The sequence below is a fragment of the Roseovarius sp. W115 genome (assembly GCF_032842945.2).
GTDB classification, from domain to species: domain Bacteria; phylum Pseudomonadota; class Alphaproteobacteria; order Rhodobacterales; family Rhodobacteraceae; genus Roseovarius; species Roseovarius rhodophyticola.
Window position 1 is genome coordinate 3,102,722 of record NZ_CP146606.1, and the last position, 115,343, is coordinate 3,218,064.

Sequence of the window (115,343 nt, forward strand, 5' to 3'; positions counted from 1 at the left end):
ACGGGTTCTGCAAGGACGTGCTCCAGGCGCTTCCGATGGAATTTGCCATGGAAGCGCAGCAGCTTGTGGCAATTTCCCTAGAAGGGTCGGTGGGGTAACCCCACAGGGTACGCGCATGACCGTCTCCCCCGAAGCCCCCCAAGAGCGCAAGATCAAGCGCCCCGTCGTCTCGGACGAAGATGGCACGCGTGAGGGTGGGTTGGTCTTCCCGATTGTCTTTATCATCGGGTTTATGCTGGCCGCGATGGCGCATCCGGCGGCTTTGGCGTCTTTCTGGGTGTGGTTTGTTCTTTTGATGCTGTCTTCGGCTGTTGCGGTGGCCACCAAAAACCTGGTGGCACGTCTGAATGGGTTTGAAGGCGACGCAGAAGATGATGTGAAGGGGCCTTTATGACCGTTCATACCGCACCTAACCTGCGAATTCCCGTTCAATTTGCGCCATATTTGTGCCCAACCGGCTTGGTAACGAACGCGTTATCGAAGCAGTGGGAGCGCAAAAATGAGCGACTCGCAACAAGACGCCTTTCAGGCACGTCTGGCCCGGATTGGAGGGGCGCCCAAGCCCGTAACGCCGGGTCCGGCCGACAATATCGTCCAGCAAACCGAAAAGCGCACACGAAGTTTCGTGGTGTCCGAGGACACTCTACGGGGGCGTTTGGCCTATCCGCTATCGTTCGTATGGGCCTTTCTTCTGGGTATCCTATCGGTCTTTATGGCCCGTTTTGCAGTTGCCCATCTGGTCGGCTCGCCCGAGGGTGCGGACGATATGATGCTCTACATGATGGATATCGGTATCGCGGGTATCGTGGCCTTTGCCATTGGCGTCGCGATAAAGTCGACCGACCCCAAGGTCATGACGACCACCATGATTGGCGTATTCGCAACGGTCACGACGATGCACAACCTCGTCTGGATGTTCCCGGAAACATTTGTGTGGTTCTACGGCGAGGAATGGGTCGAGGCGCTCTTGCTGCGCTCCGAACCCAACAGCCTGTTCTTCCGTGGGGAATACATTCTCATCGAATAAACCAAATGGATATGCGCCATGGTTGACGTGGCGCAAACCCATATCACTCGGCCCGAACTGACGCTGCCAGCGGCAGAGACGGCGGTCCTCTGCGCGGCCTATGCCCGGGCGGATGTCATTTTGGAATATGGCTCGGGCGGCTCTACGGTGATGGCCGCCGAGATGCCGGGCAAACGTGTGTTTTCCGTTGAGAGTGACCACAACTGGGCGGAGATGATGCGCCAGTGGTTTGACGAGAACCCACCGGCCAAAGGCAGCACGGTTGACGTCATCTGGACCGACATTGGTCCAACCAAGGAATGGGGCTATCCAAAAGATGCCTCAAAATACCAAAGCTATGCCCGCTACCCGCTGGCAGTCTGGGACGCAGCAGAGTTTCAGCAACCCGATGTGGTTCTGGTCGACGGGCGGTTTCGCACGGGCTGTGCGATGGCCACAGCGCTGCGCACGACGAAACCTGTGACGCTGTTCATCGATGATTATGCCCGGCGCAAACAATACCACCGGGTGGAGGCCTTTATCGGCGCACCCGAAATGACCGGGCGTATGGCGGAGTTTAACGTGTCTCCCCTGACGCTCGCACCGGAACACTATCTCGATCTGATTGAAATGATGACGCGGCCCTGAGGGACCGGGTTGAAACGGACATAAATGAGGACATGACCATGCTGGAAATCAAAGGCTTGAAAGTCGATCTTGAGGAAGAAGAAAAGTCCATCCTGAAAGGTGTCGACCTGACGGTTGAAGCTGGCAAAGTGCACGCGATTATGGGGCCAAACGGCTCTGGCAAGTCCACGCTCAGCTATGTTCTGTCCGGCAAGGATGGTTATGAGGTCACAGGTGGTGGCGCCACGCTGGAAGGTGAGGATGTGCTGGAGATGGAACCGGAAGAGCGCGCGGCGGCGGGCCTCTTCCTGGCATTCCAATATCCGGTGGAAATTCCTGGCGTGGGCAATATGACCTTCCTGCGGACAGCACTCAACGCGCAGCGAAAAGCGCGCGGCGAAGAGGAAATGAGTGCCACGGATTTCCTCAAAATGGTGCGCGAAAAGGCCAAGTCGCTGAAGATTGATGCGGATATGCTCAAGCGCCCCGTCAATGTGGGTTTTTCCGGTGGCGAGAAAAAGCGCAATGAAATCCTGCAGATGGCTGTGCTTGAACCCAAGATGTGCATTCTGGATGAAACTGACTCCGGGCTTGATGTCGACGCGATGAAACTGGTCGCCCAAGGCGTCAATGCGCTGCGCGACCAGGGCCGGGGATTCCTCGTCATCACGCACTACCAGCGCCTGCTCGATCACATCAAACCTGATGTCGTGCATATCATGGCTGATGGGCGCATCGTGAAAACCGGTGGGCCTGATCTTGCGCTGGAAGTTGAAAACAACGGCTATGCCGATATTCTGGCAGAGGTGGCATAATGGCACTTGATGACCGCAGACATTCCTTAACGGAAGAGCGTTTGTCCAGCATGACGGTCCCTGATGTGGGTTGTACCGCTGAGGCGCGTCAGGCTGCTCTTGCCCGGCTGCGCAGCATGGGTCTGCCGCAGGGCCGGGATGAATACTGGAAATTCACCAAACCTGACACGCTGGTGCAACCGGATGCACCAAAAGCGGCTCTCTTTGTGGACGACGAAGCCCCGCTTTTCGACAACGTGGACCGGCTCAAAATCGTCTTCGTGGATGGGGTCTATAGCCCAGAGCTGTCAGACCCGTTCGAACTAGAGGGGGTGCAGGTCGACCGGCTGGAAGACGTATGCTGCACCGATGACCACTGGGCGGAGGATCTGTATGGGGTCCTTGAGGCACGCGGTCAAACACCCGTTGCGCGTCCGCTGGCTGCACTGAACACCGCTTATGCCGGCGATGGCGTGACAATCCGGGTCACGGGTCAACCGTCAAAGCCGATCAACCTGATCTATACGCATAAATCAGAGACGTCTGACGTGTTCCTGCATCATGTTGTGCGGGTGGAAAGTGGCGCTGAGGCGACGATCCTTGAAACCGGCCCGGCGGCGGCACGGTTCAACAAATGCATGGAGATCGAGATTGCCGATGGCGGCGCGCTTCACCACATCCGGGCACAAGGGCGCGACCATGAGCGTCGGGCCGTCACACATATGTTTGCGCGGTTGGGCGAGGAAAGCACGTTCAAGTCCTTCACTTTGACGGCCAACGGCGTTCTGACCCGCAATGAATGCGTTGTGGAACTGACAGGCGACAATGCAGTGGCGCATGTGGCGGGGGCCTGTGTTGGAGATGGTGATTTTCACCATGATGACACGGTTTTCGTCACCCATGATGCGGTCAATTGCGAAAGCCGTCAGGTCTTCAAGAAGGTACTGCGGAACGGCGCCACAGGTGTGTTTCAGGGCAAAATCCTGGTTCAGCCCGGCGCGCAGAAAACCGATGGCTACCAGATCAGCCAATCGCTGCTTCTGGATGGTGACAGCGAGTTTCTCGCCAAACCGGAGTTGGAAATCTACGCCGATGACGTGGCCTGTTCGCACGGCTCGACCTCAGGTGCGATTGACGAAGAGGCGCTGTTTTACCTGCGCGCGCGGGGGTTCCGCATGCTATTGCCACCGATCTTCTGACATTGGCGTTTCTTGCCGAGGCGGTTGAGGAAATTGAAAGCGAAGCTTTGCGCGATGACATCAACACGCGTCTGGAAGCCTGGCTGGAGCGACGGCGCGGCTAATGCCGGTAACGACGGACATTGTTGCGACCTATCGGGGTCCGCGCACGGTTTTCCGGCGCCTCTTGGATATGGGTGAAAATGAAGGCCGCGCGCTTGCCATTCTGATGGCAGGTTGCGCGGTGTTTTTCGTGGCCCAGTGGCCAGCTTTGTCCAGAGAGGCGCATCTGACGGACCAAGAGCTCAATCCGCTATTGGGTGGGTCGCTCATGGCCTGGATTTTCATTGCGCCTCTGATCTTCTACGCGATTGCCTTTGTGAGCCAGTTTGTGCTGCGCGCCATGGGCGGGGCCGTTACGGGCTTTGCCACACGTCTTGCGCTCTTCTGGGCCTTTCTGGCAGCAAGTCCGCTCAAGCTCTTGCATGGGCTGGTTGCAGGCTTTATCGGCCCGGGTCAGGCGCTGACCATTGTCGGGGCCATTTGGCTGGCCGTGTTCTTGTGGTTTTGGGTGTCAAACCTGCGCGAAGCCGGGTGGGGGGCGAAGTGAATTCTGAGACGTTGAAACCACTCTTTGCGCTGACGCTACAGAACCCGCGTGCAGCCGCGGAACGCGTGATTGCGCTTGGGTTGCCCGCGTCCGTGTGGTGGATGCTGTTATCGCTTACTGTTGTGTTGTCGTCGCTCTATATGGTGGGGCGCTTCTTGGCGGCACCATTGCCACCCGCGCTCTTAGAAGAACTGTCCAGAACGCCAAATGGTCAGCAAACCCTCCTTTTGTACTCTTTGTTCACAGACAGCCCGTTCTTTACGACAGTGATGCTGTTCGGTTTCACCGTGCTGATGGTGCATGTGTTGTGTTGGGTGGGGCGAGCTTTGGGCGGGCAAGGCAGCCTTCTGGACATCCTCAGCGTGTTCACCTTGTTACAAGTCATGACCTTGTTGCTGTCATTTGGTTTGTTCCTCATCAGCCTGATTGTGCCCGCTCTCGCGGCGCTGGGCTCACTTGTGTTTCTGGCCTGGACGCTTTGGGCCGTAACAAGCTTTCTTGACGCGGCGCACGGGTTCAACAACCCCCTCAAGGCGTTTGGTGTTCTCGTTGTGTCGTTCATTGCGGTTCTTTTTGGAGCTTCCATCGCGATGGGTGTTCTGGGCGGACTATTCCTCGGCATAACCGGAGGGGCTGGAAATGTATGATGTAAATGAAATCCGCAAAGACTTTCCGATCCTGTCACGCGAGGTGAACGGCAAGCCGCTGGTCTATCTAGACAATGGCGCAAGTGCCCAAAAACCGCAGGTCGTGATTGACGCCATCACACAGGCCTATGCCCAGGAATACGCCAATGTGCATCGCGGCCTGCATTACCTTAGCAACCTCGCGACCGAGAAATACGAAGCCGTGCGCGGCATCATCGCGCGGTTCCTTGGCGTGGCCGACGAGAATCAGATCATCCTCAATTCAGGCACGACCGAAGGGATCAACATGGTCGCCTATGGCTGGGCCGTGCCGCGCATGGAAGCGGGCGACGAGATCGTGCTGTCTGTTATGGAACACCACGCCAATATCGTGCCCTGGCATTTCCTGCGCGAACGGCAGGGTGTGGTGCTCAAATGGGTGGATGTGGACAGCACCGGCGCGCTTGATCCACAGGCCGTGATCGACGCGATTGGTCCCAAGACGAAACTGGTTGCGATCACACAGCTTTCAAATGTTTTGGGCACGCAGGTTGATATCAAAACCATCACCGAAGCGGCCCATGCCAAGGGCGTGCCAGTGCTGGTCGACGGCTCTCAAGGTGCTGTGCACGGGCCTGTGAACCTCGATGATCTGGGTTGTGATTTCTATGCGATCACCGGGCACAAGCTATATGGTCCTTCGGGGTCCGGCGCGATCTTCGTCCACAAGGACCGCCTCTCTGAGATGCATCCCTTCATGGGCGGCGGCGATATGATCCGCGAAGTTCATAAGGATGAGATCACCTATGCCGACCCCCCGATGAAATTTGAGGCGGGCACGCCGGGCATCGTGCAAACCATAGGCCTGGGCGTTGCGCTGGAATACATGATGGGTCTGGGGATGGACAACATCGCCGCCCATGAAAACCGCCTGCGCGACTATGCCATGGCGCAGCTCAAGGGGTTAAACTGGTTGCAGCTTCAAGGCACAACCCCTGACAAGGCTGCGATTTTTTCCTTTACGCTCGATGGCGCGGCGCATGCGCATGACATCTCGACCATCCTTGACAAGAAAGGCGTCGCTGTGCGCGCCGGGCACCACTGCGCCGGACCGTTGATGGATCATCTGGGCGTCACCGCCACCTGTCGCGCATCATTTGGGCTCTACAACACCGAGGCAGAAGTCGACGTGCTGATCGAGGCGCTTGAACTGGCGCATGAGCTTTTTGCCTGAAATTGCAGATTGAAAGGCCGCGGCACGACAGCTATAGAGCCTCTCACGCGGACCCATAGCTCAGCTGGATAGAGCGCTGCCCTCCGAAGGCAGAAGTCAAGTCTGGCGATGGTTTGGGGTGCTGGTAAAAGGAATTGAAGAAACAATGGCTTGAGCGGATATCGGGTTCGCTCTTCAATCGGCCGAAAATCTCGCGTAAGCGTGGCGTAAGCATCGCGCAAACGTTACGCACCCGTAGCTCAGCTGGATAGAGCGCCGCCCTCCGAAGGCGGAGGCCAGAGGTTCGAATCCTCTCGGGTGCACCATTTCACATTTCGCTGTTATTTTGCTGAGAAATTCAAAGATTACAGTGGTTTGCGGAGTTCGAAATCCATCCTCGCGATCATAAGCCAGTGGCGCTTGGAAGAGCGCTCTGAGCACAGTTTTCTTCTGCTCGAGAGATCCATTTATATAGCTATTCCAAGGGTTTGTGAGGAACTTCTTATAAAGTTCGAAAATTTTCCCGATGGACCTTCTCGGCGTCTCTTTTTGCTCTGCTTTTTCGGTGAGAAGCAGCTTCTGCTCTTCCAAATTCGCGATCTTTTTCTCAAGCGCGGCGAAGACCTTCGGGTTAGTGACCTCCACCATACGCTCTACTACCGCGTCCTGTTGTTGCTCAACTTGCACCAATTCACGTTCGATGGATGCCTTCGCGTGTCGCATTTGCTGTGAGCGCATGGCCCAGGCGTTCTTCACCATCAGGGTCACAAGCGCGATAACAGTCTTGGTGGGGGCAATCCCCGTGAGCAGCGCCTCAAAATCACCGTCGATCTTCTCAGCCCGAATGTTCTTACGATACTCAGGGCAATCTGGCGTCTTGCACCAGTAATAGGGGTATCGTTTACCCGTCCCACTTCTGGACCAACAGGACGTCAAAGGCTGGTTGCAACAAGCGCAACTGACGGCACCGCGCAGGGGAAAGTCGCTGCGTATGTCTTTGCGGGCAGGCGCTATAGGCTTCTCGTTGAGACGCGCTTGTATTTTGTGGAAGGTTTCCAGCGAGATCAGAGGTTCATGATGACCCTTGCGCCGGGAGATGCCCCAAGGTTCATGCTCAATGTAGCCCGCATAGATAATCCGGTTGAGTAGGTTGGTGACGCGCGTGGGATGGACCAACCCGGTTCGCTTGTCACTTGGAAACTCTGGATGCGCTTCAAAGAAGCGCTTGAGCTCTGCTTGTGTGGCAAACTGCCCGGACGCGAACCCTTCCAGCCCTTCTTGGATGATGGACGCGAGAGGCTCGACACGGGTGAGCAGCCGCCCATGTGATCTTTGCTTCTTGTAGACATAGCCATAGGGCGCAGAGAAGACGGCATAGCCATTCATCATGCGACCGCGCATACGGTTGGAGGTTTGCTCAGCGTTCTTCTCTCTTTGGTGCTGCGCCACGCTGGCCAGCATGTGCTCCACCAGCCGTGAGTCACTGTCATCGCCAAACTCAATCGAAGGGCTTTCGAGAACGCCGCCTGCCGCAGCCAGTGTCTCGCGTAGCGCGATATGCGCCTTCATGCTGCGGGCAAATCGGCTGATGTCATCAATGATCACCACCACAGATCCTTTGGGATGCAGTCTCAGGAAAGCGAGCATCCGATCCAGGACGGGTCGCTTCTCATACTTGCCCGACATATCTTCGCGGAACACGTCCACGACATCGTAGTCCTTGTAGGTGGCATATTCTCGGCACCGGTTCTCTTGTGAGGCCAGGCCGTCTCCGTCGCGAACTTGCTTGGCCCCGGACACACGCGCATAAATCACCGCCTTGGTGGGTTTAACTTCTGTTTTTTGATCTCCTCGTGTCATGCGTCCTCCTCTTCGTCTCTCACCCAGTCTGCTTCTAATAAGGATACCAGATCGGGAGGATCATCGGACAAAGGATCGGTGCCTTCTCCACAGATTTGTTGAACCGGGTTCAGGCCAAAGCCGAGATCAACAAAGCTCAAGGTGATGGACCATAATATCTCAATCAGCTCGCGCTTCTCTTCTTCTGAGATGTCTTCATCCTCAAAGAACGGCAGATAGGCATCCCAATCAATTGTGAGCGTCGGCGGGGCCGTCTCGGGATTAAACTCGGGGGGTACATCATCCATGATCCTGTCGTCCTTTCTTCAATCAATTTTTGGGAAAATGTGGTTCCAGCAGAGCCTTACATTGCAGGCGCACGCGTGGAACAAATATAGAACATACTCTCACATCTTCCTCCCTCACACAAGGAAAATATTCCAATGATCCTATGTGCTTAGATGTGACCATGCCATGGCAGACCAATGACAATCTTGGGTAATGCGCGGGTAGGGACGGGTATAAGGAGTAACTTGACAATATGTACCTAATATGGTACCCTTCTTTATGAATGATACGAAACGCTTGCCCGCGCGGTTCTTTGAAACGGAGGCGGGCAGACTGCCAGTCCGGGAGTGGTTGTTAAAACTCACTGAGGAAGAAAGACGGTTGATCGGTGATGACATACGTACTGCAGAGTTTGGCTGGCCGATTGGCATGCCGCTCTGTCGTCCCATGAAAACCCATAAGGGGCTATGGGAAGTGCGAACGAACCTGCCGAATGGCAAAATAGCGCGTGTTCTCTTTTGCGCCCATGACGGGCAGATGGTGTTGTTACATGGCTTCATCAAGAAAAGCCAAAAGACACCCAAGGCAGATTTGGACATGGGCGCGAGAAGAATGAGAGGTTTGAAATGACACATGATGTTGAAAAGGGGCGCGTTGGCCAATCCTTTGATGACTTCCTCAAGGAGCAAGGAACCTTTGAGGATACCACAGAGGTGGCCGTAAAACGCGTACTGGCGTTCCAACTGGCCGAGGCGATGAAAGCCCAAGGCATCACCAAGGTGGAGATGGCCAAGCGCTTGTCGACCAGTCGGTCTCAGTTGGATCGCTTACTGGACCCGGATCATGACGGGGTCACGCTGAGTATCCTTGCGCGTGCTGCCAAGGCTGTGGGGCGGGGCATTCGTCTTGAGCTGACCTAGTCTCGCTGAGGGTTGATCCATACATATGCATGACTTTGAAGAGTTTGACTGGATGCACGCCAGCAAGGCGGAGCGTGTTGAGCCCACAAAGAAGCTCTTCCTAGCCTTGAAGGCGGTCTCAGATATCACAGGCCGCGCCGTAGACCTGTTGATGGATGACGCATATGGCACACCCAACACGACAAGCCCGCACTATGCGTCCAACTTCAGGCGCGGCAACATCGCAGCGGGCAAAGCGCTGATGATCCACCGCTGGCTTGAAGAAAACCACTTTGAGATTGCCAAAACTGCAGCGCCAGAGCTCTTCCAGTTCAATCCCAAATCAGCATGGCAGCAATTTGTGGATCGCCATGCGATTAAAGGCCAACTGCGCATTTTGAAGCTCAAAGACAGTATGGGGTTGATCGAACGCGATGATGAGGACAGGCCAGACCGAGATACCCTCAGGTTGACGCAGAGGTTCTGCTTTGAGCTTGAGACCGAAATGATCGGTCGTGTGCTTGCGTTCCAGAAATATCAAAACAAGTGGCACAACTTTCCACTGGGTGCAGACCAGCGGAACCTTTGGGGCAGAGTGGCATCAAACCCGCAGTTGCTGCCATGTGCCCCTGATGGCTCTCCGATTGCACTCAAAGAAAACAATGATGCGGGCGATCATCAATTTGCGATGATCGTCTCAGACGCTCAAAAATTGCCAAGCGAGATGCGGCAGTTGGCGAAGCTTGATCTTGAAAGCCAAGCTTTTGAGTTGCATGTGGTGGCAGTGACGATAGTCACGTAGGTCGCTGAAACATGCCGAGCATGTTTTAAAGTCTAAGGCACGGGACCACCCGTGCAGGTTCCTGAAATCCCAGCTTATGCCGAAGCCTCGACCTGATCCTCGACCATCAATCATTTTGTTACTATGTATTTCGATGAATTCAAAATGAGAGTGCTTTTTGGTAGTCACGTGACTGATGAAGAACCTAGTCGGAAGAAATATACAGCGCGCAAAAAAAAACCGGAGTTTTGCAGGTGAAATCAGATGAAACCGTAGCGGCAGAACCTGAACCGCGTGGTGTCGTGTTCGAGCCGGATCGCCGCCGCGTCTCATCTGCAGTCGAAGACGCATTCGGATTTGCAGAGACTGCGGTTGTCTCCTTCGAGGATCTCTATGGCGGAAAGATTGTTGCTGCTCTCGACCGGCAACATCCGCGCGACCTCTTCGACATCAAGCAGCTCTACGAAAATGAAGGTCTCACGGATAATCTCTTCCGATCGTTTCTGGTTTACCTCGCAAGTTCGAGCAGGCCGCCACACGAATTACTGAACCCAAACCTCCGCGATCTTGAAGCTGTCTTCGCGAAGGAGTTTGACGGGATGACGGTGTTGCCGGTGACCGTCGACGAACTCGGGGCAGCGCGCGACATACTGATTCAGGACATTCGAGGCCGTCTCTCGGGACGGGCAGCGGAATACCTGTTTGGACTGGCAGATGGCGAGCCGGACTTTGACCTAATCGGACTACCTAACGCAGCTGGTCTCCCCGCAATTCGCTGGAAGTTACAGAATGTTGAGACGTTGAAACAGCAAGATCCTACAAAGCACCGGGGACAGGCGATAGCACTGGAACGGCTTCTTTTATGACATTTCAAACCCAGATGATTCAGTTAAACGAAGTTCCGGTTGTGCGAAGTAGCTGCGCATGTCTGTGTGGTAATCCGGTTCCATATCGTGGGGTGCTGACATGAGTTGGCACGCCGAGATCAAGTTCATTGACGGACCGAAGTTCGTGCCAAGCTTTTGGCTGAGGCCAAGTGGATTTGCTTGGCTACTAGGGGCAGGCGCATCGGCCTCCGCTGGTATACCCACAGGGTATGACATGATCACGGATTTCAAGAAGCAGCTGTTCTGTCAGTTGAGTGGGACAAGCCGAAAACAGGTTGATTGTAATGACCCCTTATGGATGGAGCGGATCGATCTGCTGCTAGAAAGTCGATCCGCCTTACCGCCACCCGGTGATCCTATGGAATATGCTGCGGCGTTTGAAGCTGTGTATCCAACACCAGAGGAGCGCCGCGCATACATTGACCATGCAGTTACTAAGGGAACGCCATCATTTGCGCATCGGGCACTCGCTGCAATGATTACGAGAAAGTCTGTGCCATGCGTTTTTACCACAAACTTTGATGCCATGATTGAGACAGCCACTACGGTAACCGACCAGTTGTTCGATGCATCCGAGCGCGCCAATTTAACGGTGGCGGGGATCGACAATGCTGCGCGGGCCGCCCTTTGTATTAAGGAGTCGCGTTGGCCCCTTCTTGCGAAGATGCATGGTGACTATCAGTCCGTTGAACTCAAAAACACGACTGAAGAACTCGCCTCCCAAGATCGCGAGATGAGGCATGTTCTGACCAACGCCTGCACTCGGTTCGGCCTCATTATTGTTGGCTACAGCGGTCGAGACCAATCTGTCATGAGTGCTTTGACAGATGCATTGACTACGCCAAACGCATATCCGACTGGCATCGTTTGGACCTGCAGATCAGCAAAGCATCTTTTGCCGGCTGTCATTGAGTTTTTGAACGCTGCGGCAGATGCCGGCGTGAGTGTTTCGGTAGTTGAAACACAGACATTCGATGAGCTTGCAGCAGATTTGCTTGACGGAACCGAACTGCCTGACGTTCTTGCCGCGCATGTTTTGCAAGCACGACCTGCCGAAGTAAATCAAATGGTGCCTATTCCATCGGGGGATCGCCGTGCCTTCCCGGTTTTGCAAAGCTCCGCTGTTCCAATAATCGAGATGCCGGAGGTGGCGCGTCGAATAAAGCTCAACAAGTCAATTACCACCCAAGAGGCGCAAATGACCCTCAAGGCGTCTCGAAAGACAGGGATCGTTGCGAGTGTGGGTCATGAATTGGCGGCATTTGGGCGCGATGAAGATTTGCTCGCGGCTTTTTCAGATCATGGGGCGGAAATTGCGGGGACCATAGAGCTAAATATTGTCGATGAAAGTTGGGCAATGGGGTTGGTATATGACGCGCTAGTACATGCTATTTGCCGCACTCAGCCAATCCTTCCACGGTTGCGGCGCAGTGGCCATGTGGCTGTTTTTGCTCATGGTCGCCGTGACGAAAATGCTTCTGTGGCCGAGCAGCGAAAAAATCAACAGTCTTCGGCGCAGTCCGCCTATGGGTCTGCGCTCACCGGTAGGCTGCCCAACCAATCTGGGTTCTTTTTCAATGAAGGCATCCGCATTAAACTTGATAGAGTGGTGGATAGGTGGTGGTGCGCTTTCGAACCTGCCACTTTCGTAAAAACCCCCGAACCGATGATCCAAACCAAGAAAAGAAGAACCGAGATATTGTTGTCGATTGGACTCGAGAGCGGTGGGCACGGCGCTATAACAATGTGTGGTCAAAGATCATTTCAGCATGGGTTCCGCTGATTGCTGGCAATAAAGAGGGGCGCATTCAGGCATGCGGCATTCAGAAATCCGATGGTGTTGACGCGGAATTCTTGATCTCTTCTGCAACAGCGTGGAGCAGGCCGTCGCATGATCATGCGTACTTTCAGAGGCGATGAGCATGAGCGTAGATTACTCCAAATCGAAATTGCCACCATTTTCATTGTTGGGCGAACCAAATCTATCTTTTGACACTGATGATAGTTCGCTTGATGTGAACCCACTTCGCGGTTTGGATCGGTTCGGGCCTCACAGCAGCGACGTATTTCCAAATTTTACGCCAAATGTACGCTTGGCGACAATGGGTCCACAGAGTGGGTGGGCCCAAATGAGAGGATTGGTTTCGACCCTGAGATCTCATCAAGCTCCGGCTGACAGAAAAGACTATGTTCCTGCTTTTGGTGGGTTCGAGAAGGTGTTTGGAGTGCCGCTGGTGGCAGCGGATAAAAACGCGCATATCAAGTGGAATGATGAGCTTTATTCTACAGGCCCTGATCAACCTCCGCATTTGCAGCTTCTCAACGCAATGCGGGAGGGAATGGATCAACTCAGCCTTGTTAGAGACCAGTTTGATGTCCTCCTGGTGCATTTACCTGAAATGTGGAGATCGGCCTTTTTTGCGGAAGGGTTTAACGCCCATGACGAGTTAAAGGCACTTGGCGCTGCGAGCGGGATTCCTACACAGGTCATTAATGATCGCAGCTTTTCGTTCAGCTACAAAGCATCCTTAGCTTGGCGGCTGTCGATTGCCCTTTATGTCAAAGCTGGGGGTATTCCTTGGAAGCTTGGCCCATTGCAAGGAGTCCCGGAACATACTGCGTATATTGGCTTGGCCTACTCATTGCGCAGTGGCGCGGAAGGGACCAAATTTGTAACATGCTGTTCGCAGGTGTTTGATGCCGATGGCGGGGGCATGCAATTCGTCGCCTTTGAAGCTCGCGATCCCGTTCAGGAAACTCCAGATATCCGACGCAACCCATACCTGAGCCGTAGCGATATGAGAGCGGTAATGGCGCGTAGTCTGAGCCTATATCAAAGTCGTAACGGAGGATCTCTGCCGCGACGATTAGTTGTGCATAAGACTACCGCCTTCAAGCAGGATGAAATTGAAGGGGCTTTGGATGCTACATCGGCGATCTCTGAAGTTGAGTGTGTGGAGATCAATCGTTCATCTCCTTGGCGATCAGTTTGGTTGACTGAAAACAAGGGTTCTGGTGCACCAAGTCGACCAGATGGTTATCCTGTTCCGAGGGGCACGACGCTTGTTCAATCGGGATGTTCTGCGCTGGTTTGGGTGGCAGGTAACGCACCAGATGCTTCATTGGAGCGAAACTATTATCAAGGTAAGAAGAGCATTCCGAAGCCGCTGAAAATTGTGCGGCATACCGGGTCTGGGCCATTGGAATGCACTGCTCTTGAAGCCCTCGCGTTGACCAAAATGGATTGGAACAACGACGCACTTTATGATCCCGTACCGGTTACAATTCGTTACTCTCAAACCTTGGCGCAGACCATTGCAAACGTCCCAACGTTGCCTGGCAGAGAGTACCCATATCGGTTGTTCATGTAGCGCATTGCTATGAGCCGGAGGGTCAAGTTCGGGTGCTGCCATCGCCAGCTAGAGTCGACTGCGCTAAAAATTGGGATAGAGCTTCGCGCCGCGCGGTTCGATCGAGTGCGTAGGTCGTTTGCTCGAACTGAGCACCGTTGAGCAGCCCTTGCACGTATCCCGCAATGGTATCTGCCGCCATAGTGAGCACGCTGTCGAGCGAATGGATATACTTACTTGTGATGGAGTGCGTCGCATGGCCGAGGAGTGTGGCGATCGTGCTCTCGGTAAAGCCAAGGTCGTTAGTGATGCTCGCGAAGCTATGCCTCAAAACGTGCGCTGTGAGGTCTGACAATTCAGAGTCACCGAACACCTTCCGCCATTGCCTCGGTAGCCCGCCATAGGTGTCCGCCCCACGCTTGCCCGGAAAGACGAAATCGCTCGTCGCCGTCTCGCGAAGCGCTTCCAGCAACTCGATGGCGGGCAGACCAATGGGTCGGACGGAAGCGCCTTCTTTCGAGTCTTCCAAGCGCAGGCAGCTGTTATCGAAATCTACTTCGCTCCACTTCAACGAGATGACCTCGCCGCGGCGACAACCTGTTAGCGCCAAAAGGCGGCTGATCCCAACGGTCCATGCCATGTCGGCGTCTTTTTCCGCTTCGTTCAGGAGGCGTCCAAGTTCACGATACTCATCCTCGCTCAGCCTGCGATCTCTCACTTGATCCCTGGGCTTTCTTATCCCGTGAGCGACATTGTGTTCGATAATCCCCATGCTAATCGCATAAGTGAGCATCGAGCCGGTGAGACCTACGCATTTGCTGGCCGTGCCCCGGCCGCCGCGTAGGATGGATTTGCCGCGCTTCTTTGTTTTCTTCACCGCCTTCGTCTTCCCGGCGATTACGTCGTTCATCATTTTCGTCACGTCGGCCTTGGTGAGGTCCTGGACACGGCGTTGTCCTATCAGGGGTATGATGTGGCCACGCAGCTGGCCCTTGTTCACGTAGATCGTCGACGGTCGTTTTGGGCGACCGCCTTTGCCCATGATGAGGCCCGCATCCATCGCTTCGATGTAGCGTTCGGCAAGTTCACTGACCGTCATCGCGTTGCGGTCCGCCTGCCTGGCCTCCGCCGGGTTCTCGCCTTGTGCGATCTTGCCGAGTTGGACTTTTGCTTCCTTCCGCGCCGTGTCCGGCGTCCAGATACCATGAAGACCGATACTATAACGGCGCGATCGACCGGCGGCGCGGTATTGGAGGACGTAGCTGCGCTTTCCGGATTTGAAGACCCGCAGCCCGAACCCGTGCAGCTCGTCATCCCAGATGACGTAGTCTTTTTCTCGGGCCTCGGCGGCGTCCACGACGCGCTTGGTGAGTTTTGGCATGAGAAGTCGCACCTTTCCGGCCGGTCCCGCGTAAGCACTGCGTAAGCAGTAGGGCGGAAATCGCGACCTGCGTTTGGATAGAGACTTCGGCGGAGCGCTTCAGAAAAACAATGTCTTTCAAAGCGTTATCGTATAAAGACGTGCTCTATCGCATGTTTCGGATAGGTGCTATTAAATCCTCCGAAGGCAGAGGCCAGAGGTTCGAATCCTCTTGGGTCCGCCATTTCAAGTGCGCTACCGCCCCCGGCCATTTAAGTGCGAATAAGGTCCGAACTTTGCCCGAACCATTCCACCAGAGTTTCCTGTGTCCGGCACCCAATGATTTTGGCTTGTGCTTGGGCTGGCATATGCTAGGTTGACGCGGTCACTAAGAGGCGAGTTGGCGGAGTGGTGACGCAGCGGATTGCAAATCCGTGTACACCGGTTCGATTCCGGTACTCGCCTCCAATAAAATCAATAGCTTAGCGGATCATGGCTTACTGTTTGAATGTAAAATGGGCCACTTTTCGGGCTTTCGCAACTGATCCATTTGATTGCCATTATTGTTAAGTCTTTGATATAGAAATCTTATTTTAGACTTCGACCACCGCCATAATGATCATCTTGTGACGATCATGGTTGGTTTGATTACCATGGCGATCATGATTATCTTGACTTGTACGGCGGAAAGACGTACATAAGTACTCGAAAAGGAAAGGAACCAACCGATGTTTGCGATGATTGAGCCCGTCGATACGGGCGAACGCATGACTGCGCGCAAGGAAGTTCGTATGCGCCCAAGCGACGAAAACCGAATAAAAGCTGCAGCCGCAACCGTCGGCTTGAACGAAGCTGACTTCATTCGTCAGGCTGCGCTCCAACAAGTAGGCGAAGTGGAACGCCGTTCAACGATGTCGGTTTTGCCTGTAGAAGCTTTCGAAGCATTCAGGAGCGCCGTTTCTACGCCGGGCAAGGTTATTCCGGGCTTGGCCAAAGCTGCCGCTCAAGTGGAGGGCATCCTGAAGGATGCCTGAAACACAAGCCAAAGCGGCTGAACTGACAATCTCACAATTCGACAAAGCGCTGCATGAACGCAGCGCTTTTTCATGTGGCTTCGAGCCAATTGACAAGTTTCTCAAAGAAGCCCTGACCGATCATATTAAGACTGGATACCTCACAGCGTTCATGGCGACAGAGGAAGGGCAGAAAGAGGTAATCGGCTTCTACACCCTAAATGCGTTTGCGGTTAGTCCCCAACACATCGAAACTCCCAAACGACCGCGACCACCGCCGACCATCCCCGCCACTTATATAAAAGCTGTCGCAGTGCATAAAGACCTGCAGGGTAAAGGAATAGGAAAAGCCCTCATGGTTCACGCTCTACGACAAGCGATGGAGATATCCGAAAAAGTGGGTTCTATGGCCATTGTTCTGGACGTCTTGCGAGACGAGGCTTTTGAGCGCCGTTCCGCGTTCTATAAAGGGTTAGGATTTCAACCAATGAACGATCCGGACAATGTTGATCGTGTCTACGTCAGCATGAACGACATACGCGCCACACTAGGCGCGTAAGGCCGGATGCATTTTACATTCAACTGCTAACCTACTGACATCCCACGGGCGTCCTGCGGTTCATTTTACAAAATAGTTCAATGAAATCAGTAGAATTCATAGGATTGCAAATCCGTGTACACCGGTTCGATTCCGGTACTCGCCTCCAATCTCCAAGAAGTACAGCGCGCGGAATGGCTCTTTAAGAGCAGCCTGTTGTCACTGCACTCAGACCTCGTCTTCGGACACTTTGAAAAATACGGTGTAGAGCGCCGGGACGATGATGAGGGTCAGGACCGTGGCAAAGCTCAGGCCAGCGATGATGACCACGGCAAGGGATTTGAAGAACGGATCCCATAGCAGGGGCACAACGCCAAGCACGGTTGTCAAAACACCAAGTGATACAGGCCTGACCCGACTGACCGCTGCGTCCACAACCGCCTGCATGCGCGCTTTGCCACCGCCAATCTGGCTGTCGGTTTCGTCAATCAGCACGATGGCATTTTTGATCAGCATGCCTGTCAAAGACAGCACGCCCAATATGGCCATGAATTCCAACGGCGTCTGGGTTGACGCCAGGCCCCATATGACCCCGATCAGGGCGAGGGGGACGGTCAGGAAAATGATCAATGGCTGGCGGATGGCATTGAAGAGAAAGATCACAACAAGGATCATCGCGCCAAAGCCCAGGGGCATTGTAGAGGCCAGGCCAGCATTCGCCTCTGCTGAGCTGCCAAACTCACCTTCCCATTTGAGCGAGTAACCCGGTGGAAGTGGAATATTCTCTATCGGTCCGCGGACTTGCTCAAAGAGATCACCAGACAACACATTCGGTGCGTTGTCAGATTGTGCCGTGATGGCCAGTTGACGATCGATCCGGCGGAGGTTACCCGCTTCGAACACGACGTCGAAACTCTCGACAACCTGCGAAATCGGGATGTATCCACCGGCAACCTGGCTGAAAATTTGTACATCCCGTAATGCGGAGGAATCCTGTCGCGCGCTTTCGATTGGGCGCATCACGATATCCAACAGGTTATCGCCTTCACGGAATGTGCCGATGCTGGTTCCGGTCAAATGCCCATAGAGCGCACCGGAGATTTCGCCCTGGGTAAGGCCCAACCGGCGCGCGGTGGCTTCATCGACCACCGGGCGGATGACCTGCACCTGTTCACGCCAATCATCTTTGATCGCGATTGCGCCTGCATCGGCCATGACTTTTTTGGCCTGCTCGGACAGGTCGCGCAGAACGGCTGCATCAGGACCGGAAAACCGCACTTCGATTTTTGAGCCGCCACTGGGGCCGAGAACGAATTTCCAAACTTTTGCCGAAGCATCGGGGAATTCAGCGTTGATCCAAGACTGGAGCTCAGCTTTGAGATCCTCGATTTGGTTGAAGTTTTCAACATCAACCAGAAGCTGCCCATAAGACGGGCTGGCGTCCTCGCTTTCATAGGTCAGCATGAAACGCAGATGGCCGTCACCTACGGCAAGGTTCGTGCCTGTCACACCTTCCAGTGTGCGCACATGTTTGTCGATCTCAAGAAGGTCCGCTTGCGTCTCGGCGATGTCTGTCCCGTTGGGCAGGAAGTAGTCCACGACGAACTGTGCCCGCGTTGAGGCGGGAAAGAAGCCAGGGGGGACTTGACTGAACATCGCGAGGGCAGAGGCAAATAGAGCGACGATGATGGCGATTGTCACAAAGCGCACGCGGATCGCCAGTTTCAGGAACCTCCGATAGCCCCGTAGCAGCGCGTTTTCACCTTTCTCCTTCGATTGACCCGGTTTGAGGATCAACGTGCAGAAATAGGGCGTCAACCAAATCGCAATGAGCCACGAGAACAGCAGGGCAATCATGATTGTCCAGAAGAGGCTGCCTGCATATTCGCCCGTATTGTCCGGGGAAAACCCGATGGGTGAAAAGGCAAGAAACCCAACGACTGTCCCGCCTAGCAAAGGCCACTTGGTTTGCGCCACGATGGACTGGCTGGCTTCAGCCGGGCTTTCGCCGTTTTGGACCCGCACCAACGTGCCTTCAACCACGACAATCGCATTGTCCACGAGCATTCCCAGGGCGATGATGAGCGCCCCAAGCGAAATGCGCTGCATGTCGAGGCCGTAGAGATACATGCCCATCAACGTGCCAGCGACCGTGACCAGTAGAATACCCCCCATCAGGAGCCCAGAGCGTAGCCCCATGAAGATCAACAATGTGCCCACGACGATGACCAATGCCAGCACGACGTTCATGACGAAATCATCGACGGAGTCTTTGACGCTGACCGACTGATCAGAGACGGGCAGAATTTCGATGCCAATCGGGCGTTCGGAAATCAGCGCGTCAATGCGCTCTTTGACGGCTTCGCCCATATTTACAACGTTGCCACCAATCGTATTGGATATCCCGATCCCCACAGCCGGGCGACCGTCGCGATAGAGCAGCGTTCTGGCGGGTTCCTTCAGACCACGCGAGATCGTGGCGATGTCAGACAGCCGAAACGAGGCGCCTGTTTGGGGATTGGTAATCAACTGCGCGCCCAGTGCTTCGATATCCACAAGCGCAGATGTGGGGCGCAGTTCCAGCCGTGTTTGGCCTGCGACAAGTGATCCGGCAGGTGCAACAAGGTTTTGGCCGGACAAAATATCGGCGATCTGTTGAGGGGCCAAACCCAGCTCGATCAGTCGGGCAGGGGCGTATTCCACGTAAACAACTTCTTCCTGCACGCCGGACAGTGTGACCTTGGATACGCCATCCACTGTGACCAATTCGCGTTCCAGAGTTTTGGCGTATTCGTGCAGTTCGCTGAGAGAATATCCGTCTCCGACAATGGCAAAATAGACTGCAAAGACATCCCCAAAGTCGTCAAACACCTGACTGCTGAGTGCATTGGGGGGCAGGTCGGCCTGTGCGTCATCCACCTTAGCCCGCATTTGCGCAAAGCGTTGGTAGAGCGCATCGTAGTCCTTGGTCGTGGCGATGGTGAATTCAACCGAGACGTTGCTAAGCCCAGGCGAAGACACGGATCGCACTTCATCAACACCTTGCAGTTGCTGCAAAGCTGTCTCGATGACATCGGTCACTTCTTCGGCCACTTCCTCGGCTGTGGCACCAGGGTAGGGCGTGATGATTTGCGCCTGCCGGATGATGAATTCCGGATCTTCAAACCGCGGCAAAGCGGTGTAGGCAAAATAGCCAGAAATCAGGATAAGAAGCGTTGCAACGGCAGATATCAGCCGTTTTTCAATGGCAAACCGGGCCAGATCCATGGCTTTAACCCCTATCTTATCGATAGGTCGGATCGTCATTCCGGGTATCAATGACGAAACACCCGCCGCGACAATCGTATCTCCGCTTTGCAGGCCATCCTTTACTTCCACCGAGTCGCCCGTAATTTCACCAAGTGTCACGGGCTTTGAAGAGACCGCGCCACCATCGTCCACAAGCCAGACAATCGGGCTGCCATCTGCGGCGGCGGCGACGGCTGTCAGGGGCACGAGTGTTCGAGGGGCAATACTTGGCGCAGAGGACCTGACGGTCGCGACCATGCCTGGCAAAATGATCGATGTCTCGGGCACATTCACCGCAACCCTGCCGCGATAGGTCTGTGTTCCGCTTTCGGCTTGCAACGAGAATTCGACGGTTTCGGAGGGAAAGGTTTCTCCGGGCAACGCGTCCAACATAACCTGGTTGGTGATGTTGTCAGGCCCGTTTACGGTGAGCAGAGTCACGTCCGGTGCGGGCACGTCAAAGGCCACATGTATAGTGGACAGCGCTTGCACGAGTACAACGGTTTGGCCGGCTTGAATGTTGGTGAAATTGTCGACGTCACGGCGCGCGATCACGCCTTCGAACGGGGCGCGCAAAGTGGCGTCGGTAATGCTATCCTTGACGACTTTCAATTGAGCTTGCAAGGCGCGCAAACTTGCCTCGGCAGAGGCAATTTCTTCGGGCCGCGCGCCTTCGCGGGTCAATGAAAGCTCTTCTTCGCGTGCGCGCAATTCGGCCTCGGCCACACTCAGGGCGGCTTCGTCCTGATCCAGTGTTGCATCCGCAATGGTGCCACGTTCGGCCAGCGTTCTTGATCGTTGAACCTGGTCTTCAGCTTGTGTGACCTGCGCCTTCGCGGCATCCACATTTGCAACCAAGGCCGCGATTTCCTGTTCACGGGCACCTGCGACCAATGTGTCGAGCTGCGCTTGCGCCTGATCTATGGATCCCTGAAGCTGCTCGGCTTGCGATTCCAGATCGCGGGTGTCCAACTGCGCGATCACATCACCTTGGGCCACCTGCTGAGAGGCGCGGATAGGCAGGTCTATGAGATTGCCGGGGATACGAAAGGACAGCTCAATCTCCTGACTGGGGAGCACAATTCCCGGGTATCTTCGGACGATTTCGGTACTTTGTTCTGCGACAGTGAAAACCTTGGCGGGACGCGGTGTGTCTTGTGCCCAACTTGGCGAAATCAACATTAAAACCGTAGCCGTCCAAGTTGCCAACTGACGCATTCGATTCACCTTCCACTTGAAATCCTTACACCCAACATGCAGCAATTGAGACCAAAGTGAAACGATAGGTTGGCGGAACACCTTTGTTTTCTCAAATTGTCTTCGGAAGCGCCTTGCTTGTGGTCTGTTCGCTGCTGCATGTGGCTGTTGTTGCAGCGGGCATTCCTATGCTTATGAAAATCGCAAGTCGCGCTCAGACCTGGCGGAATTCACGACGTATTGCCGTGATCCTGGCGGCCGCAATCGGCATTTTGCTTGTCGCACACACCGCGGAAATTTGGCTTTGGGCCTTTTCTTTTGCGATCCTTGGGGAGTTCGAGCAATTCTCGACAAGCTTCTATTTCGCGACCGTGACCTACACCACATTGGGGTATGGGGATGTTGTCCTTCATGAAAACGCCCGTATCTTTGCAAGCTTTGGAGCCATTACAGGGTTGTTCACGTTTGGGATAAGCACCGCCTTTTTGATTGGTCTGCTGGGGCGTGTCATGCCCAACGTTTTTGAGAGCAAGTAGGTAAGTCTGCTCAGAACCTCATAGCCGGTGCGTCCGAGCCAACAGGAGTTTGCTCTTCGCCCGACACCCCACAATCACATGACAAATGCGCGCGCTGGCTTTGGTTTGTCTTGCATTTTCGGGCCCAGTCGAGGACACCACCTGACACCGTACTGCAACTGACCAACGCGCCATATCAAATGCCATCCCACGCCGAGACCCGCCATTTGCCCTACAGCGCTGTGCAGATGTATGAGCTTGTCGCTGATGTGGAGTCCTATCCGAAATTCTTACCGTGGACAGCCGCCGCTCGGGTGAGAAAAGTCACACCACAAGATGATGACACCGAAGTGATGGAGGCCGATCTGGTGATCAGCTTTAAAGTCTTCCGCGAGCGATTTGGAAGCCGCGTGACGCTGAACAAAGCACAGCACCATATTGCCACCGAATACCTTGATGGGCCGTTTCAGCATATGCTGTCGAATTGGGCCTTCAGAGATCTGGACGAAGGTGGCAGCGAGGTTAAATTCGATGTGGATTTTGCATTTCGTAACAAGCTTTTGCAGTCGGCGGCAGAGCTCTTTTTCTTCGAGGCGATGAAGCGGATCGTCCGGGCTTTTGAGGCGCGCGCGGATGAGCTCTATGGCAATAGCTGAGCTGTCTGAAGCCCTGTCGGACTTTGCGATCAGCACGCGTTTTGATGATAACGCTATGGAGATTATGCGGCTTTCAATGCTCGATTGGGCCGCAGTGGCCATCGCCGGGCAGAACGAGCCTGTGGCTCAGATCCTGCGAGATCAGGCACAGGACGAGGGCGGCACGCCAGAGGCCGGGCTGGTTGGAGCGACATTGCGCGTGCCAGCGCGCATGGCGGCGATGGTGAACGGCACGATCAGTCACGCGCTCGACTATGACGACACGCATTTTGCCCATATCGGGCACCCTTCGGTGGCAGTTATCCCTGCGGCTTTGGCCATTGCAGAGCGTGTTGGCGCCAGTGGAGACGATGTGCAGCGCGCCGCACTTGTTGGAGTAGAAGCCTCGATCCGGGTGGGTCTTTGGCTAGGGCGAGGTCACTACCAGACGGGTTTTCACCAGACTGCAACGGCAGGGGCCTTTGGGGCCACCCTGGCTGCTGGTCGGTTGCTGGGGCTGGATGCAGCTCAGATGCGGTCCGCGCTTGGCCTTGTGGCCACGCGCACCTCTGGTCTGAAGTCGCAATTCGGGACGATGGGCAAGCCCTTCAACGCAGGTCTGGCCGCGTCCAACGGCGTCGAAGCCGCAGTTTTGACGGCAAAGGGCTTTGTCTCCAATCCGTCCGCAATGGAGGTGGACCAGGGTTTTGGCCCGACGCATCACGGGGCAGGGGACCTGACGGGGTTTGAGGGGCTGGGACAAGAGTGGCTCTTTCCCACAGTCCAGCACAAGTTTCATGCCTGCTGCCATGGATTGCACGCCACGCTGGAAGCTTTGGCAAAGTGCGATGCGCCGCCCGATGGTATCGCCAAGGTGCAGATCAGCACTCATCCGCGTTGGATGACCGTGTGCAACATCGCTCAACCAACCACCGGCCTGGAGGCCAAGTTCAGCTATGCGCAGGTCGTCGCGATGCGCCTCTTGGGGTATGACACAGCCCGGCTGGACAGCTTCACCGATGCCTTGACCCAGGATCCGGCTGTCATCGCCCTGCGCCAAAAGGTTGAGGTTGTGGCAGACAGCACGCTGTCAGAAATGCAGGCCCTAGTAGATGTCACGCTGATAACGGGTGAGACCATCACACTGGCCCACGATCTTGACACGCCTGTGGCTCTGGACATGCGCGCCAATCGGATCAAGGCCAAAGCGGCATCGTTGCTGGGGGTGAGCCGTGCGCAGGGGCTTTGGGAGTTGTTTGACGCAAAAGCGCCGCCACGAGACGTCGCAGCGGCGCTTGTTGATCCAGCTTGAAGCTTAACTCGTCAGGTCATAGGCGCGTTCGCCGTGGACCGAGAGGTCCAGACCGTTGGTCTCGGTCTCTTCATCCACACGCAGCGGGGTGATCAGACCCACAACCTTGATCAGCACGAATGTCACCACAATGGTGAACACACCCACAATCGCAAGGCTACCCAGCTGTGCGGCCCAGGACCCTGCACCGAAGCCTGCGATCATGATCGTGCCGAAGATGCCGCCGACGCCATGCACGGCAAACACGTCCAGCGTGTCGTCAATCTTGAGTTTTTCGCGAATGAGGCTCACGGCCTCCTGACACAGGATACCTGCGACACCACCAATGATCAGGGCCTCCACAGGGCCAACAAAGCCCAGAAGCAGGGGTGATGGACGCGAGGCCTGCGATGGTGCCTGTGACCATGCCCACGAGGGAGGATTTGCCAAACTTGATGCGTTCCCAGAGTGCCCATGTGAGTGAGGCGGCTGCAGCAGAGATATGCGTCACGGTCAGCGCCATGGCCGCACCACCGTCAGCGGCCAGCTGGCTTCCGCCATTAAAGCCGAACCAACCAACCCAGAGCATTGCCGCGCCGACCATGACCATTCCCGGATTATGGGGCGGGGTTGTCCGGTTCTTGCGTGGCCCGAGCACGACGGCCAGCACCAGAGCGGCCAAACCAGCGGTTTCGTGTACGACAATGCCGCCCGCGAAGTCCTTGACGCCAGTTTCGCCGAAGATGCCGCCATCCGAGAGCATCCCGCCGCCCCAGATCCAATGCGCAACAGGTGCGTAGCAAGTCAGGAGCCACAAGGCCGAGAAGAGCAGGACAAAACCAAAGCCGATCCGCTCAACGTAAGCGCCAACAATGAGGGCCGGCGTAATGATCGCGAAGGTCATCTGAAAGGCAAAGAACAAAACCTCAGGCAGGGTGCCCGACAGCGTATCGGCCGTGACGCCACCGAGGAACATCTTACCCAAGCCGCCCCAATAGGCATTGCCGTCGCCAAAGGCGATGGAATACCCCGCGACGAACCAGATGATGCTCATCAAACAGGCAATGGCGTAGCACTGCATAAATACGCTCAGCACATTGCGCGCCCGCACCAGCCCACCGTAAAACAGCGCCAGCCCGGGCAATGTCATAAAGAGCACAAGGGCCGTGGCCACGATGATCCACGCTGTGTCCGCTCCGTTCATAGTCTTCATCCTTCCTGGGATTCTTGGTGTTGGAGGGGCTTGAAGCGCATTGCGTGTGCGGAAAAAAGTGGCAGGCGGTTCATTGACCGCTGTGAAACTGGGCAATTTATGAAGTGCCCGTTTTTTGGGCGCTAAATACAGAATGCGCCTTAAATTTGCGCTTAGTTAGGACAGCGCCTGGTGCAGCAGCCTCAGAGCGTGGTCCCGCGCTGCCGCACGCACTTTGGCACGGCCCTGCGCGCCGAACTCAACCGTTTCGACATGTGTCGCCCGGCCAGCCATTGCAACGGCAAAGCACACGCGGCCTTCCGGTTTGTGCTCTGAGCCACCGGGGCCTGCAATGCCGGTGATGGACACGGCCAGGTCGGCTGCTGCGTGGTTTACGGCGCCTTCGGCCATCTCGACCGCGACTGGCTCTGATACGGCGCCATGTGCCTCCAACGTATCGAGCGAGACGTCCAACATCTCAATTTTTGCTTTGTTTGAATAGGTTACAAAGCCACATTCAAGTGCATCTGACGACCCAGCCACGTCTGTCAGCGCCGCCGCGACCATGCCGCCGGTGCAGGATTCAGCGGTGGCAATCATGACGCCCTTGGCGCGAGCGGCGTCGAGAACATCCTGGGCCAAGCTCATGACGCGCCTCCATGTGCAACCCATGCCAGAGCAATCACACCTATGGCTGCAAGCACTCCGGCAATCACGTCATCCAGCATCACCCCAAGCGCGTCGTTGCGCCGGTCGGCCCATCCGATTGGGCCCAGCTTGGTGATGTCGAAAAGACGGAACAGGATGAATGCGGCAATCCAGCCCGGCCAAAGCGCAGTGAGCGCCGCACCCGCATGCGTCGCGCCGATGGACAGGGGTAAGATAGCAATCCATTGTCCAACCACTTCGTCAATCACGATTTCAGACGGGTCGTGATCTTCTTTTCCCTTTGTTTCCAGTATGGTGGCCCACCATCCTAAAGCAAATGCAAGAAGGGTTGCAGCCACCAAAAGCACCGGCCCACCCAGAACATGAAGAAGCCAGCCGGCAGGTAAAGCCGCAAGCGACCCCCAGGTGCCCGGGGCCGGGCGCAGATGCCCAACGCAAAAAGCCGTGGCAATCAGATGGCTCCACGTCATGGCGACATCACGGTGACAACGGCCTGTGCGGCAATGCCTTCTTCGCGCCCGGTGAAGCCAAGCCGCTCAGAGGTCGTGGCCTTGACTGACACTCGGCCCACATCAAGGTCCATGATTTCGGCAAGCCGCGTGATCATGGCCGGGGCGTGGGGGCCGATTTTGGGATGCTCACAGATCAGCGTCAGATCGACATTGGTGATGCGAAAGCCTTTCTTCGCGGCCAGATCAACCGCATGGCGCAGGAAAATATGGCTTTCAGCGCCTTTCCATTGCGGATCAGAGGGCGGAAAATGCCGCCCGATATCGCCTTCGGCCAGAGCGCCGTAGAGCGCATCGGTTACCGTATGCAGCGCCACATCCGCATCTGAATGTCCTTGCAATCCGCGATCATGTGGGACTTCCACCCCGCAAAGCATAACATGATCGCCGGGCCCAAAACGATGTACGTCAAAGCCGGTGCCGGTTCGGATATCAATGGGCGTCTGCACGGTTGGTCCTCGCAAAATCTGTTCCGCGCGGGCGAAATCATCTGGTGTCGTGATCTTCAGGTTGGTTTCCGCGCCGGGCACGATCCTGACATTGATGCCTGCCGCGCGGGCCACTTCGACGTCATCGGCGGCTCCGGTATCCGCGGCGCGATGGGCCGCAAGGATTGGCTCAAAAGGAAAGGCCTGGGGTGTCTGCGCGCGATAGAGACCTTCGCGCGAGCGGGCCCCGTCGACAAGGTCTGCGTCCCCCTGCCAAAGCGCGTCCGTAACGGGCAGGGCGAGGGCGGCTCCGGCGCCATCGGGATTGTCCAGTGCGGTGATGACCGACCGGATCAATTCAGGCGTGATGCAACATCGCGCGGCATCATGGATAAGCACGTGTTTCACGTCGCTATCCACAAGGCTTTTCAGACCGTTCAGAACCGACCCGGCGCGCGTCTCGCCTCCCGCAACCAGATTGAGCATTGCGCTGCTTTCAACCTGATCCATGTCCTCGGGATGCAGCACCACCTGAATGCGCGATATCTCGTCCACTTGGGTGAATGCGTCCAAAGTCCAATCGATCACGCGGCGACCTGCCAGCATCTGCCATTGTTTAGGGTTGTCCCCGCCGGCCCGTGTTCCGCGCCCGGCGGCCACAATGATCGCTGCAATCGTCATGACGATTGATTACGCCGCAAGAAACCTTGGTGCAATAGCAAGACCGCGCAGATAGGCACCTCTGTCCGCCCGCAGCACACCCTGGGAAATTTGTCCTCTTTCGGCAGATTTGCTTATTTTTTAGGCATTATAAATTTTGCGCTAATTATTTGGGCGCGCATTCATTGAAACTCATCTGGCCTACTCCTACGGTTTCGGCCTGTGAACAAGGTTTAGGCACATATGCTGCGTCTCAATGATACAACTCTGGCTCCGCCTGTTCTGCTGGCTCCGCTGGCCGGGATCACTGATCTGCCATTTCGCAATCTGGTGTCGTCCTTTGGTGCCGGACTGGTGGTCAGTGAAATGATCGCAAGTCAGGAGATGGTGCAGGCCAAACCGGGCGTGCGGGAAAAGGCGGAGCTTGGGTTTGACCGGGCCAACACCGCTGTACAGCTGGCCGGGCGCGATCCCTATTGGATTTCCGAGGCGGCCAGGCTGGTGCAAGATAACGGCGCGCAGATTATCGACATCAACATGGGGTGCCCCGCTAAAAAGGTGACAAGCGCCAGTGGCGCGGGGGCTTGCGGGTCGGCGTTGCTGAAAGACCTTGATCTGGCGCTGTCGCTCATCGAGGCCGTTGTTGCGGCGGTGGAGGTGCCTGTAACGCTCAAAACCCGGCTGGGCTGGGATGATGCGCTCCTAAATGCAGCTCAACTTGCCCAACGTGCGGAAGCGGCAGGCATTCAGATGATCACTATTCATGGCCGCACACGGTGTCAGTTTTACAAAGGCGCGGCAAACTGGACGGCTATTCGTGCGGTGAAAGACGCCGTGGCCATCCCGGTTGTGGCCAATGGCGATATTGTCGACAGTGTGGCCGCCCGCACGGCCCTTGAGCAGTCCGGCGCGGATGGCGTGATGATTGGCCGTGGTGCGCAAGGGCGCCCCTGGCTTTTGGCGCAGATCGCAGCGGACGTGTTTGGCACAGAACCTCCAAACATCCCCAAGGGTGCAGCGTTCATTGATCTTGTCCGGTCCCACTACGAGGACATGCTGGCGTTTTACGGCTCGACACTGGGCGTGCGCGTCGCGCGCAAACATCTTGGGTGGTACATGGACTATGCACATACCGGCCAAGCGCTGCGCCGCCAAATCCTGACAAGCCGCGCGCCGGAGGAGGTGATCGCCCTGTTGCCCGAGGCGCTGTCTGCTGATCGGATGGTGGCGGCATGACCGAGGTTGATAGTCGTATCTGGGCCGCTTTGCCGGTGCCTGCGCTCATCCTTGATGAGGCAGACCGCATCGTCGATATCAATCCGGCGGCCGAGGGGTTTCTGATGACCTCGTCGAAAGCCATCAAGGGCCAGCCCGTGTGGGACAGGTTGGCCGTGGATGCGCCCATCGAGGAGGCGCTGGAACGCGCAAGAGCCAAGAACGCACCGCTCTTTGTCAATGATGTCGATGTCGGCACGGGGATCGCGCGCCGCTTCAATGCAATCTGCAAATCGCACCTCTGGCGTCGGATACGGGCGAGATGATCCTGCTGATTTCGCCACGTGAACTGGCCGGTCGGGTGACGCAGAGCCAATCGGTCAAATCTGCGGCTAAATCCGCCATTGGCATGGCCGAAATGCTCGCGCATGAGATCAAGAACCCGCTGGCCGGTATCACCGGTGCGGCACAGCTTTTGTCGATGAACCTGAGCCAGGAAGATCTGGAGCTGACCGATCTGATCGTCAGCGAAGCCCGCCGCATTGTGGCGTTGCTGGAGCAGGTGGAACAGTTTGGCAATGTCAGCGCACCGCAGCTTGGACCAGTTAATCTGCATGATGTGCTGGACCGCGCGCGCCGCTCTGCTCTGGTGGGGTTTGCCGCCAACATGACCATTCTGGAAGATTACGACCCCTCGTTGCCCATGGCGCTGGGGGATTCCGATCAGTTGTTGCAGGTGATCCAGAACCTTCTCAAGAACGCCACAGAAGCGGCAGGCGAGGCCGGTGGTACCATCACCTTGCACAGCTACTACGAGCAATCCTTGCGCGTCCGGCGTGGTGAGGGCGGGGGCAAATCCCTGCCGCTTCAGATCGAGGTGATCGACGATGGCCCCGGTCTTCCACAGGACATTCGCAACGATCTTTTTGAACCCTTCGTGTCGGGCCGTGAAAACGGCACCGGACTTGGCCTCGCGCTGGCGGCCAAGATCATTTCCGATCACGACGGGTGGATTTCAGTGAGCTCGGCGCCCGGGCGCACTGTGTTTCGCATATCCCTGCCACGCGCAGAAACCCAAACGGAGGATACTTGATGGATGGCACTGTCCTGGTCGCAGATGATGACCGCACGATCCGCACCGTATTAACCCAAGCTCTGACACGCGCGGGGTGCCGCGTGCATGCCACGTCGTCGCTCACCACGCTGATGCGATGGGTGGATGAAGGCAAGGGTGATGCGGTGATCACCGATGTGATGATGCCGGACGGCAATGGGCTTGAGATGCTGCCGAAGATCGCACAGGACCGTCCGGGTCTGCCGGTAATCGTGATCTCGGCGCAAAACACCATCATGACCGCCATTCAGGCCGAAGAGGCGGCAGCGTTTGACTATCTGCCGAAACCTTTCGATTTGCCGGACCTGATGAAGCGCACGGCGCGGGCGCTGGAGGCTAATGGAACCCGCGTGCGCGGCGATGGGCCGGGGGATGATCGGCCGGATGACCTTCCACTCGTGGGGCGCACCGCGGCGATGCAGGGGCTCTACCGGGTCGTTGCTCGGTTGATGAACACAGAGCTTCCGGTTTTGATCACTGGCGAATCCGGGACGGGCAAGACACTTATTGCACGGGCGATCCATGACTTTTCGGACCGACGCACGTTGCCCTTCGTGACTGTCATGCCCTCTGATCTGGCCGATCTGGAAGGGCCCAGCCGGGTGATGGCTCGGGCCAAGGGCGGTACGATTGTGCTGGATGGTGTGGGTGACCTGGACATGGATGCCCAGGCGCGCGTTGTGCGCATGATGGACGCGCCAGGGGATCATCTGCCACGGTTCATGGCCACGAGCCTGGGACGTCTGGCAGACCGTCTTGAGGCCGGTGCGCTGCGGGAAGATCTGTATTACCGGCTCAGCGGTGCCGTGGTTGAAGTGCCCAGCCTGCGCGCCCGTGTGGATGATATACCGCTTCTGGCGATGCATTTCCTGACGCGTGCTGAACGTGATGGCCAACCGGCGCGGAAACTCTCGGAAGACGCGATGGAGCTGATGCGCGCCTATAGCTGGCCGGGCAATGTGCGGCAGTTGGAGAATGCAGTGCAGCGTCTCGGGCTGACGGCTCGCGCGGATGAGATCAGCCGCAGTGAGGTGGAAACCGTGCTCGGCAACCAGCCCGAGGCCGCACCGATCATGGGGCGTGGAGCAGGGGATAACCTGTCGGAATCCATTGGGCGTCACTTACGGCGGTATTTCGACCTGCACGGTAATGTGCTTCCGCCACCCGGCCTCTACGGGCGAATCTTGCGCGAAATGGAAATGCCGCTGATTGAAATCGCCCTCGATGCGACGGGTGGAAATCAGGCCAAATGCGCCGATCTGCTTGGCATTAACCGCAATACATTGCGTAAGAAAATCACCGATCTCGATATTCACGTGACACGCCGCCGCAAGTTGATGTAAAAGTGCAACATCACTGTGGCCGATCGGGGGCACCCCGCGGTTTTATTCTATATGTGGCCGAGCAGTAACTAAGCGCCACAATCTGATGGGGGCTGTGCGTGGCATTGGAGACACGCAGATTGTCTTGGGATCACATCGGTCGACTGCGTCGGCTGCAAAAGGTTCGCACGGTTGCGACCTTTGGATTGGTGGTCTTGGGGCCTATACTGGCGCTGGTGACCTATCTTGTGATGGGTCCACTGGATCAGGGGTCATCTTCCAACATTCTGCGCCTCGTTCTGTTGGCCGACCTTGTCTATGTGATCATGGTTGCAGCCCTTGTCCTGCAACGGGTGGCCCAAATGATCGCCGCGCGCCGCAGACGGTCTGCCGGCTCCCAGCTTCACTTGCGCCTGACGGGTGTCTTCGCGCTGATGGCGCTCTTGCCGACGATCACAGTGGCCGTTTTTGCCACCCTTTCGGTGAATATGGGGCTGGAAGCGTGGTTTTCGGATCGCGTGGGCGGCGTGGTCGACAATTCAGTCGCAGCCGCGCAAGCCTACGAGGATGAGCACCGCCGCGACCTTGAGACAGATGCGCGTGCTCTAGCGTCGCTCATCGTGGCCACGAAACGTGCGACTTTGTTCATTGACGATGGCGACATCCGGCAGGTTCTGTCGCGTGGACAACGCGAAATTCAACGCGGGTTGCGCGAGGCTTTTGTCATTGACGGGCTGGGGGAAATTCGTGCGCGGGGGGAACGGTCCTACCTTTTCGATTATGAACAACCCGAGCGGGAACAGATCGAGCAGGCCATAGAGGACGGCATTCTGGTTATTCAGGATTGGGACAACAACGAGTTTCGCGCCCTGATGCCGCTGGAGGACATCCCGGACCGCTATCTGTACGTGAGCCGCAATGTGGATGGCGATATCCTGAGCCTTCTGGATGACACCAAGGAAACCGCGCGCTTCTATCAACAGCGCGAGAATGAGCGGGATCGCGTGCTCTTTGAGTTTGGTCTGCTGTATCTCGGGTTTGCGGTTATCCTGATCCTGGCCGCTGTGTGGCTGGGTATGTGGTTTGCCGAGCGTCTGTCGCGCCCTGTGGGCCGCCTCACGGGCGCGGCGCAGCGCGTCGGGGAGGGTGACCTGGACGTGCAAGTCCGCGAAGAGGCCGGCAGCGACGAGATTGGTCAGTTGTCGACCTATTTCAACCAGATGACTCGCCAGCTCAAGCAACAACGCGAAACGCTGCTGGCCAATACCGAACAAATCGAACGCCGTCGCAGGCTTTTTGACTCGGTTCTTGGGTCGGTTTCTTCCGGTGTTGTCGGGCTTGATACCCAAGGGCGCGTGGCCTTTGTGAACCGCGCCGCCGAACGGCTTTTGGACTGGACGGAAGATCAGCAATCCTTGGCGCTATCTGTGGCGGTGCCCGAGTTTTTTGACCTGTTCGAAAAGCTGAAGTCTTCAAATACCGGCTTTGTTCAGGAAGAGATCAAGGTTAGCCGTGGCAAGCGCATGGAGAACCTTCTCGTGCGCATGTCCACGCGGCGTAATGAGGATGGGCGGCGCGAGGGCTATGTGGTGGCCTTTGACGATGTGACCGACCTTGTCACGGCGCAACGTATGGCCGCCTGGGGTGATGTGGCGCGGCGTATTGCACATGAGATCAAAAATCCATTGACGCCTATTCAGCTCTCAGCCGAGCGTATCAAACGTAAATTCACTCGTGTGCTTGAGGAGGATCAGGCGAGTGATCTGGAGCAGCTGACCGATGTGGTGATCCGGCAAACCAATGATCTGCGCCGGATTGTGGACGAGTTTTCCAAATTCGCCCGCATGCCAGAGCCGGAGACCAAGACTGAGAGCATCTCGAAACTCCTGCGCGAGGCCGTTCTTTTGCAGGAAAGCGGCCAGCCGGATGTGACGTTTGAAACGAATTTCGATGTGGATGATCTCTGGGCGGAAATTGACGCGACAATGATCAATCAGGCATTGACTAATTTGATCAAGAATGCCGGAGAAGCCATTGAAAGCCTGTATGAAAAAGAGGGCAGGGATGGCCACACGGCAATGATCCGTGTGGCGAGCACGATCGAGGATGGCGCGGCTGTGATCCATATCGCGGATAATGGCATCGGCCTGCCAGAGGACCGCTCGCGCCTCTTTGAACCTTACGTGACAACGCGCGAGAAGGGCACGGGGCTTGGCCTGCCCATTGTGAAGAAAATTATCGAAGAACATGGCGGAACGCTGAGCTTAGAAGATGCGCCGCCGTTTGCACCTGATGCACGGGTCGGGGCAATGGCGGTCATTCGCCTGCCTCTGTCTGAGCATTCCGAAACCCAAATTGACGAAAAACAAGCGGTATGAGGTTGATATGAGCGATATTCTGATTGTGGACGACGAGCGCGACATTCGCGAGCTGATCTCCGATATCCTGAAGGATGAAGGGTTCACCACGCGGTTGGCTGGAAACTCGGACGAGGCGATGGCGGCCGTGGCAGAGGAACGGCCCGGTCTGATGATCCTCGATATCTGGCTGAAAGACAGCAACATGGATGGCATCGACATCCTGAAATGCATCAAGCGGGATTACCCTGAAGTGCCGGTCGTGATCATCTCGGGGCACGGCAATATCGAGATTGCCGTCGCCGCGATCAAACAAGGCGCGTATGATTTCATTGAAAAGCCGTTCAACATTGATCAGCTGATGGTCGTGATCCGGCGTAGCATGGAAACCAGCCGTCTGCGTCGTGAGAACCTTGCGCTCAAACAGCAAAGCAGCGGACCGGCCGAAATGCTGGGCGAGAGCCCCGCGTTCCGGACGTTGATCAGCCAGTTGGACAAGGTGACCAAGTCCAATGGGCGTGTGATGCTAACAGGTCCCGCAGGCAGTGGAAAGGAACTGGCAGCGCGTTATATCCATGCCAATTCAAATCGTGCCGAAGGGCCGTTTGTTTGCGTGGGATGCGCTTCGATTGAACCGGACCGCATGGAAGAAGTGCTTTTTGGACGCGAAAGCGAAGAAGGGGGCACAGCGCCCGGTCTTTTGGAAGAGGCCAATGGTGGGGTGATCTATTTTGATGAGGTCGCCGATATGCCATTGGGAACTCAGTCAAAAATTCTACGTGTTCTGGTCGATCAAACGTTCCTGAGGGTTGGCGGCAGCGACAAGGTCCAGGTGGATTTGCGAGTGATTTCCTCGACCAACCGCAATCTTGAGACCGAGATTGAGGCGGACCGGTTCCGCCGCGAGCTTTATCATCGTCTCAATGTGGTGCCGATTGACGTGCCAAGTCTTGAAGACCGGCGCGAGGATGTGCCGGACCTGGCGGCCTACTTCATCGAAGCTCTGAGCCGCGAACAGGGACTGCCACTTCGGGAACTGAGCAGCGAGGCCTCTGCGCTTTTGCAGACCATGAGCTGGCCGGGCAACATTCGCCAGTTGCGCAACGTCGTGGAGCGCATTTTGATCCTTGGCGATGCGACCGGTGATATCGAGGCGCGCGAAATTCCCGGTGAAAGCGAAGGTCCGGCGGAGGATGGGCGCGTGGTTCTGTCCGGAACCATTGCGACGCTGCCGTTGCGCGAGGCACGGGAGGCGTTTGAGCGAGAATACCTCATGACCCAGATCAGCCGCTTTGGGGGCAATATCAGCCGCACGGCGGAATTCGTCGGGATGGAGCGCAGTGCCTTGCACCGTAAGCTCAAATCGCTTGGTGTGGTCACAGGGGCAAAAGGGGCCAAGCAAAACGAAGAAGAGCCGGAACCTGCCGAACCATAATGCGCGTCAGGGTGTTACGATCTGATACTTGTCGCCTTTGATGCGGATCGCACACGAGTTGGCCGTAAGAGGCGGCAATACGCGTGTGGACGTGATCCGGGTCTGTTCAATGACAGACGGGCTGCACGCTTTCAGGCGGACCTTGGCGTAACCGCGATCTGCCATGCATTGGGCCTGAACCGTGGATCTAAGCTCTTCATTGGCGTCATAACTTTCCCACCTGCCAGGCCGGATCAGGACACGTTGGATCGTGCAATTACCGGAACCGCTGCAATAGCGGCGATAGTCATATACGGGTGGAATGTAACGCCTGCGAATGTCTTTTGGCACCTCTCTGAGAGCGAAAACCCCGCAACGGGCCAGATCGCTGTCTACGCGAGTGACCTCGACGCCCTCCTTGTAGTAAAGGCTCAAGGGGAAGCATCCGGCGAGAAAAACCGCAGAGGCCAGTAAAATCAGACTGTGACACCGTTTCATACCTTCAAACTACCCCAAACGAGGGTGAACGACAAAGCAATTGACCCGTCTGCACCCATCTGTCATGCAACGGGTCCGGGGCGACTGTGAGGCATATGCCATGAAGGTCATCATCTGCGGTGCCGGCCAGGTGGGCTGGCAGATTGCGCGGCATCTTTCGGGGAAAAGAACGACGTGACCGTCGTCGACAACAACCCCGATTTGGTGCACCGCGCAACGGAAACCCTTGATGTTCAAGGGATAACAGGGTTTGCCAGCTATCCCGATGTGTTGGACCGCGCAGGCGCGCGGGACGCCGATATGATCATTGCCGCGACCTATTCTGACGAGGTCAACATGGTGACATGTCAGGTGGCGCATTCGGTTTTTTCGATCAACCGCAAGATCGCGCGGTTGCGTTCGCAAAGCTACCTTGATGCGATTTATTCTGATCTCTATCGCCGCGACCACATGCCCATTGATGTGGTGATCAGCCCCGAGCGCGAAGTGGCTGAAGCTGCATTACAGCGGTTGGCGGCCCCGGCGGCGTTCGATACCGAGATTTTCCTGGACGGTTCCGCTCAGCTTGTGGGTCTGCGCGTGGGCGAAGATTGCCCGATCATCAATACGCCGTTGCGGCAGTTGTCCGACCTGTTTTCTACCCTGCGCGCCGTCGTTTTGGCCATTCGTCGTGAGGGGCGGCTTTTCGCACCGGAGGCGGGTGACCAGATCTTTGCCGGTGACGATGCGTATGTTTTTGCCCATGTCGAGGATATCCCGCGTACATTGGAAATCTTTGGCAAGACACAGCGCAAGCAAGAGCGGCTGGTCATTATTGGTGGCGGAAACATCGGTCTTGCTGTGGCTGAAACCCTTGAAAAGCGAGGTAAAAGCACCCGCGTCAAAGTCATCGAGCGCGAACGCAAATGTGCCGAACGTGCGGCTGATGCGCTGGAGCGTACAATTGTTCTCAACGGTGATGGCTTGGATGCGCAGCTTTTGGAGGAGGCGGGGATCACCCGCGCCGATGCTGTGTTGTCGGTCACGGACGACGACAAGACCAACATGCTCGCCGCCGTGCGCGCCAAGGCAGAGGGCTGTCCTTATTCGATCGCTCTGATCAACGACCCGACGCTTATTCCGATGATGGAGCCTTTGGGCATTGACGCCTACATCAACCCACGCGCCACGACCGTAAGCTCGATATTGCGCCATATCCGCCATGGTCGCGTGCGCGCCGTGTATTCAGTCGGCGATGCCGAGGCCGAAGTGATCGAAGCCGAAGTTCTGTCGACCTCCACCATTGCAGGCTCCGCGATCCGCGACATCGACTTTCCTGAAGGCGTGCTTGTCGGGGGCATTTTGCGAAATGGCGAAACGCTCAAACCTGAGGGCAGTATGCGCATTGAGGCGGGCGACTCGGTGGTGATCTTTGCCATGGCCGATGATGTGGCAGAGGTTGAGAAACTGCTTCAGGTCTCGATCGATTTTTTCTGACGCGTACCGGTCATGACAGCACGCCTGCTTAGCTATCCTTTGATCCTTGTCCTGACAGGCTTGTCCTGTCTTGCCATGTTGATACCGGGGCTGCATGCGCTGGTGATCGAGGATCATTCGGTGGCGCAGGCGTTTTTTTATTCCAGTATATTGGGCCTTGTTCTGGTGATCACCATCGCTGTGGCCATGTCCGGGCGCAAACGTCCCGAAAACTCCGACCTTGAAAACCTAGCATCCCTCTTTCTGGCCTATACGGTTTTACCGCTCTTTCTGGCTTTGCCGTTCTATGAGGGTCTGGAGACCACCAGCTATCTCAACGCCTATGTAGAGATGGTTTCGAGCCTGACCACGACGGGGGCCACGCTCTTTGACCGGCCAGAGCGTTTGGTGGACAGCTTGCATTTATGGCGGGGGCTTGTGGGATGGCTGGGCGGCTTGCTCATATGGGTTTCAGCTTCGGCAGTGCTGGCCTCAATGTATCTGGGTGGATTTGAAGTCACCGTTTCGAGTGAACCGGGGCAGAGTGATCTGCGCGCGGCCCGGTTTGAACGTGCCAGCTCGGCTCGTCGGTTGGCGCAGGTGACCAAAGAGCTGGCGCCGATCTATCTGGGTTTGACCGGCGCGCTTTGGGTGATGCTTCTCATCAGTGGGGATACCCCAATGACTGCAGCGGTGCATGCCATGTCAACCATGTCCACCAGTGGCATCTCGTCCGTGGGAGGGGTTGACCAGGCGACATCCGGATTTGCCGGAGAGGCGGTCATCTTTCTCTTCATGCTGTTTGCTCTGTCGCGTCTGACGTTTTCTACCGACACGATGAACACCTCGCGTGCCAGTCTTTTGAGAGACCCTGAATTCCGCATCGGTATAGCCTTGGTCATTGGCGTGCCGCTCTTGCTGTTCTCGCGCCACTGGCTTGCCGCATTTGAAGTGGATGAAGTTGAAAGCTTTTCCGACGCCATCAATGCGCTTTGGGGCGGCATGTTCACTGTGCTGTCTTTCTTGTCGACCACCGGGTTTGAAAGCGCGTCATGGGCCACGGCAAGAGACTGGTCGGGCCTTGGCACGCCGGGCCTTGTCCTGCTGGGTTTGGCCATCCTGGGTGGAGGAGTAGCGACCACGGCGGGTGGGGTGAAGCTCTTGCGCGTCTATGCGCTCTACCTCAATGGTCAGCGCGAGATGGAGCGACTCATTCATCCTTCTTCGGTTGGACGGGTTAGCTCTTTCAGTCGCCGTATTCGCAAGCGCGGGGCATTTATCGCATGGATTTTCTTTATGCTCTTTGCTCTGAGCCTCGCCGTCGTGACCATGATCATGGCCGCGCTTGGTCAGGATCTGGAGAGCGCGCTTGTCCTGACAATTGCCGCCCTGGCCACGGCTGGCCCTCTGACACAAGCCGCAGCGGATACGCCCATCGCGCTTATCGAAATGAGTCCCGCCGCAAAACTGGTTTTCTCGACCGCGATGGTTGTGGGGCGTATGGAGACCCTGGCCATCATCGCGCTTTTCAACCCCGGATTGTGGCGCGATTGACATCCTGCATGGGTGCCGCGTGACAAGGATTTGATTTTTGGGGTGGAAACTCTGATCCACCCAATCCATACTCCGCCCGAGGGAGAGGAGGCATCCGGCAAGGATGTCCGCAATAACAAAGGCTTTTTTAACGATGGCGACAGATCGACAAAATTTACAGGATGCATTCCTGAACCAGGTAAGAAAGACCAAAATTCCGGTCACGGTCTTCCTGATTAATGGCGTAAAGCTTCAGGGTGTTATCACCTGGTTTGACAATTTCTGCATTCTGCTGCGCCGAGATGGGCAGTCGCAACTTGTGTATAAACACGCTGTGTCCACCATTATGCCATCTCAACCCGTGAATCTTTATGATGGTGACGACGAAACTTGATGCCGTCTGATGGCGCAGACACCCGAGCCTGGGTGCTGCATCCTGACATTCCGAACCAAGACAAGGGCCGTGATCCGTCGCGCGCCTTGGAAGAAGCTGTGTCTTTGGCGCATGCATTACCGGGGATTGAGGTCTGTGGCGGCACTGTGGTGCGTCTCACGCGGCCGCATCCCGGCATGCTCTTTGGCAAAGGCAAGGTTGCAGAATTGAAGGCGCAAGTGAAGGCCGAAGAGCTTGAACTTGTCCTGATCGACGGTCCGGTGACGCCGGTGCAGCAACGCAATCTGGAAAAGGCGCTTGGGGTCAAGTTGCTCGACAGGACCGGGTTGATCCTTGAGATTTTCAGTGACCGCGCCGCCACCCGCGAAGGCGTGTTGCAGGTCGAAATGGCAGCACTCAGTTATCAGCGCACACGGCTTGTGCGGGCCTGGACCCACCTAGAACGGCAGCGCGGTGGGCTGGGGTTTGTCGGTGGTCCCGGCGAGACGCAGATCGAGGCAGACCGCCGCGCCATTGATGAACAGTTGGTGCGCCTGCGCCGACAGCTCGACAAGGTTGTCAAAACCCGCAGCCTGCACCGCGAAGCGCGCGCCAAGGTGCCGTTCCCGATTGTGGCTCTTGTGGGTTATACCAACGCTGGCAAATCCACCTTGTTCAATCACCTCACCGGGGCCGAGGTGATGGCCAAGGACATGCTCTTTGCCACACTGGATCCCACCATGCGCAAGATCAATCTGCCGGGTGGCGGGCCGGAGGTTATTTTGTCGGACACAGTGGGCTTCATCAGTGACTTGCCCACCGAGCTTGTCGCCGCCTTCCGCGCCACTCTGGAAGAGGTCACCGCCGCCGATCTCATTTGCCACGTGCGCGATATCTCGCATCCTGAGAGCGAGGAGCAAGCGCGCGATGTGACCGAGATCCTAGACAGTCTGGGCGTGGCCGAGACCACGCCGCAGATTGAGGTCTGGAACAAGATCGACTTGCTGGATGATGATGCGCGTCAGGTCGTCGGGAACCGGGCCGCGCGTCATGCAGACGTGCAATTGCTCTCCGCCGTGACAGGCGAGGGGATGCAAGCCCTGTCTGCCGCAATTGTTGTCGCCCTGGCGGGCAAAACCCAGGAAGAAACCTTGCAACTGGGCTTTGAGGCTGGCCGTCAGCGCGCCTGGCTTTTCGAAAAAGGTCTGGTGGAGGGTGAAGAGCAGACCGAAGAGGGGTATACCCTGACCGTGCGCTGGAACGACAAACAAAAGGCGCAATTCGCTGGGTTGTGATTTGGGTTTTCTAAGTACAATCCCATATCTCAATCTATCAGTAGATAGAGGACACCCACATGGCCAAAGCCTTTGCCGAACTGGCCTTCACGGATGCCGTCAAGAAAATACAGCAAGAGCAAGGCTCTGCACGCATGTACGAGAGGGTTCTCGCGCCTGAGACGCCACAGGACAACCGGCTTGGGCCAAACGAAATTCAGTTCATCGCCATGCGCGACGGCTTCTATCAGGCCACAGTCAGCGAAACCGGCTGGCCCTATGTGCAGTTTCGCGGCGGGCCGCGCGGGTTTCTCAAGGTGCTGGATGACCAAACGCTGGCCTATGCGGATTTTCGCGGCAACCGGCAGTATATCAGCACCGGCAACCTGAGTGGAGATGACCGGATTGCCATGATCCTTGTGGATTACCCCAATTCTGCGCGGGTCAAGATCCTAGGGCGTGCCAGCCTGTCGGACGATCCCGACCTGATCGCACAGCTGCATGATGAGAGCTACAAGGCACGACCCGAACGGGCCGTGGTCATCAAGGTAGAAGGCTTCGACTGGAACTGCCCACAGCATTTGCCCGTGCGGCTCACCATGGAAGAGTTACAGCCCATCCTGGCACCGTTCCAACAGGAACTGGCCGCGTTGCGAGAGGAGAACGCAAGGTTGAAGGCCAAGTTGGGGGAGTGAAGGGCGGGAAGGGTGCAGCCGCCTAGCTAAACAGGCCAGCTCTCAAGCTACAGATTGTGCCAAGGGCGGGTTTGAGCCCGAAGCGCGTGATGCTGTGAGCCATTTGAAAGACCGCTATTAGAAAAATCGTTTGACCCGTAGCACACGCTACGCTCAAGATTCATGCAATTCACCTCGCCCTAAATTTCGTGGAAAGTTACATATGTCTGAAAAAGAGGAAGAAACAAAAGAACGTAACAGTTTAGGTATCATAAAAGAGCTAATAAAAGTCTCTCCGCAATTCGCATGGATAGTTTTGGCGATATCCGTGATTTTTTTCTTTCGCGAACCGATCCGTGATTTGTTTGAGGGCGAGCGGGTGCAAAAAGTTTCAATTTCAGTGTTTTCAGTTGAATTATTTGAAGCGAAAGGTCGCAACGACGAACGAATTGACCTCCGTGATCTCAACGCGTTGGATGCGCGTGCCGCACGGGCTATAGATTACATTGATGGTTCGAGAATTCTTTGGGTGGATGATAGTCACCCAAACGGAAATATTTTTGAGCGTAAGGCACTCGAAGAACTTGGTATTATTATCGATTTAACGACGAATACAGAAGAAGCGCTAAAATACCTAAAGTTGAATGAATACGACGTAGTAATCACTGATCTGAAGCGCGAAAATGATGACTCGGCTGTTTGTCAGATCGAACTTTTCAAGGAGGCCGGGTGTGATCTGCTAAGAGAAATGTCGGTATTATTCGATGGCAACATGCCTAGAACTTATATCTATGCTGCAAACATCAAACCGGAGTATGGCACACCACCGTTTGCCTCTGGTATGACCAACCGGATTGATGAACTAAGCCACTACGTTTTAGATTCACTTGAGCGACGAGAAATTAAGATCGCTGATGTTGAGTAGTCGATTTTCATGACCGATTAGAGGGTAAATTAATTTGAGCTTGATGTTTGAGCTTTGGGCGCATCCAAATTCGGAACTTCAATAAACTGTCGTCGGCGTAAGTGAACGAAACCGGCCTTTGGTACGATCTTCAACGAAAGGCAGCTTTGTCCGCAAAGCTGACCTCGACCTAATCAACACCAACACTCATCACCCAAGCTCTAAACACAACAGATCCAACGCCTCTCAAAGAGAAGCGCCGTTTCACCCCTAACGATGACCCTAAAAAATTCAGAACAGGTTCTGCACACCGCGCGATGCGCTGGAAAGGTCCCGCCCGAAGCCTTCCACTGTGCCACAGCCTGCAAGCGCCGCCACCAGCGCGAGAAGTGCGATCTTCTTCATTGTCCTTGCCTCACTCAGAAAGGTTTGCCTGATTTTACTTTTCTTCTGCTTTGGACCACCACACCTCGGGGAGAAACCAAACACCGTCCCCATACACCGGCAGTCGGTCCTTAGGATAGGTCAAGTCGGTCAGATGGGCAATTCGGCCAATGGAATATTGATGAATCGGAATGACATAGCGACCTGAAATCAACACTCGGTCGAGCGCGCGCACCGCCGCGACAAACTCCTCGCGGGTTTCAGAGGCCAGCATCGCGTCAATCATCGCATCAGCGGCGGGGGAGGTCATACCCATCAGATTGCGGCTTCCGACAACATCGGCGGAATCGCTACCCCAGTAGAACCGTTGCTCATTGCCAGGGCTGAGCGACATGGAGCGGCGGAAAAAGGTCAGGTCAAAGTCAAAGCTGCGCTCGCGCTCGGCATATTGCGCGCTGTCGATGGTTTCCACGGTCAAGGTGATGCCCAGCCGTTCCAGCGCGCGCGCATAGATTTCCATGTAGGCCGTGGCCTGCTGCAAGAGCCCGTCCTGCCGCAAGAGCACTGTCAACGCCAGCGCGTCGCCATCCGCGTTTTGCAACTGACCGTCCTGTACGGTCCAACCCGCCTCGGCCAAAAGATCTGCCGCCTTGCGAATATTCGCGCGGTTGCGTTTGGAGCCGTCGCTTTGGGGCAGGGTGTAGCCCTCTAGCGCGCCGGGCAGGAGATCATCCTTCAGAGGTTCCAGCAATGCGCGCACGCGTCCCTCAGCGGGGCCTTCAAGCATGCCCAACTCAGACCCTGAGAAATACGAGGTGATCCGGGGCTGACGCCCGCCGGTCAGAGCGTCGTTGATGAACTCAAAATTGAACGCATGAATAAGGGCCTCTCGCACCCGCCAGTCATCCAGCGGCGCACGCCGGGTGTTCATCACGAACCCGGTCATGCCGGAGGGTTTGGAATGGGGGATTTCGCTTAGCGTGATCTCGCCATTTTGCGCGGCCGGAAAATCATATTGCGTCGCCCATTTCTCGGCGTTCAGTTCACGCACAAAAGACACCGCCTTGGCCTTGAACGCCTCTTTGAGCACGGTGTCGTCACCGTAAAACTCAATCCGGATTTCATCGAAATTTGACGTGCCACGGCGCAGGGGTAAATCCGCCCCCCAATAATCCGGGTTCCGTTTCAGCGTGACATGCCGCCCGGCCTCAAAATCGGCGACCGCATAGGGCGCGCTGCCGATGGGCACGTCATTGATCGAGGCTTCGGCAAACACCTTGTCCTCCCACTGCGCCTTTTTGAGAATCGGGCGTAGTCCGGCGATCAAAGCCAGTTCGCGATCATCGGTGTTAAACGTCAGCCGAACAGAGTTGAGACCGGTGGCTTCGATCTTGTCGATCTTCTGCAAAAAGCTGCGATATCGGCCATGTCCTTCACTGCCCAATGTCTCGTAGGACCAGATCACATCCTCGATCGTCACCGGGCTTCCATCCGAGAAACGCGCCTCCGGGCGCAGGGTAAACTCCACCCACTCGCGATTCGGGCCGGTTTCAACCGATTCGGCCAAAAGACCGTAAAGCGTGAACGGCTCGTCCCAGGAGCGGCCCATCAGGGATTCGTGCGTTAGAAATCTTAACTGCCAGGGCGGCGTGCCCTTTTGAACAAAGGGGTTCAGGCTGTCGAAGCTGCCCACATTGCCGGTGACCAGCCGCCCGCCTTTGGGCGCATCGGGGTTGGCGTAGGGCAGAGACACGAAATCTGGGGGCAGTGCAGGATCGCCATACATAGCTATGCCATGCGATGGTTCGGCTTGCGCGGTGCCGCCAAGCGCGCAAAACACGAAAAAACAAGCGATCAGACGCCTTGCGCGTGGGAAAAAATCTGGTGTCATATGGGCAACAATCCTGCTCAGCCCTTGTTTCTTTGGCTTTGAACGTAGTTGCGCTTTTCCATGTTTTCAAACTTTTAGCTTGGATCAGAGAAATGAATTGCTTATAAAGGGGTTACTGCTCGATAGGTTTCTTGCCTGTATGAAACCTGCCTCAATAACTTAACGCCGGCTTCGTGCCGGCGTTTTTTTTGCCGCAGCCATTCCAAATCCAATTGCGCTTTTGTGAAGGGTTGAGCATTTCCTCTGCGGGCCAACTTGGTTAAGGCAAGTCAACCAAGATGAACATCGAGAGGATCGTCATGTCACTCAATATGTCCCTGAAAGGCAAAACCGCCGTTGTCACCGGATCCACCTCTGGCATCGGGCTTGGGATCGCCACGTCGCTGGCCGAAGCGGGGGCGCGTATTATCCTGAACGGTCGCGTCGAGCGAGATGCCTGTGAGGAATGCGCCGAAAAAATCCGGCAGGACACCGGCGCCGAGGTTGAATTTGTCGCCGCTGATATGGGCGACCCGGAGGCGTGCCATGCACTCATTGAGGCGGCTGGTGGCTGTGACGTCCTGGTGAACAATGCCGGGGTCCAGCACGTGGCCGGCATTCCAGATTTTCCGGTCGACAAATGGAACCTGATCCTCGCTGTCAATCTCAGCTCGGCCTTTCACACCACGGCAGCCGCTTTGCCGCATATGCGCGAACGGGGATGGGGCAGGGTGATCAACATCGCAAGCGCCCATGGCCTCACCGGGAGTCCCTATAAATCGGCCTATGTGGCGGCGAAACATGGTATTGTGGGGCTGACCAAGGTCACCGCGTTAGAGACGGCCGAGGAGCCCATCACCTGCAACGCGGTGTGCCCAGGGTATGTGATGACGCCTCTGGTGGAAAAGCAAATCCCTGACACGATGGAAAAATACGGCATGGACCGCGAGACGGTGATCCGCGAGGTGCTTCTGGAGCGTCAGCCGTCCAAGCAGATGGCCTCGGTCGAACAGATGGGCGGTACGGTGGTGTTCTTGTGCTCACCAGCCGCCGAGCAGATCACTGGCACAACGATCAGCGTGGATGGTGGCTGGACAGCGCTTTGATTGAGATTTCGGAGTGGGTTGTGGGACATTGCGGGCTTTCATGCTGACCCCCGTTCCAGCCAAGCGTTTCGCGATCATCTGCGGGGCAGGTTCATCGCGAAACGCTTTAACGCATAGTCCATGCATTGGCTTTGCAATACCCTCTAGACCGACCCCATAGCCGAGGTGATCAGAAAGAAGATCGTTGCCGAGAGAAGCGCGGCGGCAGGCACCGTGATCACCCATGCGGCAATGATGGTCATGAAGTGAGACCGGCGCACGAGCTTTCGACGGCGTCGTTCCTCAGGGGCATAGACAGGGCGCTCGGGCATGGCAATCCGGGCCTTGTGAATGCGGCGCTCGGCGTCCCATTCACGGAAAAACCCGACGCCGAAGACCCCGCCTACGGCAATGTGGGTCGAGCTGACGGGCAAGCCCAGCCAGCTGGCCAGGATCACCGTGATCGCGGCAGACAGCGCCACACAATAGGCGCGCATCGGATTGAGCTTTGTGATCTGGCTGCCGACCATTCGAATGAGTTTCGGGCCAAACAGAAACAGGCCGAAGGAGATACCAAATGCGCCAATGACCATGACCCAAAGTGGAATGCTCACAGCGTCGGTAAAGTTACCTGACTTGGACGCCTGCACGATTGCAGCGAGAGGTCCGACTGCGTTGGCGACATCGTTTGCGCCATGCGCAAAGCTTAGCAGGGCCGCGGACACAATGAGCGGGATCCCGAACAGAACCTTCAAAGATTTGTTGCGGTTTTCCAGCCCTTGCGACTGTTTGCGAATGACCGGCATCATGACCGCCCAGACGATGCCGCCGACAACCGCGCCGATGAGGAGGGCTGTTGGCAAGTCGATCTTGATAACCTTCTTCAGACCTTTGAGCGCCAGATAGGTGGCGAATGCACCCGCCATGATCCCCACGAGAACGGGCACCCATTTTCGAGCGGCGGCGATCTTGTCGTCCTGATAGATGATCCGCGACTTGATCAGCGCCAGAAAGAGCGCCGCGATCACGCCGCCGAGGACGGGGGAAATCACCCAACTTGCTGCTATTTTACTCATGGTCGGCCAGTTGACGGCGGCAAATCCGGCCGCTGCGATACCCGCGCCCATCACACCGCCCACAACGGAATGGGTGGTGGATACCGGCGCCCCGACCCATGTGGCCAAATTCACCCATAGTGCTGCAGAGAGGAGTGCGGCCATCATCGCCCAGATGAACACTTCGGCGGTGCCCATGCTTTCGGGCTCAATAATGCCCTTTGCGATGGTTGACACCACGTCGCCGCCAGCGATGAGCGCGCCAGCGCTTTCGAATATCGCGGCAATGGCAATGGCGCCTCCCATGCTGAGCGCATTTGCCCCAACCGCAGGTCCCATATTGTTGGCGACATCATTCGCACCGATGTTCAGGGCCATGTAGGCACCGAAACAGGCAGCCAGAACCACAATCATTGAGTTGTTGGTCTGACCAAAGAACAATAGTGCTGCCAGCCCGGCCAGAACGACAAAAATCAGTGAAACACCGGGTCCGACGAGAGGCCGTCCAACGTAGCTTGTCGCCATTTCAAGGTTGGACAAACGATCCAGATCACGATCCAGCGTTTCAAGGTGGCGCGGATCGCCTTGTTGGTCGGCCATGCTGTTCCCCCAAATTACGCAACGCGTTTACCCTGAAGGGGGTGGGCAATCAATTACTACTTGCTTTGATCTCAGTTCATTTGGTCACAAAAAATCTGCTGCAGTTCAGGTTCATCTACCATCTCAGAGGCCGCCTCGGCTGAAACCCACTTTCTCTCTCGTTCATGCGCTTCCGGATAGTCCTCTGACATCTCGGTTACAGCCACGGAATAGACCAGAGTTTCGACAGGAAAACTCCAGCCTGAGGCTTTCCTCTTTTGGTAAGTGTAGGTTCCCTCGGCACGCGTGCCGGCCTGTCCTGTTTTCACGCCGGCTTCTTCCCAGGCTTCCTGCAGCGCTGTCTCGTTCGACTGTAAACCGCGAATGGGCCAGCCTTTTGGAATGATACAGCGTTTGGTGTCCCTGCTGGTTATAAGTAGATACTCGCGACAGGCATGCTCTCCTCGATGGCACAGGGCCGCGACCTGAAGTTTCTTGGGACGCTGAAACATAGGCTCCAGCACCGAGGACCACGCCTTGTGCAATACCGCATTCATGTTTGAAACCGCTCAATCTTATTTTTCTTGAGGTATACCGCAGACCCTGACCCGGCGCAAATTCTTGAAAGAACGAGATTTTGGACTCTACCGAATTTTCCGAAAAACGCTGTGTGAGTTTCAGGTTTCATTTGTGAATTCCCACTGGAACACGCGCCTGGGCCTCAAACCCAATTTTTCCTGCCCAATCGTCTCGTGTGTTTTCGTCCATTCGCCGAAACGCGGGCCAATTCTATGCAATCTGCCCTCTGTTGTTGCCCAACGCGACGCGCTATGTTTGACCAGGTCACGAATTTTCAGGAGCGCAGATATGAGCCTCGATGCCCCCAAGCTCAAAGCCAAGGACAAGCCCGATCTGGCCGGGTTCGACTGGGCTGATCCGTTTTTGCTTAACGCACAGTTGGAGGAGGACGAGCGTCTCATTGCCGACAGCGCGCGCAGCTTTGCGCAAGAGACGTTGCAGCCGCGTGTGACCGAAGCCTACGCGCAAGAGACGTCAGATCCCGGTATTTTCCGTGAGATGGGGCAGATGGGCCTTCTCGGCACGACCATTCCCGAAGAGTATGGTGGCCTGGGTGCGGGGTATGTCGCCTATGGCGTCGTGGCGCGTGAGATTGAGCGCGTGGATTCCGGGTATCGCTCGATGATGTCGGTACAATCGTCGCTCGTGATGTACCCGATCTACGCTTACGGCACGGAAGAGCAGCGGCAGAAATATCTTCCGGGTCTGGCGTCGGGTGAATTAATCGGCTGTTTTGGTCTCACGGAGCCGGATGCAGGTTCCGACCCCGCAGGCATGAAAACGCGAGCCGAGAAGACCGCCAATGGCTATAAACTCAGCGGTTCGAAGATGTGGATTTCCAATTCGCCGATCGCCGATGTGTTTGTCATCTGGGCCAAGTCCGATGCCCATGAGGGCAAGATCCGGGGCTTTGTGCTTGAGAAAGGTATGACAGGTCTCAGCGCACCCAAGATTGCCGGGAAACAGAGCTTGCGTGCCTCCATTACGGGAGAGATCGTGATGGAAGGTGTAGAGGTTGGCGAAGACGCACTTTTGCCTAATGTTCAAGGGCTTAAAGGGCCTTTTGGATGTCTCAACCGCGCAAGATACGGCATCGCCTGGGGCGTCATGGGCGCGGCTGAGTTCTGCTGGCATGCAGCTCGGCAATACGGCCTCGACCGCAAACAGTTCAACAAGCCACTGGCGCAGACACAGCTTTTCCAAAAGAAACTCGCAGATATGCAGACCGAGATCACGCTTGGTCTACAGGCGGCGCTACGTGTTGGGCGACTGATGGATGAGGCCAACGCGGCACCGGAAATGATTTCCCTGATCAAACGCAACAACTGCGGCAAGGCGCTCGACATTGCGCGAATGGCGCGAGACATGCATGGCGGCAACGGCATTTCTGAAGAGTTTCAGGTGATCCGCCACATGATGAACCTGGAGACGGTGAACACCTACGAGGGCACGCATGATGTGCATGCGCTGATCCTTGGACGGGCACAGACCGGGTTGCAGGCGTTTTTCTAAAACCGGAGCTTTCAGTTCATTTTTGCACAGTGATGTCTCTGAAAACGGGAATTGTGCCTTTTGAGAGAGATGCTAAATATCCGGCATCTCTTTCGGAGGCAGTGGCTTGGCCCATGTAGAAGCGCGATTTGTTGAAGGCAATCTGATGCGACATGTCTCAACCATGTCGCTCACCTCCAGCGTTGGCCTGATGGCCATTTTCGCGGTGGACCTCATAGATGTGCTCTTCATTTCTATGCTGGGGCAAGAGGCGCTGGCCGCCGCTGCGGGCTATGCCAGCGTGGTGATGTTCTTTGCTAGCGCTGTGAATATTGGATTGTCCGTTGCCGCTGGCGTTTTGGTGGCGAACTCGCTGGGCGGGGGCAAGGATCTTCCGGCGCGCGAACACGCGTTCAGTTCCAGCATGTTTGCGATTGTTTTTGGCATTCTGATCCCACTGCTTATGTTGCCTAATCTCGACTTTATCCTCGGCCTTCTGGGCGCGTCCGGTGACGTGGCCGAGCGGGCCAAGGATTACCTTTGGATCATTCTGCCCACGACTTTCATGTCGGGCCTTGGCATGACCACTGTCGCCGTTCTGCGCGCCTATGGCGATGGCAAGCGTGCTATGTACCCGTCACTGATGGGGGCGTTGGTCAACGGCGTGCTGGATCCCATCCTGATCTTCTCGCTGTCCATGGGGCTTGAAGGCGCAGCCTGGGCCACGGTCGCGGCGCGGTTTGTGACGATGGTGGTTGCGATCTGGCCTGCGTTCCGGCTTTACAACGCCTTTGCGATCCCGCGCGTGCAATGCTTCATGTATGACATCCGCGAAGGCATGCAGATTGCCGCACCAGCGATCCTCGCCACGATTGCGACGCCGGTCGGCGTGGCCATCGTGACCCGTGAAATGGCGAAATACGGCACTGACGCTGTGGCAGGCATGGCGATCATCAATCGCATGATCCCCGTGGTCTTTTCCGTTGTTCTGGCGCTTTCCGGGTCCATAGGTCCGATTATGGGACAGAATTTCGGGGCAGGGCGGCTTGATCGGGTGCGTGAGACCTTTGTCGACGGGGTGATCTTCGCCGGGCTCTACGTTGTGGGCATCGCCGCCGCGCTGTTCGTCTTCCGCACACCGATTGCCGATCTTTTTGGCGCAGAGGGCATGACACGTGACCTGATCTTCCTCTTTTGCGGGCCCTTAGCGCTTGCAAGCTTCTTCAACGCGGTGATTTTCGTGGCCAATGCCTCTTTCAACAATCTTGGCCATCCGGGCTATTCAACCTGGGTCAACTGGGGGCGTCAGACCTTGGGCACATTGCCTTTGGTTTTGTTGGGTGGCGCGTTGTTTGGAGCGCCCGGTGTGCTCATTGGTCAAGCCGTGGGCGGGGTGATCTTTGCCGGAGTTGCAGCCTGGATCAGCCTGTGGATGATGACAGATCAGAAACACCCTATGAGGCAGTTGACTTGCCGGTTTCAGCTTCAGCGCCGAATGCATGAGGTGTGCCTGCGGTGCAACCGCTGACGTGGCTCAAAGCAGGTGCCGCAACAGGGTGAAGAGCTCCCTTTGCGACGAGATATCAAGCTTGCGATAGAGATTACGGCGATGCACCTTTGAGGTTTCCTTTGATATACCAAGCAAGAGCGCGGCGGACCCATTGGAATGCCCCTGCAAGACAAGGCCCGCAATCTCGGCTTCACGACGGGTGAGTTTGAGACCAAGTGTCTCCTGCACCTGGGTCAGAATGATTTTGTCCAGCGGCGGTGGCTCAGGGTTTGTGGCTTGGTGCAACATCTCTGATTCAAACCGGCTGCAATGCGCGGTCAAAAGTTCCATCAACACGGGGCTGTAATGCATCAAGCATTGCAATTCGCGTCGCCGGTAGGGTCCGGTGGTTTCCAGGCGGCTCAAGGACAAATGCGCGACTGACCCTGAGGGCAGGGGGGCCAGAAGCCCCACCTCCTCGCAGATGCGCGTGCGACGGTAGTATTGCAGGTAGTATTCGCTTGAGAAAAACCGGTCTGGCGCAATGTCGGACAATCGCGTTGTCAGGCCCTTGATGGGAATTTCCTTGAGCTGAAAGAACGGGTCAAGGCGATAGAAGCCATCGACATACTCGTCCAACACGTCCAAAGGCAGGGCGTTGGGCTTGATCCAACTGTTCAACACCTGCGGCGGCGCGCCGGGGTCAAAGCGAAAAAGAAGGAACGTGTCAAACTTCAGCCGCGCCTGAAGCAAGCGTTTGAAGCACGTGAAAAAACGCCCCGTACCTGCCTGTGCCATCGCGTGGCGCAGGCGGATCACATCGGTTGGAGAAAGCGGTTCAGACAAACTCACCCATAAACAGAAAGAATTATGCGAAAAACTACCCCAAAAGGGGTATTTCTTACAATCAGATTTAGCGCAATCATCCATTGTGCAGAGGCAGCAATTCCGGGACATGCCCTGCGGTGTCGGGGGACAGCCTTTGAAGATAGCGATCAGCGCCAGGAATCTGCGGAAGGTCTATCCGGGTCAACCGCCTGTCGAAGCTCTGGCCGGGGTTGATATCGACATTCAGGACAATGAATTCTTTACGCTTCTGGGGCCTTCGGGCTGTGGCAAAACCACGCTTCTGCGGCTGATTGCGGGGTTCGAAAACCCAACCTCGGGCAGTCTTGAGATGTTTGGCGAGAGCATCCTCGACGCGCCGCCGCATAAACGCCCGATCAACACGGTTTTTCAAAGCTACGCGCTTTTCCCGCATATGACGGTGGCGCAAAACATCGGCTTTGGATTGGAAATGCTTGGCAAGCCCAAGACCGAGATCGCGGCAACCGTCGATGAAATGATGGCGCTGGTGAAGATGACCGAGATGGCGGATCGCCAGACCAGTCAAATTTCGGGCGGGCAACAACAGCGCGTGGCGCTCGCCCGCGCCTTGGCACCCAAGCCCAAGGTCCTCTTGCTGGATGAGCCGCTGAGTGCTCTGGATTTCAAATTGCGCAAGGACATGCAGCTTGAACTCAAGCGCCTGCAATCGGAAACCGGCATCACCTTTATTTTTGTCACGCATGATCAGGAAGAAGCGCTGACAATGTCGGACCGGATTGCGGTGATGGAGGCGGGCTCCATCCGGCAGATTGGCGGGCCGCGGGACATTTATGATCACCCGGCCGAACGGTTTGTGGCGGATTTCATTGGGGACACCAATTTCCTTCCAGCCGAGATTGATGGGCGAGAGGGGGTCACGGCCCGCGTCAAGCTGTCCTCAGGGCAGAAAACCACAGCGCGCATGCAGGAAGACACCACGCCCAGCGGCAAGGTCACTCTTGCAGTGCGGCCCGAACATGCGCGCCTCGTTGGCGAGGCCGAAGGGCTTTTGAAAGGCGCGCTGCGCGAGATTGTCTATTTCGGGACGGACACGCATTTCCACGTGGATATCGACGACGGCACGCGCTTTGTGCTGCGCCAACAAAATAGCCCCGACACTGAGGCCGGGCTCAGCCAGGGCGACCGTGTCGGCATCATCTTTGGCGACGGCGTCGCGCAGGTTTTGAGGGACTAAGGGATGGCAGGGCAGGCGATATCCCAAGACAAAGCCGCCGCGCGCCGCCGATGGCTCTTGCTTGTCCCCGCGCTGACCATTCTGATCTTCGCTGCCAGTGGCCCGCTCCTGATCACATTGGTCTATTCCTTCCTTGCGCCAGGTGATTTTGGCGGGGTGGAGTGGGAGTTTTCCACCGATGCCTGGTTCAACGTCATCCTGCAACGGGACATTTTTGAGGATACGCTCGGCTGGTCGGATGCGCATCTGAGCATCTTCTGGCGGTCGGTGAAACTGTCGCTCATGACGACACTTGTGTGCCTGATCCTGGGCTTTCCCACGGCCTATTTCATCGCCACACGCCCCAAGTCACAGCGTGAGCTTTGGATGCTGCTCATCATCATTCCGTTCTGGACGAACCTTCTGATCCGGACCTTTGCCATTCTGGAACTCATCCGCAATGAGGGCACGGTGAACACGGTGCTGATTGGCCTAGGCGTCATAGATGAACCCATCCAGATGCTGTTCACCGAATTCGCCATCATCATCGGCATGGTCTATGTCTATCTGCCGCTTATGGTCCTGCCGATCTACGCCTCGATGGAGCGGCTGAATTTCAGCCTCGTGGAAGCGGGATATGATCTCTATGCGACACGGTTTCAGGTGCTGCGCCGCGTGATCCTGCCGCTGGTCAAACCGGGTGTGATTGCGGGCTCGATCCTCGTCTTTGTGCCCTCTCTGGGCGCTTATGTGACGCCGCGCGTGATGGGTGGAGGCAATCAGCTGATGATTGGCAACCTCATTGAGCTGCAATTCGGGCAGGGGCGCAATTGGCCCTTAGGGGCGGCTCTTTCGATCACGCTTTTGGCCATCGTCATGGTGGCGCTGATTCTTTATGTGCGTGCGGTGGGCGATGACGAGGTGCGCCATGGCTGAGCGTGGCTTTGATATCCGTCGGCAGACCGGCTTTACCACCATCGCCATGGCGTGTTTCTTCATGCTTTACATGCCGATCATTCTGCTGGTGGTCTATTCCTTCAATGCCGGCTCCTCGATTGCCATCTGGGAAGGGTTTTCCTGGCGCTGGTATGTCTCGGCCTGGGACAATGAGCAGGTGCAGGAGGCCACGGTGCGCTCGCTCATCATCGCGGTCTGCGCGGCGGGGATTTCCACGACCGTGGCTGTTCTGGCCGCACTGGCCACCACGCGCACGCGTAAATTCAAAGGCCAATCGGTGGTCTTTGCCATGATCAACCAGCCGCTCATGGTGCCCGAGATCGTGACCGCCGTGGCGCTTCTGATCTTCTTTGCGATGATCAAGGTTGCCACCGGCTATACCGGGCTTCTCTACCTCATCATGGCGCATTCGGCCTTTTGTATTCCCTTCGCCTATCTGCCCATCCGCGCGCGGCTGCAAGGCATGGACCTCAGCCTCGAACAGGCTGCTGCAGACCTTTACGCCACACCCTACCAAGTGTTCCGCCGCATCACCTTGCCACAGCTGTGGCCGGGTATCCTTGCCGGGGCGATGCTGGCCTTTGTCATATCGCTTGATGACGTGGTCATCACGGAGTTTGTAAAATCCGCGGGGCAAGATACGCTGCCCACATATATGCTGGGCCAGCTGCGGCGCGTGGTGACACCCGAGATCAACGCGATCTCGACCGTACTTCTGGCGATTTCAGTTACGCTGGTCATCGCATTCACGATTTTAAGCAAGAGAAAGACCTGAATTAACTAGGGAGAAAGACAATGAAAAAGACACTGACGGCATTGACTGTTCTACTGGCCAGCCCAGCGCTGGCTGAGGGGCAGCTTAATCTTTACAACTGGGGCAACTACACCAGCCCTGAGATGATCGAAAAGTTCGAGGCCGAGACCGGAATCAAGGTCACGATCACCGACTACGACAGCAACGACACCGCCCTGGCCAAGATCAAGGCAGGCGGTCATGGCTTTGATATCGTTGTGCCTTCTGGAACCTACATTCCGATTTTCATCGGCGAAGGCCTCTTGATGGAATCCAAGCCCAACGAAATGGAAAACTTCAAACATATGGATCCGCAATGGGTGGATGTGGAATTTGACCCGGGTCGAAACTACACTGTGCCATGGCAGTGGGGCACAGTCGGGGTGACTGTGAACACGGCTGTGTATGGCGGCGACATCAACACCTCTGCGCTGATTTTCGATCCGCCGGAAGAGCTTGTTGGCAAAATCAACGTTGTGCCGGAAATGGGCGATGTGATGGGTTTGGCCATCAAATATGCCGGGGGCGAGCAATGCACCGAGGACAAGGAAGTCCTTAAGAAAGTGCGCGACATCCTGCAGGCGGCCAAGCCCAATTGGTTGTCGATGGATTACGGCAATATCGAGAAATATGCCAAGAATGACCTATCGGCAGGTGTCAACTGGAACGGGGCGTCCTTCCGCGCGCGTAACCAAAACGCGGATGTGGCCTTTGGCTATCCGCAAGAGGGTTTCCCGGTGTGGATGGACAATGCCGCCATCCTGGCAGATGCGCAGAATGTGGACGAGGCCAAAACCTTCCTCAACTTCATCATGGCTCCGGAAAACGCCGCCATGCTGTCGTCCTTTGCACGCTATGCCAATGGTATCAAAGGCTCCGAGGAATTCATGCCCGAAGACATGAAAACCGCACCTGAGGTGATCATCCCCGATGACCTCAAGGACGCCGCCTATGTGGCCAAGACCTGCTCGCCTGAAGCCACCAAGCTTTACACGGCGATCTGGACAGAGCTTCAGAAGTAAGCTCTGATCACGTCAAGATGCGGCCCCTCTGTGACGCGGGGCCGCGCGCGTTTTGGGAGGAGCGTGCGATGGAGCCTGATATCATTATCCACAATGGTCGTCTGATGACGTTTGATGATGCCCATCCAGAGGCGGAGGCCTTGGCGATTAAGGATGGGTTGATCACCGAGGTAGGGCAGGCTGGGCCGATGCTGGCGCGGGCAGGGGCCGAGACAAAGGTGATTGATGCCAAGGGGGGCACGGTGATTCCGGGCTTCATCGACAGCCACGTGCATCTCTTTGGCGGCTCGGTCGAACTGGATTGTCTGAGCCTTTATGGTGCCACTGGCCTTGAAGAAATGAAGGCGCGCATTCTGCCCTATGCGGATGCCACGCCTGCGGGTGAAATGGTGTTTTGCGTAATGGCCGATTATAACATCCTCGGCACGGGTCATACCCTGACCCGGCAGGATCTCGATCAGATCCTCTCAGACCGTCCGTTGGCCATGTTCGCTCCTGATCACCATACGATCTGGGCCAATACGGCGGCGCTTGAGGCTGCTGGACTTTTGCAAGGCGGCGAGGTGGATGCGGGGTCCGAGATTGTCATGGGCGACGATGGGCTGGCCTCTGGCGAGTTGCTTGAACCCGGTGCCTACAGCCCGGTTCTGGCGCTCACACGCCACGGCGGACGTGAAATGCTGGGCCTGACAACAGGCAAGGATCCCAGGCCACCGGCTACGCCGGACCAGCGCAAAATGGACCGCGATGTGATTGCCCGTGGACTGGAGCATTGCGCGGCGCAAGGCATCACCACACTGCATCTGATGGATGGCAATACCTATCAATGCGAGCTTCTCAATGAGCTGGAGCGCGAAGGACGTCTGCCCATTCGCTGCCACGTGCCATTTCACATGAAAGGCACCGATCCTCTGGAGCGTCTGGGAGCGGAGGCTCCGGCCATGCGCGCGCGGTTTCAAAGCGACATGGTGCGGTGCAGTCATGTGAAAATGTTCATTGACGGCGTGATTGAGAGCGGCACGGCGCTGATGCTGCAACCTTATCCCGGTGAGATGGGGGCAGGGGACAACATGGGAGATGAGGTGTTTACACAAGAGCATTTCGTTGCCTGTTGTGTCGAGGCCGACAGGCTTGGCTTTCAGATCGCCGTTCATGCCATTGGCGATGCCGGTGTGCGCCGCACATTGGATGCCTATCAGGCGGCGCGCGAGGCGAATGGCGAACGCGACAGCCGCCACAGGGTGGAACATCTGGAAATCGTCCATCCCGATGATCTCCCTAGATTTGCTGAGATGGGTGTCGTGGCATCCATTCAGCCCGGACATGCGCCGCGCGGTCACATCTTTCCACCATCCGCCGTGGGTCAGTACCTGCATCCGCATCAGATCGCTGGCGCGTATCCTGTGCAGACCGTGCGCGAAACCGGCGCGCGGATTGTGTTCTCAACCGACTGGCCGGTCATCCCGATTGACGTCATGCCCAATATCAAAGCCGCCATTGCGCCGCTCGACCTGGGCGAGGGATGGCGCGACGAGACACAAAGCCTCACCGACACGCTGGCCAGCTACACGCGCGACAATGCCTGGGTGGAATTCAACGAAGAGCGCAAAGGCAAGCTCAAGGCTGGCATGATGGCGGATGTCGCGGTGATGAGCCACGACCTGACAAAGCTGGCGCCAGAGAACATCACAGACGCGCAGGCCATAGCGACCGTGTGTGATGGGGTGGTGACGTTTGAAAGCGGATGAGTTGGAAATCCTTTGATTTGCGCGTCACAACGGCCCACAGTGTTGCAACCAAGTAGAAATGTCACTTGGTCCGCAAAGTAGAAATGTCCCACTTGGGCGCTGAGGGGAGCAAAGCCTGACAGGGCGGAGACCTCAGATATCGCAGCCCTGGCTGGCTTTGCGGGCCTCCTTGGCACGCCGGGCAGCGAGTGAATTCCAGCCGTCGTTTCGACGTCCGGTTGGCTTGTATATCGAACGCTGTTTGCCCACGCGGCGTTTCTTTGGCGGGGCCTTGTCCTGCTCGGCCTTGATGTGCTCAAGGACCGCGCTCAGGTGCTTGTTCTCAGTTATGGCCGCGTGCGTGACGCGCTGGTCTTTGTCGAAGACGGAGTAGGGGAGCGAGACGCCCTTCCAGCGGAACTCCAGTCGTCCGTCCGGGAACTCGTAGCTGTCGACATATTTGCCGGGCAGGCCGCGTGTGATCTCGTTCTCTGCTAGGATGATCCGCTGCCGGTCGTAGGAGAAGGCCAGTTGGTTGCCGACATAGCGTTCGTCGCGCCAGCAGAGCACATCGGCAAGCCGGTCAGGTTCGGTATTGAGGGGCCGGTGCAGGTTGTCAGGACGGCGTGGGGCCTTGGCGAACTTCGCGTTGTAGCGCTCCATGAAGGCCGGAAGGAACGCATTGGCCGCTGCCATGTCCGAGATGCCCGCGAGGCGCAGTTCCTTCACCAGGCGGTCCTGCAGCGTCCGGTTCGCGCGTTCGACGCGGCCCTTGGCCTGCGAGCTGTTCGCGCAGAGGATCTCGATGTTCAACTCGTTCAGAGCACGGCCAAACTGGGTCATCCCGTGGCCGGATTTGGCGGCCTGGTTCGGGACGCGGAACACGGTGTGTTTGTCCGAATAGAACGCCACCGGGCGTCCATGTTCATGCAGATAAGCCTCAAGCGCGCCGAAGTAGCTGAAGGTGCTCTCGGACGTCACGAACTCCAGATGCATCAAGGTGCTGGTGGCGTCATCGATGAAGACGAGCAGGGTGCAGGCTGGCCCGCGGCCCTCGAACCAGTGATGGTCCGAGCCGTCGATCTGGATCAGCTCACCATAGCATTCCCGGCGCAAGCGTGGCTGGTGGAACGTGCGGCGTTGCTTCCGAGACAGCCAGATCCCAGCGTCCTGCATCCACTTGCGCAGCGTCTCGCGCGACACCTTCAGCCCGTGTTCCTCGTCGAGCTTCTCAGCCGCGAACGTCGGGCCGAAGTCAATGTAGTTCTCCCGGACCAGTGTCACCGCGAACTCCCGAACCGCCGGATCGATCCGGTTGTTCGAAACACGACCACGGGCCTTGTGCCGGATCGCGGCGGGACCGCCGGACTGGAACGTCTTCAGAAGCCTGTGAACCTGTCTGCGGCTCAATCCCAGAACGTTGCCCGCGTTAGTGGCTGTCATCCGGCCTTGGTTTACCTGGCTCAACACCTCAACCCGGTTCAGCTCGCGCTCGCTCATCAAAACCCATCCCATGCCCACACTCTCTGCCTGTTCTCATTGGGGCAGAGTGTGACACTTCTACTTTGCAGATGTGGGACACTTTAACTTTGCGGGTACACAAGAAATACGCATAATCAGTATTATGTTAATATAATGCTATACCAATGAAACCACCTAATGCTTTAATACCAAATGTTTAAGGTGCAATCTTGATCTGCGCCCTGTGGATTGCCCATAACGCCCTGCCACACATCTCATCGCATAATCCACCTCAGACAGGTCTATCACTCGACAATCCTCTGCATCACAGTTTAAACCTCGTGAAAAAGGACGCGGCTTTAATGACTTCCATTCTGGTCCTCAATGGTCCGAACCTCAACCTGCTTGGCACGCGGCAGCCTGAGATTTACGGCAGCACGACGTTGGCTGATATTGAAGCCATGTGTCACGACACCGCCAAGACGCTTGGCGTGTTGGTCACGTTTGAGCAGAACAACGTCGAAGGTGCGATGGTCGACTTGATTCATGCAGCGCGCGGTACTCAGGACGGCATCATTCTGAATGCCGGTGCGTATACGCATACCTCGGTCGCTCTGATGGATGCGGTATCGAGCGTCGAAATTCCAACCATCGAGTTGCATCTGTCGAACATCCATGCGCGTGAAGAATTTCGTCACACATCCTACATTGCCAAAGTGGCGCTTGGCGTGATCTGTGGGTTTGGTGCGCATGGATACGTCCTGGCCCTCGAAGCCATGGCGCAGCACCTCAAAGCAAAAAAATGATTTTAACTCGCGAACTCAATGCCTTACTGAACGCTCCTAGCATCGAAGAGCTGTGGGATATGCATACTTCGCGCATGGCGGAATACGGGTTCGATCGGTTAATTTATGGTTATACACGCTATCGTACCGCGACGTCGCTTGGCGACCCTGAAGACTTTGTTCTGCTGAGCAATCATGAAACAGACTACCTGGAAACCTTTATCAAGGACGGTCACTATTTCCACGGCCCCATGGTGCGTTGGGCTTTGGACAATGAAGGTGCGTGTTCGTGGTCGGTCTTGGCTGACATGCTGACCACACAGACGCTCACGGCAGAAGAAAGAAAAGTCATCGCGTTTAACCGCTCTATGAACGTAACTGCAGGATACTCGATCAGTTTCAAATCGGTCTCGCCGCGGACCAAGGGCGCTATGGCACTCACGGTGCGCGCCGATCTGACACAGGAAGATGCCGATGCAGTCTGGGATGAGCATGGCGAAGATATCATCCTGCTCAACAATCTGGTGCATCTGCGTATCCTCACCCTGCCCTACACGGCACCGGGCCGTACGCTGACAAAGCGACAAAAAGAGGTTCTGGGCTGGGTCGGCGATGGCAAAACGATTCAGGATATTGCGATTCTGATGGAGCTCACGCCAGCTACGGTTGAAAAGCATTTACGCCTTGCGCGTGAATCACTGAGCGTTGAAACCACGGCTCAAGCGGTTCTGAAGGCAGCGTTTCAGAATCAAATGTTCGTTTTAGACACCTGATATCACTCAGTTAACCTACTTTTGACGTAGGGTAAGGAATCCCCTACTTCCATGATGCGGCGTAACGTAGCATTATAGAGAGGTTCCGTGAGTGGTGGCTTTGAGCCTTGGAACAATCAGGTTGGAACCCCCTGCAATTACAGGGCACCCCAATCTGCCGGTTCTTCCGGACTTTGGCCGGCAGTTCTATTTTTCGAGCTGTCGGTCATTTTAATCCAGTACCGCCGCCCTTCCCCATGTCGGCGGACCGCGTGTGTGTTACGGTGCTGTCCTTTCCTGCGGGCAGCACCGTTTTCACGTCAGCTCAGGCTGGGGAAATAGTCCTCACAGGTGCCTTCGCGATACACATCTGCGGTACAGCAATGCAAACCGCCGCCAAAGGCATAGGCATCGCGCAACTCGACTTCGACCACCTCCATGCCAAGCTTGTCCATCTGTTCGGCCTGATAGACCTCGGATTTCTCGACACAGACCGTTTTGGGATCGAGCACCAGCACATTCATGCTGAGCCAGGTTGAGGAGTAGCAAAGAGGTGGAGGCGCGTTATGCGCCGGCTGCGCGGCGTCTACGATCTCCCAGCCGTTTTTCTCGAACATACCACGCTGATCCTCGGGCAAGCGACGTTGCGGATTGTTGAGGATAAGCCCAGGGCGCAGGGGCGTGAAAGTCGCGTCGATATGGATCGGGTATGGATCCCCGGGGAAATTTACCGCATGCACGCGGTGGTCCGGAAAATGCCGCCGGATCCATTCGATGCCTTTGAGGTTCGTGGTGAACCCATGCTGAACCACCAAGTCACGCCCAAAGCGCAACACATCGGCGGCGTCAAAGAGCGGCTCTTCCTCGGTGGTGACAAAGAATTTCTCTGCCGTCCATTTCAGGCGCTTTTCAACGCCGATTTTCTCGCTGAGGTAGTCGGGATGATAATCCGCATCTGTCAGGCGCGGTTTGGGTGCGCATTCATGGCGGAAATTCGGGTCCTCATTGAAATACTGCTGCATCAGCGGGCGGTAGTTGAGATATTCAAACCAGCGGCAGCGATACGACATCGTTGCCTCAAGGATCTCACTGCCCACGGTGAGCAACACATCGCGCGGCGGCATGCAGCCAAACTGGCTCTCGGTATGAAAATCCGGTGTGGTTGCAGGCAGGCTGTGGTCAATCGGTGTCGGACGGTCCACCCGCACGCCGCGCGCTTCCAGTTGCGCTGCGAAGTTGTCCAAAAGCTCATTGGCCCGGTCAATCGTCTCCTGCGGCCGCCTGCCCCACTGCCCGCGCATATCGCTGTCCTCGGGCACCTTGGCGTCTAGCGCCGGTTCCTCCGGCGGGATGTGACAATCATCCGCGCGTCCGACAATGACGTGTTTGAGTGGGTCCCACTCGTTCCAGCTATTCACAACTGTTTTTTGCATGTTTCATCCCCCTCGCCTGACATGAAAATGGGGGCTCTACCCCCAACGTCGAACCTTATGGTTTCGACGTCCCCGTGAAATTTATGGCAAAAAGAAAAGACAGGTCCTCTCTTCTTGCTGAAAATATCCCGGGGAGCCCGAGGGGCTGGCCCCTCGGCGCCGGTTGGAAAACTTTTAGCCCTGAGCCGCCTTGGCGACTTCCTCGGCAAAGTTTTCTTCTTTTTTCTCAATGCCTTCGCCCACTTCCATGCGGACGAAACCGGTGATCTCAGCACCCGCTTCTTTGGCGGCGGCGCCGACGGTCAGATCAGGGTTGATCACGAAGGCCTGGTTCACAAGCGTGACCTCGGCCATGAATTTCTTCATACGACCGATGATCATCTTCTCGATAACCTCTTCAGGCTTGCCGGACTCGCGCGCGATGTCGATCTGAACCTGACGTTCCTTGTCGACAATCGCCTGATCCAGTTGCTCTTCGTTCAGAGCCGCCGGGTTTGTGGCTGCAATATGCATCGCAACCTGCTTGCCAAACGTCTCATCGCCCCCGGTCATTGCGACCAGAACACCGATTTTGCCCATGCCGTCGGCGGCTGCGTTGTGCACATAGCTGACCACGACGCCCCCTTCTACAGATGCCATACGGCGCAGGGACATGTTTTCCCCAATTGTCGCAACCTTGGCCGTGATCGTATCGGCCACAGATTTTCCGCCCATATCAGCAGCGGCCAGGGCGTCTGTGTCCGCCACGCCCATCGCTGTTGCCGCAACACCGGCGACCATGTCCTGGAATTCTGCATTCTTGGCGACGAAGTCTGTTTCGGAGTTAACTTCAACCGCAACACCCCGGCCACCATCAACTTTGACGGCAACTAGACCTTCAGCAGCCGTACGCCCTGATTTCTTGGCCGCCTTTGCCAAACCTTTGGTGCGCAGCCAGTCTACGGCGGCTTCCATGTCGCCGTCATTTTCTGTCAGCGCTTTTTTCGCGTCCATCATGCCTGCGCCTGTGGAATCGCGCAGTTCTTTTACCATTGCAGCAGTGATCGCCATTTTGGCTCTCCTCACATCTCTCAAAGTTTCAGAGGCAGGTTCTCCCCTGCCCCATATATCGATTTAGGGAAGGCTTAGCCTTCGGCGGGGGCCTCTTTGCTCTCCTCGGCAGGGGCCTCTTCGGCTTTGGCGTCCTCAGCCGGGGCTTCTGCTGATGCTTTTTCAGCAACGACCTCTTCGACAGGCGCTTCTTCCATCGCACCCACGTCGACGCCAGCGGCACCAAGCTGCGCCGACATACCATCAAGCGCGGCCCGTGCGACCAGATCGCAATAAAGAGCAATCGCACGTGCGGCATCGTCATTGCCCGGGATGAGGTAGTCTACGCCATCAGGGGAACAGTTGGTGTCCACAATCGCCACAACCGGAATGCCCAGTTTGTTGGCTTCGGCCACGGCGAGCGCTTCTTTCTTCACGTCGATGACGAAGAGAAGATCCGGTGTGCCACCCATTTCGCGGATACCACCCAAAGAGGCTTGCAGTTTGCCTTGGTCGCGTTCCAGACCCAGACGCTCTTTCTTTGTCAAACCATCCGAGCCGGCCGCCATCATCTCGTCGATCTCGTTCAGGCGTTTGATTGATTGACTGACCGTTTGCCAGTTGGTCAACGTGCCACCGAGCCAGCGATGGTTCATGTAGTATTGCGCACATTTTTCGGCTGCATCGGCAATCGGTGCCGCGGCCTGCCGTTTGGTGCCCACAAAGAGAATACGGCCGCCTTTGGCAACGGTTTCACGGACCGCATTCAGAGCCGCATCAAGCATCGGCACGGTTTGCGTGAGGTCCATAATGTGAATGCCATTGCGCGCGCCATAGATGAACTCGCCCATACGGGGGTTCCAACGCTGCGTCTGGTGGCCGAAGTGAACGCCAGCTTCAAGCAGCTGACGCATGGAGAACTCTGGAAGAGCCATGGTCGTTTCCTTTCCGGTTTGCGCCTCGGTATGGGATGAGAAGCGGATGCTTCAACCGGTGGACTTCTGAGGATGTCTCCCCCATCAGCCCGCCCATACCTGCGGATTGAATGGCGCGCGTATATAGTGGGTTTGAAAGCGGCGCAACCCCTCATGATGGACGGCCTAGGGCTTGGGGGAGATTTGCAGAAACACCAACGTTCGTCCAAGCGCGGCTTTGTCCTTCAGCGAAAGTGAAACCTGTGCTGTTCCCGTGTCAAACCGGTGGAGCGTGTAGCTGTCGGGGTGATTGACCGGTTGATCGCTCAATTGCGCCTGCTCGGCCCCGAAACAAACCAGCAAAGCGTCAGACCATTGCGTAAACGCCGCCTCAGCCTCAGGGGTGCGATAGGGGTAGGTCCAATGACATGTCTCCTTCGTCGCCCCGGACAGGTCGACACTTTGCTGACAGGTCGCGTCCGGGAGGCTGAGAGGAGCGTCAGAAGAAATGGCAGCCTGAAGGGAATCAAGTGCGGTATCGCAACTCCAAGCAAGCTGGGCAGTCAGCAACCCAGTTATGACAATTGGAATGAAATATTTTCTCATTTGGCCTCCTTACGCCAATGTGGCAGCTTTCTCGCCCGGGTCCAGCAAAACCATTGCAATAAGCGCGTTCCCCCGGCATCACCTTCTCATGACCGCACTGCCCCTCATCTTTTCGCCCGAGGTCGCCGATGCCCGCACGCGTGGCGCGCCTATTGTGGCTTTGGAAAGCACGATCATCACCCACGGAATGCCATTTCCGCAAAACCTTGAAACCGTGTGGCGGGTGCAGGATGCCGTGCGCGAAGAAGGGGCCACCCCGGCGACGATTGCGGTGATCAAAGGTGGGTTGCATGTCGGCTTAACGGAAGAGGAGTTGGAAGCGCTGGCGCGGGCCGATGACGTGGTCAAGCTGAGCCGTGCGGATTTGGCTGTTTGCCTTGCGAGAGGTGGCAACGGCTCAACCACCGTGGCCGCCACGATGATCGCAGCACATCTGGCCGGTATTCAGGTTTTTGCCACGGGGGGTATTGGGGGTGTTCATCGCGGCGCAGAAGACAGCTTTGACATTTCCGCCGATCTGCATGAGCTGGCGCAAACACCTCTCACCGTAGTCTGTGCCGGGGCCAAGGCCATCCTTGACTTGCCCAAGACGCTGGAAGTTCTGGAAACCCTCGGTGTTCCCGTCATTGCCTATGGACAAGACGCCCTGCCCGCCTTTTGGTCAGCCACAACTGACTTAATGGCTCCGCTGCGCATGGACAGTCCTGACGCGATCGCAAGAGCACATGTGATGCGGACGGTCCTTGGCGTATCTGGCGGCCTGTTGATTGCAAATCCGGTTCCCAAGGTGGCCTCAATCCCTCACTCAGAGCTTGAACCGCTCATCGCAGAAGCCACTGCCGAAGCAGATAGACGGGGCATAAAAGGCAAGGCCGTCACACCCTACCTGCTGGCTCGGCTGAACGAGCTGACCCTAGGTCGCACACTGGCTGCCAACATCGCGTTGATCGAAAATAACGCCAGGCTTGCCGGAAAAATTGCCATTTCCCTGAAAAATCAGGCCTCAAGCCACTAAATCGTTAACATCTGCATTGTGAGCACAGATCAAAGCGCTTAGGTTTCGCAGGTCTGTGACTGGGCTGGGACAACATGAATACCCCGTTTGACGAAGAACCACCGCACCCCAAGAAGCATAGTCGCTTTGGTGGGCTGCGCGCGAGTTTTCTAACCGGCATCATTGTGATTGCGCCGGTGGGGCTGACCGTGTGGCTGATTTGGTCACTGATCGGCTGGGTGGATGGGTTTGTCCTTCCTTTCGTGCCGGAGGCTTATCAGCCAGAAAACCTGGTCAATCGCTGGTTCCTGGGCAACACGCGCCCTGATGACGAAGGTTGGGTCAAGATTAACATTCGCGGCGTGGGTGTTATCGTCTTTCTGCTCTTCACCATTTTTGTGGGCTGGATCGCCAAAGGGCTGATTGGCAAGTCGCTCATCAGCTATGCGGAAGGTCTGGTGGACCGCATGCCGGTGGTGCGTTCGATCTATTCTGGCGTGAAACAGATCGCCGAAACGGTCTTTCAGCAATCCGAGCGCAGCTTTGAGAAGGCCTGTCTCATCCAGTATCCGCGCAAGGGGATCTGGGCCATTGGCTTTATCTCGACCGATACACGGGGCGAGATCCTGGCCAAGGCCGAAACCAGCGGTCAGATGGTCAGCGTTTTTGTCCCCACCACGCCAAACCCAACCTCAGGTTTTTTGCTTTTCTTCCCCAAAGAAGACGTGATCGAACTGGACATGACCATCGAAGACGCCGCCAAACTGGTGATCTCGGCGGGACTGGTTTACCCGGGTCAGAATGGCAAGAACGAGGCGGAGACGGATGGTCAGGGCTAGGACCGGCTAGTTTTGAGGAATGGCAGATCCGGGCCAAAACCGGTCTCAGATTAATTGAAGCTGCGAGATTACACGTGGTCGACAATGCTACGGACAAAACTCTCCCATTTGCTCGCGAATTCACCCGCCAGAAGCGACGGTGGTCGTTGCTTTGGGCTCACTATTGAGTAGCCAAAGGGGACGGCGGGTTCAAAGTTGGCAAAACGTATCTGGCCGCTGTCTCCGTGTAGACGTCTGTAGCTTTCAGCACTCATCACATCGACCACTGCGCAAATTTGGCCAGCCTCGATAAAGTGGAATAGCGGCATGAAAAATTGTGCTTCTACACGTACATTGAACCGCGCCCCCACCTGACGAAAGGCTCTCTCAGTGTCGGTGTAGACCCGATGGCCGTCATGTAATGTTCCCATTGGCTCATCGTTCAAGTCTGTGGCACGCACCCGTTCATGGCCGGCCAATCTATGGTCGTGCCTGAATGCGACAACGCAGTTGCTCCGGATATGCACAGAGTTGACCAGATCCCGGCGCGCCTCATCCACCTGCATGTCGCAAAACCCGACATCAAAGCTCTGTGCGGCGATCATGCTCAAAATCTGCGGCGAGCTTCGCGTGGCCAAAGCAACCTGAACATCATCCTTTTCAGCAACGAAGCCGCTTACAAATTCAGGCATCAAGTAAGCGGAAGTTCCAGGCATGGCCGCGATCCTCAACGACCCTCTCGTTCGATTGCGCAGTTCAGACAGGTTTGAACTCGCCAAATTCAGCCTGTCGAGAATTTCGACCGCTTCAGACAACAAGTAATGTGCTTCCGGCGTCGGCGACAATCGACGCCCTTCGCGATGGAACAGGGTGACACCCAAGGTTGCTTCGAGAGCCTTGAGCGACGCACTGATCGCAGGCTGTGTTCGGTGCAAGTTGCGCGCCGCGGCGCTGACCGAACCGGTTTTCATGACGTCTCGAAAGACGGTGAGCTGCTGCAGATTCATGTCTGCATTATATAAATTAAATTTATTAAAACCATAAAATTAGAAATTTGCTTTTATCTTTGGACTCAATCCATGATGCCAAAGTCAATAATAACCGCCTGGTCGCTGTTCCTTCGGCTGGCGTTCAAAAAAGGGAGATTTGACAATGGGACTTTTCACCAAACTAACCGGGGCGGCGGTCGCCACCATGATGACTGCGGGGCTGGCCGCCGCGCAGGATCCTACATTCTTTAGGATCGGCACAGGCAGTGCTGGAGGGACGTACTTCCCGATTGGCGGCACAATCGCCAATGGCATTTCGTCACCTCCCGGATCGCGTCCTTGCGACGAAGGTGGCCAATGTGGCGTGCCGGGCCTGATTGCGATCGCGCAATCAACGACCGCGTCCGTTTTCAACAACACTGCCGTACAAAATGGCGAGCTTGAAGCCGGGCTGGCCGCTGCAGATGTAACACGCTCGATGTTCCTTGGCGAAGGCAAGTTCGACGGCAAGCCACATGAGAAACTGCGCATTGTGGCAAACCTTTACCCCGAAGACCTGCATCTTGTTATGCCAAAGGGGTCTTCGATTTCCAATCTGAGTGACCTTGAAGGCAAGCGTGTGGGCATTGCGCAGGCCGGTTCTGGAACGCAGGTTGCTGTTGAAATGATGCTGGCTGAATGGGGCGTGACCCGCGACAATATGGATGAAGCCGAACTCAACAATAGCCAATCTGCCGAACGTCTGGCGGACGGGCAATTGGACGCTTACTTCTATGCCGCAGGCTGGCCGGTCTCCGCCATGGTACAGCTGTCGACAACCAAGGGCATGGAGCTCCATAGCTTCAGCGATGAGGACCTGGCCAAGATCAACGAGATCATCCCAGCTTACATCCCGTCGCAAATTCCGGCAGGTGTCTATGAAGGTGTGGACTACGAAGTGAAAACTCCGGCCGTCTCTGCTTTGCTGGTTGTGTCTTCGGATCTCAGCGAAGAACTGGTTTACGGCATCACCGCAGCTTTGTGGAATGACAACACGCGGAAACTTCTCGACAACGGTCACGCCAAGGGCAAACAAATCACGCCTGATACGGCTCTGGACGGCATTGCGGCTCTGGGTGTGCCTCTGCATGCGGGCGCCGAGAAGTTCTACAAAGAAGCCGGGCTTCTGGAATAAGGTCAGACCTCTTCCGACCTTGAACGCCGGGCGGCGGGTATCTCAGAGCCTCCGCCCGGCACCATCTCGAAAATCAAATCCAAACCGGGGGACATGAGATGAGTGGTCCACAGACAGAAGACGTGCGCGAACTTTCAGAAGAAGAGTTGGCGGAGATCGAAAAGAAATACGACGAAGGCGCCGCGACGCGTTCGGTCACACCGGGATTTGGCAAGTTTCTTCGCTATGTCGCTTTGACCTTTGCTGTTTATCACTATCTCACGGCAGGGTTTGCCCTGCCACCTGACTACTGGCATATGGGATGGCACTTGTGTGGCCTGTTCATACTGACCTACTCGCTTTACCCACTGGCGAAAACGAAGACATCTTTTGATTTGAACACTGGCGCTTTGCGTCTTGGTGGGGTGCCGTTTCTTGATATCTTGCTCATGATCCTTGGTATCGCGTCGGCGCTTTATCTGGGAATTGCCTGGCGCGGCATAGAATGGCTCGGCATTGAGGAAATGACATTCCGCATGGGCAACCCGAATGGGTATGACATGCTCTTCGGCTGCGCCCTCATCGTACTTGTGCTCGATATTGCACGCCGTACGCTGGGTTGGATTTTGCCACTCATCATTTGCGTTTTCATTTCCTACGCGCTGCTTGGTCCTTATTTTCCCGGCCTGCTTCAGCACCCGGGTGTGAAATTTAATACTTTCGTCAGCTCGATGTATTTCCCGCAGGAAGGCATCTTTGGTGTCACGCTTTGGGTTGTTTCGACAATTGTGTTCCACTTCGTGCTGTTCGGGGTCATCGCCCAGCGAACCGGGCTGGGTCAGCTTTTTATTGATAATGCTACAATCCTTGCGGGGCGCTACACCGGCGGGCCTGCAAAAGTTTCTGTCGTGTCCTCTGCCTTTTTCGGCACCATATCAGGCAGCTCCGTGGCCAATACGGTGTCGACAGGCGCGCTGACCATCCCCAATATGAAACGTCTGGGGTACCCGGGGCATTTCGCGGGTGGGGTTGAGGCCGCGGCCTCCGCAGGCGGACAAATTACGCCGCCCATTATGGGTGCGGCTGCCTTCATCATGGCTGAGTTTCTGGAGCTGCCTTACACCACCATCGTGATCGCTGCGATTTTCCCGGCGCTCCTGCACTATGTGGGTGTCTTTACTGTCGTTCACCTGATGGCACGCAAACTGGGGCTCAAAGGTCTTGCCAAAGATGCCCTGCCAAAGCTTGGCGCAGTCTGGCGCGATGGCTGGGCCAATATCGTACCTCTGGTTGGTCTGCTCGTTGTCCTTTTTTCGGGCTACACACCTTATATGTCCGCCTTCTGCGGAATCTCCCTGGCGCTGATCGCTGGCATGAGCCGGCTGAAAGAGCCGCTCACTTTGGTTTATGCGGCCGCCTTCACCGCCTTTGTCATATGGAAATACATGGGCGGCGGTTTTGACTTCACCATGTCCGCAATACTCATCGCCGGAGCTGCTCTTGCGACAATGAACCCACAACGGCGCATCTCCCTGCCGGAAATGGGTGACACGTTCGAGACCGGCGTAAAATATGCCCTTGCCGTTGGCGCCGCCTCGGCGGCTGTGGGCATTGTTATCGGAGTGATCAACACAACCGGTGTCGGGTTCCGTATTGGCTTTATGGTGACTCAAGCGGCTTCTAACCTGGGCAGTGATCTGGCTTGGCTCTTTACCATTGGCGCCTACGAGATCTTCTCTGTCGAAGATCTCACGCTTTTCATCAGCCTGGTTTTCATTGCTCTGGCTTGTATTCTGATGGGTGCAGGTGTGCCCACGACTGCGCTTTACATCATGCTGGTGTCTGTCGCACAGCCCGCGCTTGCGCAACTCGGCATACCACCAATCGCGAGCCACATGTTTGTGCTCTACTACGGTGTGGTTGCTGAAATCACGCCGCCTGTCTGCACCTCGGCCTATGCCGCGGCGGCTATCGCCAATTCCAACCCGTTCCGCACCGGCATTTCTGCCTTCACGCTCGGATTGGGTAAGGTGCTTGCGCCCATGGCATTTGTGTATGCTCCTGTGCTCTTATTTGTGTCGTCTACGGGGTTTGACCTATGGGAGTTTACCTACACCGCAACTAGCTGCATCTTTGGGGTCATTGCGCTGTCAGCTTCGGTCGTGGGCTACTGGCTTGCTCCGATGGGCGCGATCTATCGATGGCTCATGGCCATTGCGGGTCTCATTTTCATTGCCCCGTCTCTGCAGGCTGACTTGGTCGCGCTGATAATCGCGTCACCGGCTTTGATAAGTCAGGTGATCAAACGCAAAGGTTCGGCGGCAGCCGTATAAACCCATGCAGCCAGACGTAACCGTATTGGGAGCCGGGATAGTTGGCATATGCACGGCGCTTTCGCTCATCGAGCGAGACATCACAGTTCGATTGGTGGACCGTGATGAACCAGGGCAAGCCACGTCTTTTGGAAATGCCGGCGTCATTTCTCCGTGGTCCATTGTCCCGCAGTCCATGCCAGGTGTCTGGAAACAAATCCCTGGTTGGGTGTTCGATCCGGATGGACCTGTGTCAATCAAACCGAGCTACGCGCCGCGCTTGGCGAGCTGGGCGCTTAGGTTTTTGGCGCAAGGCAGAAAGAGCCGCGTTGTCTCAACTTCCGCGGCCATGGAGTTTTTGAACCGTGATTGTGTGACACTCTACCGTCAGCACCTGCAAGGAACCGGCCACGAGCATCTCGTCCAGGACAGTTTCTACGTCCATGCTTTTCGTGATGGTTCTGCCGCGCGTGTAGACAATCTTGACAACACGCTGCGGCAAGAGGCTGGTGCCGACGTCGAGCGCATTGGTCCCTCGGAATTAAGAGTGCTGGAACCACATTTATCCAAAGACTTCCAAGCCGCAATCGTGATCAAGGACCAGGCCCGTGCATTATCCCCCGGCAAAATTGGAAAGGTGCTGTGCGAAAAATTTTTGCGTCAGGGAGGTGTTTTTGAACAAGCAACCGTACGCGCGATCAAACCGGTTGAGGATGGAGCCTGGGAGTACAGCACGAACGAAGGCCACTTCAGAACAGACAAGCTTGTTTTGGCCATGGGGGTGTGGTCGGCCGAATTGCTGCGGCCCTTGGGTCTGAAAGTCCCGTTGCAAGCTGAACGCGGCTATCATGTTTCGTTTACATCGCCCGGCGTTTCACTGAATCATTCTGTCATGGACGTGGATAAGAAATTCGTGGCGTCCTCCATGCTAGAGGGGTTGCGCATTGCCGGGACCGCCGAATTTTCTGGTCTGGATGCGCCAGAAAACAAGAAACGGATCAAAAGCCTGGCGAAATTGGCCTCCCACCTTCTTCCTGAGCTTAATGCCGACACTTACACAACCTGGTCGGGCCAACGCCCCAGCTTTCCGGACAGTTTGCCGAGTATCGGAGAAATCAAGGCGTTTCCGAACTTGATTACGGCCTTCGGTCACAGCCATTACGGTTTGATGATGGCGCCCAAAACCGGCAAAGTTGTTGCAGACATAGTTACGGGGTCAAAACCAAACATTGACTTGTCCCCCTATCAAATCGAAAGGTTCTGAAACTTTGGGCTGAGTTCGTCATATCCAAAACTTGTCGACGATGTTGCCAACTAAGGAGAGATGGGTTTCCCGGCAAACCAGCCTTCAGCCCAAGCTATACCCCGCACCGCGGACCGTGCGCAGAGGATCTTTGTGACCGTGCGCACAAAGCGTCTTGCGCAGGCGGCCGATATGGACATCCACGGTGCGGGTGTCGACATAGATGTCGCGCCCCCAGACCCTGTCCAGAAGCTGCTCACGGCTCCAGACGCGGCCTGGTTTTTCCATGAAGGTTGTCAAAAGCCGGAACTCAGTTGGACCAAGCTTTAGCTCCTTGCCGTCTCGCGTGACGCGGTGGGTCTCAGAATCGAGCACGATATCTTGGTATTCTAGTCGCTGGCCCACTGTGGAAGGCCGCGTGCGCCGCAATTGCGCGCGCACCCGGGCCATCAATTCGATTACCGAATAAGGTTTTATCACATAGTCATCTGCGCCGGTCTCGAGTCCTCGCACCCGATCCACTTCCTCTGAGCGCGCGGAAATCATAATGATTGGCACGTTGCGCGTCTCGGGACGGGTCTTGAGGCGGCGGCACACTTCGATGCCTGAGACATTGGGCAGCATCCAGTCAAGCAGGATCACATCTGGAGCGGCCTCTTCCACAAGCATTAACGCCTCTTCGCCATTGCCGGCACTGGTCACAGCAAAGCCATCGGCCTCAAGGTTGTAGGCCAAAACCTCGCGCTGGGCTGGTTCGTCTTCGACCAGGAGAACACTGGGTTGCTGAGTTGCCATTTTGCGTCTTCTCCGTCCGCGTTATCCGACCTGAGGCGCGACGCCGGGATCAACCGAAGTTTTGTCACTTTTGGGACGGTCTTCTTCAGGAACTGCTCCGGTCACAAGATACACCACCTGTTCGGCGATATTCGTGACGTGATCGCCCATCCGCTCGATATTTTTGGCGATGAAGTGGAGATGCATACAAGGTGTGATATTGCGCGGATCTTCCATCATGAAGGTGATGAATTCGCGGAAAAGCGCGTTGTACATCTGATCCACATCATGATCGCGGGGGATCACTTCCAGCGCCAGCTTGTCATCCCGCTGGATATACGCATCGAGCGCGTCGCGCAGCATGCGTTCGGTTTCCCGCGCCATACGACGCAGGGAAGCGGCGGCCCCATTGATCGGCGACATTTGCGCCAGTACCGTGGTCCGCTTGGCCATGTTCTTGGCGTAGTCGCCAATGCGTTCCAGATTGGAGGCGATTTTCATCACTGTCAGGATGACACGCAAATCAATCGCTGTCGGCGCACGCAGCGCGATGATGCGCGCTGTCGCCTGATCAATCTGCTCTTCGAGCGCGTCAATCGCCTTGTCCCCGGCACGCACCTGTTCGGCCAGCTCTTCATCTCCGGTTTCCAGCGAGAGGGCAGCATTCAAAATGGCCTCTTCGACCATCCCGCCCATTTTCATGATCATCGCCTGGACCGTTTCAAGGTCGCGGTCAAAGGCGGAAGAAATATGTTCGTCCTGCATCGCTGCTCCTAGCCTATCCGGCCTGTGATGTAACTTTCCGTGCGCTCATCTGAGGGGTTGGTGAAAATATGGCTGGTCTCGCCAAACTCCACCAGATTGCCCAGATGAAAGAATGCGGTTTTCTGGCTCACCCGTGCGGCCTGCTGCATAGAATGGGTGACAATAACCACCGAATAGTTCTCGCGCAGCTCGTCGATCAACTCCTCAACCTGTGCCGTGGCAATCGGGTCAAGGGCTGAGCATGGCTCATCCATCAAAAGAACTTCAGGCTCTGTCGCCACGGCGCGCGCAATGCAGAGCCTTTGTTGCTGACCTCCCGAGAGGCCGGTGCCAGGCGCATCAAGGCGATCTTTCACCTCGTCCCAAATCGCCGCTCGACGCAGGGATTTCTCAACAATCTCATCCAGCTCGGCCTTGTTCCTGGCAAGCCCATGAATGCGCGGACCGTACGCCACGTTATCATAAATCGACTTCGGGAACGGGTTGGGTTTTTGAAACACCATGCCGACCTTGGCGCGCAGCTGCACCGGATCGACGCGCTTGTCATAGATATCCTCGCCGTCGAGGCGGATATCCCCCTCGACCCGGCAGATATCAATCGTGTCATTCATACGGTTGAGACAGCGCAGAAAGGTGGATTTGCCACAGCCGGACGGGCCGATAAAGGCCGTGACGGTCTTGTCTTCAAGCTCGACATCCACATCCTTGATGGCGTGGTTGTCGCCGTAATACACCTGCACCCCTCGGGCCGAGAATTTGATCTCTTTCTGATCCACATGTCTCTCCAGAATTGGCGTGTCATACATTGGCCTAGCTCCTTCGCCCGGCTTTTACCAGCGGCGCTCAAACTTGCGGCGCAGCAGAATGGCAATGATGTTCATGGTCAAAAGGAAGGCGAGAAGAACGATGATCCCGCCCCATGCACGCTCATAAAAGGCCGGGTCGGCGCGCGTCGCCCATTGGTAAATCTGTGCCGGAATGGCCGAATTCGGATCGACAAAACCCGATGCCACGCTCTCGGGATAGTTGGTCGCGATATAGCCCACCATCCCTATGAGCAGCAGTGGCGCGGTTTCGCCCAAAGCCTGCGCGAGACCAATGATTGTCCCGGTCAGGATACCCGGCATGGCCAATGGCAGAACGTGATGAAACACCGACTGCATCTTTGAGGCTCCCACGCCCAGAGCCGCGTCGCGAATGGAAGGCGGCACGGATTTCAGCGAGGCACGTGTGGAAATGATGATTGTCGGCAAGGTCATGAGCGTGAGGACAAGCCCCCCGACCAAAGGTGCCGATTGCGGCAGGTGCATGAACTGGATGAATACGGCCAATCCTAGGATGCCGAAGACAATTGAAGGCACAGCAGCAAGGTTAGAGATGTTCACTTCAATGAGGTCGGTGAACCGGTTCTTGGGTGCGAACTCTTCCAGATAGATGGACGCCGCCACGCCAATGGGCAGGCTGAGCACAAGAACCACGAGCATCATGAAAAACGACCCAAGCATACTGACGCCAATGCCGGCAGATTCCGGGCGGCTTTCTGAGGCGTCCGAGCCCGTGATGAAGGCCATGTTAAAAGACTTTGAAATCACGCCCGCACCCCGGAATTGATCTGTTATATCAAGCTGTTCGACCGAGATATTCTTGTCATCGGCCACACTCTCGCGGCTGACGCGGCCCTTGAGATACCCGTCCACGCGGGACGAGGCCAAAAGCCGGAAGTCCACGGTTTCACCGATCATGTCCGGGTTTGCGATCACGTAGTCCCGCACCTCAGCCGCCGCGGAAGCCGAAAGCAGGTTTTTCATGTCCTTGGCTTTTCCCAAAGGCGTGTTGATGTCGTTCTTTGCAACCTCTTCCAGCAGCGCATTCTGGATCAGTGGCGCATAGCCGAAGGTCGAGACCTTCTTGATATCTTCGATGTCGCGCGCCCCGTTCTTGTCGAGCTTGGCGGGGTCGAGATAGACCGACACGTTGACAAAACTTTGCTGAAACGCACCCGCGCCGTTGTAAAGGATAGACGTCACCAGAACGACGAGAAAGAACAGCCCCGTACAGATCGCCGCAATGCCATAGGCCTTGAACCGAGCTTCGGCGCGGTTGCGGCGGCGTGTGCGGTCGTCCTGTGCTGTCAGAGACCCACCTTGTGCTTTGGCCCCGCCGTCGGAGAATGTCGCGTCGGTCATTCGTACTGCTCCCGGTATTTGCGCACGATGTAGAGGGCCAACACGTTAAGCCCCAGGGTGATCACAAAGAGCGTCATGCCAAGCGCGAAGGCCACAAGCGCCTCAGGGCTGGCGAAATCGGCATCACCAGTCAGCTGGCTGACGATCTTGGCGGTGACTGTGGTCATAGCGTCAAACGGGTTCATCGAAAGTCGGGCAGCGGCCCCTGCCCCCAACACCACGATCATGGTCTCGCCAATCGCGCGGGAGGCCGCCAGAAGGATGGCACCGACGATACCCGGCAAAGCAGCTGGCAGGATCACTTGCCGGATGGTCTCGGATTTTGTCGCCCCTAGGCCAAAGGAGCCATCCCGCATCGCCTGTGGCACCGCGTTGATGATGTCATCGCTGAGAGAACTGACAAATGGAATAAGCATGATGCCCATCACAAACCCCGCCGTCATGACGGCCGTGCCCGCCTGCATAATGCCAATGCCGTCATCGCCAAAGACAGACACGAGCAATGGTCCAACGGTCAAAAGCGCGAAAAGGCCGTACACAATGGTTGGGATACCCGCCAGAACTTCGATCAGGGGTTTGGCGAACGCGCGGACCTTTGGCGTGGCGTATTCCGATAGGTAGATCGCTGCAAAAAGGCCGATGGGCACCGCCACGGCGAGCGCAATAATTGAGATATAGAACGTTCCCCATAGCAGTGGCGCAATGCCAAGCTCGGATCCGCCACCGAAACTGGGTGCCCATGTCAGCGACAGGAAAAACTCTGAGGCGGGGTAGATCTTGAAGAATTCAATCGTATTGAAAACAAGGGACAGAACAATACCCAGCGTGGTCAGAACGGCCAGGCAGGCCGCGAGGACAAGCAGCGTCCTGATGCCGCTTTCCACCACGTTTCGGGCGCGAAATGTGCTGTTGGTACGTAAAAACGCAAAGCCAAACCCAAGCAAGGCCACGCCCAGCACAGCAACGCCGCGCAACGTATTGCCCGTGCTGGCCAGCGCGCGATACTCCTGTGCCGCGGTTAGGACGGGTTCGGTGACGTCTGAGGCAAGCGGCTTGCCCACTTGCGCCAGAAGATCGCGGATGTTGCTACCATTTATCTCAAGGTTCTGCGCGTCCGTTTCGCTGATCACGCCGCGCCGCACAGCCAGGTCGAGCCCTGCCGCCACGCGTCCCACATCGCTCATGACCAGCGACAAGGTCTGGTCTTCCGGCACTGCCTGCGCCGGGAAATCGGCGGCAACGGTCGAGTTGACCACAAAGCTTTGCACCAGCATCCAGATGAGAAGAACGCCCATTGCCGGGACGAGTGAGGAGAGCGCCACGTTCCACCCGTAGTAGCCCGGCCGCGAATGCAGCGCCCGGATATCGCCGCCGCCAGTGGCCAATGCCCTTGAGCGACCGAGGAAAAACCCAAGCGCGGCCAGCGCCAGCGCAATCACAACAAGCCAGAGTGCAGGCATGGGTCTCCCGTCCCAAGTTGTTCAACGCCCCGAAGAGCAAAACGAAGGCGGCGGGTCGCCCCGCCGCCGATCCCGGCTATAGGCCTTATGACCCTTGGCCCAGTGTCTGTTCGTCGCTCACAATGGTTTGCGTCTCACCCAATTCCGGGTCCGAGACGAGGCCATATTCTGCCAATGGTCCGTCTGGACCTGCGATCTCATCAGCCACGAAGAATTCGGCAAACTCTTTCAGGCCCGGGATCACACCGATATGCGCCTTCTTGATGTAGAAAAAGAGCGGGCGCGACACAGGGTATTCACCCGATGCAATGGTCTCGGTGGAGGGCGCAATCCCACCCATGGTGGCCACTTTCAGCTTGTCGGTGTTGTTCTCGTAAAACGCCAGACCAAAAACACCGATGCCGTCGCTGTTGCTGTCGATGCGGGCCAGTGTTTCGGTGTAGTCGCCATCGATGTCGACAGATTTGCCATCTGTGCGCACATCGTAGCAAGCGCTCTTGGCGGCTTTCTTCTTGGCCTTTTCGTCGTCACCCTCAGCTGCCGCGAGATAAAGGTCATAAGCGCCCGTGGCTTTGCAGCCCTCAACCAGCACTTTTTCCTCGAACACTTCGCGGGTCCCGTGCTTGGTGCCCGGGATAAAAGCCGCGATCTCAACGGCAGGCAAGTCGGGGTTGGCATCTGCCCATGTGGTGTTGGTGTTTTCCACCAGTGCGCCATCTTTGACGATCATCGGGCTCAGGGCGTTGAACCAATCTGACGCTTCAAATGCGCTAAACTCCGGCCCTGTTTTCTGGCTTGCGAATACAATGCCGTCATAGCCCACACGCACCTCGATAATGTCCGTCACACCATTTGCGGCGCAGACCTTGATCTCGTTCTCACGGATTTGACGTGAGGCATTGGCGATATCGATCGTGTTTTCCCCAACGCCGTCACAGAACCGCTTCAAGCCAGCGGATGAGCCGCCTGATTCCACGACAGGTGTTGGAAAGTCGAAGTTTTCGCCAAAGGCTTCCGCCACGATAGAGGCGTAAGGCAGCACGGTGGAGGACCCGGCGACTTGAACATTGTCGCGTGCGGCAGCGGTTGTTGCCGACACGGCCGCGATTGCCAGGCCAGAGGCCGTCAGTTTCACAAAGGACATTTGATGCTCCTGATATCAGATCTCGCGGTCACCGCCCGGTGACCTGCCTCCCCGTATGTAAAGAGAGCGCAAGACGCTTTTGTTACATCTGCGTAACAGTTTTATGACACTGCAAAGCTTTGTTTAAGCATCTGAATACAGGAAGTTTTATGCTGTTGCCGCAGGGAGGTCCCGAGGCAAAACAACCTGGAACTGGCTTCCTTGTCCCGACTCAGACTGGATTCGCAAACGCCCCCTGTGGCGATTCACGATATGTTTGACGATGGCCAGCCCAAGACCGGTGCCCCCCATCTCTCGTGAGCGGTGGTTGTCGATGCGATAAAACCGTTCGGTCAGACGCGGGATATGGACGCCATCAATGCCCGCCCCCTGATCTGCGATCTCCACGATCGCGGACGGTCCGCGTAAGGATGGGTCCTCTTCGTCGGTGCGGACAGAAATCCGCACAGTTTTGCCATCCCCTCCATATTTGACGGCGTTTTCGATCAGGTTGGTGAAGACCTGTTGAAGCTGATCGGCGTCGCCTGGGACGATGAGCTTGTCCACCTCAGCATCGAGCGAACAAATCACCTCCGCGTCCTGCAAGAGCGGTGCATTGGCATGTATCACTGTGTGTAACATGGCCACCAAATCAACCGGATCCGTGGGGCGCACACGTTCTTGCGCCTCAACCCGGCTGAGCGACAACAGGTCTTTGACCAACCGCTCCATGCGGCTGGCCTCTTCCTGCATCGTGCCTAAGAACCGTTCTGCTGCTGCCGGATCATCGCGCGCAGGCCCTTGCAGCGTTTCGATGAACCCCAAAAGAGCCGTCAGAGGACTGCGCAATTCATGGCTGACATTGGCCACAAAATCGCGGCGCATCTGGCCGATTTGCTCAATCGGTGTGACGTCCTCAAAGCACATCAGCACGCTGGTGCCATCATTGGTTTCTACCGCAGAACAACTGACCTGATAGGCCGTGTCCTGAGCGCCGTCACTGGACAGGTAGCGCGCCTTTTGTGACCTATGATCCCGAAGACAGGCCTCAATGACATCCAGAACCGTGGGTTGGCGGATTGCGGTGATAAAATGCCGCCCCCGGATCCCCTGCCCCAAAAGCTCAATGCCCCGCGCATTGACCCCCTGAATGCGCTCATCCTGGCCGATCAGAACAGACGGAAGCGGTATGGCCTCAAGGAGCGTGTCGATATGCCCTTCGGTCATCTCGCACCGCCCTCAAACTGGCTTTAAACCTGCGCGAAACCGTTTTGCATTGGCCTGATAATGCCGCGCGGCGCGGGTCATGTCGGCAATACCTGCCTCGTCTATCTGACGCACCACCTTGCCCGGGGCGCCCATGACAAGGCTGCCATCGGGAATTTCCTTGCCTTCCGTGACCAGCGCCCCTGCCCCGATCAGGCAGTTCTTGCCGATCCTGGCGCCGTTGAGCACGGTGGCGCCCATCCCGGTGAGCGTATTTTCCCCAAGCTGACAGCCATGCAGCATCGCCTTGTGTCCAATCGTACATCCCGCACCAATGACCAGCGGAAAGCCCGGGTCAGTGTGCATCACCACGTTTTCCTGCACATTACTGCCTTTGCCCACGCGAATGGGTTCATTGTCGCCGCGCAGCGTACAGCCGAACCAAATCGACACGGCCTCTTCCAGAATGACATTCCCGATCACATTGGCATCCGGAGCCACCCAAACATCGGCCCCAAGCTCGGGCGTCATATCGTCAAGCGCGTAAATCGTCATGAGCGATCCTCAAACTCGGCCTGCAGGCGCATTACATGGGCGTTGAGATCGGGTTGCTGCACGCGTTTTAGACGCGCCGCGCTGACAATTGAGCGCAGACGTGTCTCGGTGTCATCCAGATCATCGTTGACCAGTACGTAATCATATTCCGCCCAATGGCTGATCTCGTCCCAACTTTTCTGCATCCGCCTTGCAATCACGTCCGGCGCGTCCTGCCCCCTTGCTTCAAGACGGCGGTGCAACTCTTTGATGGAAGGCGGTAAAATAAAGATCGAGAGTGTATGTGGACCAAGAGCCGAGTTCTGGATCTGCTGCGCCCCTTGCCAGTCGATGTCAAAGAGCACATCCCGCCCGGCCTCTATCGCCGCCTCAACCGGGGCTTTGGGAGAGCCGTAAAAATGCCCGAACACATGCGCATGTTCCAACATATTTGCCTGTGCCACATCCGTCTTGAATTGAGTCTCGGTGAGGAAATGATAATCCTGCCCCTCCACTTCGCCGTCGCGCGGTGCCCGTGTCGTGGCCGACACCGAAAAGGAAATCGTCTCATCCCAGTCCCGAAGCCGCCTTGACAAGGTCGATTTGCCCGCACCTGAGGGCGAGGACAAAATGATCAAAAGCCCACGCCGCGCTGTCATCGCCATCCTCCGGCTTCTTTCTTGTCAAAAATACCCAAGCACACGGCCTGCAAACCCCTATTCCACATTCTGCACCTGTTCGCGCATCTGATCGATCACGGTCTTCAACTCCAACCCGATCGATGTCAGCGCCGCATTTTGCGCCTTGGAACAGAGCGTATTGGCCTCTCGGTTAAACTCCTGCGACAGAAAATCGAGCTTACGACCAACCGGGCTTCCTCCGGAAATCAGGTCGCGCGCGGCTTTCACATGCGCGCGCAGACGGTCAATTTCTTCGGTCACGTCCGCCTTCACAGCAAGCGTCGCCAATTCCTGCGCCACACGCGTCTCGTCTATGCCGTCCGCGTTGTCCATCACCCGCACTAGGGCCGACCGAAAATGCTCTTGGATTTCGGGTTTGCGTTGCTCTGCGGCATGTGCGGCTTGCCCCACGAGCCCTTCGATCTGTTCCACGCGTTCATTCAGAACCACTTCCAGCGCAGCTCCCTCGTTGCTGCGCATGTCTTTGAATGCAGCCAAAACCATTTCGAAATCTGCCAGCAGGGCTTTGGATAATGCGCTTGTATCCTGAGTCTCATCAGAACTTGTGTCGAACACGCCCCGCAGCGCCAGAACATCCGCCGCGTTGGCCGGGGCCAGCGAGAGCCCCTTGTCCATTGCACGTGTCTCGATTTCGGACATCGCATTCAGCACCTGATCCAGAAATGGAATGTCGAGCGTGGCAGCACTGGCGCCGTCTTCTTGTGTCACGCGCAGCCCCACAGAGACGTTTCCACGGTCCAGTGCCTTGCCCAATTTCGCGCGCAATGCTGCTTCCAGACCTTCGATCCAATCGGGCACGCGTAACCGTAGATCAAGCCCCTTGCCGTTGACGGCGCGCAGCTCCCAGGTCCAGCTATAGTGTCCGTCCGTGCCCTTGCCGGAGGCAAAACCGGTCATCGAATTTAACACAAGCCGCGTCTCCTTGTTTCGCCGTCTTGTCCTAGCCACTCCACCCTATGAGAGCAAGCGCCGTCGCAAGCTCTTTGTCTTTCAGGGCGTTAACCATTCTCAAAGAATCTTGAACAAATTCTTTTCGAATTGTGTAGAGTGGCGACAGTTGGGCAAAGTGCTATAGATCACATGTGTGACTCGCATCTCGGGGGATGTGTAAGCCTGTTTTTGAGCAGGTGGTGTGTGAATTCAAGTGAGTGGGGAATACCATGAAAGACGACCAGGGACGATCGCAACAAGATGCTGTCAAATCAAAGGAAATTGTAACGATCCAGGCTCCCGTTCCGGCTTATCGCGCCACGGAACTCGCCGAATTTGAAGCTTACTGGAACAGCATGCGCCGTGACGGGGACGTGCCGATGCGTACCGAAATTGACCCCCGTGGAATCGAATCGCTGCTGAGCAATGCCTTTGTGGCTGAAAAGATTGCACCGGGAGTGGCGCGCATGCGCATTGCCGGCACGCATCTATGCGATGTGATGGGTCTGGAAGTGCGCGGCATGCCTGTTTCTTCGCTCATCGAACCGCAGGATCGCGACCGTCTCGCCGACGCGCTGGTCGAGTTGTTTGAACGCCCTGCGACCCTGCGCCTGACGCTGAGTTCCAAAGGATCTGCGCCCCTAACAGGTACGCTGCTGCTTTTGCCGCTGCGCAGCGATCTAGGGGATATTTCACGCGCGCTGGGGTGTCTTGTCACCCATGGTGTTATCGGGGAGACACCACGCCGGTTTGCCATCACCGACTGCACAGTTACGCCAATCACATCAGATGAAAGTGCGCCTTTCATTGAGGTTGCAGATGACCAGAATTACAGCCCCGCCGCAAGTGGTCTGGATACGCCACCTTTGCCAAGCGAACGTCCGTATCTGCGTCTTGTTCGTTGACCTGTTTCGAGAAACCTACCGACACAGATTTTCGCGAAAGGCCATGCGATGTAATGGTGTTGCGGGCTTTTCGAAGTTACTTGGTGTTTCAAGTCACAGTCGAAACGCTTAACGGTTAACTTGCACACCAGATCAAGAAAACGCCTGCCGCGTCTTATGACACGGCAGGGTGTAACAATTTGCCAAACATTGGTCGTCGGCGATCAACCCGCGCGTTGCGCGTTTTGACCATTACGCAGGGTTTGCAACTCTTCCGCCACCAGAAACGCCAGTTCCAGCGACTGTGATGCGTTGAGGCGCGGGTCACACGCCGTGTGATAGCGATCCGAGAGGTTCTCTTCGGTCACAGCCCGCACCCCGCCGGTGCATTCGGTCACGTCCTGACCGGTCATCTCGAAATGCACGCCGCCCGGGATGGTGCCCTCGGCACGGTGCACACCAAAGAAGTCCTGCACCTCGCGCAGTACGGACTCAAAGGGCCGGGTCTTGTATCCCGTTGACGATTTGATCGTGTTGCCATGCATCGGATCGCACACCCAGGTGACCTTGGCGCCTTCGGCCTCAACCGTTTTGATCAGACGCGGCAAATGCTCAGCCACTTTGCCCGCGCCAAACCGCGCGATGAGCGTCAGACGTCCCTCTTCATTCTCAGGGTTGAGCGTGGCCAGAAGGCGTTTGAGGTCATCCTCCTCCATCGTCGGCCCACACTTGAGCCCAATGGGATTGAGCACGCCGCGCAGGAACTCCACATGCGCGCCATCCGGTTGCCGCGTGCGATCGCCAATCCAGAGCATATGCCCCGATCCAGCCAGCCATGCGCCCGGTGTGGTGGAATCCTCGCGGCAGAGCGCCTCTTCATATTCCAGCAGCAGCCCCTCATGTGAGGTGTAGAAATCCACTGTTGCCAGCGACTCCACCTCGTCGGCGTCGACACCCGCCGCGCCCATGAAGTCCAAAGCATCGGAAATCCGTTCGGCCCAGTCCTTGTACTGTTTGACCGCTTGGCCATCGGCAAATTCAGAGGTCCAGCGATGCACGTTGTTAATGTCCGCAAAACCACCCGTTGAAAATGCACGCAAAAGGTTCAGCGTCCCCGCCGCCTGCGTATAGGCTTGCAGCATTTTGCCCGGATCCGGGATCCGCGCCTCGGGTGTGAAGGCCAGCTCATTGATGATGTCGCCGCGGTAGCTGGGAAGTTCCACATCGCCCACGGTCTCGGTCGGCGCGGAGCGCGGCTTGGCAAACTGCCCTGCCATCCGACCGACCTTGATCACCGGCACTTTGGCACCGTAAGTCAGCACAACTGCCATCTGCAGCATCACCTTGAACGTGTCGCGAATGGCATCGGCCGAGAACTGATCAAACGCCTCGGCGCAATCGCCACCCTGCAGCAAGAAGGCCTCTCCCCGCGACGCCGCCCCGAGCTGCTTTTTCAATCGCCGCGCCTCGCCTGCAAAAACCAGCGGCGGAAACTGTGACAACTTCGATTCAACAACGCGCAGCGCATCTGCATCGGTATAGTCCGGCATCTGAATACGGGGTTTCGACCGCCAGTCAGATTTTGTCCAATCACTCATCGGTTCTCTCCGCCATTTGGCATATTGCGCGCGCTGTATAAGCAATCCTGCGGGCCTCTACCATATAAGTTCGACAAGAAATGTCGCAAATCACGACCTCGCACTCTTGTAATGCTCCACTTTTTCATGAAACTCGTGCCTTAGCGCAGTGCCAACGGAGTCGGGCGATGCAAAATCCAAGCGCCACAAGCCGCTCTGAGACGGACAAGCCTCGCCGCTTTGTCTTTGTTTTGCTTGATAATTTCACGCTGCTGTGCTTCTCGGCTGCGCTCGAAAGTCTGCGGATCGCCAACCGTATGGCGGGTGAGACCAAATATGAGTGGCTTTTGGCCGGCGAAGGCGGCGGTATGGTTGCCTGTTCTGCGGGGGCTGAGTTTAAGCTAGATATCGACCTGGAAGAGCTGCGTCGCGATGATGTGATGCTCATTTGCGGTGGGATTGATGTGCAGGCCGCGACCACCAAAAAAGTGCTCAACTGGGTGCGGCGCGAGGCCCGGCGAGGATTGACCGTTGGGGGGCTTTGTACAGCTGCTTACACAGTGGCCAAGGCTGGTTTGCTGGATGGCAAGCGCGCGACGATCCACTGGGAGAACCAGGATAGTTTTGCTGAAGAGTTTGATGAGGTGGAGCTGACCAAATCGGTTTTTGTGATCGACGGCAACCGGTTGACCACGGCGGGCGGCACATCTTCTATCGACCTGATGCTCAAGATTATTGCCGATGATCATGGCGAAGGTCTTGCCAACGCGGTGGCGGATCAGCTGATCTATTCCTCAATCCGCACGGATCAGGACACGCAACGCCTGTCCGTTCCCACCCGCATCGGCGTGCGTCATCCCAAGCTGAGCCAGGTGATCCAGATGATGGAGAACAATATCGAAGAACCGATCAGCCCCTCAATCCTGGCCAAGGAAGTGGCCATGTCCACGCGGCAGCTTGAGCGGCTCTTTCGGCGCTACCTCAACCGTTCACCCAAGCGCTATTACATGGAACTGCGCCTGCAAAAAGCGCGCAACCTGCTGATGCAGACAGATATGACCGTGATCAACGTGGCACTCGCCTGCGGCTTTGCCTCACCTTCGCATTTCTCCAAATGCTACAGGTCGCATTACAACACCACGCCTTATAGAGAGCGCGGAAGCCAGGCGACGCGGCTGTCGGTGTGATCCGCACTGAGCGGTTACTGCTTCGGAACGCTCGTCCGTCCGACTTACGTCCTCTTCACGAGATTTTTTCGGACCCCGCGGCCATGCGGTATTGGGACAGACCGGCCTACAAGGACATTTCTCTCACACAGAAGTTTCTTGAGTGGTTCATGACGCCGGATCCCGAGAACCGGGAAGAGTATATTCTGGACCTCGATGGGACATGTATTGGTAAGGCTGGCATGTGGGCCAAGCCCGAAGTCGGTTTTATCGTTCATCCGAACTACTGGCGGCTAGGATTTGCTTTCGAGGCTATGCAGGCCCTTACACCGAGGATTTGGGATAGATTTCCGGATCTGGACATACTTACAGCGGAATGTGATCCGAGAAACACGTCGTCGACAGCGCTTTTGCACAAATTGGGCTTTCGGTTAACCAGAACCGAAAAGCAAAACTTCGACTACGGCGGCATCGAAATGTGCGACACGGCATATTTCGAATTGAAACGGGAAACTTGAACTCGCGGATACATGTCGCCCTAAAACTCCGCCAAAAGCTCCAGCATGTCCGTGTTGAATCGAAAGAACGGGACCACGAGGAAGTCTTCACGCTGGTGATAAAACACAGCAACGTAGATATAGCTGATGCCTGTATAGTAGGCCAAAAGCTCGCGCGCCCAGCCATTTTTCAATTCGTCACGCAGGATAATCTCGGCCGTCTCAAAATCCTGAGGGAAAATGCCGCGCACCTGATTTTCAAGTGCGCTCAGCTGTTCAGGTGTCATTTCATCCGAGGCTCCGAAGTTCCGCATGACGACGCCGATCTGACGAGACATCATGTTGGTGTCGAGCACCTCGCGCATATGATCATAGTCGCGAAAGACGGATTCTGGCAGGTCATCCTGCGCCCTTGCTGTGTTGACCGTGAAGGTCAGTACAAGTGTCAAAACCATGGCCGCAATAGTAAGAAAACGCATTTGGGTCATCCTTCAGAAAGCATGACCCCACCCTCTGCCATGGCCTGTTAAGGCGTCAACCGATAAAGAGCTCCACGCCCAGCGGACAGAACCCAGATTGATCCATCCGGTGCTTCGCGCACGTCCCGCACGCGTTCTGTTTCGCGGCCTTTGAATTGTTCGACCTCCTGCAGCGGATTACCATCAAGCCGGGCGAGGTAGTCGAACTTGAGGGATCCAACAAAGATCGACCCGCGCCATTCGGGCCAGAGCTTGCCTGAGTAAATCATCATGCCCGATGGAGCCATGGACGGGTCCCAGTAGAATTCAGGCTGCTCCATGCCGTCTGCTTCGGTGCCAATGCCGATCTTTTCTCCCGAATAGTGCCGACCATAAGAGATGACAGGCCAGCCATAATTGGCACCCTTGCGCACGTGATTAACCTCGTCGCCGCCTTTCGCCCCATGCTCGGAGACCCAGAGGTTGCCCTCAAGATCCAGCGCCGCCCCTTGCGGATTGCGATGCCCCCAGGACCAGATCGCCGGACGTGCGCCTGTGGTTTGTGTGAAGGGATTGTCAGATGGAATGCCACCGTCTCGCGCGATGCGCAGGACCGATCCGTTCTCTCGCGCAAGATCCTGAGACGAAGGCCGGTCTCCCCTGTCTCCCACGGTAAAGTAGAGATACCCGTCACGTCCTTCGACCATGCGAGAGCCAAAATGCCGACCGCCAGAAGAGCCGGGTGTGATCTCGAAAATCACATCCCACCTGTCCAACCTCTCCGCAGTTTCGCCGAGCCGCGCGCGCGCCACAGCCGTGCCAGCGCCGTTGCCCTGCCGCTTGGCAAAAGTGAAATACAGCTCACGACTTTCTGAAAAATCCTTGGGCACCATGACGTCCAGAAGTCCGCCCTGCCCGACCGCCGCGATCTGGCCGACCCCGGCCACCTCGGCAAGTCCGCCCTTCGACAAACGCAGCAACCGCCCGTCGCGCTCTGTAATCAAAACTGAGCCATCCGGTAAGAATCCGACACTCCAGGGGTTGTCCAGCCCGCGCGCCATCTCTTCAACCTGCAGGGTGCCTGCAGAAGAGGACAAAGCAAACACGGGGTTCGGTAGTACAGCACATGTTCCAAGTGCCGCTGCGGAAACCATCAGGGTTCGGCGATCCATGCCTGCGTTCTCCTGTTGAAACTTGCTCAAAACATGGGGGCAAATTGGGGTTGATCAAGGCGCATGACGCGTCTCTTTGGCGAGAGTGCCCCCACCTGAGCCCGATGCATCCAACCTATTCACCCTTCCGACTCGATCTCGTCTGTGCCTCAGTTTCGACACATATGTGACCCTGCGTCATCCCGGTTTTGTTTCCGCTCAGGAACCGATCTTAAGAATGGTTAAGAACTGTTCTGAAAATTTCGGAGGTCCAAACAGAATTAGACGAAAATGCGATGCAAAACTCTTTGTTTTTAAGCTTTGCCACATTTCCGCCCCATTTCAAAACCATCTCTATTTAGGTCGGCGCGAACAGGGTGTGTGTTCCGTAGTGACCCAAAGCGCCGCGGGTAAGTGTAGTGTGTGTAGTTTGGTAGTGTGTGAGTGATCAGCATATGTGGACGACGCGTAGCATTGATGGCAACAGGGACCTCAGGGTCACCAATCCGGATCGGATTGTCCTGACTGCAAGTTTGGTCTGTGTGACGTGTTTCCTGCTGAGTGTTGTCAAAGATACAGCCTTTGGTGGCGCAACTTTAGATCAGCCTCCGGCCGCAGAGACCGCCTCTGTGATCGGGGGCTGATTTTTTACGAGTATGCAGTGTGGGGATTTTAGAAAAGTGACTTCAGTACGAAGAGTTATCTCAAAAAATATTTAGCGACGTGCCACGTTCTTGCCCCGAGAGTTCAAGATGCGTGGACACCGTTGGCCGACCCTAACGCGTCTGGGGGAGATGCGGGTCGGCCAACGGACGACGCACAACCAGTTTAGTGCAAAACCAGTTTAGGCCGGAGAAGTTATATGCTCAGCAAACTAAAGACGTTCATCAAAAAGGATCAGGATGGTGCCGTATCGGTGGACTGGGTTGTCCTGACGGCTGCGATTATTGGGTTGGCCGTAGGCACGGTCATTGTGGTCCAGACGTCAACTGTGGATCTTGCAGACCGGACATCGGATGGTATTGCTGACCAGATCGTCGGTGCCGTGGACATTGGGACAAGTAACACCGGTTCCGGCTCGTAAGCCAAAGGCAATCAGGCGCGCTTGCTGTCGATCCGGGCGACGCCCAGCACATCGAGGATCTTGGCTTCGATATCTTCGGCATTCAAGCCGGCCACAGTGTACATATCCGCTGGGCTTGCCTGATCGATAAACACATCCGGCAACACCATTGAGCGGAACTTCAAGCCTCTGTCGAAGACCTCGTTTTCCGCCAGACACTGCGCCACATGGCTGCCAAAGCCGCCAATGGCACCCTCTTCGATGGTGATGAGCGCTTCATGCCGGGCCGCAAGATCCAACACCAGATCTTCGTCCAGCGGCTTGGCAAACCGGGCATCCGCCACGGTAGGTGAAATGCCCTTGGCCTCCAGGGCTTCACATGCTGTGAGCACTTCACCAAGCCTTGTGCCGAAAGATAGAAGAGCCACTTTTGATCCCTCGCGGATCATCCGGCCTTTGCCGATCTCCAGAACCTCGCCGCGCTCGGGCATGTCTACACCCTGCCCCTCCCCACGCGGATAGCGGAAGGCAATCGGCCCTGTGTCATGCGCCACGGCGGTTGCCACCATGTGCTTTAACTCTGCTTCATCGGCGGCGGCCATCACGGTAAAGCCCGGCAGGTTTGACAGATATGCCACATCATAGCTGCCTGCATGGGTTGCGCCATCGGCCCCCACCAGCCCTGCGCGATCAATGGCAAATCGCACTGGCAGACGTTGGATCGCAACATCGTGCACCACCTGATCATAGCCGCGCTGCAGGAAGGTTGAGTAGAGCGCACAGAAGGGTTTCATGCCCCCCGCCGCCAAACCGGCTGAGAATGTCACGGCGTGCTGTTCAGCAATGCCCACGTCAAAGCACCGGGACGGATAGCGTTTGTCAAACAGGTCAAGCCCCGTGCCATCGGGCATCGCTGCCGTGATCGCACAGATCTTGTCATCTTCAGCGGCATGGTCGAGCAACGCTTCGGCGAAAACTTTGGTATAGCTCGGCGCGTTGGAGGGTGCTTTCTTCTGCTCGCCCGTCACCACGTCGAATTTTGCCGTCGCATGTCCGCCATCCCGGCTTGCCTCGGCGGGTGCGTACCCCTTGCCCTTTTTGGTGAGCATATGAATGAGGATCGGTCCTGTGGCCCGCGCCTTCACTGTTCGCAACACGGGCAAAAGCTGATCCATGTCGTGGCCGTCAATCGGGCCGAGATAGCTAAAGCCTAACTCCTCAAAAAGCGTGCCCCCCACGGCCATGCCCTTGAGCATTTCCTTGGCGCGTCGCGCGCCTTCCTGAAACGGCTCGGGCAAGAGGGAAACAGCGCCCTTGGCGGCGGCTTTGAATTCCTGAAAGGGCTCACCGGCATAGAGACGTGAAAGATATGAGCTGAGCGCGCCAACAGGCGGGGCAATCGACATTTCATTGTCATTGAGAACCACAATGAGCCGCTTGCCCAAATGCCCGGCATTGTTCATCGCTTCAAATGCCATGCCTGCTGACATGGCACCATCGCCAATCACGGCAATCGCATCGCCATGCCCGGTCTCACACGCCCCGCCAAGATCACGCGCGACCGCAAACCCAAGCGCGGCACTGATCGATGTTGAACTGTGCGCCGCGCCAAATGGGTCATAGGGCGACTCTGAGCGTTTGGTGAACCCACTCAACCCGTTCTTTTGACGGATCGTACGAATGCGGTCCCGTCGCCCGGTGATGATCTTGTGCGGATAACACTGGTGGCTCACATCCCAGATGATCTTGTCACGTGGAGCATCAAAAACATGGTGCAAGGCCACAGTCAGTTCCACCACGCCCAGCCCGGCCCCAAGGTGCCCACCGGTCTCGGACACGGCCGCAACCGTCTCCGCGCGCAGCTCATGCGCCACTTGCGCCAGCTGCGCGTCAGACATCTGTTTCAGATCAGCGGGGCTGGAAACTTCGTCCAACAGGGGCGTGTGCGGGCGTGTCATGTGTCACCCTCCTTGTCCGTCATTGGCCTCAGGCCTGCCGCGAGATAACGAAGCGCGCCAGATGTCGCAAGGTTTCTGCGGATTCACCATAAAGAGATAGGCTGTCACAGGCTTGTTCAACAAGGTCCGAGGCGCGGCTTTTTGCCTCCTCCAGCCCAAGCAGAGACACGAATGTGGCTTTGCCCGCTGCTGCGTCCTTGCCCACAGCCTTGCCAACGGTGCCTTCGTCGCCGGTTTCGTCAATCACATCGTCCTGGATCTGAAACGCCAGGCCAAGTGCGGCGGCATAGTTTTGCAAAGGCCCAGGATCAGCATTCGCCATCACAGCCCCCGCTGTCGCGGCCCAACCAAAGAGGGCACCGGTTTTGCCAGCCTGAAGTGTGGTGATTTCCTCAAGGTTCAACGGGACATCTGCAGTTTCCGCGGCAATATCAAGTGCCTGTCCCAGAACCATGCCTTGCTGTCCTGCCGCACGTGCAAGCCGCAAACCCAATTCAGACCGGGCGGCGACATCTGCCACACCATCGGGGTGCAGCACCATTTCAAAGGCCAGAGATTGCAGTGCGTCACCGACCAGCACTGCTGTGGCCTCGTTCCATTTGATATGCACGGTTGGCTGACCACGCCGCAGGTCGTCATCGTCCATGCAGGGAAGATCATCATGCACAAGGCTATAGGCATGCAGGGCTTCGATCCCGGCTGCGGGATAAACGGCACGGTCCGCCTCGATGCCGTGCAAACGGGCCGTTTCCATCACCAGAAACCCGCGCAGGGCTTTACCCCCTGCAAGCGCATGGCGCATCGCAGCGCTAAGGTCCGTCTCACCCGTAATATGTGTGTCCAGACAGGTCTGGATCCGGGCAGCATCCGCCGCCAGCGCATCCTGCAGCATCAAAGACCCTCGACAGGTGTCGTTCCCTTGGGCGTGCCATCGGCATCCAGCGTGATCGCCGCGACCTTTTCCTCAGCTTCTTTCAGCTTGTCCTCGCAGCGCTTCTTGAGCGCCGCACCACGTTCGTAAAGGCTAATGGATTGCTCCAGAGGCACATCGCCTCTTTCAAGCCGCGACACCACCTCTTCCAGCGCTTTCATGGCGTCCTCGAAGGACATCTCGGGAATGGGCGTGTCGGTCATGGCGGGGTCCTGTCGTGTTCATGTCGCGCCACCATAAACACCGCACGCGACAGGTTCAATTCAGTTGACGCCTTTTGAGCCATCGGAAAGGATGCGCCATGTCCCCTGCGTCCGAGTCCAAGATCCCCCCTGCCCGACCTGGATGCGCTGGCCGAGGTGACGGCAAAGTTTGAAGCAGCCAGCGCGGAAGACCCAATTTTTGAAACCGCCGATCCAAGTGAGATCATACGCCATGTCGAGGGCAAGCGCGTGATCTTGAGGGGTATGCTGGGGGTGCGCCCAACAGTCTTTCGTGTCTTTCTGAGCGATCCCGAGGCGTGCTTGCGTGATTGGAACGAACTGCAGCGTGTATGGACCTACATGAACGCAGGCGACGCGCAGGTCTGCAGGCCTTTGGCCTGTGCCGCGAAAGCCGGAATTCTGGCTCTTGCCGATATCCCGGGCACCCCTTTGCTGGAGCTGCTCTATGATAGTGCGCCGGATAAACGCGCTGAATGGCTCAAACCGGCGGCGCACTGGCTTCGCACTTATACCTCTCCGACCGAAACCCTTGCCGAGGTCGACACACGGCAATGGATTGCACGCGCTGAACGGGGGCTGGAGGCACAAGCGTTTAACCGGCTGCGCAAACTGGAGCAGAGCATTCTCTCAGAGACCACGCGCCTTGCCGGCGCCATAGCTCGCAAAGACTGGCGCAAGGCTATCAGTCACGGGGATTTCCATCCCAATAATCTGATTGCCGAGAAGACGCGCCTGACTGGCATAGATTGCGGTGGTTCGCTGCCTGCGCCGATCTACAAGGATATGGCGCGGTTCCTGATGCATATGGGACGGCGCGGGATGATACCCTCGGGCAAAATGTGGCTCGGGGTCGACGCCGAAGGTCTTGATGCTTTCGCCGATACATTTGCAATGGATGAGGTCGAACGCAATGTGATCCTGCCCTTCTTTCTCGGAGCAGAGGCACTGATGCGCGCTGAAACCAGAGATTTGTCGAAATCGCGTATTCGACGCGCGCAGGACATGTCCGAGGCGCTTCTTGAAGATCTGAAAGCCATTGGGACATAGGGACAAAAGCTTTCTCATAGCTTTTGCGTAATCCTTTCTGAAAGGATTTTACCGCCCTTTAAACAACCCGCCGAGAATGCCGCGCACGATCCGCCGACCTGTGGTGCCTTTGAGTTCTTTGACAACCACATCCAGAACGGCACCACCAAAGCTCTCGGTCTTTTTGCGAGACCGCGAGCTTGACCGCTCAACGCGCGACCCCGAATACCGCCGTCCAGCATTGAATTCACGTTCGGCGGCGGATTGTTCCTCGGCGCGAGCTTCTGCATCTTCGGCTTCTTTTGCCGCTTTCTCAGCGCGGTCCTGAAGCATCTCAAAGGCAGACTTCCGATCCAGCGGTGTTTCGTATTTTCCAGCCACTGGTGACGTCGCGAGCACGTGTTTGCGTGTCGCATCATCAATCGGACCAAGCTTGGAGGACGGGGGACGAATAAGCGTGCGTTCCACAATCCCGGGCACACCCTTGTCTTCGAGCATCGAGGTCACCGCCTCGCCCACGCCGACATCTCGAATGGCGTCCACCGTGTCGAAACGGTTGTTCGGGCGATAGGTTTCTGCTGCGCGCTCTAGTGCCTTGCGATCCCGCGCGGTGAAGGCGCGCAGAGCATGCTGCACCCGGTTGCCAAGCTGACCCAAAATGTCTTCTGGCACGTCGTCTGGATTTTGCGTGATAAAATAGACGCCAACCCCCTTGGACCGGATCAGTCGCGCCACCTGTTCGACCTTGTCGACGAGCGCTTTGGGGGCATCCTCAAAGAGCAAATGCGCTTCATCAAAGAAGAACACCAGTTTGGGTTTGTCCGGGTCGCCGACTTCGGGCAGTGTTTCAAACAGCTCGGACAAAAGCCAGAGCAGAAAGGTTGCATAAAGCCGCGGCGCGCCCATCAGCTTGTCCGCCGCCAGCACATTGATTTGCCCGCGCCCGTCCGGGGCCACACTCATCAGATCATCGAGATCAAGGGCGGGTTCGGCAAAGAACTGTGTCCCGCCCTGATTTTCCAGAACAAGCAAGGAGCGCTGGATCGCTCCAACGGACTGGGCCGAGACATTGCCGTATCGCAGGCTTAAATCGCCGGAGTTTTCACCGACCCACACGAGCAAGGATTGCAGATCCTTGAGATCCAGAAGCGGAAGACCCTGCTCGTCGGCTACGCGAAATGCAATGTTCATCACTCCTTCCTGCGCCTCACTGAGCTGCATCAGACGGCTGAGAAGCAGTGGGCCCATTTCGGCAACTGTGGCGCGTACCGGATGGCCCTGTTCACCAAAAAGATCCCAAAAGGTGACTGGAAAGGCCTCGTAGCGATAATCGTCAAAGCCGATCTGATCGGCGCGTTTCATAAAAGCTTCATGCAGTTTGAACCCTTCACTGCCCGCTGCGGCCAAACCAGACAGATCGCCTTTCACATCCGACAGGAAGACCGGCACCCCGGCAGATGAAAATCCTTCGGCCAAAATCTGGAGCGTCACGGTTTTCCCGGTGCCCGTCGCGCCCGCAATAAGGCCATGGCGGTTGGCATATTTGAGCGTGAGCCCCTGTTTTTCGGCGTAGTCCACACCGCCGCCGCCCAAAAAGATGCTGTTTTCCAAGGCCCTGCCCCCAAGTCAAAAAAATACCACGGTGTGAACATACAAAGTTAACGATTGGATGCCATACCTTATCGTGATCCCGGACGCATGTCCTCTTGGTCCGGGATGACTTCCTCCCTGTCAGACTGGCCGCGCTCTTTTGCGCGGCCCTTTTTTCTGCAGGCGCTGCGCGGAATAGCGCCGCAAAACTGCCCGAAAACAAAATTCTAAATTAACCTGTTGACGGGTCACATGAAGTGTCCTAGCGTCGCGCTCAATGAATAAGTCGGCCAGTCCGGCAGGGAGAAAGAGGGAAAGAGACCGAAAGGTCTCTTTTCTTTTTTGGAATGTCCTTACGCAAATTTTTATTGTCTTTGCCATGATATGAAGCGGCAGAAAATTGCCTTGCGCAGGTCAATTTGCTGCGTTTTTATCCTGACACTCTGCGCAGGCCATGTTAGAGCGCTGCGACAACAGACGAGCAACATATTGGGGAGCACATGCCCACATTTATTCGTACATTGCCTTTGATTGCGCTTCTCAGCATGGGATCGGCGCTTTGGGCACAAGAAACAGAAACCTCCGAGGCGGAGCCGGCGCAAACGGAAGAAACGGCACAAGAGGCTCAACCCGAAGCACCTGCCGAGCCGAGCAACCCGGAAGCAGGGCTGGATTTGGGCCGTGAGGTCACGAATGACGAAGAGGCCTATATCAAGGAAACCTATGGCGACTGGCAACTTCAGTGTTTCCGCTCTGAAGCCGGGGAGGATCCGTGCCAGATGTACCAGTTGCTGCGCGAAGACGCGGGCAACCCGGTTGCTGAATTCACCATTTTCAAGCTTCCCGGGAATGGACAGGCCGTAGCGGGCGCGACCATCGTCGTCCCCCTTGGCACGCTGTTGACTGAGGGGTTAAAGCTGTCAGTGGATGGAGGCACGGTTAAAGGGTACAGCTATTCCTTTTGCTCGCTGGTTGGATGCTTTGCCCGTATCGGCTTTACGGAACAGGACATCGCGAGTTTTCGCGCAGGCGTCGCCGCTACGCTGACACTCACTCCCGCGCAGGCTCCGGATCAGCAGGTTGTGATCAACGCATCGCTGAGCGGCTTTACTGCGGCCTATAACGAAGTGTCCGTGGCTGGCACACAGAACTGAAGCATTTCGCGATCATCTGTGAGTCAGGTTTATCGCGAAACGCTTCAAAGCTCTTAACAAAGAGCTGATTGAAAAGCCGTCAACACATGTTGGCGGCTTTTTTGCGGGTTAGCACATTGGCTGCGCTGTGGTCAGCCGGACACCAAAAGAGTTGGTTTGCACGGAGCAATTCAACCCGGAGCAATTCAACCCTGTGAGAGCGGAAGAACGTCCGCCGCGCGATACGTCTACCTCGCGGTTTTTATGTAGACGTGGAGGCGATGCGTGACCTCCTCAGCACCATACGGCATGGAGCCGAAGCTATCGCTGCTCCAGATCGCGCGCCATGCGCCCGCGTTGGTGAGGGCTTCAACCCTATCGGGATAGGCCGGATCCTGCGCTGGATCATCGCGCAGGCTGAACACAATAGCCGCCCCAGGACGGGCAACGCGGATCAACCCGTCCAGGCTGTCGGGTGGTGCGTGGTTTGGCGTAATTGTCCCGATACACAATACCGCCCCCATACTGTTGTCGGACAGGTCCAGTTGTGGTCCCAAAGCGCCTTGGTGCAATTCGGAATAGATGCCCTTGGCCCGCGCCACCTCCAGCATGCCATTTAACAGGTCCAAACCGATCAGCGGGCCGTATCCCATCAGTGCCAAGGCTTCCGCCTGAATGCCGCCCCCGCACCCGGCATCCAGGATGGGCCCTGTGTCGGGCGCCACATATCGTGCAAAAGCTCCTGCAGTGATGGCTGGAAGGCGATACCCCATCGCGCAGAGATCGCGCTCATAGCTGTCGGCCCAAGTGTCATAGGTGGCCATTTTGTCTTTTGGAGAGGTTGCTTTGTAAGACGACAGAACTTTGTTATCGCTCATACTTTCAGCCTTTCATTTTTGGCATCCCACGGTGCCTCCGGCAGGACCCTCGCCTTGACGCGTCGGCCAAGGATCGACACGTCCAAATCCGTGCCTGGCTGCCGCGCATCTTCGGTAAGAAACGCAATGGCCAGTGACTGACCCACGGTATGCCCATATGCAGCTGAAGTCACGGAGCCAACCGGCTTTCCCCCTTTGAACACCGCCTCGCCCATCAGGGCGTCGGTGTCTTCCCCCTCAAGGGCAAGCAGCGCGATGCGGCTTTGCGGGGCACGTGCCAGCATCGCATCGCGGCCGATAAAAGCCTTGTCCGTCGCAGCAAATCGTTCTTGGCCCACATCCTTGTGGCTTGCATCATTGGCAAGCTCGTGCCCGCCTCTATAGAATTTCTCAAGCCGCAGGCTGTCCAATGCCTTGGTGCCAAACGGCGCAATCGCATGAGATTGACCCGCTGCCCAAAGCGCATCCCAAAGCGCACCCAGTTGCGCGTTTGAAGCATGCAATTCATAGGCCAGTTCGCCAGTGAAACTAAGCCTCAGGGCCAGTACGGGTGTGTCAGCGACGGTAAGCTCTTTACAGCCCAGCCAACGCAGGGCGTCATTTGACACGTCATCGCTTGTGCAGGCGGCAAGCACGTCACGCGCCCTGGGGCCGGCAAGCGCAAGAATGCCCGTCTTATCTGTCGCATTGGTTATCAGGACATCATCCATCGGCACGCCACAATGCAGGGTCAGCCAATCCCAGACACGCCGCTCTGATGGCGCGCCGGTGACAAAGTAAAAGCTGTCAGGCCCTGTTCGGGCGATAGTCGCCTCACCTTCGATTGTGCCTTTGCGATTAAGCAAAAGGGTCAGACAGGTGCGCCCCGCACGTGGCATATGGTTCGCGCAGACGGCGTTGAGCCAGGTCTCGGCCTGCGGGCCTTCGATGTGAAATTTGGCAAAGGCAGAGAGATCACTCAGCCCGACGCGCTGGCGCACGGCCTGACATTCGGCGGCAACCTGTTCGAAGGCTGAACTGCGTCTCCAGCTCAATGGTTCGGGCGCATAGAAACGCGGGCGCTCCCAGCCTCCGGCCTCTTCGAAAGTTGCACCGAGAGATGCGGTTCGGTCATGCGCGCCAGATGTCTTGATGCCTCGACAGCTGTCCCGTTGATGCTGCGGATAAGGCATCGCTTGGCGGAGCGTGTAATCTTCGGCCGCCCGTTTGTGAGCATACTCGGCATCGGCCCAGATGCCGAAGCGGCGTGGATCAAAGGCGCGAGTTGACACATCAGCAGAGCCTTCGATCATCCATTGCGCCAGAGCGCGGCCCGCGCCCGGCCCCCAGGCAATCCCAACCGTTGCTCCACAGGCCAGCCAATAGTTGCGCAACCCCGGCGCCGGCCCCAGCATCATCGCCCCATCCGGGGTGTAAGTAATACCGCCATTCACCACCCGCTTGATGCCCCGGTTCATCAGCGCTGGCATCCGTTCAAAACAGTTCTCAAGCCATGGCGTGATCCCGTCCCAGTTGGGCTCAAAAAGTTCATTTGCGCTGTCCCAGGGACACCCGTCCAGCCAAACCGCTTGCGGGTCCTGTTTGTCATAGAGACCTATGAGCGCAGAGCCCTGCTCTCGGCGAATATAACCACAAAAATGGTCGTCGCGCGTGACGGGGATTTCGTGCGCCATGTCCTCAAACTCGGGCACCGCATCGGTCACGACATAATGGTGCAACATCGTGGTGATCGGCAGGTCCAGCCCTGCCATCGCTCCGAGTTGTCGCGCGTGATAGCCCGCCGCATTGACGACATGCTCGGCCGTGATTGTGCCTTGGTCGGTCACCACCTGCCACGCGCCCGACGGCAACTGGCGCGTGTGGGTCACCCTGCACTTGCGGATCACCTTCGCGCCTTGTTGACGCGCGCCCTTGACCATCGCCTGGCATGTGCCGGACGGATCCACATGCCCATCATCGGGCGTATAGATCGCGCCCAGGACTCCGGCTGCCTCGACATCGTAAAGTGGGTTCAGGCTGGCGACCTCGGCTGCGCTGATGATCTCGGCCTGCTGCCCCCGTGCCAAAACAGCATCCCGGATGTGGTTTATCCAATCCATATGATCGGGGCTTGTGGCGACGCGAAGCGACCCGCAGTTATGCCAGCTTACGCCGACATCGGTTTCCGCCTCGATCTTTTTGTAAAGATCGACCGCATAGTCATGCATCGCGCCAAGGGATTGGCCCCCGACCATGCGACTGACCAAACCGGCGGCGTGCCAGGTGGCCCCGCTCGTGAGTTCTGACTTCTCCAGCAACACACAATCGGTCCACCCCATATGTGCGAGGTGATACAGCACGCCTGCCCCCATGTTGCCACCCCCGATGACGACGACACGCGCGTGGCTTTGCATGAGTTACCTTCTAAGACTGACAGGTGTGTTGGCCCAGACGATCTGAGCCTCGATATCGCCAGGATTGGAATAGCGATGCGGCAGGCTGGCTGCGAAGGAAAAGCTATCCCCGGCTTCCAGCCGGAACACTTTACCGTCCAGATGCAGGTCGACCTCTCCCTTCAGAACCAACCCGGCCTCTTCGCCCGAATGGGTGTAAAGCTCATCGCCCGTGTTGCCACCCGGCTGATATGTCGAAATGCCGAGGGCAAGCTGTCCGTCGAGGTTGGCAGACAGAAGATGGTCCTCAAACCCCATGTAGTCCGTTGATGTCAGGCCGGAATAGCTCAACTTACGACGTCTGTTGGCACGCACCACATGGGGACGTTCCTCGGCAGGGACAGGACCGTCTGTTTCAAAAACCACCCCACGGGGACGCCAAGCGCGCCGGCAAGTTCCTGCAAAGTGGTCACAGAAGGCCGCGCCTGCCCTCGCTCAATCTTGGAAATAAAAGACACGGATTTGCCACTGGCCACGGCCAGATCATCAAGCGTCAGACCCTGCGCACGTCGCAACCCGCGCAGATCTTCGCCCAACTGACTCAGCGCATCTTCTGGAGGCGCGCTTTCATTTTTCTTGACGTCCATGACAAATTGTTGGCTAAAATTTTCATAAAAGGCAATAATAATTCAAATATTGTTTGAAAGGCTGTTGCATGAAGCCCGAACGCTGGAACGACCCCACCAAGAAGATTTTCCCTTATCAGGTAGGGTTTACTGCGCCTCCGCATGACTTTGACGCCGCCCCGCATGACTTTCTCAGGATTGCTCCGGAAGGTGTCGGGGCCCATGGCAGGCTGATTCATGTAGAGCACTACGCTCACCAGCTGTCCCAACGCGCAGACAATTTTCACAAGCTGGAAGAAGTTGTGCACTGCATGTCCAAAGCAGGCGCAGACGTTGTTGGTCAGGTCGGTACCAACTGGTCTCACGCGGGCGGCAAGACCCCAGCCGATATCCGTGCCTTTTGCGACCAGATGGAAGACCGCTATCACGTGCCGCTGCACATGGCCGGGATGTCGCTGGTCGAAGCCATTCACAACATGGGTGCCAAGTCTATCGCTGTGAACGGTGTCTATTTCTGGCCGGATTGGCGTGAGGGGACCACTCGGTTTCTCGCAGATGGTGGCTTTGACATCCTCTACTCGGGTAACTTCGTGGATCACGGCCTGATGGACACGCAGGAAGAGGTGAACGAAGCGACCTGGATCTTTCCCGGTGATTTCGCATTGAAGTCCTTCGAATATGTAGCTGAACAGGCGCCAGAGGCTGATGTGTGGTCAGCCTTGGTATGCCCAATTTTCGTCGTGCGGATGGCTTACCGATGCGCATGGTCAGCGTTGTGCGTGACATCGAGGAAAAGATCGGCAAACCGATCATCTCAGCCGATTGCGCGCTTTATTGGAACATCTTCCGCACGCTGGGGCTCGCGCCGATTGGCGAACAGCCACATATTTTGACGTCCTTGCAGGAGACAGGTGCGTGAGCGAACATCCGATCTATTTTCTCTGGGCAACACCGCGCTCGACCTCGACCGCGTTTGAATGGATGATGCGCCAACGCGGGGACCTGATCTGTTTCCACGAGCCGTTTGGCATGGCCTGGTATCAAGGCCCCGAGGCGCGCGCGCCACGCCCAGCCCCCGTAGACCGGCAACGCCCGGAGGCCACGTTTGAAAAGATCTGGAATGACATTCAGGACGCAGCCGAAAAGCGCCCCGTGTTTGTAAAGGACATGCCGCACCATACTGATCACCTGTGGAGCGATGCGTTTCTTGACCGGATCACGCACAGCTTTCTTATTCGTGACCCGGCCAAAGTATTGGCCTCGCTGCATCGCTCCTATCAGAAGGCGGGGATGGAGGATGGGTTTGAACCGCATGAAATCAGCTTTGGCCCGCAACAAGATCTGTTTGATACATTAAAAGCGCGTGGTGCGGCAGCGCCGATTCTAGACAGCGATGACATGCTGGAGGACCCCGACGGGATGGTGCGCGTTTACTGCGACGCCATTGGCATACCCTTTATCAGTGACGCCCTCAGCTGGGAGCCGGGCGCGCGGGATGATGTGCTTTGGTACGATGGCAATGACGAAATCTGGCATGCCTCGCTGCGCGACAGCGACGGGCTTAAACCGATGCCGCGCAAACATGTGGATCCGGGCGACTTACCACCGAATTTGTCCGCGCATTATGATAGGTTCATGAAGCACTACACTGTACTTTATCCCCAAAGGTTGCGTCCCGAAATGGTGACCGGATGACGACAGGTATTCGACAGAAAGTTATTGAGTTGATTGGAGAAGATGGTCTGGCTCAGGCCTTCGCCCCGATCGAAGAGGCAAGTGGTCTGCCCAATGCGGCCTACTGGTCTGTAGACTGGTTGAAACTGGAGCAGGAGCATTGCTTTGCCCGCGCCTGGGGGTTTGCCGGGGCTGAGGCCGAGCTGCCTGAACCGGGCGACATGAAGCCGATTGAGATTGGCGGCGCACCGCTGATTATTCTCCGCGATCAGGATGGAATGATCCAAGCGTTGCACAATGTGTGCCGTCATCGAGGAGCCAGGCTTGTCACCGAACCCTGCAAGAAACCAACACGGACCTGCCCCTACCACGCGTGGAGTTACGGGCTTAATGGGAAACTGAGGTCGCGCCCGCATTTCAATGGCCCGAATGTAGTGGACAAATTTGAAGATGGCGGTGGTGACAAGCTGGACCTGGTGCAGGTGCGGTGCGAGATTTGGAACGGATGCATCTTTGTTAACGTATCAGGCGATGCCGAGCCACTGGAGAAGTGGCTCAAGCCACTGCTGGACCGGACAGAGGCCTATGATTTTTCTTCCATCCGCTGGGCCGGGAAACTGGACTTTGAGGTCAATGCCAACTGGAAGCTGGTCTATGAGAATTACATGGAAGGCTATCACGTCTTTGCCGTGCATCCCAAACTCCTTAAATTCGCGCCGATGAATGTACGCTGGTCAGGGGAATGGGACCGGCATGTCTTTTACAACGACTATATATTCCCGGAATTGGATGAGGGGCGTGGCGAGGGGCTGCCTCATTATCCCGGATTATCAGATGCGGATGCCAAGCGCGGTCTTTGGTTTTTGTGCTTCCCGCATTTCGCGGCGGAGGTCTTTCCGGATCAGTTCTCGGTTCTGGTCAGCTACCCCCTGGCGCCGGACAAAACGCGGGAAGAATTGCACGTTTTCCTGATCGGAGAAGCTGCCACATCGGATGCGTATAAAGACGCGCGTGACGCCACATTAAAGATGTGGGACGATCTGAACCGAGAAGACCTGGGGATGCTCGAATTGCTTCAACAAGGCCGTTTGTCCCCCGCCTATGACGGAGGTCGGCTCAGCCCGCACTGGGAAGGTCCAACCCACGACTTTGGTCGGCGCGTTATTGAACGGATTCTGTCCTGACACATCAACTTTCTGGGGACTTCAGCAAAGATTGATGGCAGACACGTAGCGGACGTTCACAGCTGTAGTTTGACACACTGTTTCGTCGCCCGCGCCAGTGTTCGAACACCTTCGCGATGGGTCTCAACGAAAGCCGTCGTCAAAAGCAACGACCGACAGCGCATCGGCGCAAACACAGAGCGTACGCTCTTATGTGAAGCGCTTAAGTGCCAGCACGGCATTCAATCCGCCAAAGGCAAAAGCGTTGCTGAGCGCCACATTCACCTTGGCGTCGCGCGCCACGTTGGGCACAACATCAAGCGCGCATTCCGGATCGGGCTCTTCGTAGTTGATCGTGGGTGCAATCACCCCATCGCGCAGCGCCATGATGCAGGCTAGGAGCTCGACCGCGCCAGTGCCACCGATCAGGTGGCCATGCATCGACTTGGTGGACGACATCATCAGCTTGTCAGCATGCGCGCCAAACGCGTCCGCCACCGCGGCACTTTCGGTCTTGTCATTGGCCGCCGTGCCGGTGCCATGGGCGTTGATATAGCCCACGTCGCTGCAATTCACGCGCGCGTCTTTCATTGCGCCCTTGATGGCGCGCGCCGCGCCGTTCTTGGAGGGCATCACGATATCGGCCGCATCCGAGGACATGGCGAACCCGGCCACTTCGGCAAGGATTTCAGCGCCGCGTTTCTTCGCGCGCTCGTATTCCTCAAAGACGAATATACCGGCGCCCTCGCCCTGCACCATGCCGTTGCGGTTCGCCGAAAACGGGCGACACGCGTCCTTGGACATGACGCGCAGCCCTTCCCAGGCTTTGACGCCGCCAAAGCATAACATGGACTCTGATCCACCCGTGACCATCACCGGGGCCGCGCCGCCATGTACAAGCTGAAACGCCTGAGCCATGGCGTGGTTTGAACTGGCGCAGGCGGTCGAGACGGTAAAGCTCGGGCCTTTGAGGTTGAACTCCATCGACACATGACTGGCGGCGGCGTTGTTCATCAGTTTGGGCACGACAAAAGGATGCACCCGGTTTTTGCCATCCTCATAGACCGTGCGGTAATTTTCATCGAGCGTGGTCATCCCGCCGCCTGAGTTGCCAAGCACCACGCCAGCCCGCGCGGCCAATGCGCCGGAAAACTCCAGCCCGGACTGCGCAATCGCCTCGCGCGCGGCAATCAGAGTGAATTGTGTGAACCGGTCATAGAGGGCCAATTGCTGTCGGTTAAACCTGTCCTCGGGGTCATAGCCCTGCACCTGACCGCCGATCTTGATGGCAAGCCGATCGACGTCAGGAATGTCCAGCGGGCCAATGCCGCAGCGGCCTTCACGCATCGCCTCAAGCGTATCGGGAACATTTTGTCCAAGCGCATTGATTGTTCCTGCGCCGGTGATGACGACCCGTTTCACCCGTGTTGTTCCGCCACGAGCCGTTCGATCCCTTTCAGGATCGAGGCCACCGATGTGATGTCAAAATCGCTTTCCTGCGGCGCATTGGCATTGAAAGGGATAGAGATGTCAAACGCCTCTTCTATAGCGAAAATACTTTCCACCAGCCCAAGGCTGTCGATCCCGAGATCCTCAAGCGTGCTTTCGAGCGTGACATCGGACGGCTCTAGCACCGCCTGTTCGGCGATGATCTCGATGACGCGGTTTTTGATGCTATCCACCGACGTGTCCATGTCTTGCACCCTCTTTATGGCCACGAGGGTGATTTAGTCACTCTGACCCGGCTTGGAAACCGTTTTCTTAAGCTCCGCCACGTCAGCAAAGAGGCGTTTGAGGCGTCGAAAGCCTTTGAAGACCTCCATGGTGGTCTCCATTTTCATTGCCGGGTAGCCCAGCATCACGCGGCCTTCGGGGATATTGGAGAGCACAATCGTGCCGCCCCCGGTGATCACGTTGTCGCCAATAAAGATGTTATCACTGACGCCGGTTTGTCCGCCCAGCACCACGTTGTTGCCGATCCGAGTGGATCCCGCGATGCCGACACAGCCGCACAAGAGAGAGTCGTTTCCAATCTCAACATTGTGCCCGATCATCACGAGGTTATCGATCTTGGTGCCATTGCCGATGCGCGTATCCCGGATCGTGCCACGGTCAATGGTGCAGTTTGAGCCAAGCTCGACATCATCGCCGATACGAACCGCGCCGAGGCTGTTGATCCGGGTCCAGGCCTGCGCATTGGTGCCGTCCTGCGAGCCTAAAGTCTGACGCGCCTGCTCGACGTTGGATTTTTCCGGCGTGACATAGGAAAATCCGTCTCCGCCTACCACAGCGCCGGGTTGCGCAATAAACCGGTCGCCAATGACCACACGCGCGCCAATGCGGACACCTTCCCGCAGGAACGCTTTTTCGCCCAGCACCGCGTCAGCCCCGACAAAGGCTTGCGGTCCAATCACGCTCCCGGCCCCGATCCGTGCCCCGGCACAGACCACGGCCAAAGGCCCAACCGTGACCCCCTCGCCAAGTTCAGCGCTTGCATCCACAACAGCGGAGGGGTGAATGCCGCTGTCCCAACCTTGACCGGGATCGAACATGGTGGTCAGACCTGACATGACATAGCGCGGACGCGGAGCCACAATTGCGGCCTCCAGCCCCAGGGCCTGCCAATCTGCGCCGTCCCAAACAACGGCGGCGCGCGCAGAACCCTCACCAAGTGTGTCGGCATATTCGGGTTTCATCGCAAGTGCCAGATCATGGCGCCCGGCATCCACCGGCTCGGCCACGCCGGTCACTTCCAGCGCGCCGTTGCCAAGTGCTGTTGTGCCGAGCGCCTTAGCGATTTGCTCAACCGTATAGCCCATGCGACTCCCCCTGCTTCTCAGGGGAAGCCTTTAGCCTTGAACGGCGTTTAACGAAACCCCTGCCCGTTCGAGCGCTGACCAAATCTTGGCGTCGCGTCCGTACACATCGCTGCGGAAACGCACCACACCTTTGGCGTCACTCACAGCCGTGCGATAGATGATATGCACCGGAACATGGGTGTCGAGATGCACATAGGTCTCCTTGCCGGTGTCCAGAGTGTTGTGGAACGCCGCCTTGGGATCGGCCTCTTGTTTGGACAGAATCTCATAGGCAAAATCAAACGGATCGGCCAGGCGAATACAGCCATGGCTGTAGGCCCGCACTTCGCGAGAGAACAGGTCTTTGTGAGGCGTATCATGCAGGTAGATGTTGTACTTGTTCGGGAACATGAACTTCACCAGCCCCAAAGCATTGCGCGGTGATGGCGGCTGTTTCAGAGCAAACGGAAAAGTCCGCGCGCTGTAGGCTGCAAAATTGGCAGAGCCTCGGCTGACCGTCTGGCCTTTTGAATTGACCACCCGCAAATGTCCCAGTGCATTGGGGTTGGCGCGCAGCTTGGGCAGATACTCTTTGACGGCAATGGAACGCGGGACATGCCATGTCGGGTTGATGACCATATGCTCCATTTCATCGGAGAACTCAGGGCTGCGCCGTCCGTCCTTGTGCATTCCGATCACGGCACGGGTGCGGAACGTCTCATGGTCATTGTCCATGATCCGCGCGCTGAAATCTGTCAGGTTCACGAGGATATGCCGCTCGCCTTTGCCGCCGGGAAAGTTGAGCCAGCGTTCACGTTCCATCGCCACAATAACCGATTTGAGCCGGTCCGCAGCCGATACATTGATTGCTTGCAAGGTTGCCTTGTTCGCGATCCCATCAGGCTCAAGCCCATGTTGCTCCTGAAAGCTGCGCACCGCAGCCTCGATGCCGCGGTCGTAGCTTTGCGTGACCGAACGCGGCATAAAACCTTTGCGCACCAAGCGGTTACGAAGCGCGACAACAGAAGGTCCGGTCGCACCCGGCTTCAGGGATTTGGCAGAGACCTTTTCGCCCCAACCGCCTTCGGCAACGCGCGTCTCCAGCTGGAGCTTGGCCTTCATGAGGCGCGCATATTCATTGCTTTGCGGAGCCAGAGTACGGAAATAATCGAAAGGATCTCCGGTCTGGAATTTTGCCAGCGATGCCTGACGATCCCGATAAGGAACCTCGCGCTTGATGTTGGAGACGACGTCCCCCGGAGTCAGGAGCCCTGTCTGCATGTCCCGCGACAGCCGCAGGAACATCTTGCTCATCGCCACTTCTGCAAAGCCGAGATCACGTGTGTTGCGCGCATCCTGCAAGGTGGTCATCAATGTTTGAGTGTCATACCGCGCAGCCGGCAGCCCATGCATTTCGACCGTTTCGAGCGCCCGGAAAAGCGCCTGGCGACGGGCTTGACCTATCGCATCGTCACGCGTCCAGACCGGGGAGTACCCGGTGCTTTGATAAAAGCCAGCCAAGTCGCGGTCTTTTGCAGCGGCTTCCGCAATGGCCTGTTTGTAAGCCATGCTCTGCGCCGCGGCAGGTTGGCTCAAAAGATAAAGAAGTGACAGCACCAGTGTGAGAAACGCCAAGGCGATCACCACCGTGGCGGATGTTTTCTGTGTCTCTGCTTTGACCTGGGCGTCTTTTTGACGATTGCTGAAAACCCGGTCAAAACTGCCTGCTCGATTATGGTCGTGCATATGTCTTAATCTCCCCAAAAGCACAGATAATACGCCTGTGTAATGACAGTGTGTTTGTCACCTGCAAAGATGTCCAATCAATTTTGCTTGGTTGATAAAAACCTGCGTCTCTTCAAGGGGTGTGGCGCAGTGTATCCGTACGGTTTTAGCAACTTTGAGTAAAAATTGCGCAAAATTTCGCCGAAAATTGTTGATCTTGGCCCTTTGGCGACTTCACCCCTTGGTAACTGATTCTCGTTATGCAATAACCACCCCACATCTGGGGACAAGGTGGTACGGTTGCCTCTGCTAAGGTGATCTTACGCAGCGACGGGACAGGCGCTAACGCGATGAAAAACAACAGCTCTTTGGGCATGAATAGGCGTGCTCTACTTGGTGCTTTTGCCGCGACGGTCGTAACGGCTTCACCAACATTCACAAACGCCGCAGGCTTCCTTCGAGGTGCGGGAGATATCCGCAGACTCAAGATGGCGTCACCTCGCACTGGTGAGAAAATCGACACAATCTACTGGATTGAGGGCGATTATATCAAAGACGCGGTGAAAGAGATTCATCTTTTTATGCGCGACTGGCGCACCAACGACGTTCACAATATCGACCTGCGCACTATCGACGTTATGGCCGCGGCGCATAACCTGATGGACACGCGCGAACCTTATCTTCTTCTGTCCGGCTACCGCAGTCCGAAAACCAACGCGATGCTGCGGTCCCGCTCTCGCGGCGTGGCCAAGAATTCGCGCCATATGGTTGGTCAGGCCGCCGATCTTCGTCTCAACTCACGTTCCGTGAACCAGATGTTCCGCGCGGCCAAAGCCTGTCGTGGCGGTGGCGTCGGGCGCTACTCAGGCTCGAACTTCGTGCACATGGATTGTGGCCCGGTTCGCACCTGGGGCGGTTAAACTCACAATACGCGCCTTTGGCCCCAAGCACCGGCTCTAGCGAGGCCGGTGTTTTTGTATTAACGCTTGTGGTACATGGCTAACTTTGTTGTTTCACAAACATCTTCGACACCATGACGTTTTACATCACCGCGGCAAGCGCAGATCATATTCACCAGATTTCCGACATTTGGCACCGAGGCTGGCATGATGCGCATGACGGCATCGTCCCTGATGCCCTTCGTCGATTACGTACTGAAGAAAGTTTTTTGACACGTGCCAAGAACAGAGTGCAGGACACTCTGGTCGCGATCTCGGACGAGGGCGTGATTGGGTTCGCAATGACTCAGCAAGACGAACTCAATCAAATGTATGTCTCAGAACAGGCGCGCGGCACCGGTGTGGCCCGTGCACTTATTGAAGCCGCCGAGGCGCATCTGCGGGAGGCTGGTTACGCGTGCGCCTGGCTCGCATGCGCCATGGGCAATGAGCGTGCCATGCGGTTTTACGAAAAATGCGGCTGGATTAACCAGGGCCGCCGCCCGGTCGAAGTAGACACACAGGATGGCCCATTTACGCTTGATGTATGGCGCTACGAAAAGCGCGTGGGCTGAGACCCCTACCCCAACTTCGCCAGCCGTGCCTCGCGCAGACGCGCAAAATCATCCCCCGCATGATAGGACGACCTCGTCAAGGGCGTGGCCGAGACCATGTGGAACCCTTTGCCATAAGCCGCCTTCTCATAAGCCTTGAATTCATCGGGATGCACAAAACGGTCTACTGCATGGTGTTTCGGCGTGGGCTGCAGATACTGGCCAATGGTCAGAAAATCGATGTCCGCCGCGCGCATGTCGTCCATCACCTGATGCACCGCTTGACGATCCTCGCCCAGCCCAACCATGATGCCGGATTTGGTAAAGATCGTCGGATCCATCTCTTTCACCCGCTGCAACAGCCGCAGGCTGTGGAAATAGCGCGCGCCGGGCCGCACCTCTGGATAGAGCCCTGGCACGGTTTCGAGATTGTGGTTGAAGACATCCGGTTTCGCCTCAACCACAACCTCAAGCACATCGGGTGCGCAGTTGAGAAAGTCAGGCGTGAGAATTTCGATCGTTGTTTTCGGAGAACGATGCCGGATGGCCCGAATGGTTTGGGCAAAGTGATCTGCGCCGCCATCTTTCAGGTCGTCGCGGTCAACAGATGTCACCACAACATGATTAAGATCCAGCTTTTGCACCGCATCCGCCACGCGGCCCGGTTCAAACACATCCAGATCCTGTGGCTTGCCGGTCGCGATGTTACAGAAGGTACACCCGCGCGTGCAGATCTCGCCCATGATCATCATCGTGGCGTGGCCGGCGTTCCAGCATTCGCCGGCATTGGGGCAACCGGCCTCTTCACAAACCGTGACCAGTTTGTTTTCACGCATGATCTTGTGCGTTTCCTGATACTTGCGACCCACGGGGGCTTTCACACGAATCCAGTCCGGTTTCTTCGGCTGTGTATTGTCAGGACGATGCGCTTTTTCCGGATGGCGCTCGGACGGAATTTTGAGGTCTCGCACGGATCATTCCCCTGCAAATGGTTTGGTAACCTCCGCTATGTATAAGCATCCAAGGTGGGTTTTGCGAGTTTTGCGGCCGTCTCCCGGATCGGAGGTCACCGCGTGTCACCAGTTCCCACCAGTTGTGCGACGTAGAGAAGTTGTCTGGCCCGCGTTTAGAGCGCGGGCCTTTTTTTGTCGATACGCCGAAACGTCGCGGGGATTTATCCCATCATTCCCGCAGCTTCGCCCATCTGATCGTAATGCCGCTTGAGCCGCTGCAAAGCGATGCGCAGAACGATCTTTCCGGACCGCGCCGACCATCCCATGTCCTTTTCGGCACTTTCCAACCCTTCCAGAAAACAACAGCACCGCAATACGACATCCCCAAGACCCGGTCCCAGATCACGCAGAGCGCCCGTCACCCGCGTGCGCGCCGCCGTCACGTTTTCGGCTTCCTTGCCCAAAGGCACAACATTCGGTTCACCTGTCAAAAACGCATCCCAGTTCTGGCCTTTGGGGTCGCCAAGCTGTGCCATCTCAAAGTCCTCACGAAGCCGTTCTCCGGCGCGCACGAGGCTGTCCGACAGGAAGCGTTCACCATCCTTGTCACGGCGACGGGATAGCAAGATTAGCGGGGATTCACTGCTGATGAATTTCTGACGTTTCTTTGCATACCGCCTGGTCACATCGACCTCGGAATGCAAGCTCTCTTCAGAAGCCTCTACAAGACCCAATGCGGCATTCTCCTGTTCGGCCAAGAGCTGAGCCAGCATGGATCGTCCGGCGGACGTCACCCGGTATCGCGATACACGCCCTGAGCTATCGCACCGGATCCATGCATTGAGGGCCATCGCCTCGGCAATATCACGGTCCACCACGGCAGTTCTGTTGGCCCCCGACTGATATTCCCGGACGACAACTGCCTTGTCCATGTCCGCACCCACGGCAAGAACCGCGCCGGATTCGCACAATCGCCGCAAGACCCTCACCGCATGGCGTTTCAGCCGCTTTTCAGTGAGCGTAAGGTCAAAGGTGTCACATGGGTTTTGGTTTGGATCTGCTGAGTGCGAGACCTTAGCACCGTGAGCCGCCGCAACATGGGGGCCCAACCGCCGCAATGCATCATCAACAAGAATGTCGTCGCGGCGCGATTCAAACGCGCGCACCTGACGCGACACCGTGGATGCATGGCACCCGGCTTGCCGCGCCAAAGACCGGATCGACGCCCCGCCCTCGGTATGTGCGACATAGTTCAAGGCAGCGCGTGGCACCCAGGTTAAGGTTCCGTTCCCGTGCGTATCCTGAACCTGACTATTTGGCATGAATTACCCTCCTGTTTGCGTTCCAAGCCTGTGCCCAACAGTTTGAAATCTAAACATCCACAGACTTATCCACATCCAACAAACTACCTAAGGTTGTTTTCGTTACCACTTGGTTAATTTGTGCATGCTTGAGCAACAGTTGTTTTAAAAACGTAAACAATGTTGAAGTCGTCCGAGCGGTGGTTTGGAGGTTTCCGCAACACCCCTAAAGGTTGTGCAAAAGATCACACAGTTCGAATCCAAGGGAGACAACCATGTGTGATATCTTGAACAAGCTGGACGCCATAAAACGCCCGCGCCTGCTGATCAGCGCGGCACGGATCGGTTCTATGGAATATCGTCGTGACACACATCTGACCCGGCATTTCAAAGACGGGTATCCAAGCCGTAGCAAAGACGCTCTGGAACAGCTCATAAAAATCGAGTCAGACCTCGATGCAAAGCGCAGCGACGCCGTTGCGGGCTATTCAGTGGCGCATCATGTTGAGGTTCTTATTGCGATGATGGGCGAAGCGCGCATATTGCGCTCCGCCCACACGCATTGAAAATCAGGCGAAGGCGTCGGGCATAGATGCTTTCTTTTCAGCCACGAAAGCGTCTATGGCCTCCTCAATGCCGGGATCAAGCGCAGGTTTCTGATAATTGACCAGCATCTGTTTCATTTTGGCATGGGCTAGGGTCATCGTATCGCGTTCGCCCTCTTCAGCCCATGTCTCATACGGTTTGTAGTCCAGCACATTGGTGCGCCAGAATGCCGATTTGAAATTGGCTTGGGTATGTGCGCATCCAAGGTAGTGCCCACCCGGCCCAACCTCACGAATGGCATCCATGGCCTGACCGTTTTCATCCACGCTGACACCCTTTGCCAGGTGGTGCAGGATGCCAAGCTGATCGGCGTCCATGACGAATTTTTCGAAGGACGACACCAGACCGCCTTCGAGCCAGCCACAGGAGTGCAGCATGAAGTTCACACCAGACATCAACCCCATGTTCAGGCTGTTGGCGGTCTCGTACGCGGCCTGCGCATCGGGCAGTTTTGAACCGGTGAACGACCCGGCCGAACGATACGGCAAGCCCAAACGTCGGGCCAGCTGCCCCGCGCCATAGGTGATATGTGCGGCTTCAGGCGTGCCAAACGTGGGCGCACCGGAATTCATGTCAATCGAAGTCACAAATGTGCCCATGATCACCGGTGCACCGGGACGGCACAGTTGGTTATAGGATATCCCGGCCAGAACTTCCGCCAGCACCTGAGTCAGAGTGCCAGCGACCGACACCGGCGCCATGGCTCCGCCCACGATGAAGGGGGAGACGATACAGGCCTGATTGTTTGCTGCATAAACTTCCATCGCGCCCATCATCACATCGTCGAAAGTCATCGGCGAATTGATGTTGATGAGCGAGGTCATCACGGTGTTGTCCTGCACGAAATCCTTGCCGAACAAGAGACCGCACATATCCACGCTATCCTGCGCGCGGCTGGGTTCGGTCACCGACCCCATGAATGGCTTGTCTGAGAGCACCATATGGGCACGCAGCATATCGAGATGGCGCTTGTTGACTGCAACATCAGTAGGTTCACAGACCGTACCACCGGAGTGATGAAGCCATTTGGACATGTAGCCGAGTTTTACGAATTTCTCGAAATCCTCCATCGTCGCATAGCGACGACCGCCATCCATATCGTGGACAAACGGCGGGCCATAGACCGGTGCGCAGACCAAGGTGTTGCCACCGATAACAACGTTGCGTTCAGGATTGCGCGCATGCTGAGTAAACTGGCGTGGTGCCGTTTTTATCAATTCACGGGCGAGCCCACGCGGTATCCGGACGCGCTCTTTGTCGACATCGGCTCCAGCGTCCTTCCAGCGTTGGATCGCAGCGGGATTGTCCAAAAAGTTCACACCGATTTCTTCCAACACGGTTTCGGCGTTGTGCTCGATAATCTCCAACGCTTCTGCTGTTAGAATCTCGAAATTCGGAATGTTGCGTTCGATGTATTTTGCGGTCTCTATGGAAACGGCGGTGCGTTCTGCCCGGCGTGCGGCGCCCCCGCCTCCGCGTCCTCGTCTGCGTGCTGTTGCTTCGGCCATGCGTGTTTAACCCCTGCAATGAACATTCGCGCCCCTCTCGGGTGCGGTCTTTGTTTGATTTAACGCAGCCCCGGAAGGCATCAGGGGAAAATAGCGGCCTTTAGGGCGGGAAAGCGACATTTCCTGTGCTCTCATACATCCGGCGGCTGCATACTGGGATAACATCAACGCACCCAAGGCTTGCGACTCTCCGGCCTGCGGCCTATTGGGCTTAGCATGAGCACAGATATCCATGACCGCCTCCTGATCATCGACTTTGGCAGCCAGGTCACGCAACTAATTGCGCGCCGCCTGCGAGAGCTGAGCGTCTATTGCGAAATCCATCCCTATCAAAATGTCACGGATGCCTTCCTGAAGGACTTTGCACCAAAGGCTGTGATTTTTCTGGCGGGCCCGACAGTGTTGTCCGCGAAGGAAGCCCCCGCCCCCCGCCTCAGTCTTTAATATGAACGTACCCATTCTGGGCATTTGTTATGGCCAACAGGTCATGATGCAGGAATTGGGCGGCCAGGTGGACGGCGGCAAAATTTCCGGCGGTGGCGGCACCGCAGAGTTTGGTCGCGCCTATGTGACCCCCACGGCGGAAAAGCTACCATTGCTCGATGGCTGGTTTGGCGGCGATGATGACCGCGAACAGGTGTGGATGAGCCATGGCGACCATGTGAGCCGCCTGGCTCCGGGTTTTGAGGTCTACGGCACCTCACCCAATGCGCCTTATGCAATCACGGCAGACACCGCGCGAAATTTTTATGCCGTGCAGTTTCATCCCGAAGTCCACCACACGCCCAATGGCGCGAAGCTTTATGAAAACTTTGTACGCATGGCGGGCTTCACCGGTGACTGGACCATGGGGGCATACCGCGAAGAGGCCATTCGCAAAATCCGTGAACAGGTTGGTGATAAACGCGTCATTTGCGGGCTTTCTGGTGGTGTCGACAGCTCTGTTGCCGCTGTGCTGATCCATGAGGCCATCGGGGACCAGCTGACTTGTGTCTTTGTTGACCATGGGCTGTTGCGCCAGAACGAAGCAGACGAAGTCGTCTCAATGTTCCGCGACAATTACAATATCCCACTCATTCATGCCGACGAATCTGAGCTGTTCCTTGGAGAGTTGGAAGGACAAAGCGACCCTGAGACCAAGCGCAAGATCATCGGCAAGCTTTTCATCGACGTATTCCAGAAGCATGCCAACGACATCGAAGGCGCAGAATTCCTGGCCCAAGGCACGCTCTATCCTGATGTCATTGAAAGTGTGTCGTTCAGCGGTGGGCCCTCGGTTACGATCAAGTCGCACCACAATGTCGGGGGCCTACCTGAAAAGATGGGGCTGAAACTGGTTGAACCGTTGCGTGAGCTTTTCAAAGATGAGGTGCGTGCCCTGGGCCGTGAACTGGGCCTGCCAGACAGCTTCATAGGTCGTCACCCCTTCCCCGGCCCGGGCCTTGCCATCCGCTGTCCCGGAGAGATCACCTGCGAGAAGCTCGATATCCTGCGCAAGGCCGATGCCGTTTACATTGATCAGATCCGTAAACACGGGCTTTACGACCAGATCTGGCAGGCCTTTGTGGCCATCCTGCCGGTGCGCACCGTTGGGGTCATGGGTGACGGGCGCACTTACGATTTTGCCTGCGCGCTGCGCGCGGTGACCTCGGTGGATGGCATGACGGCGGATTATTATCCATTCAGCCACGACTTCCTCGGCGAAACCGCGACGCGTATCATCAACGAAGTGCCCGGGATCAACCGGGTGACGTATGACGTGACGTCCAAACCGCCGGGGACGATCGAATGGGAGTAATCTCATTGCGCCGCTCATGAGTGCTGACGCAGATAAAGAGCATCGCACCAACATTTTGCGCGCGGCCTTCTGGATGCTGGGGGCCGTGGGGTCGTTCTCGCTTATGGCGGTGGCGGGTCGCGAGGTGAGCTTTGAGCTTGATACCTTTGAGATCATGACATATCGCAGCCTGGCTGGCATCGTGATTGTTCTGACCATTGTCATTCTCACGGGGCGCCAAAAAGAGCTTAGAACCCAACGGCTTGGGCTTCATATCTCGCGCAATATCTTTCACTTTGCGGGTCAAAACCTATGGTTTTTTGCGCTCACCCTAATTCCTTTGGCACAGCTTTTTGCACTGGAATTTACCACGCCGCTTTGGGTGCTCATTCTGTCGCCGATCTTTTTGGGCGAAAGACTCACCAACATGCGGGTGCTTTCCGCTCTGATCGGGTTCATTGGCATTCTGATTGTCGCCCGACCCAGTCCTGAAACGCTGAACATTGGCACCATGACGGCCGCCGCCGCCGCCATCGGTTTTGCCGGTGCGATGATTTTTACCAAGAAACTGACGCGCACCGAAACGCTGGCCTGCATTATGTTTTGGCTCACCCTCACTCAAAGCATCTTTGGCCTGATCTGCGCGGGAATCGACGGTGATATGGCGTTGCCCTCAACCACAAGCGCACCGTGGCTGATCGTTATCGCGATCTGTGGGTTGCTGGCACATTTCTGTATAACGTCCGCGCTCTCTATTGCACCCGCAACGCTGGTTTCACCGATTGACTTCACTCGCTTACCTGTGATCGCGCTTGTGGGGTATGTGCTGTACAACGAACCTATCGACGGTTTTGTGATCTTGGGCGCGCTGATCATCTTCGGTGCAAATTACCTAAATCTGTGGTCTGAAACCCGCAAAAAACCCAAGATATAGCGCCCAACTCGCGTTTTATGTGCTTTTTCCACCACCATCTTGTTCCGTTACGTCACTGACGTTGCGTCAATCGTTGACCGAAATGTGACAAAAAGTAATCTGCGCTGCATATCTCTGGAGGAGAGGGACAACATGAAAAAGATTGCAGCGGCCGCTACCACTCTCGGCCTCGCAGCAAGTGGTGCAATGGCAGGTCAGATCGAGCGCGAGGGCGACACGTCTGATATCCTGTTCGAAGATGGCAAAAATTATTTGGAAGCTACGGTTTCCAACGTCACCCCGAGTATCAGCGGTACAGTTGGCGGTGGTGCGATTGGGTCGGGGAACATCCAGGAAAGGTTCACTCAGTTTTCGTTGGGTTTCAAACATGAGCTGAATGATAAATGGACGTTGGCCTTTGTCGGTAATTCGCCGGTTGGTGCTGATGTGCGGTACACGCCTGGCACGCCACATCCATTCAGTGGCGGATCCGCAGAGGTCGAGTCGAACGCTCTGACTGGCTACTTGAAGTACCAGGCGACTGACCGTGTTAGCGTGTACGGTGGTGTGCGTGTTCAAGCCCTGAGCGGAAGTGTGGCTTTGCCTCCTCTCTTTGCTGGTTACACGCTTTCGGTCGATGACGACTATCAAGTGGGATACGTCCTGGGTGCTGCCTACGAAATTCCCGACATCGCTCTACGTGTTGCGGCGACGTATGAATCTGCAATCGATCACAGTTTTCGTGATAATGTAGGCACTCCATTTGAGGTGACTATTCCGCAGGCGTTCACTGTTGATTTCCAAACAGGCGTCGCAGCAAACACATTGGTGTTTGGTTCTGCGCGTTGGCGGGAATGGACGGAATTTGAAATCGCCCCTGTGGACTTCGGTACAACAGTGGGCCTGCCAGGCGCCGCCATCGCATTCGGTACATCTGATATTTGGACATTTGAGTTGGGTGTGGGTCGTAAATTCAATGAGAATTGGTCTGGCGCCTTCTCGATTGGCTACGAAGAAGACCAAGGTGACGTTGTTGGTAACTTGCAGGGTTTTGACGGCTTTATCAGCTACGGTGTAGCTGTGAAGTATGAGACTGAGGCCTACGAGTTCACAACAGGTATCCGCTACGTTGA

Annotated in this window: 104 protein-coding genes, 3 tRNA genes and 6 pseudogenes (2 of these 113 running past the window's edge); 65 read left to right on the top strand and 48 right to left on the bottom strand. The window is 56.6% G+C overall.

Annotation, left to right across the window (positions count from 1 at the left end):
• The 10 genes and pseudogenes from sufB to RZS32_RS15815 form a co-directional block, all read left to right on the top strand.
• On the top strand, positions 1–98 hold the end of the coding sequence (sufB, locus tag RZS32_RS15770) for a Fe-S cluster assembly protein SufB (protein ID WP_317054519.1). It extends 1,420 nt beyond the left edge of the window; only the last 98 of its 1,518 coding nucleotides appear in the window; its start codon lies off the left edge, out of view; it ends in the stop codon at positions 96–98.
• A 17-nt stretch (positions 99–115) separates the two neighbouring features.
• Positions 116–394, top strand: coding sequence for a hypothetical protein (locus RZS32_RS15775; protein ID WP_317054520.1), 279 nt, complete (start codon positions 116–118; stop codon positions 392–394).
• 105 nt (positions 395–499) lie between these two features.
• Positions 500–1,027, top strand: a complete 528-nt coding sequence (locus RZS32_RS15780; RefSeq protein WP_317054521.1) for a hypothetical protein — start codon at positions 500–502, stop codon at positions 1,025–1,027.
• A gap of 18 nt (positions 1,028–1,045) precedes the next feature.
• Entirely contained in the window at positions 1,046–1,654 is a 609-nt protein-coding gene (locus RZS32_RS15785; RefSeq protein WP_317054522.1) for a hypothetical protein, read from the top strand.
• Positions 1,655–1,692: 38 nt separating this feature from the next.
• Positions 1,693–2,448 carry a Fe-S cluster assembly ATPase SufC gene (sufC, locus tag RZS32_RS15790; protein WP_317054523.1) on the top strand — a complete coding sequence of 252 codons (756 nt, stop codon included), beginning with the start codon at positions 1,693–1,695 and terminating at the stop codon, positions 2,446–2,448.
• Positions 2,448–3,730 (top strand): annotated as a pseudogene (sufD, locus tag RZS32_RS15795) (Fe-S cluster assembly protein SufD). The gene sufC and the pseudogene sufD overlap by 1 nt, the downstream one beginning before the upstream one ends.
• A complete protein-coding gene (locus RZS32_RS15800) occupies positions 3,730–4,215 on the top strand; it encodes a YIP1 family protein (protein WP_317054525.1) in 486 nt (161 codons plus the stop codon). Before sufD ends, RZS32_RS15800 begins: the two are co-directional and overlap by 1 nt.
• On the top strand, positions 4,212–4,862 hold the full coding sequence (locus RZS32_RS15805; RefSeq protein WP_317054526.1) for a YIP1 family protein: 651 nt from the start codon (positions 4,212–4,214) through the stop codon (positions 4,860–4,862). Before RZS32_RS15800 ends, RZS32_RS15805 begins: the two co-directional genes overlap by 4 nt.
• Positions 4,855–6,075, top strand: a complete 1,221-nt coding sequence (locus RZS32_RS15810) for a cysteine desulfurase (protein ID WP_317054527.1) — start codon at positions 4,855–4,857, stop codon at positions 6,073–6,075. Before RZS32_RS15805 ends, RZS32_RS15810 begins: the two co-directional genes overlap by 8 nt.
• Before the next feature lie 228 nt (positions 6,076–6,303).
• Positions 6,304–6,380, top strand: a tRNA-Arg gene (locus RZS32_RS15815).
• Positions 6,381–6,924: 544 nt separating this feature from the next.
• Here RZS32_RS15815 and RZS32_RS15820 read toward each other — a convergent pair.
• Together RZS32_RS15820 and RZS32_RS15825 are read right to left on the bottom strand one after the other, a co-directional pair.
• Positions 6,925–7,914 (bottom strand): annotated as a pseudogene (locus RZS32_RS15820) (recombinase family protein); the annotation flags it as partial.
• Positions 7,911–8,201: a hypothetical protein gene (locus RZS32_RS15825; protein WP_317054528.1), complete on the bottom strand. Its 291-nt coding sequence runs from the start codon at positions 8,199–8,201 to the stop codon at positions 7,911–7,913. The gene RZS32_RS15825 and the pseudogene RZS32_RS15820, both read right to left, overlap by 4 nt.
• A gap of 259 nt (positions 8,202–8,460) precedes the next feature.
• Here RZS32_RS15825 and RZS32_RS15830 point away from each other — a divergent pair, with 259 nt between their 5' ends.
• The 6 genes from RZS32_RS15830 (at position 8,461) to RZS32_RS15855 (ending at position 14,119) form a co-directional block, all read left to right on the top strand.
• Entirely contained in the window at positions 8,461–8,811 is a 351-nt protein-coding gene (locus RZS32_RS15830) for a type II toxin-antitoxin system RelE/ParE family toxin (RefSeq protein ID WP_317054529.1), read from the top strand.
• Entirely contained in the window at positions 8,808–9,101 is a 294-nt protein-coding gene (locus RZS32_RS15835) for a helix-turn-helix domain-containing protein (RefSeq protein ID WP_317054530.1), read from the top strand. The genes RZS32_RS15830 and RZS32_RS15835 overlap by 4 nt, the downstream gene beginning before the upstream one ends.
• Positions 9,102–9,126: 25 nt before the next feature.
• The gene (locus RZS32_RS15840; RefSeq protein ID WP_317054531.1) at positions 9,127–9,882 is read left to right on the top strand and encodes a hypothetical protein; all 756 of its coding nucleotides are present in this window, start codon (positions 9,127–9,129) and stop codon (positions 9,880–9,882) included.
• 233 nt (positions 9,883–10,115) lie between these two features.
• Positions 10,116–10,727, top strand: coding sequence for a nucleotidyl transferase AbiEii/AbiGii toxin family protein (locus tag RZS32_RS15845; protein ID WP_317054532.1), 612 nt, complete (start codon positions 10,116–10,118; stop codon positions 10,725–10,727).
• A gap of 100 nt (positions 10,728–10,827) precedes the next feature.
• A complete protein-coding gene (locus RZS32_RS15850) occupies positions 10,828–12,531 on the top strand; it encodes an SIR2 family protein (protein ID WP_339106707.1) in 1,704 nt (567 codons plus the stop codon).
• 139 nt (positions 12,532–12,670) lie between these two features.
• Positions 12,671–14,119, top strand: a complete 1,449-nt coding sequence (locus tag RZS32_RS15855) for an argonaute/piwi family protein (RefSeq protein ID WP_317054534.1) — start codon at positions 12,671–12,673, stop codon at positions 14,117–14,119.
• A gap of 22 nt (positions 14,120–14,141) precedes the next feature.
• On the opposite strand, the gene RZS32_RS15860 is transcribed toward RZS32_RS15855, so the two are convergent.
• On the bottom strand, positions 14,142–15,479 hold the full coding sequence (locus RZS32_RS15860) for a tyrosine-type recombinase/integrase (RefSeq protein ID WP_317054535.1): 1,338 nt from the start codon (positions 15,477–15,479) through the stop codon (positions 14,142–14,144).
• A 373-nt stretch (positions 15,480–15,852) separates the two neighbouring features.
• Between RZS32_RS15860 and RZS32_RS15865 the strand changes: the two genes are divergently transcribed.
• The 4 genes from RZS32_RS15865 to RZS32_RS15880 all read left to right on the top strand — a co-directional run bounded on the left by RZS32_RS15865 (position 15,853) and on the right by RZS32_RS15880 (position 17,178).
• A tRNA-Cys gene (locus RZS32_RS15865) sits at positions 15,853–15,926 on the top strand.
• A gap of 260 nt (positions 15,927–16,186) precedes the next feature.
• Entirely contained in the window at positions 16,187–16,492 is a 306-nt protein-coding gene (locus RZS32_RS15870) for a plasmid mobilization protein (RefSeq protein WP_317054536.1), read from the top strand.
• Positions 16,485–17,030: a GNAT family N-acetyltransferase gene (locus RZS32_RS15875; protein WP_317054537.1), complete on the top strand. Its 546-nt coding sequence runs from the start codon at positions 16,485–16,487 to the stop codon at positions 17,028–17,030. Before RZS32_RS15870 ends, RZS32_RS15875 begins: the two co-directional genes overlap by 8 nt.
• Positions 17,031–17,104: 74 nt before the next feature.
• Positions 17,105–17,178, top strand: a tRNA-Cys gene (locus RZS32_RS15880).
• A gap of 59 nt (positions 17,179–17,237) precedes the next feature.
• Here RZS32_RS15880 and RZS32_RS15885 read toward each other — a convergent pair.
• A complete protein-coding gene (locus RZS32_RS15885) occupies positions 17,238–21,515 on the bottom strand; it encodes an efflux RND transporter permease subunit (RefSeq protein WP_339106708.1) in 4,278 nt (1,425 codons plus the stop codon).
• Between the two features lie 83 nt (positions 21,516–21,598).
• Between RZS32_RS15885 and RZS32_RS15890 the strand changes: the two genes are divergently transcribed.
• The 3 genes from RZS32_RS15890 (at position 21,599) to RZS32_RS15900 (ending at position 23,956) form a co-directional block, all read left to right on the top strand.
• Positions 21,599–22,030, top strand: coding sequence for a potassium channel family protein (locus RZS32_RS15890; protein ID WP_317054540.1), 432 nt, complete (start codon positions 21,599–21,601; stop codon positions 22,028–22,030).
• Positions 22,031–22,209: 179 nt separating this feature from the next.
• Positions 22,210–22,665 (top strand): type II toxin-antitoxin system RatA family toxin, encoded by a 456-nt coding sequence (locus RZS32_RS15895; protein WP_317054541.1) that lies wholly within the window; start codon positions 22,210–22,212, stop codon positions 22,663–22,665.
• On the top strand, positions 22,652–23,956 hold the full coding sequence (locus RZS32_RS15900) for an MmgE/PrpD family protein (RefSeq protein ID WP_317054542.1): 1,305 nt from the start codon (positions 22,652–22,654) through the stop codon (positions 23,954–23,956). Before RZS32_RS15895 ends, RZS32_RS15900 begins: the two co-directional genes overlap by 14 nt.
• Positions 23,957–23,959: 3 nt before the next feature.
• Here the strand turns inward: RZS32_RS15900 and RZS32_RS15905 are convergent.
• From RZS32_RS15905 to RZS32_RS15920, 4 genes and pseudogenes are all read right to left on the bottom strand, one after another.
• A pseudogene (locus RZS32_RS15905) lies at positions 23,960–25,139 on the bottom strand (ammonium transporter).
• Between the two features lie 165 nt (positions 25,140–25,304).
• Complete coding sequence (locus tag RZS32_RS15910) at positions 25,305–25,775, bottom strand: CinA family protein (protein WP_317054543.1); 471 nt, start codon at positions 25,773–25,775, stop codon at positions 25,305–25,307.
• A complete protein-coding gene (locus RZS32_RS15915) occupies positions 25,772–26,266 on the bottom strand; it encodes a phosphatidylglycerophosphatase A family protein (protein ID WP_317054544.1) in 495 nt (164 codons plus the stop codon). The genes RZS32_RS15910 and RZS32_RS15915 overlap by 4 nt, the downstream gene beginning before the upstream one ends.
• Positions 26,263–27,414: a bifunctional 2-C-methyl-D-erythritol 4-phosphate cytidylyltransferase/2-C-methyl-D-erythritol 2,4-cyclodiphosphate synthase gene (locus RZS32_RS15920; protein WP_317054545.1), complete on the bottom strand. Its 1,152-nt coding sequence runs from the start codon at positions 27,412–27,414 to the stop codon at positions 26,263–26,265. The genes RZS32_RS15915 and RZS32_RS15920 overlap by 4 nt, the downstream gene beginning before the upstream one ends.
• Positions 27,415–27,636: 222 nt before the next feature.
• On the opposite strand from RZS32_RS15920, the gene dusB reads away from it, so the two are divergent.
• The 5 genes and pseudogenes from dusB (at position 27,637) to RZS32_RS15945 (ending at position 34,836) form a co-directional block, all read left to right on the top strand.
• A complete protein-coding gene (gene dusB, locus RZS32_RS15925) occupies positions 27,637–28,629 on the top strand; it encodes a tRNA dihydrouridine synthase DusB (protein ID WP_317054546.1) in 993 nt (330 codons plus the stop codon).
• A pseudogene (locus RZS32_RS15930) lies at positions 28,626–29,701 on the top strand (two-component system sensor histidine kinase NtrB). Before dusB ends, RZS32_RS15930 begins: the two are co-directional and overlap by 4 nt.
• Positions 29,701–31,065 (top strand): response regulator, encoded by a 1,365-nt coding sequence (locus tag RZS32_RS15935; protein ID WP_317054548.1) that lies wholly within the window; start codon positions 29,701–29,703, stop codon positions 31,063–31,065. The pseudogene RZS32_RS15930 and the gene RZS32_RS15935 overlap by 1 nt, the downstream one beginning before the upstream one ends.
• A 98-nt stretch (positions 31,066–31,163) precedes the next feature.
• The gene (locus RZS32_RS15940; protein ID WP_317054549.1) at positions 31,164–33,422 is read left to right on the top strand and encodes a sensor histidine kinase NtrY-like; all 2,259 of its coding nucleotides are present in this window, start codon (positions 31,164–31,166) and stop codon (positions 33,420–33,422) included.
• Between the two features lie 7 nt (positions 33,423–33,429).
• Entirely contained in the window at positions 33,430–34,836 is a 1,407-nt protein-coding gene (locus RZS32_RS15945) for a sigma-54-dependent transcriptional regulator (RefSeq protein ID WP_317054550.1), read from the top strand.
• Positions 34,837–34,842: 6 nt separating this feature from the next.
• Here the strand turns inward: RZS32_RS15945 and RZS32_RS15950 are convergent, their stop codons facing one another.
• Positions 34,843–35,250, bottom strand: a complete 408-nt coding sequence (locus RZS32_RS15950) for a hypothetical protein (protein ID WP_317054551.1) — start codon at positions 35,248–35,250, stop codon at positions 34,843–34,845.
• 163 nt (positions 35,251–35,413) lie between these two features.
• Here RZS32_RS15950 and trkA point away from each other — a divergent pair.
• From trkA to RZS32_RS15980, 6 genes and pseudogenes are all read left to right on the top strand, one after another.
• A pseudogene (gene trkA / locus RZS32_RS15955) lies at positions 35,414–36,789 on the top strand (Trk system potassium transporter TrkA).
• Between the two features lie 12 nt (positions 36,790–36,801).
• The gene (locus RZS32_RS15960; protein ID WP_317054552.1) at positions 36,802–38,322 is read left to right on the top strand and encodes a TrkH family potassium uptake protein; all 1,521 of its coding nucleotides are present in this window, start codon (positions 36,802–36,804) and stop codon (positions 38,320–38,322) included.
• Between the two features lie 133 nt (positions 38,323–38,455).
• Positions 38,456–38,695: an RNA chaperone Hfq gene (gene hfq, locus RZS32_RS15965; RefSeq protein WP_317057809.1), complete on the top strand. Its 240-nt coding sequence runs from the start codon at positions 38,456–38,458 to the stop codon at positions 38,693–38,695.
• On the top strand, positions 38,695–39,969 hold the full coding sequence (gene hflX, locus RZS32_RS15970) for a GTPase HflX (RefSeq protein ID WP_317054553.1): 1,275 nt from the start codon (positions 38,695–38,697) through the stop codon (positions 39,967–39,969). Before hfq ends, hflX begins: the two co-directional genes overlap by 1 nt.
• 59 nt (positions 39,970–40,028) lie before the next feature.
• Positions 40,029–40,643: a pyridoxamine 5'-phosphate oxidase family protein gene (locus RZS32_RS15975; protein WP_317054554.1), complete on the top strand. Its 615-nt coding sequence runs from the start codon at positions 40,029–40,031 to the stop codon at positions 40,641–40,643.
• A 202-nt stretch (positions 40,644–40,845) separates the two neighbouring features.
• On the top strand, positions 40,846–41,547 hold the full coding sequence (locus RZS32_RS15980; RefSeq protein WP_317054555.1) for a hypothetical protein: 702 nt from the start codon (positions 40,846–40,848) through the stop codon (positions 41,545–41,547).
• Between the two features lie 270 nt (positions 41,548–41,817).
• Here the strand turns inward: RZS32_RS15980 and RZS32_RS15985 are convergent, their stop codons facing one another.
• The gene (locus RZS32_RS15985; protein WP_317054556.1) at positions 41,818–41,931 is read right to left on the bottom strand and encodes an entericidin EcnA/B family protein; all 114 of its coding nucleotides are present in this window, start codon (positions 41,929–41,931) and stop codon (positions 41,818–41,820) included.
• 34 nt (positions 41,932–41,965) lie between these two features.
• Positions 41,966–43,801, bottom strand: coding sequence for an extracellular solute-binding protein (locus RZS32_RS15990; RefSeq protein WP_317054557.1), 1,836 nt, complete (start codon positions 43,799–43,801; stop codon positions 41,966–41,968).
• 311 nt (positions 43,802–44,112) lie between these two features.
• On the opposite strand from RZS32_RS15990, the gene RZS32_RS15995 reads away from it, so the two are divergent.
• Positions 44,113–44,886: a 3-hydroxybutyrate dehydrogenase gene (locus tag RZS32_RS15995; RefSeq protein ID WP_317057810.1), complete on the top strand. Its 774-nt coding sequence runs from the start codon at positions 44,113–44,115 to the stop codon at positions 44,884–44,886.
• Between the two features lie 143 nt (positions 44,887–45,029).
• Here the strand turns inward: RZS32_RS15995 and RZS32_RS16000 are convergent, their stop codons facing one another.
• Complete coding sequence (locus RZS32_RS16000; protein WP_317054558.1) at positions 45,030–46,520, bottom strand: inorganic phosphate transporter; 1,491 nt, start codon at positions 46,518–46,520, stop codon at positions 45,030–45,032.
• A 71-nt stretch (positions 46,521–46,591) separates the two neighbouring features.
• Complete coding sequence (locus RZS32_RS16005; protein ID WP_317054559.1) at positions 46,592–47,056, bottom strand: NUDIX hydrolase; 465 nt, start codon at positions 47,054–47,056, stop codon at positions 46,592–46,594.
• Positions 47,057–47,366: 310 nt separating this feature from the next.
• Between RZS32_RS16005 and RZS32_RS16010 the strand changes: the two genes are divergently transcribed.
• Positions 47,367–48,590, top strand: coding sequence for an acyl-CoA dehydrogenase (locus RZS32_RS16010; RefSeq protein ID WP_317054560.1), 1,224 nt, complete (start codon positions 47,367–47,369; stop codon positions 48,588–48,590).
• Between the two features lie 106 nt (positions 48,591–48,696).
• Positions 48,697–50,097: an MATE family efflux transporter gene (locus tag RZS32_RS16015; RefSeq protein ID WP_317054561.1), complete on the top strand. Its 1,401-nt coding sequence runs from the start codon at positions 48,697–48,699 to the stop codon at positions 50,095–50,097.
• A 6-nt stretch (positions 50,098–50,103) separates the two neighbouring features.
• Here RZS32_RS16015 and RZS32_RS16020 read toward each other — a convergent pair whose 3' ends face one another.
• Positions 50,104–50,904 (bottom strand): helix-turn-helix domain-containing protein, encoded by an 801-nt coding sequence (locus RZS32_RS16020; protein ID WP_339106709.1) that lies wholly within the window; start codon positions 50,902–50,904, stop codon positions 50,104–50,106.
• A 109-nt stretch (positions 50,905–51,013) separates the two neighbouring features.
• Here RZS32_RS16020 and RZS32_RS16025 point away from each other — a divergent pair, with 109 nt between their 5' ends.
• The 5 genes from RZS32_RS16025 (at position 51,014) to RZS32_RS16045 (ending at position 56,619) form a co-directional block, all read left to right on the top strand.
• Complete coding sequence (locus RZS32_RS16025) at positions 51,014–52,120, top strand: ABC transporter ATP-binding protein (protein ID WP_317054563.1); 1,107 nt, start codon at positions 51,014–51,016, stop codon at positions 52,118–52,120.
• A 3-nt stretch (positions 52,121–52,123) separates the two neighbouring features.
• A complete protein-coding gene (locus tag RZS32_RS16030) occupies positions 52,124–53,035 on the top strand; it encodes an ABC transporter permease (protein WP_317054564.1) in 912 nt (303 codons plus the stop codon).
• On the top strand, positions 53,028–53,831 hold the full coding sequence (locus RZS32_RS16035; RefSeq protein ID WP_317054565.1) for an ABC transporter permease: 804 nt from the start codon (positions 53,028–53,030) through the stop codon (positions 53,829–53,831). The genes RZS32_RS16030 and RZS32_RS16035 overlap by 8 nt, the downstream gene beginning before the upstream one ends.
• A gap of 20 nt (positions 53,832–53,851) precedes the next feature.
• Complete coding sequence (locus RZS32_RS16040) at positions 53,852–54,871, top strand: extracellular solute-binding protein (protein ID WP_317054566.1); 1,020 nt, start codon at positions 53,852–53,854, stop codon at positions 54,869–54,871.
• A 68-nt stretch (positions 54,872–54,939) separates the two neighbouring features.
• Positions 54,940–56,619, top strand: a complete 1,680-nt coding sequence (locus tag RZS32_RS16045) for an amidohydrolase (RefSeq protein WP_317054567.1) — start codon at positions 54,940–54,942, stop codon at positions 56,617–56,619.
• Between the two features lie 132 nt (positions 56,620–56,751).
• On the opposite strand, the gene RZS32_RS16050 is transcribed toward RZS32_RS16045, so the two are convergent.
• Entirely contained in the window at positions 56,752–58,113 is a 1,362-nt protein-coding gene (locus RZS32_RS16050) for an ISNCY family transposase (protein WP_317054568.1), read from the bottom strand.
• 308 nt (positions 58,114–58,421) lie between these two features.
• Here RZS32_RS16050 and aroQ point away from each other — a divergent pair, with 308 nt between their 5' ends.
• Positions 58,422–58,865 (top strand): type II 3-dehydroquinate dehydratase, encoded by a 444-nt coding sequence (gene aroQ, locus RZS32_RS16055; protein WP_317054569.1) that lies wholly within the window; start codon positions 58,422–58,424, stop codon positions 58,863–58,865.
• On the top strand, positions 58,862–59,617 hold the full coding sequence (locus RZS32_RS16060; protein WP_317054570.1) for a helix-turn-helix transcriptional regulator: 756 nt from the start codon (positions 58,862–58,864) through the stop codon (positions 59,615–59,617). The genes aroQ and RZS32_RS16060 overlap by 4 nt, the downstream gene beginning before the upstream one ends.
• A gap of 299 nt (positions 59,618–59,916) precedes the next feature.
• Here the strand turns inward: RZS32_RS16060 and RZS32_RS16065 are convergent, their stop codons facing one another.
• The 4 genes from RZS32_RS16065 to RZS32_RS16080 form a co-directional block, all read right to left on the bottom strand.
• Positions 59,917–61,029: a serine/threonine protein kinase gene (locus tag RZS32_RS16065; protein WP_317054571.1), complete on the bottom strand. Its 1,113-nt coding sequence runs from the start codon at positions 61,027–61,029 to the stop codon at positions 59,917–59,919.
• A 174-nt stretch (positions 61,030–61,203) separates the two neighbouring features.
• Entirely contained in the window at positions 61,204–62,079 is an 876-nt protein-coding gene (gene tsf, locus RZS32_RS16070; protein ID WP_317054572.1) for a translation elongation factor Ts, read from the bottom strand.
• Between the two features lie 74 nt (positions 62,080–62,153).
• Positions 62,154–62,993: a 30S ribosomal protein S2 gene (gene rpsB / locus RZS32_RS16075; RefSeq protein WP_317054573.1), complete on the bottom strand. Its 840-nt coding sequence runs from the start codon at positions 62,991–62,993 to the stop codon at positions 62,154–62,156.
• Between the two features lie 165 nt (positions 62,994–63,158).
• Entirely contained in the window at positions 63,159–63,578 is a 420-nt protein-coding gene (locus tag RZS32_RS16080) for a hypothetical protein (RefSeq protein WP_317054574.1), read from the bottom strand.
• 88 nt (positions 63,579–63,666) lie between these two features.
• Here RZS32_RS16080 and RZS32_RS16085 point away from each other — a divergent pair, with 88 nt between their 5' ends.
• Positions 63,667–64,593 (top strand): pseudouridine-5'-phosphate glycosidase, encoded by a 927-nt coding sequence (locus tag RZS32_RS16085; RefSeq protein WP_317054575.1) that lies wholly within the window; start codon positions 63,667–63,669, stop codon positions 64,591–64,593.
• A 74-nt stretch (positions 64,594–64,667) separates the two neighbouring features.
• Complete coding sequence (locus RZS32_RS16090) at positions 64,668–65,411, top strand: DUF502 domain-containing protein (protein ID WP_317054576.1); 744 nt, start codon at positions 64,668–64,670, stop codon at positions 65,409–65,411.
• 68 nt (positions 65,412–65,479) lie between these two features.
• Here RZS32_RS16090 and RZS32_RS16095 read toward each other — a convergent pair whose 3' ends face one another.
• A complete protein-coding gene (locus RZS32_RS16095; protein ID WP_317054577.1) occupies positions 65,480–66,397 on the bottom strand; it encodes a LysR family transcriptional regulator in 918 nt (305 codons plus the stop codon).
• 145 nt (positions 66,398–66,542) lie between these two features.
• Here RZS32_RS16095 and RZS32_RS16100 point away from each other — a divergent pair, with 145 nt between their 5' ends.
• From RZS32_RS16100 to RZS32_RS16110, 3 genes are all read left to right on the top strand, one after another.
• Positions 66,543–67,553, top strand: a complete 1,011-nt coding sequence (locus RZS32_RS16100) for a TAXI family TRAP transporter solute-binding subunit (protein ID WP_317054578.1) — start codon at positions 66,543–66,545, stop codon at positions 67,551–67,553.
• A gap of 98 nt (positions 67,554–67,651) precedes the next feature.
• Entirely contained in the window at positions 67,652–69,865 is a 2,214-nt protein-coding gene (locus tag RZS32_RS16105; RefSeq protein ID WP_317054579.1) for a TRAP transporter permease, read from the top strand.
• A 4-nt stretch (positions 69,866–69,869) separates the two neighbouring features.
• Positions 69,870–71,108 carry an NAD(P)/FAD-dependent oxidoreductase gene (locus RZS32_RS16110; protein ID WP_317054580.1) on the top strand — a complete coding sequence of 413 codons (1,239 nt, stop codon included), beginning with the start codon at positions 69,870–69,872 and terminating at the stop codon, positions 71,106–71,108.
• An 84-nt stretch (positions 71,109–71,192) separates the two neighbouring features.
• On the opposite strand, the gene phoB is transcribed toward RZS32_RS16110, so the two are convergent.
• The 10 genes from phoB to RZS32_RS16160 form a co-directional block, all read right to left on the bottom strand.
• A complete protein-coding gene (gene phoB, locus RZS32_RS16115; RefSeq protein ID WP_317054581.1) occupies positions 71,193–71,882 on the bottom strand; it encodes a phosphate regulon transcriptional regulator PhoB in 690 nt (229 codons plus the stop codon).
• Positions 71,883–71,903: 21 nt separating this feature from the next.
• Positions 71,904–72,626, bottom strand: a complete 723-nt coding sequence (gene phoU, locus RZS32_RS16120) for a phosphate signaling complex protein PhoU (RefSeq protein WP_317054582.1) — start codon at positions 72,624–72,626, stop codon at positions 71,904–71,906.
• Between the two features lie 8 nt (positions 72,627–72,634).
• A complete protein-coding gene (pstB, locus tag RZS32_RS16125) occupies positions 72,635–73,432 on the bottom strand; it encodes a phosphate ABC transporter ATP-binding protein PstB (protein ID WP_317054583.1) in 798 nt (265 codons plus the stop codon).
• 24 nt (positions 73,433–73,456) lie between these two features.
• Entirely contained in the window at positions 73,457–74,812 is a 1,356-nt protein-coding gene (gene pstA / locus RZS32_RS16130; protein ID WP_317054584.1) for a phosphate ABC transporter permease PstA, read from the bottom strand.
• Positions 74,809–76,272 carry a phosphate ABC transporter permease subunit PstC gene (pstC, locus tag RZS32_RS16135; RefSeq protein ID WP_317054585.1) on the bottom strand — a complete coding sequence of 488 codons (1,464 nt, stop codon included), beginning with the start codon at positions 76,270–76,272 and terminating at the stop codon, positions 74,809–74,811. Before pstC ends, pstA begins: the two co-directional genes overlap by 4 nt.
• Positions 76,273–76,357: 85 nt before the next feature.
• Positions 76,358–77,416, bottom strand: coding sequence for a substrate-binding domain-containing protein (locus tag RZS32_RS16140; RefSeq protein ID WP_317054586.1), 1,059 nt, complete (start codon positions 77,414–77,416; stop codon positions 76,358–76,360).
• A 147-nt stretch (positions 77,417–77,563) separates the two neighbouring features.
• Positions 77,564–78,622: an ATP-binding protein gene (locus RZS32_RS16145; RefSeq protein ID WP_317054587.1), complete on the bottom strand. Its 1,059-nt coding sequence runs from the start codon at positions 78,620–78,622 to the stop codon at positions 77,564–77,566.
• Between the two features lie 12 nt (positions 78,623–78,634).
• Entirely contained in the window at positions 78,635–79,156 is a 522-nt protein-coding gene (locus RZS32_RS16150; protein WP_317054588.1) for a gamma carbonic anhydrase family protein, read from the bottom strand.
• The gene (gmk, locus tag RZS32_RS16155; RefSeq protein WP_317054589.1) at positions 79,153–79,794 is read right to left on the bottom strand and encodes a guanylate kinase; all 642 of its coding nucleotides are present in this window, start codon (positions 79,792–79,794) and stop codon (positions 79,153–79,155) included. Before gmk ends, RZS32_RS16150 begins: the two co-directional genes overlap by 4 nt.
• A gap of 57 nt (positions 79,795–79,851) precedes the next feature.
• Positions 79,852–80,745 carry a YicC/YloC family endoribonuclease gene (locus tag RZS32_RS16160; RefSeq protein WP_339106710.1) on the bottom strand — a complete coding sequence of 298 codons (894 nt, stop codon included), beginning with the start codon at positions 80,743–80,745 and terminating at the stop codon, positions 79,852–79,854.
• 251 nt (positions 80,746–80,996) lie between these two features.
• Between RZS32_RS16160 and RZS32_RS16165 the strand changes: the two genes are divergently transcribed.
• Entirely contained in the window at positions 80,997–81,671 is a 675-nt protein-coding gene (locus RZS32_RS16165; protein WP_317054591.1) for a PAS domain-containing protein, read from the top strand.
• 203 nt (positions 81,672–81,874) lie between these two features.
• Here RZS32_RS16165 and RZS32_RS16170 read toward each other — a convergent pair whose 3' ends face one another.
• Entirely contained in the window at positions 81,875–83,248 is a 1,374-nt protein-coding gene (locus RZS32_RS16170; protein WP_317054592.1) for a class II 3-deoxy-7-phosphoheptulonate synthase, read from the bottom strand.
• A gap of 167 nt (positions 83,249–83,415) precedes the next feature.
• On the opposite strand from RZS32_RS16170, the gene RZS32_RS16175 reads away from it, so the two are divergent.
• Entirely contained in the window at positions 83,416–84,414 is a 999-nt protein-coding gene (locus RZS32_RS16175; RefSeq protein ID WP_317054593.1) for a GlxA family transcriptional regulator, read from the top strand.
• Positions 84,411–84,911, top strand: a complete 501-nt coding sequence (locus RZS32_RS16180) for a GNAT family N-acetyltransferase (RefSeq protein ID WP_317054594.1) — start codon at positions 84,411–84,413, stop codon at positions 84,909–84,911. Before RZS32_RS16175 ends, RZS32_RS16180 begins: the two co-directional genes overlap by 4 nt.
• Before the next feature lie 20 nt (positions 84,912–84,931).
• Here RZS32_RS16180 and RZS32_RS16185 read toward each other — a convergent pair whose 3' ends face one another.
• Together RZS32_RS16185 and RZS32_RS16190 are read right to left on the bottom strand one after the other, a co-directional pair.
• On the bottom strand, positions 84,932–85,369 hold the full coding sequence (locus tag RZS32_RS16185; protein WP_317054595.1) for a hypothetical protein: 438 nt from the start codon (positions 85,367–85,369) through the stop codon (positions 84,932–84,934).
• A gap of 47 nt (positions 85,370–85,416) precedes the next feature.
• A complete protein-coding gene (locus RZS32_RS16190; protein ID WP_422395924.1) occupies positions 85,417–86,520 on the bottom strand; it encodes a PQQ-dependent sugar dehydrogenase in 1,104 nt (367 codons plus the stop codon).
• A 434-nt stretch (positions 86,521–86,954) separates the two neighbouring features.
• On the opposite strand from RZS32_RS16190, the gene RZS32_RS16195 reads away from it, so the two are divergent.
• Positions 86,955–87,143, top strand: coding sequence for a hypothetical protein (locus RZS32_RS16195; RefSeq protein WP_339106711.1), 189 nt, complete (start codon positions 86,955–86,957; stop codon positions 87,141–87,143).
• Positions 87,144–87,361: 218 nt separating this feature from the next.
• A complete protein-coding gene (locus tag RZS32_RS16200; protein ID WP_317054596.1) occupies positions 87,362–87,583 on the top strand; it encodes a hypothetical protein in 222 nt (73 codons plus the stop codon).
• 11 nt (positions 87,584–87,594) lie between these two features.
• Here the strand turns inward: RZS32_RS16200 and dxs are convergent, their stop codons facing one another.
• Genes dxs through RZS32_RS16215 form a run of 3 tightly spaced genes read right to left on the bottom strand, consistent with a single transcriptional unit; the run spans position 87,595 to position 90,654 of the window.
• Positions 87,595–89,520 (bottom strand): 1-deoxy-D-xylulose-5-phosphate synthase, encoded by a 1,926-nt coding sequence (gene dxs, locus RZS32_RS16205; RefSeq protein ID WP_317054597.1) that lies wholly within the window; start codon positions 89,518–89,520, stop codon positions 87,595–87,597.
• A 28-nt stretch (positions 89,521–89,548) separates the two neighbouring features.
• Positions 89,549–90,412, bottom strand: coding sequence for a polyprenyl synthetase family protein (locus RZS32_RS16210; RefSeq protein WP_317054598.1), 864 nt, complete (start codon positions 90,410–90,412; stop codon positions 89,549–89,551).
• Positions 90,412–90,654 carry an exodeoxyribonuclease VII small subunit gene (locus RZS32_RS16215; protein ID WP_317054599.1) on the bottom strand — a complete coding sequence of 81 codons (243 nt, stop codon included), beginning with the start codon at positions 90,652–90,654 and terminating at the stop codon, positions 90,412–90,414. The genes RZS32_RS16210 and RZS32_RS16215 overlap by 1 nt, the downstream gene beginning before the upstream one ends.
• Before the next feature lie 156 nt (positions 90,655–90,810).
• Between RZS32_RS16215 and RZS32_RS16220 the strand changes: the two genes are divergently transcribed.
• Positions 90,811–91,722: a phosphotransferase gene (locus RZS32_RS16220; protein WP_339106712.1), complete on the top strand. Its 912-nt coding sequence runs from the start codon at positions 90,811–90,813 to the stop codon at positions 91,720–91,722.
• 48 nt (positions 91,723–91,770) lie between these two features.
• Here RZS32_RS16220 and RZS32_RS16225 read toward each other — a convergent pair whose 3' ends face one another.
• A complete protein-coding gene (locus tag RZS32_RS16225; RefSeq protein ID WP_317054601.1) occupies positions 91,771–93,312 on the bottom strand; it encodes a helicase HerA-like domain-containing protein in 1,542 nt (513 codons plus the stop codon).
• Between the two features lie 479 nt (positions 93,313–93,791).
• Here RZS32_RS16225 and RZS32_RS16230 point away from each other — a divergent pair, with 479 nt between their 5' ends.
• Positions 93,792–94,445 (top strand): invasion associated locus B family protein, encoded by a 654-nt coding sequence (locus RZS32_RS16230; RefSeq protein ID WP_317054602.1) that lies wholly within the window; start codon positions 93,792–93,794, stop codon positions 94,443–94,445.
• 227 nt (positions 94,446–94,672) lie between these two features.
• Here RZS32_RS16230 and RZS32_RS16235 read toward each other — a convergent pair whose 3' ends face one another.
• From RZS32_RS16235 to RZS32_RS16250, 4 genes are read right to left on the bottom strand one after another with little or no spacing between them, the layout of a single operon-like run.
• On the bottom strand, positions 94,673–95,302 hold the full coding sequence (locus tag RZS32_RS16235; RefSeq protein WP_317054603.1) for a class I SAM-dependent DNA methyltransferase: 630 nt from the start codon (positions 95,300–95,302) through the stop codon (positions 94,673–94,675).
• Positions 95,299–97,695: an FAD-dependent oxidoreductase gene (locus tag RZS32_RS16240; protein WP_339106713.1), complete on the bottom strand. Its 2,397-nt coding sequence runs from the start codon at positions 97,693–97,695 to the stop codon at positions 95,299–95,301. The genes RZS32_RS16235 and RZS32_RS16240 overlap by 4 nt, the downstream gene beginning before the upstream one ends.
• A gap of 3 nt (positions 97,696–97,698) precedes the next feature.
• Entirely contained in the window at positions 97,699–98,025 is a 327-nt protein-coding gene (locus RZS32_RS16245) for a cupin domain-containing protein (RefSeq protein WP_339106714.1), read from the bottom strand.
• A complete protein-coding gene (locus RZS32_RS16250; protein WP_339106715.1) occupies positions 98,022–98,321 on the bottom strand; it encodes a helix-turn-helix domain-containing protein in 300 nt (99 codons plus the stop codon). Before RZS32_RS16250 ends, RZS32_RS16245 begins: the two co-directional genes overlap by 4 nt.
• A gap of 68 nt (positions 98,322–98,389) precedes the next feature.
• On the opposite strand from RZS32_RS16250, the gene RZS32_RS16255 reads away from it, so the two are divergent.
• The 3 genes from RZS32_RS16255 to RZS32_RS16265 are packed head-to-tail and all read left to right on the top strand — an operon-like array spanning position 98,390 to position 101,158.
• On the top strand, positions 98,390–99,193 hold the full coding sequence (locus RZS32_RS16255; protein ID WP_317054607.1) for a hypothetical protein: 804 nt from the start codon (positions 98,390–98,392) through the stop codon (positions 99,191–99,193).
• Positions 99,194–99,215: 22 nt separating this feature from the next.
• Positions 99,216–99,995, top strand: coding sequence for a sulfotransferase family protein (locus RZS32_RS16260; protein WP_317054608.1), 780 nt, complete (start codon positions 99,216–99,218; stop codon positions 99,993–99,995).
• Positions 99,992–101,158, top strand: coding sequence for an aromatic ring-hydroxylating oxygenase subunit alpha (locus tag RZS32_RS16265; RefSeq protein ID WP_317054609.1), 1,167 nt, complete (start codon positions 99,992–99,994; stop codon positions 101,156–101,158). The genes RZS32_RS16260 and RZS32_RS16265 overlap by 4 nt, the downstream gene beginning before the upstream one ends.
• Before the next feature lie 189 nt (positions 101,159–101,347).
• Here the strand turns inward: RZS32_RS16265 and RZS32_RS16270 are convergent, their stop codons facing one another.
• The 4 genes from RZS32_RS16270 to RZS32_RS16285 are packed head-to-tail and all read right to left on the bottom strand — an operon-like array spanning position 101,348 to position 105,681.
• Entirely contained in the window at positions 101,348–102,559 is a 1,212-nt protein-coding gene (locus RZS32_RS16270; protein ID WP_317054610.1) for a beta-ketoacyl-[acyl-carrier-protein] synthase family protein, read from the bottom strand.
• Positions 102,556–102,831 (bottom strand): acyl carrier protein, encoded by a 276-nt coding sequence (locus RZS32_RS16275; protein WP_317054611.1) that lies wholly within the window; start codon positions 102,829–102,831, stop codon positions 102,556–102,558. The genes RZS32_RS16270 and RZS32_RS16275 overlap by 4 nt, the downstream gene beginning before the upstream one ends.
• Positions 102,832–102,864: 33 nt before the next feature.
• Positions 102,865–103,956: a UDP-3-O-(3-hydroxymyristoyl)glucosamine N-acyltransferase gene (gene lpxD, locus RZS32_RS16280; protein WP_317054612.1), complete on the bottom strand. Its 1,092-nt coding sequence runs from the start codon at positions 103,954–103,956 to the stop codon at positions 102,865–102,867.
• A 30-nt stretch (positions 103,957–103,986) separates the two neighbouring features.
• Complete coding sequence (locus RZS32_RS16285) at positions 103,987–105,681, bottom strand: L,D-transpeptidase family protein (RefSeq protein WP_317054613.1); 1,695 nt, start codon at positions 105,679–105,681, stop codon at positions 103,987–103,989.
• 329 nt (positions 105,682–106,010) lie between these two features.
• Between RZS32_RS16285 and RZS32_RS16290 the strand changes: the two genes are divergently transcribed.
• Both RZS32_RS16290 and RZS32_RS16295 read left to right on the top strand, forming a co-directional pair.
• Positions 106,011–106,580 carry a YcbK family protein gene (locus RZS32_RS16290; RefSeq protein ID WP_317054614.1) on the top strand — a complete coding sequence of 190 codons (570 nt, stop codon included), beginning with the start codon at positions 106,011–106,013 and terminating at the stop codon, positions 106,578–106,580.
• 113 nt (positions 106,581–106,693) lie between these two features.
• The gene (locus tag RZS32_RS16295; protein ID WP_317054615.1) at positions 106,694–107,173 is read left to right on the top strand and encodes a GNAT family N-acetyltransferase; all 480 of its coding nucleotides are present in this window, start codon (positions 106,694–106,696) and stop codon (positions 107,171–107,173) included.
• Between the two features lie 5 nt (positions 107,174–107,178).
• Here the strand turns inward: RZS32_RS16295 and lipA are convergent, their stop codons facing one another.
• Together lipA and RZS32_RS16305 are read right to left on the bottom strand one after the other, a co-directional pair.
• Entirely contained in the window at positions 107,179–108,123 is a 945-nt protein-coding gene (gene lipA, locus RZS32_RS16300; RefSeq protein ID WP_317054616.1) for a lipoyl synthase, read from the bottom strand.
• A 203-nt stretch (positions 108,124–108,326) separates the two neighbouring features.
• Positions 108,327–109,427, bottom strand: a complete 1,101-nt coding sequence (locus RZS32_RS16305; protein ID WP_317054617.1) for a DUF6456 domain-containing protein — start codon at positions 109,425–109,427, stop codon at positions 108,327–108,329.
• A 254-nt stretch (positions 109,428–109,681) separates the two neighbouring features.
• Between RZS32_RS16305 and RZS32_RS16310 the strand changes: the two genes are divergently transcribed.
• Complete coding sequence (locus RZS32_RS16310; RefSeq protein WP_317054618.1) at positions 109,682–109,972, top strand: DUF6477 family protein; 291 nt, start codon at positions 109,682–109,684, stop codon at positions 109,970–109,972.
• A gap of 3 nt (positions 109,973–109,975) precedes the next feature.
• On the opposite strand, the gene RZS32_RS16315 is transcribed toward RZS32_RS16310, so the two are convergent.
• Positions 109,976–111,520, bottom strand: coding sequence for a trimethylamine methyltransferase family protein (locus tag RZS32_RS16315; protein ID WP_317054619.1), 1,545 nt, complete (start codon positions 111,518–111,520; stop codon positions 109,976–109,978).
• Positions 111,521–111,736: 216 nt separating this feature from the next.
• On the opposite strand from RZS32_RS16315, the pseudogene guaA reads away from it, so the two are divergent.
• From guaA to RZS32_RS16330, 3 genes and pseudogenes are all read left to right on the top strand, one after another.
• Positions 111,737–113,318: pseudogene (guaA, locus tag RZS32_RS16320) on the top strand (glutamine-hydrolyzing GMP synthase).
• A gap of 16 nt (positions 113,319–113,334) precedes the next feature.
• Positions 113,335–114,231, top strand: a complete 897-nt coding sequence (locus RZS32_RS16325) for a DMT family transporter (RefSeq protein WP_317054620.1) — start codon at positions 113,335–113,337, stop codon at positions 114,229–114,231.
• A 132-nt stretch (positions 114,232–114,363) separates the two neighbouring features.
• On the top strand, positions 114,364–115,343 hold the 5' portion of the coding sequence (locus tag RZS32_RS16330; protein WP_317054621.1) for an OmpP1/FadL family transporter. 91 nt of this gene lie beyond the right edge of the window; 980 of the gene's 1,071 nt are visible here — the first part of the coding sequence; the start codon lies at positions 114,364–114,366; its stop codon lies beyond the right edge, outside the window.

Excerpts from the sequence above, each read along its gene's own strand:
- RZS32_RS16035 (WP_317054565.1), top strand. The coding sequence starts at position 53,028 with ATGGCTGAGCGTGGCTTTGATATCCGTCGGCAGACCGGCTTTACCACC.
- RZS32_RS16080 (WP_317054574.1), bottom strand. The coding sequence starts at position 63,578 with ATGAGAAAATATTTCATTCCAATTGTCATAACTGGGTTGCTGACTGCC.
- RZS32_RS16305 (WP_317054617.1), bottom strand. The coding sequence starts at position 109,427 with ATGCCAAATAGTCAGGTTCAGGATACGCACGGGAACGGAACCTTAACC.
- RZS32_RS15885 (WP_339106708.1), bottom strand. The coding sequence starts at position 21,515 with ATGCGTCAGTTGGCAACTTGGACGGCTACGGTTTTAATGTTGATTTCG.
- hfq (WP_317057809.1), top strand. The coding sequence starts at position 38,456 with ATGGCGACAGATCGACAAAATTTACAGGATGCATTCCTGAACCAGGTA.
- RZS32_RS16255 (WP_317054607.1), top strand. The coding sequence starts at position 98,390 with ATGAAGCCCGAACGCTGGAACGACCCCACCAAGAAGATTTTCCCTTAT.
- RZS32_RS16295 (WP_317054615.1), top strand. The coding sequence starts at position 106,694 with ATGACGTTTTACATCACCGCGGCAAGCGCAGATCATATTCACCAGATT.
- RZS32_RS15855 (WP_317054534.1), top strand. The coding sequence starts at position 12,671 with ATGAGCGTAGATTACTCCAAATCGAAATTGCCACCATTTTCATTGTTG.
- RZS32_RS15985 (WP_317054556.1), bottom strand. The coding sequence starts at position 41,931 with ATGAAGAAGATCGCACTTCTCGCGCTGGTGGCGGCGCTTGCAGGCTGT.
- RZS32_RS16210 (WP_317054598.1), bottom strand. The coding sequence starts at position 90,412 with ATGCTGCAGGATGCGCTGGCGGCGGATGCTGCCCGGATCCAGACCTGT.
- pstC (WP_317054585.1), bottom strand. The coding sequence starts at position 76,272 with ATGCCTGCACTCTGGCTTGTTGTGATTGCGCTGGCGCTGGCCGCGCTT.
- RZS32_RS16315 (WP_317054619.1), bottom strand. The coding sequence starts at position 111,520 with ATGGCCGAAGCAACAGCACGCAGACGAGGACGCGGAGGCGGGGGCGCC.
- lpxD (WP_317054612.1), bottom strand. The coding sequence starts at position 103,956 with ATGGGCTATACGGTTGAGCAAATCGCTAAGGCGCTCGGCACAACAGCA.
- gmk (WP_317054589.1), bottom strand. The coding sequence starts at position 79,794 with ATGACAGCGCGGCGTGGGCTTTTGATCATTTTGTCCTCGCCCTCAGGT.
- RZS32_RS16190 (WP_422395924.1), bottom strand. The coding sequence starts at position 86,520 with ATGGATCGCCGAACCCTGATGGTTTCCGCAGCGGCACTTGGAACATGT.
- RZS32_RS16025 (WP_317054563.1), top strand. The coding sequence starts at position 51,014 with ATGCCCTGCGGTGTCGGGGGACAGCCTTTGAAGATAGCGATCAGCGCC.
- RZS32_RS16030 (WP_317054564.1), top strand. The coding sequence starts at position 52,124 with ATGGCAGGGCAGGCGATATCCCAAGACAAAGCCGCCGCGCGCCGCCGA.
- RZS32_RS16000 (WP_317054558.1), bottom strand. The coding sequence starts at position 46,520 with ATGGCCGACCAACAAGGCGATCCGCGCCACCTTGAAACGCTGGATCGT.
- RZS32_RS16065 (WP_317054571.1), bottom strand. The coding sequence starts at position 61,029 with ATGCAAAAAACAGTTGTGAATAGCTGGAACGAGTGGGACCCACTCAAA.
- RZS32_RS16230 (WP_317054602.1), top strand. The coding sequence starts at position 93,792 with ATGCCCACATTTATTCGTACATTGCCTTTGATTGCGCTTCTCAGCATG.
- RZS32_RS15850 (WP_339106707.1), top strand. The coding sequence starts at position 10,828 with ATGAGTTGGCACGCCGAGATCAAGTTCATTGACGGACCGAAGTTCGTG.
- RZS32_RS16285 (WP_317054613.1), bottom strand. The coding sequence starts at position 105,681 with ATGCACGACCATAATCGAGCAGGCAGTTTTGACCGGGTTTTCAGCAAT.
- tsf (WP_317054572.1), bottom strand. The coding sequence starts at position 62,079 with ATGGCGATCACTGCTGCAATGGTAAAAGAACTGCGCGATTCCACAGGC.
- RZS32_RS15995 (WP_317057810.1), top strand. The coding sequence starts at position 44,113 with ATGTCCCTGAAAGGCAAAACCGCCGTTGTCACCGGATCCACCTCTGGC.
- RZS32_RS16010 (WP_317054560.1), top strand. The coding sequence starts at position 47,367 with ATGAGCCTCGATGCCCCCAAGCTCAAAGCCAAGGACAAGCCCGATCTG.
- RZS32_RS16175 (WP_317054593.1), top strand. The coding sequence starts at position 83,416 with ATGCAAAATCCAAGCGCCACAAGCCGCTCTGAGACGGACAAGCCTCGC.
- RZS32_RS15800 (WP_317054525.1), top strand. The coding sequence starts at position 3,730 with ATGCCGGTAACGACGGACATTGTTGCGACCTATCGGGGTCCGCGCACG.
- RZS32_RS16165 (WP_317054591.1), top strand. The coding sequence starts at position 80,997 with ATGAAAGACGACCAGGGACGATCGCAACAAGATGCTGTCAAATCAAAG.
- RZS32_RS15945 (WP_317054550.1), top strand. The coding sequence starts at position 33,430 with ATGAGCGATATTCTGATTGTGGACGACGAGCGCGACATTCGCGAGCTG.
- pstB (WP_317054583.1), bottom strand. The coding sequence starts at position 73,432 with ATGTATGACACGCCAATTCTGGAGAGACATGTGGATCAGAAAGAGATC.
- RZS32_RS16250 (WP_339106715.1), bottom strand. The coding sequence starts at position 98,321 with ATGGACGTCAAGAAAAATGAAAGCGCGCCTCCAGAAGATGCGCTGAGT.
- RZS32_RS15835 (WP_317054530.1), top strand. The coding sequence starts at position 8,808 with ATGACACATGATGTTGAAAAGGGGCGCGTTGGCCAATCCTTTGATGAC.
- RZS32_RS16085 (WP_317054575.1), top strand. The coding sequence starts at position 63,667 with ATGACCGCACTGCCCCTCATCTTTTCGCCCGAGGTCGCCGATGCCCGC.
- RZS32_RS15785 (WP_317054522.1), top strand. The coding sequence starts at position 1,046 with ATGGTTGACGTGGCGCAAACCCATATCACTCGGCCCGAACTGACGCTG.
- RZS32_RS15990 (WP_317054557.1), bottom strand. The coding sequence starts at position 43,801 with ATGACACCAGATTTTTTCCCACGCGCAAGGCGTCTGATCGCTTGTTTT.
- RZS32_RS16265 (WP_317054609.1), top strand. The coding sequence starts at position 99,992 with ATGACGACAGGTATTCGACAGAAAGTTATTGAGTTGATTGGAGAAGAT.
- RZS32_RS15870 (WP_317054536.1), top strand. The coding sequence starts at position 16,187 with ATGTTTGCGATGATTGAGCCCGTCGATACGGGCGAACGCATGACTGCG.
- hflX (WP_317054553.1), top strand. The coding sequence starts at position 38,695 with ATGCCGTCTGATGGCGCAGACACCCGAGCCTGGGTGCTGCATCCTGAC.
- RZS32_RS15900 (WP_317054542.1), top strand. The coding sequence starts at position 22,652 with ATGGCAATAGCTGAGCTGTCTGAAGCCCTGTCGGACTTTGCGATCAGC.
- RZS32_RS16195 (WP_339106711.1), top strand. The coding sequence starts at position 86,955 with ATGTGGACGACGCGTAGCATTGATGGCAACAGGGACCTCAGGGTCACC.
- RZS32_RS16275 (WP_317054611.1), bottom strand. The coding sequence starts at position 102,831 with ATGGACACGTCGGTGGATAGCATCAAAAACCGCGTCATCGAGATCATC.
- RZS32_RS16095 (WP_317054577.1), bottom strand. The coding sequence starts at position 66,397 with ATGAATCTGCAGCAGCTCACCGTCTTTCGAGACGTCATGAAAACCGGT.
- RZS32_RS15875 (WP_317054537.1), top strand. The coding sequence starts at position 16,485 with ATGCCTGAAACACAAGCCAAAGCGGCTGAACTGACAATCTCACAATTC.
- phoU (WP_317054582.1), bottom strand. The coding sequence starts at position 72,626 with ATGCAGGACGAACATATTTCTTCCGCCTTTGACCGCGACCTTGAAACG.
- RZS32_RS16290 (WP_317054614.1), top strand. The coding sequence starts at position 106,011 with ATGAAAAACAACAGCTCTTTGGGCATGAATAGGCGTGCTCTACTTGGT.
- RZS32_RS15780 (WP_317054521.1), top strand. The coding sequence starts at position 500 with ATGAGCGACTCGCAACAAGACGCCTTTCAGGCACGTCTGGCCCGGATT.
- RZS32_RS16005 (WP_317054559.1), bottom strand. The coding sequence starts at position 47,056 with ATGAATGCGGTATTGCACAAGGCGTGGTCCTCGGTGCTGGAGCCTATG.
- RZS32_RS16045 (WP_317054567.1), top strand. The coding sequence starts at position 54,940 with ATGGAGCCTGATATCATTATCCACAATGGTCGTCTGATGACGTTTGAT.
- RZS32_RS15840 (WP_317054531.1), top strand. The coding sequence starts at position 9,127 with ATGCATGACTTTGAAGAGTTTGACTGGATGCACGCCAGCAAGGCGGAG.
- RZS32_RS15960 (WP_317054552.1), top strand. The coding sequence starts at position 36,802 with ATGACAGCACGCCTGCTTAGCTATCCTTTGATCCTTGTCCTGACAGGC.
- RZS32_RS15810 (WP_317054527.1), top strand. The coding sequence starts at position 4,855 with ATGTATGATGTAAATGAAATCCGCAAAGACTTTCCGATCCTGTCACGC.
- RZS32_RS15825 (WP_317054528.1), bottom strand. The coding sequence starts at position 8,201 with ATGGATGATGTACCCCCCGAGTTTAATCCCGAGACGGCCCCGCCGACG.
- RZS32_RS16150 (WP_317054588.1), bottom strand. The coding sequence starts at position 79,156 with ATGACGATTTACGCGCTTGACGATATGACGCCCGAGCTTGGGGCCGAT.
- RZS32_RS16185 (WP_317054595.1), bottom strand. The coding sequence starts at position 85,369 with ATGCGTTTTCTTACTATTGCGGCCATGGTTTTGACACTTGTACTGACC.
- RZS32_RS16090 (WP_317054576.1), top strand. The coding sequence starts at position 64,668 with ATGAATACCCCGTTTGACGAAGAACCACCGCACCCCAAGAAGCATAGT.
- dxs (WP_317054597.1), bottom strand. The coding sequence starts at position 89,520 with ATGACACGCCCGCACACGCCCCTGTTGGACGAAGTTTCCAGCCCCGCT.
- RZS32_RS16140 (WP_317054586.1), bottom strand. The coding sequence starts at position 77,416 with ATGTCCTTTGTGAAACTGACGGCCTCTGGCCTGGCAATCGCGGCCGTG.
- RZS32_RS16040 (WP_317054566.1), top strand. The coding sequence starts at position 53,852 with ATGAAAAAGACACTGACGGCATTGACTGTTCTACTGGCCAGCCCAGCG.
- RZS32_RS15935 (WP_317054548.1), top strand. The coding sequence starts at position 29,701 with ATGGATGGCACTGTCCTGGTCGCAGATGATGACCGCACGATCCGCACC.
- phoB (WP_317054581.1), bottom strand. The coding sequence starts at position 71,882 with ATGGCAACTCAGCAACCCAGTGTTCTCCTGGTCGAAGACGAACCAGCC.
- rpsB (WP_317054573.1), bottom strand. The coding sequence starts at position 62,993 with ATGGCTCTTCCAGAGTTCTCCATGCGTCAGCTGCTTGAAGCTGGCGTT.
- RZS32_RS16200 (WP_317054596.1), top strand. The coding sequence starts at position 87,362 with ATGCTCAGCAAACTAAAGACGTTCATCAAAAAGGATCAGGATGGTGCC.
- RZS32_RS16240 (WP_339106713.1), bottom strand. The coding sequence starts at position 97,695 with ATGCAAAGCCACGCGCGTGTCGTCGTCATCGGGGGTGGCAACATGGGG.
- RZS32_RS15910 (WP_317054543.1), bottom strand. The coding sequence starts at position 25,775 with ATGAGCTTGGCCCAGGATGTTCTCGACGCCGCTCGCGCCAAGGGCGTC.
- RZS32_RS15830 (WP_317054529.1), top strand. The coding sequence starts at position 8,461 with ATGAATGATACGAAACGCTTGCCCGCGCGGTTCTTTGAAACGGAGGCG.
- RZS32_RS15915 (WP_317054544.1), bottom strand. The coding sequence starts at position 26,266 with ATGACGTGGAGCCATCTGATTGCCACGGCTTTTTGCGTTGGGCATCTG.
- RZS32_RS15895 (WP_317054541.1), top strand. The coding sequence starts at position 22,210 with ATGCCATCCCACGCCGAGACCCGCCATTTGCCCTACAGCGCTGTGCAG.
- RZS32_RS16105 (WP_317054579.1), top strand. The coding sequence starts at position 67,652 with ATGAGTGGTCCACAGACAGAAGACGTGCGCGAACTTTCAGAAGAAGAG.
- RZS32_RS15775 (WP_317054520.1), top strand. The coding sequence starts at position 116 with ATGACCGTCTCCCCCGAAGCCCCCCAAGAGCGCAAGATCAAGCGCCCC.
- RZS32_RS16310 (WP_317054618.1), top strand. The coding sequence starts at position 109,682 with ATGTGTGATATCTTGAACAAGCTGGACGCCATAAAACGCCCGCGCCTG.
- RZS32_RS15980 (WP_317054555.1), top strand. The coding sequence starts at position 40,846 with ATGTCTGAAAAAGAGGAAGAAACAAAAGAACGTAACAGTTTAGGTATC.
- RZS32_RS15975 (WP_317054554.1), top strand. The coding sequence starts at position 40,029 with ATGGCCAAAGCCTTTGCCGAACTGGCCTTCACGGATGCCGTCAAGAAA.
- dusB (WP_317054546.1), top strand. The coding sequence starts at position 27,637 with ATGCTGCGTCTCAATGATACAACTCTGGCTCCGCCTGTTCTGCTGGCT.
- pstA (WP_317054584.1), bottom strand. The coding sequence starts at position 74,812 with ATGACCGACGCGACATTCTCCGACGGCGGGGCCAAAGCACAAGGTGGG.
- RZS32_RS15860 (WP_317054535.1), bottom strand. The coding sequence starts at position 15,479 with ATGCCAAAACTCACCAAGCGCGTCGTGGACGCCGCCGAGGCCCGAGAA.
- RZS32_RS16060 (WP_317054570.1), top strand. The coding sequence starts at position 58,862 with ATGATTTTAACTCGCGAACTCAATGCCTTACTGAACGCTCCTAGCATC.
- RZS32_RS16235 (WP_317054603.1), bottom strand. The coding sequence starts at position 95,302 with ATGAGCGATAACAAAGTTCTGTCGTCTTACAAAGCAACCTCTCCAAAA.
- RZS32_RS16170 (WP_317054592.1), bottom strand. The coding sequence starts at position 83,248 with ATGAGTGATTGGACAAAATCTGACTGGCGGTCGAAACCCCGTATTCAG.
- RZS32_RS16325 (WP_317054620.1), top strand. The coding sequence starts at position 113,335 with ATGAGTGCTGACGCAGATAAAGAGCATCGCACCAACATTTTGCGCGCG.
- aroQ (WP_317054569.1), top strand. The coding sequence starts at position 58,422 with ATGACTTCCATTCTGGTCCTCAATGGTCCGAACCTCAACCTGCTTGGC.
- RZS32_RS16110 (WP_317054580.1), top strand. The coding sequence starts at position 69,870 with ATGCAGCCAGACGTAACCGTATTGGGAGCCGGGATAGTTGGCATATGC.
- RZS32_RS16145 (WP_317054587.1), bottom strand. The coding sequence starts at position 78,622 with ATGACCGAAGGGCATATCGACACGCTCCTTGAGGCCATACCGCTTCCG.
- sufC (WP_317054523.1), top strand. The coding sequence starts at position 1,693 with ATGCTGGAAATCAAAGGCTTGAAAGTCGATCTTGAGGAAGAAGAAAAG.
- RZS32_RS16100 (WP_317054578.1), top strand. The coding sequence starts at position 66,543 with ATGGGACTTTTCACCAAACTAACCGGGGCGGCGGTCGCCACCATGATG.
- RZS32_RS15920 (WP_317054545.1), bottom strand. The coding sequence starts at position 27,414 with ATGACGATTGCAGCGATCATTGTGGCCGCCGGGCGCGGAACACGGGCC.
- RZS32_RS16050 (WP_317054568.1), bottom strand. The coding sequence starts at position 58,113 with ATGGGATGGGTTTTGATGAGCGAGCGCGAGCTGAACCGGGTTGAGGTG.
- RZS32_RS16215 (WP_317054599.1), bottom strand. The coding sequence starts at position 90,654 with ATGACCGACACGCCCATTCCCGAGATGTCCTTCGAGGACGCCATGAAA.